At 55.2% G+C, this 115,343-nt stretch carries 101 protein-coding genes, 9 pseudogenes and 1 riboswitch (1 of these 111 running past the window's edge); of the genes and pseudogenes, 55 read left to right on the top strand and 55 right to left on the bottom strand.

Going from position 1 to position 115,343, the window contains the following annotated elements; genetic code table 11:
• Window positions 1-1,084: the 3' portion of an oxygen-independent coproporphyrinogen III oxidase gene (gene hemN / locus HA48_RS03855; protein WP_128599862.1), read on the top strand. 290 nt of this gene lie to the left of the window's left edge; 1,084 of the gene's 1,374 nt are visible here — the last part of the coding sequence; the start codon falls outside the window, past its left edge; its stop codon occupies window positions 1,082-1,084.
• 45 nt (window positions 1,085-1,129) lie between these two features.
• Here hemN and glnG read toward each other — a convergent pair whose 3' ends face one another.
• The 3 genes from glnG to glnA all read right to left on the bottom strand — a co-directional run bounded on the left by glnG (window position 1,130) and on the right by glnA (window position 5,188).
• On the bottom strand, window positions 1,130-2,539 hold the full coding sequence (glnG, locus tag HA48_RS03850; protein ID WP_128599861.1) for a nitrogen regulation protein NR(I): 1,410 nt from the start codon (window positions 2,537-2,539) through the stop codon (window positions 1,130-1,132).
• A 7-nt stretch (window positions 2,540-2,546) separates the two neighbouring features.
• Window positions 2,547-3,596, bottom strand: a complete 1,050-nt coding sequence (glnL, locus tag HA48_RS03845) for a nitrogen regulation protein NR(II) (RefSeq protein ID WP_128599860.1) — start codon at window positions 3,594-3,596, stop codon at window positions 2,547-2,549.
• 182 nt (window positions 3,597-3,778) lie between these two features.
• Window positions 3,779-5,188 carry a glutamate--ammonia ligase gene (gene glnA, locus HA48_RS03840; RefSeq protein ID WP_128599859.1) on the bottom strand — a complete coding sequence of 470 codons (1,410 nt, stop codon included), beginning with the start codon at window positions 5,186-5,188 and terminating at the stop codon, window positions 3,779-3,781.
• Between the two features lie 427 nt (window positions 5,189-5,615).
• Here glnA and typA point away from each other — a divergent pair.
• From typA to fabY, 5 genes and pseudogenes are all read left to right on the top strand, one after another.
• Window positions 5,616-7,435: pseudogene (typA, locus tag HA48_RS03835) on the top strand (ribosome-dependent GTPase TypA).
• Between the two features lie 183 nt (window positions 7,436-7,618).
• Window positions 7,619-8,215 (top strand): glucose-1-phosphatase, encoded by a 597-nt coding sequence (gene yihX / locus HA48_RS03830; protein WP_128599858.1) that lies wholly within the window; start codon window positions 7,619-7,621, stop codon window positions 8,213-8,215.
• A gap of 6 nt (window positions 8,216-8,221) precedes the next feature.
• A complete protein-coding gene (locus tag HA48_RS03825) occupies window positions 8,222-9,088 on the top strand; it encodes a virulence factor BrkB family protein (RefSeq protein WP_425270655.1) in 867 nt (288 codons plus the stop codon).
• Complete coding sequence (gene dtd, locus HA48_RS03820) at window positions 9,085-9,522, top strand: D-aminoacyl-tRNA deacylase (RefSeq protein ID WP_128599856.1); 438 nt, start codon at window positions 9,085-9,087, stop codon at window positions 9,520-9,522. Before HA48_RS03825 ends, dtd begins: the two co-directional genes overlap by 4 nt.
• A 59-nt stretch (window positions 9,523-9,581) precedes the next feature.
• Window positions 9,582-10,529, top strand: a complete 948-nt coding sequence (gene fabY, locus HA48_RS03815) for a fatty acid biosynthesis protein FabY (RefSeq protein WP_128599855.1) — start codon at window positions 9,582-9,584, stop codon at window positions 10,527-10,529.
• 39 nt (window positions 10,530-10,568) lie between these two features.
• Here fabY and HA48_RS03810 read toward each other — a convergent pair whose 3' ends face one another.
• The 3 genes from HA48_RS03810 to HA48_RS03800 form a co-directional block, all read right to left on the bottom strand.
• Window positions 10,569-12,248, bottom strand: a complete 1,680-nt coding sequence (locus HA48_RS03810) for an AsmA family protein (RefSeq protein WP_128599854.1) — start codon at window positions 12,246-12,248, stop codon at window positions 10,569-10,571.
• Between the two features lie 123 nt (window positions 12,249-12,371).
• Entirely contained in the window at window positions 12,372-13,760 is a 1,389-nt protein-coding gene (locus tag HA48_RS03805; RefSeq protein ID WP_128599853.1) for a nucleobase:cation symporter-2 family protein, read from the bottom strand.
• A gap of 90 nt (window positions 13,761-13,850) precedes the next feature.
• Window positions 13,851-14,786 (bottom strand): quinone oxidoreductase family protein, encoded by a 936-nt coding sequence (locus tag HA48_RS03800; RefSeq protein WP_128599852.1) that lies wholly within the window; start codon window positions 14,784-14,786, stop codon window positions 13,851-13,853.
• 70 nt (window positions 14,787-14,856) lie between these two features.
• Here HA48_RS03800 and HA48_RS03795 point away from each other — a divergent pair, with 70 nt between their 5' ends.
• Window positions 14,857-15,342 (top strand): MarR family winged helix-turn-helix transcriptional regulator, encoded by a 486-nt coding sequence (locus tag HA48_RS03795; RefSeq protein ID WP_128599851.1) that lies wholly within the window; start codon window positions 14,857-14,859, stop codon window positions 15,340-15,342.
• On the opposite strand, the gene recG is transcribed toward HA48_RS03795, so the two are convergent.
• The 5 genes and pseudogenes from recG to gmk all read right to left on the bottom strand — a co-directional run bounded on the left by recG (window position 15,339) and on the right by gmk (window position 21,200).
• Entirely contained in the window at window positions 15,339-17,417 is a 2,079-nt protein-coding gene (recG, locus tag HA48_RS03790; protein ID WP_128599850.1) for an ATP-dependent DNA helicase RecG, read from the bottom strand. The genes HA48_RS03795 and recG overlap by 4 nt on opposite strands.
• Complete coding sequence (trmH, locus tag HA48_RS03785) at window positions 17,414-18,109, bottom strand: tRNA (guanosine(18)-2'-O)-methyltransferase TrmH (RefSeq protein WP_128599849.1); 696 nt, start codon at window positions 18,107-18,109, stop codon at window positions 17,414-17,416. The genes recG and trmH overlap by 4 nt, the downstream gene beginning before the upstream one ends.
• Window positions 18,110-18,112: 3 nt before the next feature.
• Window positions 18,113-20,223, bottom strand: a pseudogene (spoT, locus tag HA48_RS03780) (bifunctional GTP diphosphokinase/guanosine-3',5'-bis pyrophosphate 3'-pyrophosphohydrolase).
• A gap of 20 nt (window positions 20,224-20,243) precedes the next feature.
• Entirely contained in the window at window positions 20,244-20,519 is a 276-nt protein-coding gene (rpoZ, locus tag HA48_RS03775; RefSeq protein WP_013511051.1) for a DNA-directed RNA polymerase subunit omega, read from the bottom strand.
• A gap of 57 nt (window positions 20,520-20,576) precedes the next feature.
• Window positions 20,577-21,200, bottom strand: coding sequence for a guanylate kinase (gene gmk, locus HA48_RS03770; RefSeq protein WP_128599848.1), 624 nt, complete (start codon window positions 21,198-21,200; stop codon window positions 20,577-20,579).
• A 239-nt stretch (window positions 21,201-21,439) separates the two neighbouring features.
• Here gmk and ligB point away from each other — a divergent pair.
• A pseudogene (gene ligB, locus HA48_RS22025) lies at window positions 21,440-23,181 on the top strand (NAD-dependent DNA ligase LigB); the annotation flags it as partial.
• On the opposite strand, the gene HA48_RS22380 reads toward ligB, so the two are convergent.
• On the bottom strand, window positions 23,122-23,739 hold the full coding sequence (locus HA48_RS22380) for a trimeric intracellular cation channel family protein (RefSeq protein WP_031279636.1): 618 nt from the start codon (window positions 23,737-23,739) through the stop codon (window positions 23,122-23,124). The pseudogene ligB and the gene HA48_RS22380 overlap by 60 nt on opposite strands.
• Before the next feature lie 402 nt (window positions 23,740-24,141).
• Between HA48_RS22380 and HA48_RS03760 the strand changes: the two genes are divergently transcribed.
• Window positions 24,142-24,834: a response regulator transcription factor gene (locus HA48_RS03760; RefSeq protein ID WP_128599847.1), complete on the top strand. Its 693-nt coding sequence runs from the start codon at window positions 24,142-24,144 to the stop codon at window positions 24,832-24,834.
• A gap of 79 nt (window positions 24,835-24,913) precedes the next feature.
• Here HA48_RS03760 and HA48_RS03755 read toward each other — a convergent pair whose 3' ends face one another.
• From HA48_RS03755 to HA48_RS03730, 6 genes are all read right to left on the bottom strand, one after another.
• Window positions 24,914-25,558, bottom strand: a complete 645-nt coding sequence (locus tag HA48_RS03755) for an oligosaccharide flippase family protein (protein WP_128599846.1) — start codon at window positions 25,556-25,558, stop codon at window positions 24,914-24,916.
• A gap of 73 nt (window positions 25,559-25,631) precedes the next feature.
• Window positions 25,632-25,898: a hypothetical protein gene (locus HA48_RS03750; RefSeq protein WP_128599845.1), complete on the bottom strand. Its 267-nt coding sequence runs from the start codon at window positions 25,896-25,898 to the stop codon at window positions 25,632-25,634.
• Window positions 25,899-26,335: 437 nt separating this feature from the next.
• Window positions 26,336-26,731: a polyketide cyclase gene (locus HA48_RS03745; protein ID WP_128599844.1), complete on the bottom strand. Its 396-nt coding sequence runs from the start codon at window positions 26,729-26,731 to the stop codon at window positions 26,336-26,338.
• A gap of 134 nt (window positions 26,732-26,865) precedes the next feature.
• A complete protein-coding gene (locus HA48_RS03740) occupies window positions 26,866-28,008 on the bottom strand; it encodes an alanine racemase (protein WP_425270654.1) in 1,143 nt (380 codons plus the stop codon).
• A gap of 53 nt (window positions 28,009-28,061) precedes the next feature.
• A complete protein-coding gene (lpxP, locus tag HA48_RS03735; protein WP_128599842.1) occupies window positions 28,062-28,985 on the bottom strand; it encodes a kdo(2)-lipid IV(A) palmitoleoyltransferase in 924 nt (307 codons plus the stop codon).
• Between the two features lie 679 nt (window positions 28,986-29,664).
• Window positions 29,665-30,147, bottom strand: coding sequence for an Hcp family type VI secretion system effector (locus HA48_RS03730; RefSeq protein ID WP_128599841.1), 483 nt, complete (start codon window positions 30,145-30,147; stop codon window positions 29,665-29,667).
• A 76-nt stretch (window positions 30,148-30,223) separates the two neighbouring features.
• On the opposite strand from HA48_RS03730, the gene HA48_RS03725 reads away from it, so the two are divergent.
• On the top strand, window positions 30,224-31,033 hold the full coding sequence (locus tag HA48_RS03725) for a DUF4225 domain-containing protein (RefSeq protein ID WP_128599840.1): 810 nt from the start codon (window positions 30,224-30,226) through the stop codon (window positions 31,031-31,033).
• On the opposite strand, the gene HA48_RS03720 is transcribed toward HA48_RS03725, so the two are convergent.
• On the bottom strand, window positions 31,030-31,356 hold the full coding sequence (locus tag HA48_RS03720; protein ID WP_128599839.1) for a hypothetical protein: 327 nt from the start codon (window positions 31,354-31,356) through the stop codon (window positions 31,030-31,032). The two genes, HA48_RS03725 and HA48_RS03720, sit on opposite strands and share 4 nt — an antisense overlap.
• 174 nt (window positions 31,357-31,530) lie before the next feature.
• Here HA48_RS03720 and HA48_RS03715 point away from each other — a divergent pair.
• Window positions 31,531-32,650, top strand: a pseudogene (locus tag HA48_RS03715) (IS3 family transposase).
• A gap of 236 nt (window positions 32,651-32,886) precedes the next feature.
• Here the strand turns inward: HA48_RS03715 and HA48_RS03710 are convergent.
• Entirely contained in the window at window positions 32,887-33,750 is an 864-nt protein-coding gene (locus HA48_RS03710; protein ID WP_128599837.1) for a YicC/YloC family endoribonuclease, read from the bottom strand.
• 818 nt (window positions 33,751-34,568) lie between these two features.
• Between HA48_RS03710 and HA48_RS03705 the strand changes: the two genes are divergently transcribed.
• The 5 genes from HA48_RS03705 (at window position 34,569) to pyrE (ending at window position 38,059) form a co-directional block, all read left to right on the top strand.
• A complete protein-coding gene (locus HA48_RS03705; RefSeq protein WP_128599836.1) occupies window positions 34,569-35,444 on the top strand; it encodes a winged helix-turn-helix domain-containing protein in 876 nt (291 codons plus the stop codon).
• Window positions 35,411-35,917 (top strand): hypothetical protein, encoded by a 507-nt coding sequence (locus HA48_RS03700; RefSeq protein ID WP_128599835.1) that lies wholly within the window; start codon window positions 35,411-35,413, stop codon window positions 35,915-35,917. The genes HA48_RS03705 and HA48_RS03700 overlap by 34 nt, the downstream gene beginning before the upstream one ends.
• 198 nt (window positions 35,918-36,115) lie before the next feature.
• Complete coding sequence (locus HA48_RS03695; RefSeq protein WP_341864963.1) at window positions 36,116-36,559, top strand: DUF3574 domain-containing protein; 444 nt, start codon at window positions 36,116-36,118, stop codon at window positions 36,557-36,559.
• Window positions 36,560-36,650: 91 nt separating this feature from the next.
• On the top strand, window positions 36,651-37,367 hold the full coding sequence (gene rph, locus HA48_RS03690) for a ribonuclease PH (protein ID WP_128599834.1): 717 nt from the start codon (window positions 36,651-36,653) through the stop codon (window positions 37,365-37,367).
• 50 nt (window positions 37,368-37,417) lie between these two features.
• A complete protein-coding gene (gene pyrE, locus HA48_RS03685; protein WP_128599833.1) occupies window positions 37,418-38,059 on the top strand; it encodes an orotate phosphoribosyltransferase in 642 nt (213 codons plus the stop codon).
• 50 nt (window positions 38,060-38,109) lie between these two features.
• Here pyrE and slmA read toward each other — a convergent pair whose 3' ends face one another.
• From slmA to coaBC, 3 genes are all read right to left on the bottom strand, one after another.
• Window positions 38,110-38,706, bottom strand: coding sequence for a nucleoid occlusion factor SlmA (gene slmA / locus HA48_RS03680; protein WP_128599832.1), 597 nt, complete (start codon window positions 38,704-38,706; stop codon window positions 38,110-38,112).
• 115 nt (window positions 38,707-38,821) lie between these two features.
• Complete coding sequence (gene dut, locus HA48_RS03675; protein WP_128599831.1) at window positions 38,822-39,280, bottom strand: dUTP diphosphatase; 459 nt, start codon at window positions 39,278-39,280, stop codon at window positions 38,822-38,824.
• On the bottom strand, window positions 39,258-40,478 hold the full coding sequence (gene coaBC, locus HA48_RS03670; RefSeq protein ID WP_128599830.1) for a bifunctional phosphopantothenoylcysteine decarboxylase/phosphopantothenate--cysteine ligase CoaBC: 1,221 nt from the start codon (window positions 40,476-40,478) through the stop codon (window positions 39,258-39,260). The genes dut and coaBC overlap by 23 nt, the downstream gene beginning before the upstream one ends.
• Window positions 40,479-40,667: 189 nt before the next feature.
• Between coaBC and radC the strand changes: the two genes are divergently transcribed.
• The 4 genes from radC (at window position 40,668) to mutM (ending at window position 42,863) form a co-directional block, all read left to right on the top strand.
• The gene (gene radC / locus HA48_RS03665; RefSeq protein ID WP_128599829.1) at window positions 40,668-41,324 is read left to right on the top strand and encodes a RadC family protein; all 657 of its coding nucleotides are present in this window, start codon (window positions 40,668-40,670) and stop codon (window positions 41,322-41,324) included.
• A 243-nt stretch (window positions 41,325-41,567) separates the two neighbouring features.
• On the top strand, window positions 41,568-41,804 hold the full coding sequence (rpmB, locus tag HA48_RS03660; RefSeq protein WP_010616494.1) for a 50S ribosomal protein L28: 237 nt from the start codon (window positions 41,568-41,570) through the stop codon (window positions 41,802-41,804).
• A gap of 11 nt (window positions 41,805-41,815) precedes the next feature.
• Entirely contained in the window at window positions 41,816-41,983 is a 168-nt protein-coding gene (rpmG, locus tag HA48_RS03655) for a 50S ribosomal protein L33 (RefSeq protein ID WP_001051798.1), read from the top strand.
• 70 nt (window positions 41,984-42,053) lie between these two features.
• Window positions 42,054-42,863, top strand: a complete 810-nt coding sequence (gene mutM / locus HA48_RS03650; protein WP_128599828.1) for a bifunctional DNA-formamidopyrimidine glycosylase/DNA-(apurinic or apyrimidinic site) lyase — start codon at window positions 42,054-42,056, stop codon at window positions 42,861-42,863.
• Here mutM and coaD read toward each other — a convergent pair whose 3' ends face one another.
• The 6 genes from coaD to HA48_RS03620 form a co-directional block, all read right to left on the bottom strand.
• The gene (gene coaD / locus HA48_RS03645) at window positions 42,864-43,349 is read right to left on the bottom strand and encodes a pantetheine-phosphate adenylyltransferase (RefSeq protein WP_128599827.1); all 486 of its coding nucleotides are present in this window, start codon (window positions 43,347-43,349) and stop codon (window positions 42,864-42,866) included.
• Complete coding sequence (locus HA48_RS03640) at window positions 43,346-44,122, bottom strand: glycosyltransferase family 2 protein (protein ID WP_128599826.1); 777 nt, start codon at window positions 44,120-44,122, stop codon at window positions 43,346-43,348. Before HA48_RS03640 ends, coaD begins: the two co-directional genes overlap by 4 nt.
• Window positions 44,123-44,125: 3 nt before the next feature.
• Window positions 44,126-45,400, bottom strand: a complete 1,275-nt coding sequence (gene waaA / locus HA48_RS03635) for a lipid IV(A) 3-deoxy-D-manno-octulosonic acid transferase (RefSeq protein ID WP_128599825.1) — start codon at window positions 45,398-45,400, stop codon at window positions 44,126-44,128.
• Between the two features lie 85 nt (window positions 45,401-45,485).
• Window positions 45,486-46,619: a glycosyltransferase family 4 protein gene (locus HA48_RS03630; RefSeq protein WP_128599824.1), complete on the bottom strand. Its 1,134-nt coding sequence runs from the start codon at window positions 46,617-46,619 to the stop codon at window positions 45,486-45,488.
• Window positions 46,612-47,688 (bottom strand): putative lipopolysaccharide heptosyltransferase III, encoded by a 1,077-nt coding sequence (rfaQ, locus tag HA48_RS03625; RefSeq protein ID WP_128599823.1) that lies wholly within the window; start codon window positions 47,686-47,688, stop codon window positions 46,612-46,614. The genes HA48_RS03630 and rfaQ overlap by 8 nt, the downstream gene beginning before the upstream one ends.
• Before the next feature lie 73 nt (window positions 47,689-47,761).
• The gene (locus HA48_RS03620; RefSeq protein ID WP_128599822.1) at window positions 47,762-48,751 is read right to left on the bottom strand and encodes a glycosyltransferase; all 990 of its coding nucleotides are present in this window, start codon (window positions 48,749-48,751) and stop codon (window positions 47,762-47,764) included.
• Between the two features lie 173 nt (window positions 48,752-48,924).
• Between HA48_RS03620 and HA48_RS03615 the strand changes: the two are divergent.
• Window positions 48,925-49,955, top strand: a pseudogene (locus tag HA48_RS03615) (glycosyltransferase family 9 protein).
• Here HA48_RS03615 and HA48_RS03610 read toward each other — a convergent pair.
• Window positions 49,930-50,901, bottom strand: coding sequence for a polysaccharide deacetylase family protein (locus HA48_RS03610; protein ID WP_128599821.1), 972 nt, complete (start codon window positions 50,899-50,901; stop codon window positions 49,930-49,932). The pseudogene HA48_RS03615 and the gene HA48_RS03610 sit on opposite strands and share 26 nt — an antisense overlap.
• Before the next feature lie 156 nt (window positions 50,902-51,057).
• On the opposite strand from HA48_RS03610, the gene HA48_RS03605 reads away from it, so the two are divergent.
• Window positions 51,058-52,167 (top strand): glycosyltransferase, encoded by a 1,110-nt coding sequence (locus tag HA48_RS03605; protein WP_244182793.1) that lies wholly within the window; start codon window positions 51,058-51,060, stop codon window positions 52,165-52,167.
• Window positions 52,168-52,228: 61 nt separating this feature from the next.
• Here the strand turns inward: HA48_RS03605 and tdh are convergent, their stop codons facing one another.
• Window positions 52,229-53,257 carry an L-threonine 3-dehydrogenase gene (tdh, locus tag HA48_RS03600; RefSeq protein WP_128599820.1) on the bottom strand — a complete coding sequence of 343 codons (1,029 nt, stop codon included), beginning with the start codon at window positions 53,255-53,257 and terminating at the stop codon, window positions 52,229-52,231.
• Window positions 53,254-54,465 carry a glycine C-acetyltransferase gene (locus HA48_RS03595; RefSeq protein ID WP_128599819.1) on the bottom strand — a complete coding sequence of 404 codons (1,212 nt, stop codon included), beginning with the start codon at window positions 54,463-54,465 and terminating at the stop codon, window positions 53,254-53,256. The genes tdh and HA48_RS03595 overlap by 4 nt, the downstream gene beginning before the upstream one ends.
• Window positions 54,466-54,697: 232 nt before the next feature.
• On the opposite strand from HA48_RS03595, the gene rfaD reads away from it, so the two are divergent.
• The 5 genes from rfaD to HA48_RS03570 are packed head-to-tail and all read left to right on the top strand — an operon-like array spanning window position 54,698 to window position 59,700.
• Window positions 54,698-55,630: an ADP-glyceromanno-heptose 6-epimerase gene (gene rfaD / locus HA48_RS03590; RefSeq protein ID WP_128599818.1), complete on the top strand. Its 933-nt coding sequence runs from the start codon at window positions 54,698-54,700 to the stop codon at window positions 55,628-55,630.
• Between the two features lie 17 nt (window positions 55,631-55,647).
• Complete coding sequence (rfaF, locus tag HA48_RS03585; protein ID WP_128599817.1) at window positions 55,648-56,691, top strand: ADP-heptose--LPS heptosyltransferase RfaF; 1,044 nt, start codon at window positions 55,648-55,650, stop codon at window positions 56,689-56,691.
• Window positions 56,692-56,693: 2 nt separating this feature from the next.
• Complete coding sequence (gene rfaC, locus HA48_RS03580) at window positions 56,694-57,656, top strand: lipopolysaccharide heptosyltransferase RfaC (protein WP_128599816.1); 963 nt, start codon at window positions 56,694-56,696, stop codon at window positions 57,654-57,656.
• Window positions 57,657-58,565: a sugar glycosyltransferase gene (locus HA48_RS03575; protein ID WP_128599815.1), complete on the top strand. Its 909-nt coding sequence runs from the start codon at window positions 57,657-57,659 to the stop codon at window positions 58,563-58,565.
• Window positions 58,543-59,700 carry an O-antigen ligase family protein gene (locus HA48_RS03570; RefSeq protein ID WP_128599814.1) on the top strand — a complete coding sequence of 386 codons (1,158 nt, stop codon included), beginning with the start codon at window positions 58,543-58,545 and terminating at the stop codon, window positions 59,698-59,700. The genes HA48_RS03575 and HA48_RS03570 overlap by 23 nt, the downstream gene beginning before the upstream one ends.
• Before the next feature lie 45 nt (window positions 59,701-59,745).
• Here HA48_RS03570 and HA48_RS03565 read toward each other — a convergent pair whose 3' ends face one another.
• From HA48_RS03565 to envC, 3 genes are all read right to left on the bottom strand, one after another.
• Window positions 59,746-60,822, bottom strand: a complete 1,077-nt coding sequence (locus HA48_RS03565) for a glycosyltransferase family 9 protein (RefSeq protein ID WP_128599813.1) — start codon at window positions 60,820-60,822, stop codon at window positions 59,746-59,748.
• 121 nt (window positions 60,823-60,943) lie between these two features.
• The gene (locus HA48_RS03560; protein WP_128599812.1) at window positions 60,944-61,840 is read right to left on the bottom strand and encodes a divergent polysaccharide deacetylase family protein; all 897 of its coding nucleotides are present in this window, start codon (window positions 61,838-61,840) and stop codon (window positions 60,944-60,946) included.
• Between the two features lie 3 nt (window positions 61,841-61,843).
• Entirely contained in the window at window positions 61,844-63,145 is a 1,302-nt protein-coding gene (envC, locus tag HA48_RS03555) for a murein hydrolase activator EnvC (protein ID WP_128599811.1), read from the bottom strand.
• 250 nt (window positions 63,146-63,395) lie between these two features.
• Here envC and HA48_RS03550 point away from each other — a divergent pair, with 250 nt between their 5' ends.
• The 5 genes from HA48_RS03550 (at window position 63,396) to cysE (ending at window position 66,507) form a co-directional block, all read left to right on the top strand.
• Window positions 63,396-63,827, top strand: a complete 432-nt coding sequence (locus HA48_RS03550) for a rhodanese-like domain-containing protein (RefSeq protein ID WP_128599810.1) — start codon at window positions 63,396-63,398, stop codon at window positions 63,825-63,827.
• A 17-nt stretch (window positions 63,828-63,844) separates the two neighbouring features.
• The gene (gene grxC, locus HA48_RS03545; RefSeq protein ID WP_128599809.1) at window positions 63,845-64,099 is read left to right on the top strand and encodes a glutaredoxin 3; all 255 of its coding nucleotides are present in this window, start codon (window positions 63,845-63,847) and stop codon (window positions 64,097-64,099) included.
• A 41-nt stretch (window positions 64,100-64,140) separates the two neighbouring features.
• On the top strand, window positions 64,141-64,605 hold the full coding sequence (gene secB, locus HA48_RS03540) for a protein-export chaperone SecB (RefSeq protein WP_128599808.1): 465 nt from the start codon (window positions 64,141-64,143) through the stop codon (window positions 64,603-64,605).
• Window positions 64,605-65,624, top strand: coding sequence for an NAD(P)H-dependent glycerol-3-phosphate dehydrogenase (gene gpsA, locus HA48_RS03535; protein WP_128599807.1), 1,020 nt, complete (start codon window positions 64,605-64,607; stop codon window positions 65,622-65,624). Before secB ends, gpsA begins: the two co-directional genes overlap by 1 nt.
• Before the next feature lie 67 nt (window positions 65,625-65,691).
• On the top strand, window positions 65,692-66,507 hold the full coding sequence (gene cysE / locus HA48_RS03530; protein ID WP_128599806.1) for a serine O-acetyltransferase: 816 nt from the start codon (window positions 65,692-65,694) through the stop codon (window positions 66,505-66,507).
• Here the strand turns inward: cysE and trmL are convergent.
• From trmL to cpxR, 3 genes and pseudogenes are all read right to left on the bottom strand, one after another.
• A complete protein-coding gene (trmL, locus tag HA48_RS03525) occupies window positions 66,504-66,977 on the bottom strand; it encodes a tRNA (uridine(34)/cytosine(34)/5-carboxymethylaminomethyluridine(34)-2'-O)-methyltransferase TrmL (protein ID WP_128599805.1) in 474 nt (157 codons plus the stop codon). The genes cysE and trmL overlap by 4 nt on opposite strands.
• Before the next feature lie 35 nt (window positions 66,978-67,012).
• Window positions 67,013-68,388: pseudogene (gene cpxA, locus HA48_RS03520) on the bottom strand (envelope stress sensor histidine kinase CpxA).
• Entirely contained in the window at window positions 68,385-69,083 is a 699-nt protein-coding gene (cpxR, locus tag HA48_RS03515; RefSeq protein WP_007885339.1) for an envelope stress response regulator transcription factor CpxR, read from the bottom strand. The pseudogene cpxA and the gene cpxR overlap by 4 nt, the downstream one beginning before the upstream one ends.
• A gap of 150 nt (window positions 69,084-69,233) precedes the next feature.
• Here cpxR and cpxP point away from each other — a divergent pair, with 150 nt between their 5' ends.
• The 5 genes from cpxP to HA48_RS03490 all read left to right on the top strand — a co-directional run bounded on the left by cpxP (window position 69,234) and on the right by HA48_RS03490 (window position 74,042).
• Complete coding sequence (gene cpxP, locus HA48_RS03510; RefSeq protein ID WP_128599804.1) at window positions 69,234-69,746, top strand: cell-envelope stress modulator CpxP; 513 nt, start codon at window positions 69,234-69,236, stop codon at window positions 69,744-69,746.
• Between the two features lie 201 nt (window positions 69,747-69,947).
• Window positions 69,948-70,850, top strand: coding sequence for a CDF family cation-efflux transporter FieF (gene fieF, locus HA48_RS03505; protein ID WP_128599803.1), 903 nt, complete (start codon window positions 69,948-69,950; stop codon window positions 70,848-70,850).
• 207 nt (window positions 70,851-71,057) lie between these two features.
• Window positions 71,058-72,020, top strand: coding sequence for a 6-phosphofructokinase (gene pfkA / locus HA48_RS03500; RefSeq protein WP_128599802.1), 963 nt, complete (start codon window positions 71,058-71,060; stop codon window positions 72,018-72,020).
• Between the two features lie 143 nt (window positions 72,021-72,163).
• The gene (locus tag HA48_RS03495) at window positions 72,164-73,153 is read left to right on the top strand and encodes a sulfate ABC transporter substrate-binding protein (protein ID WP_128599801.1); all 990 of its coding nucleotides are present in this window, start codon (window positions 72,164-72,166) and stop codon (window positions 73,151-73,153) included.
• A gap of 130 nt (window positions 73,154-73,283) precedes the next feature.
• Entirely contained in the window at window positions 73,284-74,042 is a 759-nt protein-coding gene (locus HA48_RS03490; RefSeq protein ID WP_128599800.1) for a CDP-diacylglycerol diphosphatase, read from the top strand.
• Between the two features lie 84 nt (window positions 74,043-74,126).
• On the opposite strand, the gene tpiA is transcribed toward HA48_RS03490, so the two are convergent.
• From tpiA to fpr, 3 genes are all read right to left on the bottom strand, one after another.
• Window positions 74,127-74,894, bottom strand: a complete 768-nt coding sequence (tpiA, locus tag HA48_RS03485; protein WP_128599799.1) for a triose-phosphate isomerase — start codon at window positions 74,892-74,894, stop codon at window positions 74,127-74,129.
• Window positions 74,895-75,014: 120 nt separating this feature from the next.
• Complete coding sequence (locus HA48_RS03480) at window positions 75,015-75,605, bottom strand: YiiQ family protein (protein ID WP_128599798.1); 591 nt, start codon at window positions 75,603-75,605, stop codon at window positions 75,015-75,017.
• A 105-nt stretch (window positions 75,606-75,710) separates the two neighbouring features.
• A complete protein-coding gene (gene fpr, locus HA48_RS03475; RefSeq protein WP_128599797.1) occupies window positions 75,711-76,457 on the bottom strand; it encodes a ferredoxin--NADP(+) reductase in 747 nt (248 codons plus the stop codon).
• A 291-nt stretch (window positions 76,458-76,748) separates the two neighbouring features.
• Here fpr and emrD point away from each other — a divergent pair, with 291 nt between their 5' ends.
• Complete coding sequence (gene emrD / locus HA48_RS03470; protein ID WP_128599796.1) at window positions 76,749-77,945, top strand: multidrug efflux MFS transporter EmrD; 1,197 nt, start codon at window positions 76,749-76,751, stop codon at window positions 77,943-77,945.
• On the opposite strand, the gene glpX is transcribed toward emrD, so the two are convergent.
• The 3 genes and pseudogenes from glpX to HA48_RS03455 form a co-directional block, all read right to left on the bottom strand.
• Window positions 77,935-78,945 (bottom strand): class II fructose-bisphosphatase, encoded by a 1,011-nt coding sequence (gene glpX / locus HA48_RS03465; RefSeq protein ID WP_128599795.1) that lies wholly within the window; start codon window positions 78,943-78,945, stop codon window positions 77,935-77,937. The two genes, emrD and glpX, sit on opposite strands and share 11 nt — an antisense overlap.
• 92 nt (window positions 78,946-79,037) lie before the next feature.
• The gene (gene glpK / locus HA48_RS03460) at window positions 79,038-80,549 is read right to left on the bottom strand and encodes a glycerol kinase GlpK (RefSeq protein ID WP_128599794.1); all 1,512 of its coding nucleotides are present in this window, start codon (window positions 80,547-80,549) and stop codon (window positions 79,038-79,040) included.
• 29 nt (window positions 80,550-80,578) lie between these two features.
• Window positions 80,579-81,426: pseudogene (locus HA48_RS03455) on the bottom strand (MIP/aquaporin family protein).
• 419 nt (window positions 81,427-81,845) lie between these two features.
• Between HA48_RS03455 and zapB the strand changes: the two are divergent.
• Entirely contained in the window at window positions 81,846-82,085 is a 240-nt protein-coding gene (gene zapB, locus HA48_RS03450) for a cell division protein ZapB (RefSeq protein WP_128599793.1), read from the top strand.
• A 51-nt stretch (window positions 82,086-82,136) separates the two neighbouring features.
• Here zapB and rraA read toward each other — a convergent pair whose 3' ends face one another.
• The 6 genes from rraA to priA form a co-directional block, all read right to left on the bottom strand.
• On the bottom strand, window positions 82,137-82,622 hold the full coding sequence (gene rraA / locus HA48_RS03445; protein WP_128599792.1) for a ribonuclease E activity regulator RraA: 486 nt from the start codon (window positions 82,620-82,622) through the stop codon (window positions 82,137-82,139).
• 152 nt (window positions 82,623-82,774) lie between these two features.
• Window positions 82,775-84,109: an HslU--HslV peptidase ATPase subunit gene (gene hslU / locus HA48_RS03440; protein WP_128599791.1), complete on the bottom strand. Its 1,335-nt coding sequence runs from the start codon at window positions 84,107-84,109 to the stop codon at window positions 82,775-82,777.
• An 11-nt stretch (window positions 84,110-84,120) separates the two neighbouring features.
• Window positions 84,121-84,651, bottom strand: a complete 531-nt coding sequence (hslV, locus tag HA48_RS03435; protein WP_128599790.1) for an ATP-dependent protease subunit HslV — start codon at window positions 84,649-84,651, stop codon at window positions 84,121-84,123.
• 139 nt (window positions 84,652-84,790) lie between these two features.
• Window positions 84,791-85,681: a cell division protein FtsN gene (gene ftsN, locus HA48_RS03430; protein WP_128599789.1), complete on the bottom strand. Its 891-nt coding sequence runs from the start codon at window positions 85,679-85,681 to the stop codon at window positions 84,791-84,793.
• A gap of 152 nt (window positions 85,682-85,833) precedes the next feature.
• Window positions 85,834-86,871 (bottom strand): DNA-binding transcriptional regulator CytR, encoded by a 1,038-nt coding sequence (cytR, locus tag HA48_RS03425; RefSeq protein WP_128599788.1) that lies wholly within the window; start codon window positions 86,869-86,871, stop codon window positions 85,834-85,836.
• A gap of 167 nt (window positions 86,872-87,038) precedes the next feature.
• A complete protein-coding gene (priA, locus tag HA48_RS03420; RefSeq protein WP_128599787.1) occupies window positions 87,039-89,237 on the bottom strand; it encodes a primosomal protein N' in 2,199 nt (732 codons plus the stop codon).
• Window positions 89,238-89,502: 265 nt separating this feature from the next.
• Between priA and rpmE the strand changes: the two genes are divergently transcribed.
• Entirely contained in the window at window positions 89,503-89,718 is a 216-nt protein-coding gene (rpmE, locus tag HA48_RS03415; protein ID WP_021506837.1) for a 50S ribosomal protein L31, read from the top strand.
• Window positions 89,719-89,795: 77 nt separating this feature from the next.
• On the opposite strand, the gene metJ is transcribed toward rpmE, so the two are convergent.
• Entirely contained in the window at window positions 89,796-90,113 is a 318-nt protein-coding gene (metJ, locus tag HA48_RS03410) for a met regulon transcriptional regulator MetJ (RefSeq protein ID WP_034823729.1), read from the bottom strand.
• Window positions 90,114-90,392: 279 nt separating this feature from the next.
• Between metJ and metB the strand changes: the two genes are divergently transcribed.
• From metB to HA48_RS03385, 5 genes and pseudogenes are all read left to right on the top strand, one after another.
• Window positions 90,393-91,553, top strand: coding sequence for a cystathionine gamma-synthase (gene metB / locus HA48_RS03405; RefSeq protein WP_128599786.1), 1,161 nt, complete (start codon window positions 90,393-90,395; stop codon window positions 91,551-91,553).
• A gap of 2 nt (window positions 91,554-91,555) precedes the next feature.
• A pseudogene (locus HA48_RS03400) lies at window positions 91,556-93,987 on the top strand (bifunctional aspartate kinase/homoserine dehydrogenase II).
• Between the two features lie 212 nt (window positions 93,988-94,199).
• Window positions 94,200-95,096, top strand: a complete 897-nt coding sequence (gene metF / locus HA48_RS03395) for a methylenetetrahydrofolate reductase (RefSeq protein WP_128599785.1) — start codon at window positions 94,200-94,202, stop codon at window positions 95,094-95,096.
• A gap of 147 nt (window positions 95,097-95,243) precedes the next feature.
• The gene (locus tag HA48_RS03390; RefSeq protein WP_128599784.1) at window positions 95,244-96,518 is read left to right on the top strand and encodes an oligosaccharide flippase family protein; all 1,275 of its coding nucleotides are present in this window, start codon (window positions 95,244-95,246) and stop codon (window positions 96,516-96,518) included.
• Entirely contained in the window at window positions 96,515-97,396 is an 882-nt protein-coding gene (locus HA48_RS03385; protein WP_128599783.1) for an ATP-grasp fold amidoligase family protein, read from the top strand. The genes HA48_RS03390 and HA48_RS03385 overlap by 4 nt, the downstream gene beginning before the upstream one ends.
• Before the next feature lie 60 nt (window positions 97,397-97,456).
• Here the strand turns inward: HA48_RS03385 and ppc are convergent, their stop codons facing one another.
• Window positions 97,457-100,108, bottom strand: coding sequence for a phosphoenolpyruvate carboxylase (gene ppc / locus HA48_RS03380; RefSeq protein WP_128599782.1), 2,652 nt, complete (start codon window positions 100,106-100,108; stop codon window positions 97,457-97,459).
• Window positions 100,109-100,354: 246 nt separating this feature from the next.
• Entirely contained in the window at window positions 100,355-101,503 is a 1,149-nt protein-coding gene (argE, locus tag HA48_RS03375) for an acetylornithine deacetylase (protein ID WP_128599781.1), read from the bottom strand.
• A 167-nt stretch (window positions 101,504-101,670) separates the two neighbouring features.
• Here argE and argC point away from each other — a divergent pair, with 167 nt between their 5' ends.
• From argC to oxyR, 6 genes and pseudogenes are all read left to right on the top strand, one after another.
• Window positions 101,671-102,675: an N-acetyl-gamma-glutamyl-phosphate reductase gene (gene argC / locus HA48_RS03370; RefSeq protein ID WP_128599780.1), complete on the top strand. Its 1,005-nt coding sequence runs from the start codon at window positions 101,671-101,673 to the stop codon at window positions 102,673-102,675.
• 17 nt (window positions 102,676-102,692) lie between these two features.
• On the top strand, window positions 102,693-103,469 hold the full coding sequence (gene argB, locus HA48_RS03365) for an acetylglutamate kinase (RefSeq protein WP_128599779.1): 777 nt from the start codon (window positions 102,693-102,695) through the stop codon (window positions 103,467-103,469).
• A 14-nt stretch (window positions 103,470-103,483) separates the two neighbouring features.
• A pseudogene (locus tag HA48_RS03360) lies at window positions 103,484-104,700 on the top strand (argininosuccinate synthase).
• A 70-nt stretch (window positions 104,701-104,770) separates the two neighbouring features.
• Complete coding sequence (gene argH / locus HA48_RS03355) at window positions 104,771-106,144, top strand: argininosuccinate lyase (protein WP_128599778.1); 1,374 nt, start codon at window positions 104,771-104,773, stop codon at window positions 106,142-106,144.
• 116 nt (window positions 106,145-106,260) lie between these two features.
• Entirely contained in the window at window positions 106,261-107,133 is an 873-nt protein-coding gene (locus HA48_RS03350) for an Ig-like domain-containing protein (RefSeq protein ID WP_128599777.1), read from the top strand.
• A gap of 293 nt (window positions 107,134-107,426) precedes the next feature.
• Complete coding sequence (gene oxyR, locus HA48_RS03345; protein ID WP_128599776.1) at window positions 107,427-108,344, top strand: DNA-binding transcriptional regulator OxyR; 918 nt, start codon at window positions 107,427-107,429, stop codon at window positions 108,342-108,344.
• Here the strand turns inward: oxyR and sthA are convergent.
• Window positions 108,327-109,727, bottom strand: coding sequence for a Si-specific NAD(P)(+) transhydrogenase (gene sthA / locus HA48_RS03340; RefSeq protein WP_128599775.1), 1,401 nt, complete (start codon window positions 109,725-109,727; stop codon window positions 108,327-108,329). The two genes, oxyR and sthA, sit on opposite strands and share 18 nt — an antisense overlap.
• A 193-nt stretch (window positions 109,728-109,920) precedes the next feature.
• Here sthA and fabR point away from each other — a divergent pair, with 193 nt between their 5' ends.
• Window positions 109,921-110,565 (top strand): HTH-type transcriptional repressor FabR, encoded by a 645-nt coding sequence (gene fabR, locus HA48_RS03335; RefSeq protein WP_128599774.1) that lies wholly within the window; start codon window positions 109,921-109,923, stop codon window positions 110,563-110,565.
• An 18-nt stretch (window positions 110,566-110,583) separates the two neighbouring features.
• Window positions 110,584-110,940, top strand: coding sequence for a YijD family membrane protein (locus HA48_RS03330; RefSeq protein WP_128599773.1), 357 nt, complete (start codon window positions 110,584-110,586; stop codon window positions 110,938-110,940).
• A gap of 36 nt (window positions 110,941-110,976) precedes the next feature.
• On the opposite strand, the gene trmA is transcribed toward HA48_RS03330, so the two are convergent.
• Window positions 110,977-112,080: a tRNA (uridine(54)-C5)-methyltransferase TrmA gene (gene trmA, locus HA48_RS03325; protein ID WP_128599772.1), complete on the bottom strand. Its 1,104-nt coding sequence runs from the start codon at window positions 112,078-112,080 to the stop codon at window positions 110,977-110,979.
• Between the two features lie 111 nt (window positions 112,081-112,191).
• A riboswitch (cobalamin riboswitch) is annotated at window positions 112,192-112,372 on the top strand.
• 68 nt (window positions 112,373-112,440) lie between these two features.
• Between trmA and btuB the strand changes: the two genes are divergently transcribed.
• Both btuB and murI read left to right on the top strand, forming a co-directional pair.
• Complete coding sequence (gene btuB / locus HA48_RS03320; protein WP_128599771.1) at window positions 112,441-114,315, top strand: TonB-dependent vitamin B12 receptor BtuB; 1,875 nt, start codon at window positions 112,441-112,443, stop codon at window positions 114,313-114,315.
• Window positions 114,260-115,111 (top strand): glutamate racemase, encoded by an 852-nt coding sequence (murI, locus tag HA48_RS03315; RefSeq protein ID WP_128599770.1) that lies wholly within the window; start codon window positions 114,260-114,262, stop codon window positions 115,109-115,111. The genes btuB and murI overlap by 56 nt, the downstream gene beginning before the upstream one ends.
• The last annotated feature ends 232 nt before the right edge of the window (window positions 115,112-115,343 follow it).

Here is a 115,343-nt window from a genome sequence, read left to right as displayed (position 1 = left end):
GCCGCAGTTCGCTGGCCGCCGGGTAACGCAGCTGCACTGGGGCGGCGGCACGCCCACATTCCTGAACCCGCAGCAGGTCAGCCGACTGGTGGCCCTGCTGCGCCAGCATTTTGATCTTGCTGCCGATGTGGAGATGTCGATCGAAGTCGATCCGCGTGAAATTGCGCTGGAGATGATCGATCATCTGCGTGCTGAAGGGTTTAACCGTCTGAGTATGGGCGTGCAGGACTTCAACAAAGCGGTGCAGGCTCGCGTCAATCGCGTACAGGATGAAGCGACCATCTTTGCGCTGGTGGAGCGGGCACGGGCTCAGGGCTTCGGCTCGGTGAGTCTGGACCTGATTTACGGCCTGCCGCTGCAGACGCCGGAAAGCTTCGCTTTCACTCTCCAGCGTGTGATTGCTCTCAATCCCGATCGTCTCAGCGTCTTCAACTATGCCCACATGCCGACGCTGTTCGCAGCGCAGCGCAAAATCAAAGACGATGAGTTGCCTGGTGCCGCACAGAAGCTGGAGATCCTGCAGCAAACCATCGCCACGCTAACCGGCGCGGGCTATCAGTTTATTGGTATGGACCACTTCGCCAAGCCGGACGATGAGCTGGCCGTGGCGCAGCGCGCAGGCAAACTGCACCGTAATTTCCAGGGCTACACCACGCAGGGCGATACCGAACTGCTTGGGCTTGGCGTCTCTGCCATCAGCATGCTGGGCGACAGCTGTGCGCAGAATCAGAAAGTGTTAAACGATTATTACGCCAGCGTGGAACAGCAGGGCAACGCGCTGTGGCGCGGCTTAACCTTAAGTGAGGATGATTGCCTGCGCCGTGATGTGATTAAGGCGCTGATCTGCAACTTCACGCTGGATTTTGCTGCCATTGAAGCGCAGTGGCCGGTAACCTTTGAACGCTATTTTGCGGAAGATCTGGCGCTGCTCGCACCTCTGATCGCCGATGGATTGCTGGAACAGCGCGGACGCAGCCTGCACGTTACCGGCATTGGCCGCCTGCTGATTCGCAATATCTGCATGTGCTTCGATCGCTATCTGCGCCAGAAAGCGCGCATGCAGCAGTTTTCCCGCGTTATCTGATAAAAAAGGGAGCCGAGGCTCCCTTTCCGGTTAGCGTACGTCACGCTACTCCATTCCCAGCTCTTTCAGCTTACGCGTTAACGTATTGCGTCCCCATCCCAGCAAGCGTGCGGCTTCCTGTTTGTGGCCCTGAGTGTGACGCAGCGCGGTGGTGAGTAAGGTGCGCTCCATCTCCGGCTGTGCTTCAGAGAGCAGGTTTTGATGACCGGAACGCAGCGCGCGGTCCGCCCACTGTGCCAGCAGCGTAGCCCAGCTATCCGGCAGCGATTGCACCGGACTATCCGGCGTGCTGGATTCAAACAGCTCGGGCGGCAGATCCTGAATCAGCACCTCCTGACCAGCGGCCATTACCGTCAGCCAGCGGCAGGTGTTCTCCAGCTGGCGCACGTTACCGGACCAGTGCAGGCGCGTCAGTGCTGTTTCGGTCTCCGGATGCAGAATCTTGGCTTCAACACCCAGTTCGCGTGCGGCAACCTGCAGAAAATAGCGCGCCAGGCGCGGGATATCTTCACGGCGTTCGCGCAGCGGCGGCAAGTGCACACGAATCACGTTCAGGCGATGGAACAGATCCTCGCGGAACTTGCCCTCCTGCACGCGCAGTTCAAGGTTCTGGTGCGTGGCGGCAATGATACGCACGTCCACCTTCACCGGCGCATAGCCGCCAACGCGATAAAATTGCCCATCGGCCAGTACACGCAGCAGGCGCGTTTGCACATCCAGCGGCATATCACCAATCTCATCCAGGAACAGCGTGCCACCATCGGCCTGCTCAAAACGCCCCTGACGAATCTGATTGGCGCCGGTAAACGCGCCCTTTTCGTGGCCAAACAGCTCGGACTCGATTAAATCCTTCGGGATGGCCGCCATATTCAGCGCAATAAACGGCGATTTGGCACGCGGACTATGCCGATGCAGCGCATGCGCCACCAGCTCTTTACCGGTGCCGGATTCGCCGTTAATCAATACGCTAATGGATGAACGCGAGAGACGGCCGATGATGCGAAACACATCCTGCATCGCCGGCGCTTCGCCGATAATGTCAGTGGTCGGGCCGCTTACCGGCTGATTGCGCGGCTGCTGCTGCTCCTGATAGTGGCTGATCGCACGCTCTACCAGCGCCACCGCTTCATCAATATCAAACGGCTTTGGCAGGTAATCAAAAGCACCCTGTTGATAAGCGCTGACGGCGGCATCCAGATCCGAGTGCGCGGTCATGATGATCACCGGCAACATAGGATGGCGCTGTTTAATCTGTTTCAGTAGCGCCAGCCCATCCATACCCGGCATGCGGATATCGGACAATAGTACGTCTGGCGTCTTGGTCGCGAGGGCATCCAGCACCTCGTTGCCGCTGTCAAAGGTGGCGCAGCTCAAACCGGCTCCAGTGAGCGCGCGTTCAAGCACCCAGCGGATTGAGCTATCGTCATCGACGATCCAGACTATCCCTCGTTGCATAGAAACCTCACTGGCGAATAGGCAGGTAAACCGAAAATTCGGTGTGGCCTGGCCAACTGTTAAATTCAATTTTTCCTGAATGCTGATCGATCAGGCTGCGGGCGATGGAGAGACCTAAACCGGTACCGCCTTCGCGTCCGCTCACCATCGGATAGAACAGCGTGTCCTGCAGCTGTGCCGGAATACCGGGGCCGTCATCTTCAATATCAATACGCGCCACTAAGCGATAACGCGTACCGTGCAGCGTGAGCTGAAACGCCGTACGGGTACGAATCACAATCGTGCCGCCTTCGTCACCCAGCGCCTGCAGCGCGTTGCGCACGACGTTGAGCAGCACCTGCTCAATCTGGTCAGGGTCGTGCGGCAGCTCCGGCAGGCTTGGGTCGTAATCACGCACCAGCGAAACATTGTCCGGCAGCTCCATTGAGACCAGATTCACTACGCGCTCTGCTACCTGGTGAATACTTTGCGTAACGTGTAAGCCGGGCTGTTGCGGGCCAAGCAGGCGATCCACCAGATTACGCAGCCGGTCCGCCTGCTCGATAATCACTTTGGTGTATTCGTTCAGCGAGGGATCGGGCAGGGCGCGCGATAACAGCTGCGCCGCACCGCGTAATCCACCCAATGGATTTTTAATCTCGTGAGCCAGACCGCGTACTAAATCGCGTGCGGCGACCTGCTGAGCGTGCTGAATCTGCTCCTGGCTCAGGCGACGCTGATTATCCATCGGCGCCATTTCCAGCAGAATAAAACCATCGGGTAAACGCTGAGCGGTCAGCGCCATGATGTGCGCACGGCCATCCACCACTAATGTCACTTCGCTATCGGTAAAGCCCTGGCCAGCTTCAAGATTCTCGCTCATCACTTCAATATTCAGCGAAAAGTATCCGGTCAGCTCCGGTAATGGCGTGCCAAATAATTTACGTGAGCTCTGCGCCAGCAGTTGCTGAGCCGCCGGGTTGGCGTAATGGATAACCAGATCGTTATCGACCAGCAAAATACTGTTGATCAGGGAGTTGAGTATCTGCCCCGCGTCGGGCAGCGTGCCAGTTGCCATACAGCGTTCCTCTGCACCAAATCAGTGCATTATAGCTTTTTGGGACGGAAAACTATGCGTCGAACGATGATTTCGCGGTGAAAAAAGCCCATCCGGAGATGGGCTAAAGTTTCCACGGCAACAAAAAATCTTTGGCGTCCTGAAAGCCAGCAATATGCGGCCGCCAGGCGCCAGATTAAATCTTAAACGCTGTAGTACAGCTCAAACTCAACCGGGTGCGGCGTCATGCGTACGCGGTCAACGTCTGGTTTACGCAGTTCGATATAAGCATCGATCGCGTCGTCAGTGAATACGCCACCACGGGTCAGGAACTCGCGGTCTTCGTTCAGCGCGTTCAGTGCTTCTTCCAGAGAGCCTGCAACTTTTGGAATCTCTGCCTCTTCTTCCGGCGGCAGGTCATACAGGTTTTTGTCCATCGCATCGCCAGGGTGGATCTTGTTGATGATGCCATCAAGACCTGCCATCAGCAGCGCGGTGAACGCCAGGTATGGGTTCGCAGCCGGGTCCGGGAAGCGCGCTTCGATACGACGTGCTTTCGGGCTGGCAACAACCGGGATACGGATTGATGCAGAGCGGTTACGCGCAGAGTAAGCCAGCATAACCGGCGCTTCGTAGCCAGGGACCAGACGCTTGTAAGAGTTGGTGGTTGGGTTCGCCAGGGCGTTGATGGCTTTAGCGTGTTTGATCACACCGCCAATGTAGAACAGGGCTGTTTCAGACAGGCCGCCGTACTTATCGCCAGAGAACAGGTTCACGCCGCCTTTTGACAGAGACATGTGGCAGTGCATACCAGAGCCGTTATCGCCAAACATTGGCTTAGGCATGAAGGTTGCGGTTTTGCCATATGCGTGCGCAACGTTGTGCACCACATATTTGTAGATCTGAATTTCGTCCGCTTTTTTGGTCATGGTGTTGAAGCGGGTTGCCACTTCGTTCTGACCCGCTGTTGCCACTTCGTGGTGATGCGCTTCAACCACCAGGCCCATCTGCTCCATGGTCAGACACATGGCAGAACGGATATCCTGAGCGGAATCGACCGGTGGAACCGGGAAGTAGCCGCCTTTCAGGCCAGGACGGTGACCTTTGTTGCCGCCTTCGTACTCTTTACCGGTGTTCCAGCACGCTTCGATATCGTCGATAGCCACGTGTGAGCCGGAAGTAGAAGAGCCGAAACGGATGTCGTCGAACAGGAAGAACTCTGGCTCAGGTCCGAACAGCACGGTATCCGCGATGCCGGAAGAGCGCAGGAACTCTTCTGCACGCTTAGCAATAGAGCGCGGGTCGCGGTCGTAGCCCTGCAGTGTGCCTGGCTCCAGGATGTCACAACGGATGATCAGCGTAGGATCTTCGAAGAACGGATCCATAACCGCAGTGGTCGCGTCTGGCATCAGCACCATGTCTGATTCGTTAATGCCTTTCCAGCCACCGATGGAGGAGCCATCGAACATTTTGCCTTCTTCGAAGAAGTCAGCGTTAACCTGGTGAGCAGGGATAGTAACGTGCTGTTCTTTACCTTTGGTATCGGTAAAACGCAGGTCAACAAACTTAACTTCATGCTCGTTCATCATCGAGAGAACGTGTTCAGCGGACATACTCAACTCTCCTGGAAATGGTCATTGTCGTCGTGGTGAGAGAACTTCGTTGCCTGAAGTGTTATTCCACTTCGGTGCGAGATCCCGGCAAGCTCTTCAACCGTTGTGCAACTGTCGTTTTCGCTTGAAAGATATAAAGCGAATTCTGTGCCAACTTTATTACAATGGTGAAAATGGCGCTGTGATGCGCCCTTTCGTGAGACGGTGACTGCACCAGGATAGATGCACTGCACCAAAATAGTGCTTTATGGCTTCGCTCTGGCACTGAAATGGTGCAAAACCTCATCACTGTGCAGGTAAATGCACCGTTAGTGGTGCTAAAAATAAGCACCACGAGAATCTTGCAGCGAAAACTGTGATCATGTTCAGTCTTTCGCTTAATCCGTGTACAATACCGCGTTATTTCTATAATGCCTGAGGCAAAGCTGTGATCGAAAATTTGCGTAACATCGCCATCATCGCGCACGTTGACCATGGAAAAACCACCCTGGTTGATAAACTGCTGCAACAGTCCGGTACTTTTGATGCCCGTACCGAAGCGACTGAGCGCGTGATGGACTCCAACGATTTGGAGAAAGAGCGTGGGATTACCATCCTCGCGAAAAACACCGCCATCAAATGGAATGACTACCGTATCAACATCGTTGATACCCCAGGACACGCCGACTTCGGTGGTGAAGTTGAGCGCGTCATGTCCATGGTGGATTCGGTGCTGCTGGTTGTAGACGCGATGGATGGCCCTATGCCGCAAACCCGCTTCGTAACCAAGAAAGCCTTTGCTCATGGTTTGAAGCCGATTGTAGTTATCAATAAAATTGACCGCCCGGGCGCGCGTCCTGACTGGGTTGTGGATCAGGTCTTTGACCTGTTCGTTAACCTCGACGCCACCGACGAGCAGCTGGACTTCCCTATCATTTATGCGTCAGCGCTGAATGGTATTGCTGGCCTGGATCACGCTGACATGGCAGACGACATGACCCCGCTGTATCAGGCGATTGTTGACCACGTTTCCCCACCACAGGTAGAAGTTGAAGCGCCACTGCAGATGCAGATCTCGCAGCTGGACTACAACAACTATCTGGGCGTTATCGGCATTGGCCGCATCAAGCGCGGTAAAATCAAGCCGAACCAGCAGGTCACTATCATTGATAGCGAAGGTAAAACCCGCAACGCTAAAGTCGGTAAAGTGCTGACTCACCTGGGGCTGGAGCGTATCGACAGCGACCTGGCAGAAGCTGGCGATATCATCGCAGTCACTGGCCTGGGCGAGCTGAACATCTCTGACACCATCTGCGACACGCAGAAGGTTGAAGCTCTGCCAGCCCTGAGCGTCGATGAACCAACCGTCACCATGTTCTTCAACGTCAACACCTCACCTTTCTGCGGTAAAGAAGGTAAGTTCGTGACGTCGCGCCAGATCCTGGAGCGTCTGAATAAAGAGCTGGTGCACAACGTGGCACTGCGCGTTGAAGAAACCGAAGATTCAGATGCATTCCGTGTGTCTGGTCGTGGTGAGCTGCACTTGTCTGTTCTGATCGAGAACATGCGTCGTGAAGGTTTCGAACTGGCGGTATCCCGTCCGAAAGTAATCTTCCGCGAGTTCGAAGGCCGTAAACAAGAGCCATTCGAAAACGTGACCCTCGACATCGAAGAGACCCACCAGGGTTCTGTGATGCAGGCGATGGGTGAGCGTAAAGGCGACCTGAAAAACATGGATCCGGATGGCAAAGGCCGCGTACGTCTCGACTACGTGATTCCAAGCCGTGGCCTGATTGGCTTCCGTAACGAATTCATGACCATGACCTCCGGTACCGGTCTGCTGTACTCCACCTTCAGCCACTACGACGACGTTCGTCCGGGCGAAGTGGGCCAGCGCCAGAACGGCGTGCTGATCTCTAACGGCCAGGGTAAAGCGGTTGCGTTTGCCCTGTTCGGTCTGCAGGATCGCGGCAAGCTGTTCCTGGGCCACGGTGCGGAAGTCTATGAGGCCAGATCATCGGTATTCACAGCCGCTCTAACGACCTGACCGTTAACTGCCTGACCGGTAAGAAACTGACTAACATGCGTGCGTCAGGAACTGACGAAGCGACCACTCTGGTTCCACCACAGAAGATGACGCTGGAGCAGGCTATCGAGTTCATCGATGACGACGAACTGGTAGAAGTTACCCCGCAGTCAGTACGTATTCGTAAACGTCACCTGACCGAGAACGACCGTAAGCGCGCGTCTCGCGGCAGCAAAGAGTAAGCGAAGCAGTCTGATAATGAAGCCCCGCACCGCGGGGCTTTTTTTTGCCTGCACGCCGCTGCAACACGGCATCAGCGAAATCAGGCGCCGCTTCCGGAATGCTGATTTCCCCGCTCCCTCCCTGTTCAGGTTTCGCTTTTGCCGCTAGAGTGAATGATCCAGGGAACGTAGAGGAGAGGTGTCATGCTGTACATCTTTGATTTAGGCAACGTGATTGTTGATATCGATTTTAATCGGGTACTCGGCGTCTGGAGCGATCTGGGTCGGGTGCCGTTGGCGACGCTGCAAAGTCGTTTTCAGATGGATGATGCGTTTGAAAAGCACGAGCGGGGCGAAATCAGTGACCCGGAATTTGCCGCGCGTATCTGTGACCAGCTGGATATCGCGCTGAGTTACCCGCAGTTTACCGCGGGCTGGCAGGCGGTGTTCGTGGGTGTGCGTCCGGAAACGCTGGCAATCATGAATCAGCTGCGTGCCAGCGGCGAGCGCGTGGTCATCCTGTCCAATACCAACCAGCTGCATTTTGAGTTCTGGCCAACCCAGTACCCGGAGGTGCAGCAGGCCGCCGATCACGTCTACATGTCGCAGGATATCGGCATGCGCAAGCCGGAAGCACGCATTTGGCAGTACGTGCTGGAGCATGAGGGGTTCACGGCTGACCAGGCAGTGTTCTTTGATGACAATCAGGCCAATGTTGATGCCGCGCGTGCGCTGGGCATCGAAAGCGTGCTGGTGGTGGATAACAAAACCGTACCAGACTGGTTTGCGAGCCGTCGCTAAGTGGCGCTGCGTAACTCTCTGCGCCACTCGGCGCACGCGTTTTTCCTGTGGATCAAGCTGCTGTGGCGCCGCATAGATGAAGACAACATGACGACGCAGGCCGGTAATCTGGCCTACGTCTCATTGCTGGCGCTGGTGCCGCTGGTGGCGGTGGTTTTTGCGCTGTTCGCGGCATTCCCGGTGTTTTCCGACATCAGCGTGCAGCTGAAAAACTTCATCTTTACCAATTTTATGCCCGCCACGGGTGATGTGATTCAGCGTTACCTCGATCAGTTCGTCGCTAACGTCAATAAAATGACGGCTGTCGGCGCGGTTGGCCTGATTGTCACCGCGCTGCTGCTGATGCACTCGGTGGACAGCGCGCTTAACACCATCTGGCGTAGCAATACGTCGCGGCCGATGGTCTACTCCTTCGCCGTCTACTGGATGATCCTGACGCTTGGCCCGCTGCTGGCCGGCGCCAGCCTGGCTATCAGCTCATATATGCTGTCGCTGCGCTGGGTGAACGTTACCGGCGTCACCAGCCTGATCGATCACCTGCTGCGCATCTTCCCGCTGCTCCTCTCTGTGCTGGCTTTTTGGCTGCTGTACAGCATTGTCCCGACGCGACGGGTGCCGGGGCGCGATGCGCTGACGGGTGCCGTGGTCGCCGGGTTGCTGTTCGAGCTGGGTAAAAAAGGCTTTGCGCTCTATGTTACGATGTTCCCTTCGTATCAGTTAATTTACGGCGTACTGGCGGTAATCCCGATTCTCTTCCTCTGGGTTTACTGGACCTGGTGTATTGTGTTGTTAGGTGCGGAGATCACCGTCACGCTCAACGACTATCGCCAGTTAAAACAGCAGGAACGCGAAACAGAACGAGAGGAAACATGATTGCTTTGATTCAGCGCGTCAGTCGCGCCAGCGTCAGCGTGGATAACGTTACGGTGGGCGAAATTGATGCCGGTTTGCTGGTGTTACTGGGCGTGGAAAAGGGCGATGACGAGCAGAAAGCCCAGCGGTTATGCGACAAAGTGCTGGGTTATCGCATCTTCGCTGATGAAAATGACAAAATGAACCTTAATGTGCAGCAGGCTGGCGGCAGTGTGCTGGTGGTGTCGCAGTTCACTCTGGCGGCCGATACGCAAAAAGGGATGCGCCCCTCCTTCTCCGGTGGTGCAGAGCCGGCAGAAGCCGAACGTCTTTATACGTACTTTAGCGAGCGCTGCCGCGCGCAGGGTATCCCGACAGCAAATGGTCGCTTCGCCGCGAATATGCAGGTTTCGCTGGTTAACGATGGTCCGGTGACCTTCTGGTTGCAGGTGTGAGATTTTCAGCCGAGCGGCAAGGGATCAGCCACGCAAGCTCCGAACGAGAGAATCACTTTATGTATCATCTTCGCGTGCCGCAAACGGCGGAAGAGCTGGATATGTACTACCAGTTCCGCTGGGAAATGTTACGAAAGCCACTGCGTCAGCCGCAGGGTTCTGAGCGTGATGCCTGGGATGCGCTGGCGCATCATCAGATGGTCGTGGATGAGCACGGCAAAGCGGTGGCGGTGGGCCGTCTGTACATCAATGCAGAAAACGAAGCCGCAATCCGTTTCCTCGCGGTGCACCCTTCGGTGCAGGGCAAAGGGTTGGGCACGCTGGTAGCGATGACGCTGGAGTCCGTGGCCCGCCAGGAGGGCGCAAAGCGCGTCACCTGTAGCGCCCGTGAGGATGCGGTCGAGTTCTTTGCCAAACTCGGTTTCGTTAACCAGGGCGAGATCACCGCGCCGCAAAGCACGCCGGTGCGCCACTTTTTGATGATTAAACCGGTCGTGACGCTCGACGATATTCTGCATCGTGCCGACTGGTGCGGGCAGCTGCAACAGGCCTGGTATGCGCACATCCCGCTGAGCGAAAAGATGGGCGTGCGTATTCTGCAATATACCGGGCAGAAGTTTGTCACGACCATGCCGGAGACGGGCAACCAGAATCCGCACCACACGCTGTTTGCCGGCAGCCTGTTCTCGCTCGCCACGCTGACCGGCTGGGGGCTGATCTGGTTACTGCTGCGCGAACGCCATCTTGGCGGCACCATTATTCTCGCCGATGCACACATCCGTTACAGCAAGCCCATCACCGGCCGCCCGGGCGCCATCGCCGATCTCGGCTCGCTAAGCGGTGACCTCGATCGCCTGGCGCGCGGCCGTAAAGCACGCGTGCAGCTGGAGGTAGAGCTATTCGGTAATGATGAACTGGGCGCGGTGTTTGAAGGGGTCTATATCGTGTTGCCCGCCGATCCGGATGGTGCGCTGGAGGAGGGCGGTTCAGGCGCACACATTAACTGATCGTTATGCTGCGCCGTGGCGCCGTTGATGGCGCTCCGTTTACTGCACCTGACCGCCGCGCATCGTCTGTTGGACGGATTGCGTATCCGTGGTCACTGATAAACTCCCTTCCGCGCCTGAGCGCAGCGGTGCAGCGGCACTGAGCGACCCCTTCAGCTGCAACTGCATATTGCTGTTACCACTGAGCGGCAGCGCTGGCCAGCCCCAGTTTTCCAGAACGTTGGCCGGCACTGCCTGGCCTTTCAGGTTGAGTGTCAGCGGGCGCTGCGCATCCTGACCAACCGTAGCCGTACCTTCCAGCAAGCCGTTACCATTAAAGGCGCTCATCTCGCTGACCTGAATCTGCTGATCGCTGGCACTCAGCGCAATAGAGGGGTGGCGCAAATCGGTACGGTTAAAAGTGGCTTCCGCCGCGTTAAAGCTGGCCTTACCGGACCAAATGCCCCACTGATGCTGACGTGCCAGCAGCAGGTTATCTGCACTGCCATCCAGCGCCGTCATCTGGAACGGGAAAGCAGGATTGATATCGATAATCAGATTGCGGTTGGCCGTGGCGCGTTTTACCAGCACGCTATCCAGCCAGTCGGGCAACGCTGCCTGCCAGCGATCGCGCCAATTCTGCGGCAGCGTATACTCCAGGCCGGCAACCGCCACATCATCCAGCGTCAGACGCTTATCGCTACGCGTCCAGCTGCCGCTGGCGCGAATCACACCGTTAACCCAGCGCGAGCTAAACTGCGTCAGCTGAACGCCCTGGGCGGAGAATTCGGCGTTCACAATGGGGTCGTTGAGTTCGAAGCTGCCGTTAATGAAGTTACCGGCGTTCATCGCCAGTGAGCCATCCTCGCTCTGCCAGTCATCGCCGCGCAGCGTGATGTTTTTCAGCGTTAAATCGAGATCGGTCACTGCCCAATCCGGGCCCTGCAGACGCGCATCGGTCATATCCAGCCGGTTAATACTCACCGAAGGCACCTCACGCAGCGGACGGAGGAATTCACTCAGCGTTTGCCGGGTTTGCAGGCGGATGTCATTAAGGCGCAGCTGATTAATCTTCCAGTTACCCTGCGCATCACGCCCGGCACTGCCGGTCATTGAGCCGCGAGCGAGATCGGCGCCGATATTGTTCAGCATCAGCTGGCGTTTCACCACGCTGCCCTGCAACAGTACATTGGTGGCCGGCACGCCATTCAGCGTCAGGCTACCCGCACTCATCTGGAACTGCGCATCGCTGCCGGGCATATTGTCAGGCGTGGGTTTCCACGGCACAATGCCGCCGTTTACGCGCTGCGCGGAGAGCGGCAGCGCGCTGTGCGGGCTTTCAATGTGCACGTTATTCAGCTGCAGACGGTTCGCCTGCATGGGCAGCGTGGTATCCGGCGTTTGATTCGCGAGGTTGATCTCACCATCACGCACTTCAATGCTGCTGAAATGCAGCGGATCGCTGAACTGTACCAGCGCCAGGCCGAGATCAACGCGCTTCGCCACCAGCACCGCAGGCTGCCCATCGTGACCAAAGCTGAAATCATCAAGAATGATGTGCGAGGGGGAGGAGAAGTTATGCTCAATCTTACTGAGCGAGAGATGCCAGGCGGTTTTATCGCTTACCCAACGGCTAAACCAGCCTGCGCCCCACTGTGTTTGCAGCAACACATAGAGAACCACCAGCGCCAGTAAAACCAGCAGTAACAAGGTAAGGAAAAACTTGCCTAAAAATTTCATTGCATCCATCCATCCCGATAGTGATCCGGTGAGTGGTTGTTATGCCTGAATTACCGTTACAGCTCAACAGCCTGGATGTAAAAGCGGATAAATAGCAGGCAGGCCGGAGCCTGCCCGGTGGAATTACTTCTCCTGCGGGAACACAAGGTTAAGCACGATGGCGGTAATGCCGCCGGCAGCGATACCGGAAGAGAGCAGTGTTTTCAGCCAGTCCGGCGCGAACTGCAGGATCAGCGGCTGCTGCGACACGCCCAGGCCAACGGCCAGAGACAGCGCAATGATCATGATGGCGCGACGGTTCAGCGGCTCACGTGAAACGATGCGCACGCCAGAGGCGGCAATGGTACCGAACATCACAATGGTCGCACCGCCCAGCACCGGCTCCGGAATGTGCTGCACAAAGCCGCTCACCGCCGGGAACAGGCCCAGCACAATCAGCATCAGCGCAACCACAAACCCGACATAGCGGCTGGCGACGCCCGTTAGCTGAATCACACCATTATTCTGACCAAAGCAGGAGTTCGGGAAGGTGTTGAACAGGGCCGACACAAAGGAGTTGAGACCGTTCGCCAGCACGCCACCTTTCAGGCGCTTCATATACAGCGGGCCGCTGACGGGCTGCTCAGAAACATCAGAGGTTGCAGTGATATCGCCTATGGTTTCCAGTGAAGTGACCATAAACACCAGCATTAGCGGAATTAACAGATTCCAGTCAAAGCCCAGACCGTAATAGAGCGGCGACGGCACGGCCACCAGCGGCTGGCTGGTGGGTGCGGATGTCGCCGGCAGCATATCCAGCGCCCAGGCCAGGCCATAACCCACGGCCATCGCAATCACCAGTGAAGCCACACGCAGATAGGGATTACGCTGGCGATTCAGCAGGATAATCACCAGCAGCACCGCACCGGCCAGCAGCAGATTTTTGGGTGCGCCAAAGGTGTGATCGCTCATGGCAGCAAAACCACCGCCAATTGACGTCAGCCCTACCTGAATCAGCGACAGACCGATAATCATCACCACAATGCCGGATACCAGCGGAGTGATAATGCGGCGTGCCAGATGCAGCACGCGCGACAGGACCATTTCAGTGCAGGAAGCCACCATCAGCGTGCCAAACAGCGCCGCCATCATGGTTGGCACATCTGCGCCGCCGTTTTTCAGCGCCATGCCGCCCATGATCAGCGGCGTCACAAAGTTAAAGCTGGTGCCCTGAATCGACAGCAGGCCGGAACCCACCGGTCCCCAGGTTTTGATTTGCAGAATCGAGGCCACGCCGGAGGCGAACAGCGACATGCTGATGATGTGCTGCGTATCCTGCGCCGGTAAGCCAAGCGCCTGACAGATCAGCAGTGCTGGCGTAATCACCGCCACAAACATTGCCAGCAGATGCTGGCAGGCGGCAAACAGCGTCTGCGGCAGCGGCGGACGATCTTCAAGGCGGTAAATCAGTTCACTTGTTGCCTGGCCTGCAACGCTGGCAGGCTGGCGGGATTCAGCGGTGTTGACGGACATGGTGGGCTCTCAATAACAGCAAAGGGGCGATTTTAAACGGTTGCGTTGTGAAAGCAATCGTTTGCAATGCCCCTTTTTGCTTGCCTTGATTTAAAGCGTAAACACGGTGCGGCTGCGGCTATCCTCATCCTGCCAGGCTTGCGTAACTTCACTTAACGGACGCATCTGGAAGGCGATAGAAAAATCGCTTTCGGCGGCGGCGGTGAGCATTTCACGGATACAGGCGATGAGCTCAGTATCGGAGACACTGCCTAAACCGCTGCCCATAAGTGTCAAACCCGATGAGCGTAGCAGCTTGCTGTGCAGCGCGATCTCCTGTCCGCTGAGGGAACCGATTTGTACAAAGCGCACCACTTTTTCACCACCCGCCACAGCGGCCTGCATAATATCCAGCGCACTTAGCCCCCAAAGATAATCCAGTACCACATCAACGCCCTCTTTCATCAGCGCAGGGAGGGCGCGTGGCAGCTCATCCAGCGTCAGGGCGATATCCGCACCTTGTGCCCGCAGTTGATCCAGCACTGCGCGGTTACGTCCGGTGGCGATAATTTTACCGGCGCCGAGATGCCGGGCAATGCGCACCGCCAATCCTCCTGAGGTCCCCGTTGCGCCATTAATCAGCACGGTTTCCCCCTGCTGTAACCGGGCGCGACGCGTCAGCGCTGCCCAGGAGGACATCCCGGGATTGGCAATCGCCGCCGCGAGCACCGGATCGAGTGTGGCGGGCAACGGCACCAGCGCGGCAGCAGGCACTAAGGTTCTTTCGGCCATGCTACCCCAGGGGGCATTGAGCGTGAGGAAGTAAACCGGATCGCCGTTCTCTAACGTGCCTGTTCCATCAATGCCGGCGATAAACGGATAGCGCGAGCCGGCGCTGTAATGCGTGCCGGCGGCGCGCGCCTTTGCCAACTGGCTAATGGCTGCGGCTTTTACCGATACCACAACCTGTTCCTCCCCGGCCTGAGGCTCAGGAAAATCACCATAAACGGGCAGTTCGCCTGCCGCAGAAACAATAGCTGCTTTCATGCTTGCACCTTCAGTTGATCGGATAATATGTGTAATATGCACACATTAAGACTGCCCCGGGATAACGTCAATGAAAAGCGTGCAAAATACACATAATAATGCTGACTTCGATGATTTGCACAATGCGCTGCTGATGATCGTCGCCACCTTTAACCGACCACAACGTGATGAATTGTTGATTAAAGCGTCCAGCATCCAGCTTGATCGTGCCCTGTTTCCGCTACTGATACAGATTGGTCGATTTGGTCCTATCGGCGTAGTGGAGCTGGCGGAGCGTGTCGGACGTGATTACACCACGGTGAGTCGTCAGGTGGCGAAGCTGGAGGAGCTGGCCCTGGCGCAGCGGCAGAAAAATGTCAAAGATAAGCGGATAAATGAGGCGGTCATTACCGCAGCAGGTAAGGCAATGACCGATAAAATTGATGCCGCGCGCGCGCAGATCTATCAAACTGTATTTGCGCACTGGCAGAGTGAAGAACGCGCCGAACTGGCGCGTCTGTTGCCGAAGTTTGTCGGGGACTTTACGGCGATTGATCGCGGTACGACTGCGGATTAAGCGTGGCTGTAGCGCTCGGTTTCCGGTAGCCAGCGCTCAATCAGCGCCTGTGCCTGCTCAGGATAGTGCTCGTGGATATGACGCGCCACGCGCTGCACTTCGGGAATCATGCTCTGATCGCGCAGCAGGTCAGCCACTTTGAATTCGGCGTTGCCGGTCTGGCGGGTACCAAGCATCTCGCCCGGTCCGCGGATCTCCAGATCGTGCTGGGCAATGACGAAGCCATCGTTGCTGTCGCGCAGTACCTGTAAACGCTTCTGCGCAGTTTTACTCAGCGGCGCTTTGTAAAGCAGAACGCAGTGGGATGCAACCGCGCCGCGCCCCACGCGCCCGCGCAGCTGGTGCAGCTGTGCCAGCCCGAGACGCTCCGGATTTTCGATAATCATCAGGCTGGCGTTAGGCACATCCACGCCGACTTCGATCACCGTGGTCGCAACCAGCAGCTGGATTTCATTGGCCTTGAACGCTGCCATCACCGCCTGCTTCTCTGCCGGCTTCATGCGGCCATGCACCAGGCCAATCTGCAGGTCGGGCAGCGCCTCTTTCAGCTCCTGCCAGGTCACTTCTGCCGCCTGCGCTTCCAGCACTTCGGATTCATCAATCAGCGTACAGACCCAATACGCCTGGCGGCCTTCGTGACAGGCACTCTGCACGCGTGCAATGATCTCGCTGCGGCGGCTATCGGGAATGGCGACGGTGGTCACCGGCGTACGGCCCGGCGGCAGTTCATCAATGGTTGAGGTATCAAGATCGGCGTAGGCGGTCATCGCCAGGGTACGCGGAATGGGCGTCGCCGTCATGATCAGCTGATGCGGGTGGAAGCCCTGCTCTTCGCCTTTCTCCCACAGCGCCAGCCGCTGATGGACACCGAAGCGGTGCTGTTCGTCAATGATCACCAGCGCCATGCCGTTAAACTTAACCTGCTCCTGGAACAGCGCATGCGTGCCCACCACCATGGATACCTGACCGCTGGCAATCGCTTCCTGCTGTGCTTCACGCGCTTTACCCTTTTGCTTACCTGCCAGCCAGCCCACCTCAATACCGAGCGGCGCAAACCACTGGCGGAAATTATTGGCGTGCTGTTCAGCCAGCAGCTCGGTCGGCGCCATCAGCGCCACCTGCTTGCCATGAGCGATCACATTCAGCGCCGCCAGTGCGGCAACCAGCGTTTTACCGGAACCCACATCGCCCTGCACCAGGCGCATCATCGGGAAATCGTTCGCCAGGTCGCGCTCAATTTCCGCCACCACGCGCTGCTGCGCGCCCGTGGGTGAGAAGGGCAGCGCGGCCAGCAGTTTATCCACCAGCGTATGACACGCCGGCAGCGGCAAGGCATGGTGACGCTGCGCGCCGGCACGGACCGCCAGCATACTGAGATTGTGCGCCAGCAGCTCTTCCAGAATCAGGCGCTTTTGCGCCGGATGGCGGCCGGTCTCCAGCTCGCTCAGGCGCAGATCGGGTGGCGGGCGGTGCAGCGTGCGCAGCGCCTCCGGCAGGCTGATCATGCCGCCGCTCAGCTCGGGCGGCAGCAGTTCAGCGATCGGGCAGCTCTCCAGCAGCGTCAACGCCTGGTCGGTGAGATTACGCAGCGTGGCCTGGCGAATACCTTCGGTGGTGGGATAAACCGGCGTCAGCGTCTCCTGCAGCTCAACACCGCCGAGTTCGCCCTGTACGCGGTACTCCGGATGAATAATCTCTGCTCCGCGCTGGCCGCGTTTAATCTCACCATAGGCGGTGACGCGACGGCCTGGCGCGAGGCTGTTTTTCATTCCGGCATTGAAGTTGAAGAAGCGCATAGTCAGCATGCCGCTGCCATCGCTGATCTGGCACACCAGCATGCGGCGGCGACCAAAGGTGATTTCGCTGTGCAGGACTTCGCCCTCTACCGTGGCCCAGATGCCCGGCAGCAGGTCATTGATTTGATAGAGCTGCGTGCGGTCTTCGTAGCGCAGCGGCAGATGCAGCAGCAGATCCTGAATGGTAAACAGGTTAAGTTTTGCCAGCCTGGCCGCCTGGCTGGCACCGACGCCGGTCAGGGTACTGAGCGGAATGGCATCCAGCAGGCGGCCTTTCATTTTTTACCTGTCGCCTGCATGGTGGACCACCATTCGGCGTCGGCTTCCACCTCGCCCTGCGCATTGATATGCGGATAAGGCAGACCTTTCTGCTTCGCGACGCGCGCCAGCACCGGATAACCGCCCTCAAACAGCAGGCGCTGCTGTTCATCTGCATCCAGCAGGCTGTGCTGACGTTTATACATACCGGCGTTTTGTCGCTGACGCTGCGCTTCATACAGAATCAGCGCTGAAGCCACGGAGACGTTCAGCGACTGCACCATGCCCACCATTGGAACGATGATGTCGCGATCGGCCAGCGCCAGCGCTTCAGGCGTGATGCCGGTTTTTTCCTGACCCATCAAAATGCAGGTCGGCAGGGTGTAATCGATCTCGCGGAAATCCACGGCTTCAGGCGACAGATTGGTGGCCAGCACCTGCATACCCTGATCTTTCAGGTGGCGCACGGCTTCAGCGATATGGCGATGGGTTTTCACCTTCACCCAGCTGTTGCTGCCCGCAGATGCAGACACCATGGTGCGCATGCGAACACTGGGCCAGACGGCGTGCACTTCATGAATGCCGACAGCATCGGCGGTGCGGATGACCGCAGAAACATTGTGCGGCTTATGCACCTGTTCCATACAGACGGTGAGATCGTGCTGGCGCATGGCCAGCATCTCCTGGATTCGGGCAAAGCGTTGAGCGTTCATGCACTAATTACGGTTACGGTGAACTTTAATCACGTCCGGCATCACGCGAATCTTACGCATGATATTAGCCAGATGGACGCGATCGTTCGCGGTGAGGCGGATAAAGGCGCTGTACACACGGCCATCACGCTCTTCAGTGTTCAGGCTTTGGATGTTAGAGCCCGCAGTATTAATGGCCGCCGTCAGGTTTGCCAGCGCGCCCTGGTGGTTAAACATATCCACCTTAATCTCGGCGACAAACTCCTGATCGGTCACTTTATCCCATTCAACCGGCATGAATTTTTCCGGCTCTTTCTGGTAACCGCGAATGTTACGGCAGGATTCGTGATGCACAACTAACCCTTTGCCGGGACTGACGTGCGCCACAATCGGGTCGCCAGGAATGGGGCGACAGCACTTCGCAAAGGTGATCAGCACGCCATCAGCGCCCTTAATCGGCAGCTTCTTACTGCGCTTACTGCTGCCGGAGCCGCCTTCACTGCCGGATTGCAGCAGGTTCTTCGCCACGACCACGCTCATCGCATTACCGAGCCGATCTCCGCCAGCAGATCATCAATGCTGGTGAGCTTCATGCGCTCCAGCTCTTGCTGAATATTCTCTACCGGGATTTCGGCCAGCTTCTTGCTGCCGCCGAGCGCATGGCTCAGCAGGCGACGGCCAAGGTTGACGGAATCCTCACGTTTGAGGTTTTTCAGCAGCTGACGAATTTTGGCACGCGCTTTCGAACTGACGACAAAGTTCAGCCACGCGGCGTTAGGGCGCGCGCCGGGGGCGGTAATAATCTCAATAGTCTGGCCGCTGGTCAGCGCCTGTGACAGCGGATAGGGCTGGCGATCGACGCGTGCACCGACGCAGGCGTGGCCGATATCAGTATGTACCGCATAGGCGAAGTCTACCGGCGTTGCGCCCGCAGGCAGTTCCACAATGCGGCCTTCCGGCGTGAACACGTAGATCTCATCCGGGAACAGATCTGATTTGACGCTTTCAATAAATTCGAACGAGCTGCCGGCACTCTGCTGCAGCTCCAGCAAGCTTTGCAGCCAGCGCTGGGCGCGAATCTGTGCCGTGGTGCCGCTCTCACCGGCCTCTTTATAAGCCCAGTGTGCCGCAACCCCCATCTCCGCCATCTGATCCATATCTTCGGTACGGATCTGCACCTCGACCGGCACGCCGTGCGGGCCAATCATGGAGGTGTGCAGTGACTGATAGCCGTTGGCCTTGGGGATAGCGATGTAATCTTTCACGCGTCCGGGACGCGGTTTGTACAGGCTGTGCATCTGGCCGAGCACGCGATAACAGGTATCCAGGTCTTTCACGATGACGCGAAAAGCGTAAATATCCATGATCGAGTGAAATCGCTGCTCTTTCAGGTGCATTTTGCGGTAGATCGAATAGAGATGTTTTTCGCGTCCGCTTACGCGGCAGGGGATGCCTGCTTCCTGTAAGCGACCGTCGATTTCAGCCAGTATCTTCTGAATCATCTCTTTACGGTTACCGCGCGCCGCTTTCACCACCTCTTTGATCACGCGGAAACGGTTCGGGTAGAGCGCTTCGAAGCCGAGCTCTTCCAGTTCCGTTTTCAGGTGATGAATACCGAGGCGGTGCGCCAGAGGACTGTAAATCTCCAGCGTTTCCAGCGCGATGCGGCGTTTTTTATCCGGTCGCAGCGCGCCGAGCGTACGCATGTTGTGCGTGCGGTCAGCCAGTTTGATCAGGATGACGCGAATGTCCTGCACCATCGCCATGATCATTTTGCGGAAGTTTTCAGCCTGTGCTTCTTTCTTATCGCGGAACTTCAGCTTATCAAGCTTGGAGACACCCTCCACCAGTTCGGCCACGCTTTTGCCAAATAGCTGTTCCATGTCCTGATAGGTGGCGGGCGTATCTTCAATCACATCATGCAGCAGGGCCGCCATGAGCGTCTCGTGGTCGAGTTTCATCTCGGCCAGAATGCAGGCAACCGCAACAGGATGGGTGATGTAGGGCTCACCGCTGGAGCGTGTCTGACCCTCGTGGGCATCACGCGCGACAAGATAGGCTTGCTTGAGGCGCTTGATTTGCTCCTCAGGCAAGTATTTTTCAATCAGTTGATTGAGGCTTTCAAACAGATACAAGGTTGACCTGCGAAGTGCTGTTAACGACGACCTTCAGCGATAGCGGTAACGGCTTGTAACTCAGCGGCTTCCTGCTCTTGCTGTTCCTGACGATCACGAACATCCAGAATCTGGTTGGTGATCAGGCCTTCTTCGATTTCGCGCAGCGCGATAACGGTGGCTTTATCGTTCTCTTCCGGAACCAGCGGGTCTTTGCCGCCTACCTGCATCTGACGTGCACGACGTGCAGCGACCAACACCAGGTCAAAACGGTTACCAATTTTCTCTACTGCGTCCTGAACGGTTACGCGTGCCATAGGTGTGCTACTCCACAGATGATGAAGAAATGACTGGGCATAATACTGAAAGTGAATTCAGACTGCCAATAGTTTGCTGATTAAAGCATCATGTCGCGCTTTTTGGCGACCCATACGCAGACGTTCTGCGCGAATAATGGTTTTCAGATCGGACAGTGCCAGGTCGAAATCATCATTCACAATCAGATAGTCGTATTCGGCATAGTGGCTCATTTCAGCCACGGCCTGCGCCATACGGCGGGCGATCACCTCTTCGCTGTCCTGACCGCGGCCACGCAGGCGACGATCCAGCTCCTCGGTTGACGGCGGCAGAACAAAGATGCTGCGCGCGGCGGGCATTCTCTGACGAATCTGCTGCGCGCCTTGCCAGTCGATATCCAGAAACACATCAACGCCGGTCGCCAGCACCTGCTCAATGGCCGCGCGCGACGTACCGTAATAGTTGCCAAACACTTCCGCATGTTCCAGGAAGGCGTCTTCGGCAATCATGGTCTCGAATTCGGACTTAGAGACAAAAAAGTAGTGCTCACCATGCGCTTCACCGGGACGCACACCTCGTGTGGTATGCGAAACAGACACCTGCGTATCGTACAGCGGTTGTGTCTTCAACAGCGCCTGAATCAGACTGGATTTACCCGCGCCGCTGGGGGCGGAAACAATATAAAGCGTGCCTTGAGCCATGGTTATCTTGAATTGAGTAAAGAGCGGAGTTGATTTCCTGCACAGTATACACGGCTTGGGTGCGCCACGCAGCGTTTGCCGCCTGGCCCGGGCAATTCTTTTTCCGTGAGGCCGCTCCAGCATGGATGTAATGGCGTGCAACAGGCGTAAAAAATCACCCATCCATCACGAAAAGGGGCTTTTTGCCGCTGGCACGCCCTGCGCCCTTGCCCTCCAATACAGCAAAAAGGAGGGCGGTGATGAGAGGATTAGCGTGTGTGTTGTTGTGGATGCTGAGTGTCAGTTGCCAGGCGGAGGCGCTCTGCCCGAACTGGTCACCGGTGCGGGCAGAGCATGAGATTGCACAACTGCAAAACCAGCTGCGTCACTGGATGATGCCTACTATCGTCAGGGCAGTACGCTGGTGAGTGACGCCGATTACGACAGCCTGCAGCAGCGATTGCAGCAGTGGCAGCGCTGTTTCGTCCCGGCACAGCCCGGCTATGCGGCCCAACTCACCACGGATGGCGACGTGCGTCATCCGGTGGCGCACACCGGCGTACGCAAGCTACGTGACAAGCTGGCAGTGGCGTACTGGATGCAGGATAAAAAGGGGCTATGGGTGCAGCCCAAGGTGGACGGCGTGGCGGTAACGCTGGTCTATCGCGCCGGGCAGCTGGTTTCGCTGATCAGCCGTGGCGATGGCCTGCGCGGCGAGCAGTGGCGGGAAAAAGCCCCGGCAATACCGGCCATTCCACTGCAGATCAGCACCGATCGGGCGGAAGTGGTGCTACAGGGTGAACTGTTCCTGACGATGACCGATCACCAGCAGGCGCGTGATGGCGGGCAAAATGCGCGAGCCCGGGTTGCCGGCATGATGATGCGGCGCGAACGCACTCCAGCGCTCTCTCAACTGGGTATTTTTATCTGGGCATGGCCGGATGGGCCGGATGCCATGCGCGAGCGGCTGGCGCAGCTGGCGAACTGGGGTTTTGGCCTGGCACAGCAGTGGAGTCGCCAGGTCAGTAATGAAGAGGAGGTGGCTATCTGGCGCGACCGCTGGTTCCGTGAGCCGCTGCCGTTTGTCACTGATGGCGTGGTAATTCATCAATCACCGGTACGTAATGGACGGGACTGGCAGCCCGGGCAGGGCAGCTGGTCGGCTGCCTGGAAATATCAGCCGGCTGAAGTCAGTAGCGAAGTGCGTTCAGTGGATTTCAACATCGGACGTACCGGAAAAATTGCGGTGGTACTCAATCTGCAGCCGGTGCAGCTGGAGGATAAAACTGTGCGGCGGGTCAATATCGGCTCGCTCAATCGCTGGAAAGCGCTGGATGTCATCGCGGGCGATCAGGTTACGCTGACGCTGGCCGGTTTAGGTATTCCAAAGCTGGAGCGGGTCATCTGGCGGGTTACCGAGCGCGACTATCCGACCGCGCCGGATCGTGCAGAGTTTCACGGGCTGAGCTGTCTGCAGGCCAGTGCACCCTGTCGCGCGCAGTTTCTGTCGCGGCTGAGCGGCTTAAGTGAAAAAGCGGTGCTGGATATTGTCGGAATGCAACGCAGCAACTGGCAGCGCCTGCTGGATAGCGGTGCCCTGAGCCACCTCTTCTCCTGGCTCACGCTCACGCCGGAACAGATCGCCGCTGCTGACGGCATCTCGCCGCAGCGCGCGCAGCAAATCTGGCACCGTTTTGCTCTGACGCGGCAGCAGCCGTTGCGTCGCTGGATCAGTGCGATTGGTTTGCCGCTGCCGCGCAGTGCGTTACAGGCATTACCGGACACGCAGTGGTCACAGCTGCTGGCACGCTCAGCAGAGAGCTGGCAGCAGCTGCCTGGCATCGGCAAACTGCTGGCGCAACGTATTGTGACGATGCTGCATGATGCAAAGCTGCTGCAGCTGATTCACTTCTTACAGCTGCAGGGCATCCCTGCCGATCCGTCAGTGTTCGGGATGGGGATAGTTGAAAATGGGCAAGCCGAGCCGGAAGCGCAGCGCCAGAAGGCGGGCGAAGAAGCCGAACAGCAGGGTGATGATCACCACCACTTCATGGGCCAGCGGCGTTTTCAACAGCAGGATATACATCCAGCCGGAAGCAAAAGCGATGCCGGCGTAGAGCTCTTTCTGGAAGACCAGCGGGATACGGTTGCAGAACATATCACGCAGCACACCGCCAAATACGCCGGTAATCACTGCCGCAATCGCCGCGATGATGGCGGCGTGGCCGGAGTCGAGCGCGACCTGAGCACCGATAATCGAGAACACCACCAGGCCAAGCGCATCCAGCACCAGAAACACTTTACGCAAATGATTCATCAGCGGCGCGACAAAGGTGGTCACGACTGCCGCAGCCGCGACGATCATGATGTACTCCGGATGCTTAACCCAGCCGAGCGGATAGTGGCCTAACAGGATATCGCGCACCGAGCCGCCGCCAATCGCGGTGACGGAGGCAATAATGATGACGCCGAACAGATCCATCTTACGTCGACCTGCCGCCAGTGCACCGGTCATGGCTTCCGCGGTAATACCAATGATGTAGAGAACGGTTAATAACATAAAGGACTCCAGCAAACTGGCGGCAAGGCTAAAGATTTCTGTAAGAGCAGGCTACTGAAATTTTCTAAATCAGGTGCCATCGGATTAGCCATATTGATGACAGGCATGCTAACAGGCTTACTGAGTGCGATATATCTGGATTGACTGCACGTTTCGCATAAGGATAAGTGATGCGTGTATCTGGTACAGGCCGCCTGGCATGACAATGCTCATCCCGCTGAAGTGGCCGTCCCGCCAGGCGGTCGGGGTTGAGTGCCGTACCCTCATCTGACAGCTCTGGCGGGACACCGCGACAACGGCCTCATTCTGACTTAAGTTTAGCCTTAACTGTGTCGTACCTGATTAATGCCTGCTCAACAGGCGCACTATCCCGGGCCCGCAGCGCAGCAACTTTGGACAGGCATGAAAAACCATCACGACGACATTCTCTATTTCTCTTCCGACAAACTGGCGGCACTGGGGCTGGAGAGCCTGCTCGGCAGCTTACCGTTTAACAGCCATGTGCATGAACTCTGGTCACTCAGCACGGTAATTTCACAGTGCGAAAAGCTAAAACCGCGCCTGTTGATCTTTATCTTTCATGAAAATATGCCGCTGGCCGGCACGTTTAAAGTGCTCTACGCCTTGCAGCAACAATTTCCGGCGATGCCGGTTCTGGTCCTGACCCGAAGACTATTGCCAGTGATGTATGCGTTAAGCCGCTACCTGCCAACGCTCAGCGTGCTTGATTTGAAATCACCGCGCACTGTATTAATTAATTATCTGATCGATTGCTTCAGCGGCGTGACGCCTCTGCCATTACCGGATGGCGCTGATATCCTGCTGCCGGATCGGCAACTGCGCGTACTCTTAATGATGGCATGGGGTTACAGCGCCGAGCATATTGGCGGGCGACTGGGCATCAGTCATAAAACGGTGAACGCTCATAAGCTCAATGCGCTGACACGTCTGCAGGTCAAAAGTAAAAATGACATGGCGGATTTGTTCATGGTGATCGATGAATTACGTATGCTGGTCAGCTGGTTACGGCTGCATCGCAACGGTAAATTGAGTGAGATGGCGTTGCACTCGCTGGAAGAGTTACTGGAAGCGTAAAAAGAAAAAAGCGTGCCGGGCGACCAGCACGCGAACGCATCCTGAGATGCACAGAGCCCACCATACAGACTTGTAGTTATTATCCGTTTCTTGCTCGCACTGCGGCGAAAGCTTTCAGGCTAAAACGGTATTCCGGCTGAAACCATGAACGACCGTAGTAGCAGTAGACCAGCATTCTGATGGATACCATCGCGAGGTAGCCCCAGATAGCGCACAAAACTGACGGCGTTAACCACACGGTAAACAGCGTGACAGCCAGCCCGGCCAGCACGGAAGAGATCTCCGTGAAAGCAATGCGCGTAAATTGTTTTTCCCGCTGCAGAATAGCGCGATAGTGCTGTCCCTGCGGAATAATAATAAATATCACTGAGATCATTTCCAGCATAATGGCTAATTCAGGCTGAGCCATCAGGCGGCTATACATATCGCTGCCCACAAAAAGCACCGCGAAAATAAATAATCCCGCTAAAACATTTCCCCAGTAAAGCACGGAGAGCTCGCTATTACTGAGGCTTTGATGACGGATAAGGCTATTACCAAATCCGCGATCGGCCAGCGTATCAATAACTAATAGTGTTACGATTGCAATCGCAAGCAAATTTAGTTCGTTGGCCTGTAATATTTGTGCCAGAAGTGACAGTTGTAAAACACCAATACCGACGATCTTTATCGATGATAAAAGCGACCATTTTGCGTTCGTCAGGTTTCTCTCACGTATCGCCATACTCTGCTCATTATGGTACATGTACCAGTGCAATTGAGGGTTCACCGGGCGTCAGCGCGGCGGACAGATCACATTAATGAAGTGCTTCCTGGCGCAATCCCGAGATACCTTTCAGCGATTGCCACATATAAATGCACTCAATTAAGGGATGTTCTGAATATAAAGCGATGCCCCTGGCGCTAAACTCTTCTGCCGTCTGCACGGTATCTCCTCCGGTAAGGAGGAAATCCGCGAGATCGTTATAAAATCCCTTTGCATTATTATATTCCCCGGCCAGCATCCTTCTGGCAATCTCAACAAATTCTTTTTCAGATAACAAAGGATATGTCGAGCGATCCATGTTATTTCCCTGCTGTTGTTATTATTAGGTGTTGCTGTGTGTGAAAGAGTTATACCGTGTTTTATTTAAATTAACACCATAAGAAAAGTCCTATAAATCAACTTCAGGAATAAATGGTTTCAGAATATGGATGAGAATATATAAGCGGTTACGCTTTCGATTTATTAGTCGCTCTTCGCATATTATCCGCGATGAAAAAGGCGGCCTGACCCGAATGCTAAAAAACCGTGTTAAATCATAAGCAACCAATGATTGTACTAAAGCCGTCACCAGGAATTTTCCCAATGACGACGCTTTAGCCAGACTGGTGATTAACGCAGTAATCCGATATGAAGTCTACAAAACAGTTAAACACTGTTGCGTAAAAAAAATGTCCCTGCTGGCGTATTGCTTCCAGTGGAGGCTAAAGTTTTTGCGCTTTATATAATCTATTGATTTTAATGTGTTAACAGATGCAGTAACTGATTAAGATCGCGTTTTACCCAGGCAACGTCCTGTGCAAACTTCTCATCTGACATCAGCGGCTGGCGATAAACCACCATCACAATTTCGGCACCCTGGCCGTTTGCAATCACGCGCATCGGCATATAGATCTCTTTACCGGTGCCGGTATCAATCCAGTGATCCATCACACCAAACGGATTATGCGGGGTAAAACGGATTTTTACTGAACCGGACGGCCCTTTGGCTCTCCAGGCGTTGCCCTCCTGTGTGAGCGTACTGCTGCTCAGGCCGCTGGCCCATTTGGCAAAGCATTCAGGTTTCCAGATGGTTTCGTATAGATCTAACCAGTTGCGGGGAATGGTCACGGTGACAGTTTGCGATGGCAGCATGGGATCTCCAGTTAGCAGGTAAACGGCAAATTGAACCTGATAAAGCACGTTTAACTTAACTGAAGGAAACCGGGCTGCAAACGGCCCGGTGACAGAAGTGTGGCGTAACAACGGTTTCCGCCAGAATAACTGGATCAGATAAACTTACCGCGCCCCTGAATCTCCAGCTCCTGTGCCGAGCCGTCCGGCTGACGCAGCACAAAGCGATCGGACTGTGCCACCACAGCACAGCTGTGGTTCGGGAAGATGCGCAGGAGTGCGCCGACCGGCGGCGCACGATCGTCATAACGCAGGAAGCCGTGCTCCTCTGAAAGTTTGAGTACTTCATATTGGTTGCCGTCTTCGTCCACGGCGATACCAAAACCGCTGGCATTGGTGCCATGCGGGCCTTTGTCAGAGCTCAGCATCTTAGAGCCGGCATCAACGATTGCGAAATGCGGATTCACCGCCACGACGCGTGTCACCACCGTAAGCGCCAGTGCGTCTGGCGTACACAATCCCAGGCGCCACGCGGTGAGGTCTAATAACGCGTAATTACCGGGACGGATTTCGTCACTGCCGGTAGCCACGGGCGCCGCAAGGGCTGTTGGCGTAGCGCCAACAGAGATGGGACAGGGTGCAAAGCCCGCTTCGCTGAGGCGCTGCTGTAAGCCAAGCATTAGCGCGATCTCCTGCTGCGCGACAGCGGCGATAGCCGATGGATTGCCGGCACCGTACGCGTGTCCTGCATGCGATACCAGCCCGGCAAACGGTAAGCCGCTTGCGCTGATCTGCTGCGCCAGCAGTAGCGGCGCATCGCTGTGCGGATCAACGCCTATGCGGTGCAGGCCCACATCCACTTTGATGGCAATCGCCAGCGGACACTCTGGCTGACGCGCATGCGCAGCAGCAATCGCGTCAACGCCAGCGGCACAATCAGCAATACAGGTGACGCGCGCCTGATGTTGCACCGCTGCGCTTAGCAGGGCGATTAACGAATCAGCATGCACGATGGGATAAGCCAGCAGCAGATCGCGTTCACCGCTTTCAATAAAAGCGATGCCTTCGCTGGGTTTGGAGACGGTAATGCCGCGAGCACCAAGCCGGCGTTGCTGCTCAGCGATCCAGACGCTTTTATGGGTTTTGATATGGGGTCGCAGCGTCACGCCAGCGCTATCGGCTTTATGCTGCATCTGTTGCAGGTTGCGCTGCAGGCGCGCTGCATCAATTTCAAGGAAAGGGGTAAGGCGGTCAGCCTGAAGCGGTCGCAGCCAGCCGGCCGTATGGTTCTGATCCATCATGATAGTCCGCAAGTGATTCCACAGTGCGGACTATCATTGACCAGTCGCGATTAGACGTAAAGAGAAGCTTCACCCGGTGGACGGGTTTTGAAACGGCGATGCAGCCACAGATACTGTTCCGGCGCGCGCAGAATCTCTTTCTCAATCACTTTATTCATGAAGGCAGCGGCAGCAGCTTCATCCTCATAGGGATAGCCTTCAAGTTCCGGCTGAATAATCAGCTGGTAGCCATCCTTACGGGCATTGCGGATCAGCACGATAGTGAGCATCGCGGGTTTGGCCAGACGCGAAAGCACAAAGGTACCGTTAGTCGTTGCCGCTTTCTCCACGGCAAACAGTGGCGCAAATACGCTGCCTTTCGGGCCGTAATCCTGATCGGGTGCGAACCATACCGCTTCGCCCTGCTTCAGGGCCTGCACCATGCCACGCAGATCGCGACGATCGATCATCGCCTTATTGGATCGCATGCGCCCTTTGGTTTGCGCCCACTCCATGGCCTGATTGTTATGCGGACGATACATCGCCATCATTGGCTGGCACAGCCCGGTGATGCGACCGCCCAGCTCCAGTGACATAAAGTGCACGCCAATAACCATTACGCCGCGCTGCTGGCTTTGCGCATGCTGCAGGTTCGCGATGCCACTAACCTGAAACAGGCGTCGTACACGGGCATCAGACCAGAACCACGCAATGCCGGTTTCTGCCAGCGCCATGCCAAGTGATTCAAAGTTGCCGGCGATCATCACCTCTTTGTCTGCTTCATTTATGTTGGGGAAGCAGAGTTCAATGTTGCGTCGGGTGATACGTTCGCGACGTTTGAGGAAGTGCCGTGACAGCCTGCCCGCATTCGCGCCAAGCCGGATCAAAAGAGGATAAGGAAGCTGCACCAGCAGCCAGAGTACGGCCAGCCCGAACCAGGTGAACCAGTAGCGGGGATGCAACAGTTTGGAACAGAACTTTCCAGTTTTCTTCATAGCGCCTTCATGTTTGGGGTAACTGTAACGCGCAAAGAAGACAGTCCATGGGTTCCTGGTGCGGTACAACTGTATTAACTTCGACCAGCACTTTAACAAATAGTGCCGTGTAAAATACGTAAACTCTGCAATCTTCAGGATTCAGAGGATTGATTGATGATGAAAGGTTCCGGGGCTAATGTGAATCGGATTGGGTTTAAAACACTTATAAAACAGACGGGTGGGAATGTTTTTGTCGATTTAAAAGCGCCAGCGTTACGTCATTTTAGGTCAGTTTCAGACACAGCTATTCATCAATGAGATGATAATCCTTACATTGAGAAATTGAAATATTGGTCTACCGCTCTGATTGCGAACGTCTGTACACCTGAGTTGGCACATAGCCGTATGGTTCCTGGTACAATAATCAAAAAAGTTCGAAACCTCAGATAGAGCTCTCTGCGGCAGTAGCTATAGCAAAGTCTGGACGATTTATCGCGTAGTCAGAACCTGCCTGTACCTCATAGACGGCGTGCGCTTTTTACCCAGCCAGATATTTTTTCCATTATGACACCGATTATCTCAGCATGTACGCCAATCTCTTGCCGTTTAAGCTGGCGTGAAACGTATCTGCCCAGCAGGATATGATGCTTACTTAAAAGCACTCCTGAGAGTGCCTGAAGAAATATAAATGTGAAAATCAGCTCTCTTTGTTCTCTTTTATATTCCAGCCTGATTGAGATTCAGCCCCTTTACCACCAGTTGAAGATTGCTCCCAATATTGTGTTTTGACTTTGGATGCCTGGAACTGGTAAGTCATGCCAATTGCCTCTCTTTGCGAGGAGCCATTGAAAATTGCATTAGTAATGATCACATCTTCCAGGGTGATACGACAGTATTCAACCTGACTACCTCCCGCTTTGCAGATTGATAGTTCGACTTTAGCAATATGCTTTCCGTTAGAAACATACCTCATTACAGCCGGGGTAGCCTTATCGATCGGCGCTTGTGCGCTAAGGTCAAGGTATCTTACTTTACCCGCTCCGCCACCACCGCCTACAGATATATTTCCAGGCTGACTCGCGCCCCACGTAAACGAATCAATATTGATCCAGCCAGTATGATTACTGTCCTTTGCCTCACCCGTGATGCCGTCAATTTTCAAGTAAATATCCGTGTTCATTAGAGCCTCCCCTTTTCGTTTTCGACTTGATCTGGTTAAATGTATTACTGGATCTATAATCGCACAGGGTTATGACATGGACAACTATCTTGACAACAGCAGATTCCTTAATTATTTCTTAGTTATGGCAAATGTTGAAGCTAATCAGCTAACTAGCCAAGCTAATTTTATCTCGGCTATTCACCTCAAGGATGGTTTTGCACGAGTACAGTTTCAAAATCAGATCCAACAATTTATTGATAATCAGCTTCATACTATTCGTAACTCTAAATCAGAAATAGAGTGCCAGGAATGTCTACAAAACCTGAAGATTGAACAAGACTATTTGTCAATTCAGGATCGTATGCTTAGAAGCGGTGAAGCTGTAGTCCATGCTTCAGTCGAACTGGTCAAGGGTTATCAGAACGAACTGGGATACATTATCAACGGCATAGGTGTAGTAACCGGAGCTTTTCAGGTTGTAACGGGAGTTGGACTCTTTGTAGCTTCTTTCGTAACAGGTAATGTTGTGGGGGCGGGTGCAGGGCTGTTCCTGGTTATGCACGGAGTTAACTCTGTTGAAGAGAGTGTTTATTCGCTGCTCGGAGAGCAGGAACATACCGGAATGGTTAAAGAGGGTTATATTGCCTCAGCTGAATTTCTTGGCTTTGATGCAACGATAGGGCGTGAAGCTTACACGGCAATGGATGTGGGACTTTCAGCATATGGCCTACTAAAGTTTACTGTTAAGCCTGATGCCTGGAGATTATTCAGAAATATACCCACTGACTACGCCCGTCACTTTAACAATATAAGCAAAGCCTCTCTGGCTTTAAAAATTGTTAGTAATGGGCCGAAATTGAAACTGATGTATGATCTTCATACTGGGGGAAATGAAAACAATTAAAAAGACTTTTTCCGCGATCTCATAAATTTCATTGCTTTATAGCCAAACCGCATTGGAATTAAAAATATTACTGATGCATATAAAAATATTGAAGCAATAGCAATGCCTGTAAAATGACCCTTTTCGTAGTTAATACCTGATATGATTAACACGACAGTCATCAAGGAAAATAAAAAGATTCCGGCATAAAATCTTTTTTTTAACTCTTCAAGAAGGGATGTAAAAGATTTATTATCTTTTTCAGCAAGTTTTTGAAGAATACTTACCTGGGATTCAGTAAATCCATGGGCTTTCAGATCTTCTTTAGTAATTAAATCTTTCATGATTTTAGCTCCTTCATCAATTTTTTAAATTATAACTCATCATAATCTACGAAGGAATTCATCTTTTTTAAATTTTATTAACATTTGTACTATGAAGCTATGATGTCCTGCTCCCTGTTGATTAATACACCGCGATGTTAGTAATGTATTCATAAGTCACATGAGGACATCCCCATGAAGAAGCGATTTCCGACGAACAGATCATCAGTATTCTCCGTGAGGCCGAAGCAGGAGTTTCAACCCGGGAACTCTGCCGCAAGCATGCTATTTCAGACGCTACCTTCTACACCTGGCGCAAGAAGTTTGGCGGCATGGAAGTCCCCGAAGTGAAGCGGCTCAAGTCACTTGAAGAAGAGAACGCCCGCCTCAGGATGCTGCCACCTGAAGCCATGCCGGATAAGGAGGCGCTTCAGGTGGCTCTGGGCCGAAAGTTCTGACGACAGACCAGAAGCGGGAGGCCGTAGAAGTCATGTGTGAGACAACTGGTCTGTCGCAACGCCGTGCCTGCAGGCTGGCTGGTCTGTCCCTTTCAACCTGCCGTTATTCGGCTCAGCGTCCGGCTGCTGACGCGCAACTGTCTCTGCGCATCACAGAGCTGGCACCTGAACGTCGCCGCTTTGGTTACCGGCGCATCTGGCAGTTATTGCGTCGTGAGGGCATTCACGTCAACCACAAGCGGGTTTACCGCATCTGTCACCTTAACGGTCTGGGTGTAAAACGCAGGCGACGCCGTAAGGGTCTGGCGACTGAGCGGCTTCCGCTTCTCCGCCCGGATGCGCCTAACCTGACATGGTCGATGGATTTTGTCATGGATGCACTTGCCAGCGGCCGCCGGATTAAGTGCCTGACCTGCGTGGATGATTTCATGAAGGAGCGTCTGACGATCTCCGCCGCTTTCGGTATTTCAGGCGTTCAGGTCGCGCGTATTCTGGAAAGCATCGCGCTGTTTCGTGGCTATCCGGCAACGATAAGAACCGATCAGGGCCCGGAATTTACCTGCCGTGCGCTCGATCAGTGGGCTTTTGAGCATGGCGTAGAACTGCGACTTATCCAGCCGGGTAAGCCAACACAGAACGGATTTATTGAGAGTTTTAACGGACGCTTTCGGGATGAATGCCTGAATGAGCGCTGGTTCAGCGATATTCTTCATACCCGGAAAATCATTAATGACTGGCGGCAGGACTATAACGAGTTCAGGCCTCATTCATCGCTGAATTACCAGACGCCGCTCGAATTTGCAGCATGCTGGCGAAACAGAAAACATGAAGAAAAACCAACCGACATTACTAACTGAGGTTGTATCTAATACTGGGGGCAGGTCACCCTTTGTGTGTAAAGAGTTACCATTTGTGGTGAGGAGTGGTTACGTATAACTCATGCATTTTGACTATTAAACGGAAACTACTTACCAATCCACTCTCCAAAAAATTGTGGATTTTGGTGGATAGATATGTTCGTTATTGGAAAATCAATTGCACAAAAAAGCCCATTTAACATGGGCTTATGGATTTTAGCGGATAGCGGTGGAAATTACTCAATGTTCTGAATCTGCTCACGCATCTGCTCAATCAGCACCTTCAGCTCAATGGCTGAAGCGGTAATCTCTGCATTGATCGATTTTGATCCCAGCGTGTTCGACTCGCGGTTGAACTCCTGCATCATAAAGTCGAGGCGGCGGCCAACGGCCTCTTTCTTCTTCAGGATGTTGTAGGTCTCTTTAACGTGCGCATCAAGACGATCCAGCTCTTCCGCCACATCAATACGCTGCGCCATCATCACCAGCTCCTGCTCAAGGCGATTATTCTCCAGCTGCACTTCGGCGTCTTCCAGCTTGCTCACCAGACGCTCACGTTGCCACTTCATCACTTCCGGCATCTGCGCGCGTACCTTACTCACTTCCTGCGTGACGCCCGCCAGACGCTGCTCAATCAGCGCCTTCAGGGCGTTGCCTTCCGTCTCACGCGCAATAATAAAGTCATCCAGTGCGCCATCCAGTGCGCTAAGCAGCTCCGCGTTGATGGCATCCAGATCCTGCTCCTGCGCGGTCATCACGCCCGGCCAGCGTAAAATATCCAGTGGATTGATGGCACCTTCATCGCTCTGCATCTTCACCCAGTTCGCCGCCTGCACCAGCTGCTTCGCCAGCGATTCATTAAGCTGAAGTTCGCCCTGGGCGCTGGGGTCAGCGTCAAAACGCAGGTTGCACTCAATCTTGCCGCGCGTCAGGCGATGACGAATACGCTCACGAATCACGGGTTCCAGGCTACGAAACTGCTCCGGCAGGCGGATATAGGTCTCCAGATAGCGCTGGTTAACCGAACGAAGCTCCCAGGCGGCGCTGCCCCAGCTGCCTTTGGCTTCGCGGCGGGCGTAGGCTGTCATACTGCGGATCATAATTTTGTACTCATCTCGTGAATGTTAATCCGATTATAGCGGTGCTCAGCCAGCCATGATAGGCATAACGTTTAGCCTTTATTTATGCTGCCTTTGTCATAACCTTGCTCTTTCCCCCGTTAATCCATTTATGTGAGTGGAATAATCAGTCTCCTGCATCGAATGTCAGTCACTGGAGGGGGCGTTGATAGCAGTGGGAGGGGAAAAGCTCTTTCCAGAAAATAATATGCGTTGAATTTATTTATAAAAAAATGAAAACATATTGTTGATTGTTTAATTTTATATTTTTAAATCTAATTCAGGAGCTTATCCAGGCCACTTTGTGGATGTTTTCTAATTATGCATGACAAGATGCTGTTTCTTTCGAAAGCCGATCTTTATCTTTTACACCCTTTAAAACGTAGTAGCGGAGTTATTTTTCCGAACCTTTGTCAGGATGAATTTTTAAAAGCGTCATCGTAATACACCCAATCAATTCTATTTGCAGGGTGCCGATGTCTTGCAGATAACGTTATCGCAATCGGGATCTGTCAAATGAAAAGAGATCATCTGATTATTGCACCAGGTTGGGTATCTCTTTGCGCGCAGAGTGAGTGCCGGCTGCAGGATAGGATAACGGTACGGTGGCCTTTAAAGGTGCAATCGTTGACGCCCCTTGCTCAATCAATCAGGTGCAGTTGAGCCATTCGTTTAACCGGGCAAAGAAATGTTGGTAGACGGTAACACCCCCGTTCTTGCACCGCTTCTCCTGTTCGCTTAAGGCGCGTCGGCAGTGTGTCGTTTTGCCTCTGTGGATCTGACGACAGACGGCGTTCAGCGTGGTGACGCCGCAGCGCATCGATCGTCGCAACATTTTATCTGACGTATCCCTGAGGTTGATGATGTGGAGGATTAATCAGCAGCTGATTTTTGATCCCAACGCGCGAGTACTAAAAAACGGCGACAACGTGCTGACGCTCAACGCCAGCGCCTCGCGCTGTCTGGCGCTTTTTTTACAGCATCCTGGTCAAATCATCACCCATGATGCACTGCTGGAAGAGAGCTGGCGCAGCCTGGGAGTGCACCTCACCGATAACTCGCTGCGTCAGATGCTCTCAATGCTGCGTAAACAGTTTTTGCAGCTCAGGGTAGAGGGGGAAATCTTTGTTACGGTGCATCGCCGGGGCTATCGCCTGCACGAAAACGTCGCGGTTGAGGTATGGCAGCATCCGTCGGCAGTTGAGCAAAGCGCGCCAGAGACACAGTATGCGACAGTGCCTGGCGTTAATACACCATCGGCGCAAACCGAAGCAGACAGCCCAAGGGTACCGCCACGCCGCCTTAGCCGCCTGACCATCATGCTCATGGGCATGCTGGCCGGAGCATTACTGGTATTCGTTCTGGCGCTGCTTGGTATGAAAGTAGTAGCGCTGCGCGATGTGGTGGCGGTCTCTTACAAACTGCACAGCCAGGAGGGCGATCTTAGCTGGTATGTGCAGCGGGAAGATAACCCGGACGATCAGAAAGCGGTGGAGCATAACATCCAACTGTTAACACGTCAGCTGGCCGCTATTGCCCAGCCGGATCCGGATGAACGCCATGTTTACATCAACCATACGCAGCTGACCGGCCGCTTTAGCTGGTTTATCTGTCATAACCTTATTGAACAGAGAGACGCATCATGCCGCTCGGTCACCATGCTCATCGCCGATTAACCCTGCTGTGGCAGGGCGGACTGGTAGCGCTGATGCTGATCCTGGCCGTAGAGCTGTACGCCCAGCTGGCGCGGCATCTGCCGCACTGCAGTGCGGATACTCTACTGATCACCTCAGAAGCCAATCGTATGGTGGTGGCCCGGGGTCACTGGAAAGTGCAGAACCGCATTCTGCACGCCACCGGCAACTACAGCGGCGTGATCAGTTATTACACGCCTGACCAGACGTTGCAGCGTCGTGAACCGGTGGATGTGTCATTTGAACTGAGTCATAGCTTATCTGGCGCGGCGTTACGCACGGAAACCACCGCAATCGCCTATAACATCGGTAATCGCGCAGATCCTGTGAGCATTGAGCGCTATATCTCTGCCGGCTTAGGACGCGGGCATGTGAATTATGGCTGGATATACCGCTTGCAGGATAAACGCTATGTAATCGGGAATAATGTTAATCCGTCGATTATATGTAGATGAATAATAAGTAACGATCGCGCTTTTCACTCTGGTATGTCTCTTCATCGTAGCCATATTCATGGTTAAGCCCGTTTGTACCGGACAGGGTAAATCCTGATGCCTTACAAAGCGTCCATTATTCGGATAATGAACAACTGAAGCAGCTTAAGGCAAAAATGATGTCAGAATGGCCCGTTGGCTTCTATGATGACAGGAGTGATGAAGACAACTTTTGAGGCGATGATGTTGATAAAGCTGGCGTTGCCGTTAGGCATCGCCCTGATACTGGCCGGCTGTCAGGCGCCTGCCGACTCCTCCTTTTCACACATTCCCCCCCATACGGCACCGGTTGCGGTATGCGGTTCCGGTGAGGTCATGATGCAAACCACGCTGTGGTTTGGTCTGAAACGTGCCAGCGGCGCGCCTGTCAGCCTGAATGAGTGGCAGCAGTTTGTGGCCGATGAAGTGACCCCGCGTTTTAACAATGACTACGTGATATACGACGGCAAAGCGCAGGGGGAGAACCGCAAAGCGCTGGTGATCGTTCATCAGCCGGATGTGCCCGGTTCTGAAACCATCAATGCACTACGTGAACGCTATAAAGCGCGGTTTGACCAGCAATCCGTTATGCGCGTAGATGGGCTGGTGTGCGTGGCGGTTTGATACACGGCGATACGGCACGCACGCGGGCAGGACAGCCGGGCGTGAAGTCCGTATAATGCGCAGCCAAACCTATGCAAGCCGGAGAGAAATCATGCGTCCAGCAGGCCGTAGCACTTCTGAAGTGCGTCCCGTTACCCTTACCCGTCACTTCACAAAACACGCGGAAGGCTCTGTCCTCGTTGAGTTCGGCGAAACCAAAGTGCTGTGCACCGCAACCGTAGAAGAGGGCGTACCGCGTTTTCTGAAAGGCAAGGGCCAGGGCTGGGTAACCGCAGAGTATGGCATGCTGCCGCGCTCAACCCACAGCCGTATGGCGCGTGAAGCAGCCAAAGGCAAGCAGGGCGGACGCACGCTGGAGATTCAGCGCCTGATTGCCCGTTCACTGCGTGCCGCGGTGGATCTGGAGGCGCTGGGTGAGTTCACCATCACACTGGATTGCGACGTGATTCAGGCCGATGGCGGCACCCGTACCGCATCCATCACCGGTGCCTGTGTGGCGCTGGCGGATGCGCTGAATGCGCTGGTTGCCGCAGGCAAACTGAAAGCGAACCCGATGAAGGGCATGGTCGCGGCGATCTCCGTGGGAATTGTCGCCGGTGAAGCGCTGTGCGATCTGGAGTATGTAGAGGACTCTGCGGCAGAAACCGACATGAACGTGGTGATGACGGAAGATGGCCGCATGATTGAGGTGCAGGGCACGGCGGAAGGCGAGCCGTTCAGCCATGATGAGCTCCTGCAGCTGCTGGCGCTGGCGCGAGGCGGCATTGAGCAGTTGATTCAGGCCCAGAAGGCAGCGTTAGCAAATTGATGTAACAAGGCGACCAGAGAGTCGCCTTTTCTTTATTTGAGGAGTGAGAGATGAAAGCCTGGCAGCGTCAGTTTATTGAATTCGCCCTGAACAAAGGGGTGCTGAAGTTTGGTGAGTTTACCCTGAAGTCCGGTCGTAAAAGCCCCTATTTTTTCAATGCGGGCCTGTTTAATAGCGGGCGCGATTTAGCGCTGCTGGGCCGCTTCTATGCGCAGGCGCTGGTTGATGGCGGCGTTGATTTTGACCTGCTGTTTGGCCCGGCCTACAAAGGCATCCCGATCGCCACCACGACCGCAGTAGCGTTGGCCGATCACCATGACCGCGATGTGCCGTACTGCTTCAACCGCAAAGAGGCGAAAGATCACGGAGAGGGCGGATTGCTGGTGGGCAGCCCGCTGCAGGGCAAAGTGATGCTGGTGGATGACGTGATCACCGCCGGCACGGCCATCCGGGAGTCGATGGATATTATCAGCGCCCACAACGCGACGCTGGCCGGCGTGCTGATCTCGCTGGACCGTCAGGAGCGCGGTCGTGGCGATATCTCCGCGATTCAGGAAGTGGAACGCGATTATCACTGCAAAGTGACAGCGATCATTACGCTGACGGACCTGATTGCGTATCTGGAAGAGAAACCGGAGATGGCCGATCATCTGGCGAAGGTACGCGCCTATCGCAAAGAGTACGGTATTTAAGTCTTCGCAGCGGTCGCCATGAATGGCGACCCTGGAGGCACGGCAAACCGTCAGACCAGCTGCGCGGCAATCAACGGCCAGCGGCTGTCAAAATCCGTGGTGGGACGATAGCGGAACTCCGAACGCACATAACGTGACAGCAAACCTTCACAGAAGGCCAGCAGCTGACTCGCCAGCAGCGTTTCGTCGCCCTGAAACCCTTCGCCGTCGCGCATCTTCTTCTCACGCATCACCTGACGCAGCTGCACCTCAATGCGTTCAAACAGCTGATTGATGCGGCCCTGCAGGCGATCCTGCTCAAACATCAGCGCATGGCCGGTCAAAATGCGCGTCAGTCCCGGATTACGCTCACCAAATCCCAGAATCAGCTGCACAATCAGGCGCAGGCGCGTCAGCGTCTCTTTTTCATCTTTAAGGATGAGATTGATGCGGGTAATCAGACTGTCTTCAATAAATTCGATCAGGCTGTCAAACATGCGCGTCTTGCTGGGAAAATGGCGGTATAACGCCGCTTCCGATACGCCGACGCTGGCTGCCAGCTTGGCGGTGGTAATACGCTGACTGCCATCACCCGACTCCAGCATCTGCGCCAGCGCCTGCAAAATCTCTTCGCGACGGTTCCGTTTCGCGGCTTTTTTTTCTGCCATGACCTTCAAGACCCCTGAAATTTACCAAAAACAGGCAATACTGCCTCATCTGCCACAGACAAAGCGGCCTGTGGCGACAAGAAATAAAAAGATGGCTAAGCGAAAAGTGGGCGTATTACTGACGGCCAGAGTGACCGAATCCGCCCGCACCGCGATCGCTGGTGTCGAAATCGTCCACCAGGTTAAATTCGGCCTGAACAACCGGCACAAATACCAGCTGTGCCAGGCGATCGCCCGGTTGCAGAGTAAAGCTGTCCTGACCACGGTTCCAGACAGAAACCATTAACTGGCCCTGATAATCGGAGTCGATCAGGCCAACCAGGTTGCCAAGCACAATACCGTGCTTATGGCCCAAACCAGAGCGCGGCAGAATCACCGCGGCCAGGCTCGGGTCAGCAATATGAATAGCCAGGCCGGTGGGCACCAGCGTGGTCATACCCGGCGCGATCTCCAGCGCGCCATCCAGGCAGGCGCGCAAATCAAGACCGGCGGAACCAGAGGTAGCGTACGTTGGTAAAGGGAACTCTTTGCCTACGCGCGCATCCAGAATTTTAACGTCGATTTTTTTCATCATAACGGCTGACAATCTCGTCTATTAATTGTTGGCCAAGGAGAGCCTTATCACTGAGCGGTAAGACTTTTTCTCCCTCCTGCCAAAAAAGGTGAAGAGCATTGGTGTCGCTATTGAAGCCCTGCCCGGCCTGCGCCACGTCGTTGGCACAAATCAGGTCCAGATTTTTCCGCACCCGTTTTTGCCGCGCGTATTCTTCCACATTCTGGGTTTCGGCGGCAAATCCCACGACATAAGGGCGTTTTTCGGGCAGTGCGGCAACGCCGGCGACAATATCCGGGTTCTTCACCAGCTGCAGCGTAACGTTATCGTCGTCACCCTGCTTTTTGATTTTTTCAGCGGCGATGTTTGCCGCCCGGTAGTCTGCCACGGCTGCGCTGGCAATGAAAATATGTTGTTGGCGGATTTGCGCCATCACCGCGGCTTCCATCTCCAGCGCGCTGTTAACGTCTACGCGCGTGACGCCGGCTGGCGTTGGCAGCATGACCGGGCCGGAAACCAGCGTAACAGTGGCGCCCCGTTTGGCCGCGGCTGCGGCAATCGCGTAACCCATTTTGCCGGAGCTGTGATTACTGATGTAGCGCACCGGGTCGAGCGCTTCACGGGTTGGACCGGCGGTGATCATAATGTTGAGATGTTGCAGATCGTTGACGGGGGCGGCCCACTCCAGCGCATGCGCCACAATCGCCAGCGGATCGAGCATGCGTCCCGGCCCGACATCGCCGCAGGCCTGGCTGCCGCTGTCTGGCCCCCAAATCAGTACGCCGCGCTGAGCCAGACGTTGCAGGTTCTCCTGCGTGATGGTCGCGCGGTACATCTGCTGGTTCATGGCGGGCACAATGGCTAACGGCGCATCGCTGGCGAGGCAGGCGGTGGTCACCAGGTCGTTCGCCATACCGGCAGTCACGCGCGCAATCAGGTCCGCGCTGGCAGGCGCAAGTACAATCAAATCGGCCCATTTCGCCAGCTCGATATGGCCCATAGCCGCTTCGGCTGCCGGGTCGAGCAGGTTATCAAACACCGGATAGCCGGAAACCGCCTGCAGGCTCAGTGGCGTAATAAACGCTTTTGCCGCTTCCGTCATCATGACCCGTACCTCGGCGCCGCGATCGCGCAGGCGGCGCACCAGCTCTGGCGCTTTATAGGCAGCGATACCGCCGCTCACGCCCAGCAGAATTTTTTTTCCGGCTAATCCCATCATGTTGTTCGCCTCAACTGAAAGCAGAGTGCCGCCTCAGACGCGGCAGAGGTGGCAACTTTACCATAAAATCACTACCCCGCCTTTTCACTGCCTGCGCCCTTTGCGAGGCGGCTCTGAAATTCATCATACGTCGCTGGTGCAGCGGAAACGCCAGGCGCACAATCGCCGCACCACAGGGAGGAAACCATCATGACGGAACTGGCACCACGGGAAAAACTGATGCTGATGGGGGCTGAGACATTAAGCGATGCGGAGCTGCTGGCGATCTTTCTGCGCACCGGTGTGTGCGGCACCAGCGTCATGATGCTGGCGCGACAGATGCTGAATGAGTTCGGTTCGCTGTACCGCATCATGACTGCCAGCAAAGAGGAGCTGGCGCAGATTAAAGGTGTCGGCAGCGCCAAAATGACCCAGCTCTATGCCATTGCTGAACTGGGGCGACGCTTCTTTGCCAGCCAGCTGGCGCGGGAAAATGTGATGGAGAATCCGCAGGTGACGCGCCATTACCTGCAAAGCGTGCTGGCCCATCAGGAGCGCGAAATTTTTATGGCGCTGTTTCTGGATAACCAGCACCGGGTGTTACAGGCGCAGAAGATGTTCTCCGGGTCGATTGCCAGCGTGGAGGTGCACCCGCGTGAGATCGTGCGCGAAGCCCTGAAACTCAACGCCGCCGCGGTGATTCTGGCGCACAATCACCCTTCGGGGCTGGCGGAGCCGAGCCGCGCTGACCGCGAAATTACCGTCAGGGTAGCGCAGGCCTGCGCCCTGCTGAATATCCGTTTATTAGATCATCTGGTGATTGGCCACGGCGAGTTTACCTCTTTTGCCGAGCGCGGCTGGCTGTAATTTACGGCACCAGACGGGCACAAATGCGGCGTTTTTACGCGATCCGGAGGGATCTTTATTTGTTCGGGACTTGAGCACTCGGGCTGAGCGGCGTATACTACGCCACCTTTGAGAATCTCGGGTTTGGCGTTTGGGCCAGCTTAGCGGGTTCACATGGAACTCGCCTGGGCGGGCTAAGGCCTGACGAGGCGGCCAAAACCTAGTTTTTAAAGCTCGAGCTGATTTGATTTTTGGAGAATAGAAATGTCACGAGTCTGCCAGGTAACTGGAAAGCGTCCGGTGACCGGTAACAACCGTTCCCACGCAATGAACGCGACGAAACGCCGTTTCCTGCCGAACCTGCACTCTCACCGTTTCTGGGTTGAGAGCGAAAAGCGCTTCGTTACTCTGCGTGTATCTGCTAAAGGTATGCGTGTTATTGATAAAAAGGGCATCGATACGGTTCTGGCCGAAATCCGCGCCCGTGGTGAGAAGTACTAAGGAACTGAATCATGGCTAAAGGTATTCGTGAGAAGATCAAGCTGGTTTCCTCTGCTGGTACAGGTCACTTCTATACCACCACGAAGAACAAACGTACTAAACCTGAGAAACTGGAACTGAAAAAGTTCGATCCGGTTGTACGTCAGCACGTGATCTACAAAGAAGCTAAAATTAAGTAATTTTAGTATTCTTGCGAAAAACCCGGCTCCGGCCGGGTTTTTTGTTTCCGCGCGACGTTGAGGAGATGAGATGCCTGAATTACCTGAGGTAGAGACCAGCCGACGCGGTATTGAACCTCACCTGGTGGGTGAAACCATCCTGCACGCCATTGTGCGCAATCCGCGTCTGCGCTGGCCGGTTTCCCATGAAATCCACACGCTAAGCGATCAGCCTGTTATCAGCGTTCAGCGTCGTGCCAAATATCTGCTGCTGGAGTTGCCGCACGGCTGGATTATCATCCACCTGGGTATGTCCGGCAGCCTGCGCGTCTTGCCGGGCGAACAGCCTGCAGCAAAACACGACCACGTCGATTTGGTAATGAGTAACGGCAAAGTGCTGCGCTACACCGATCCGCGTCGCTTTGGCGCCTGGCTGTGGGCGCCTGACCTGGCGGGCAGCAGCGTGCTGGCGCATCTGGGGCCCGAGCCGCTCAGCGAAGCGTTTAACGGCGCTATGCTGTTTGAGAAGTCGCGTGGCAAACGCACAGTAATTAAACAGTGGCTGATGGATAACAAAGTGGTGGTGGGGGTTGGCAACATTTACGCCAGCGAGTCGCTGTTTACCGCCGGGATCTTGCCCGATCGTCCGGCGCAGAGCCTGAGCGAAGAGGAAGCGGAGCTGCTCGCGAACACCATCAAAGCGGTATTGTTGCGCTCAATTGAGCAGGGCGGTACCACGCTACGCGATTTTATGCAGACTGATGGTAAGCCGGGCTACTTCGCGCAGGAGCTGCAGGTTTACGGCCGGGCGGGTGAAGCCTGTCGCGCCTGCGGGACGCCGATTGTCAGCGGTAAGCATGGCCAGCGCAGTACATTCTGGTGTCCGCGCTGCCAGCACTGATTACGGCTGGGCCAGTTTTACCAGCAGCGCCTGATGTACGACGGCAGGCAGAAATGCCTGCACATCGCCCTGATGGCGCGCCACCTCTTTTACCAGCGATGAAGAGACGAACGAGAAACCTTCGGACGGCATCAGAAATACGCTTTCCAGCGTCGGCAGCAGATGACGGTTCATATGCGCCAGCTGCAGCTCATACTCAAAATCCGATACTGCGCGCAGACCGCGTACCAGCACATTGGCACCCTGCGCCTGCGCAAAGTTTGCCATCAGATCGCTAAAACCCACCACCTCAACATTCGGCAGATGCGCCGTTACCTGACGCGCCAGATCCACACGCTCATCCAGACTGAACAGCGGCTTTTTACTCGGGCTGGCGGCAATCGCCAGTACCATGCGGTCAAACATCTTCGCCGCACGCGTAACGATATCCAGATGTCCCAGCGTGATGGGATCAAACGTGCCAGGGTAAATCGCTTTTGTGCTCATACGCGGCCTTGAGTTGAGGTGTGATGCAGCGCCCAGAGCGCCGAATATTTATTGAACGTGTACTGCGCGTTAACCACCGCCAGAATCCAGCCCTGCTTACCATCAAGAAAGCCGGCGCGCAGCAGCAGCGTTTTCAGAAATGCCCCGATCGTATGGCTAAAAATCGAGAGAAGCCCGCAGCGTTTACCGCGCTGAAACCGCTCCTGCGCCCAGGCTTCGGCGTAATTCATCTGTTTACGCTGAAAGGCGATCAGGTCACGGCAGGTAAGGTGCTGTAGATCCCCCGGCAGCGCCACCACCGGCGCACCCTGAGTGTCCAGTGACTCATGCACCAGGTTGTCGTTGTAGCGGAGATGACGCGGATAGAGGCGCATTACGCGGTCCGGATACCAGCCGCTGTGGCGCATAAAGCGGCCCAGGAACAGGTTGCTGCGGCCAAGGCTGTAGACGGTATCGGAAGGCGGCTGCGCCAGCACCTGTTCAATGGCGCGGCGCAGTTCGGGCGTTACGCGCTCGTCGGCGTCAATCATTAAGATCATGTCGCCCGTGGCAAACGCCTGTGCACGCTGGCGCTGTATGCCAAAGCCGGCCCAGGCGTCTGCCTGATAGACCTGTGCACCCCGGGTGCGCGCCACCTCGGATGTTGCATCCTGGCTGCCGGCGTCCAGCAGCACAATTTCATCGGCCCAGCTTACGGAAGCCAGCGCCTCCGGAAGCAGTTCCGCTTCGTTTTTGGCGATCATCACCACGGAGAGGCGTTGGCGTTGTGACATACGTTAGTGAGCTCGTGGCGGTAAATGCGGTTCGAGTAACTGAAGCAGACGCTGAAGCGCGCCCTGATTCTGGTGCAGCACTTCTACAGCATGACGGCCGTAGTAGCGGCGATAGTCGTCATCCTGCAGCAGGTTGGCGACCTCTTTCTCCAGTGAAGCTTCATCTGTTACGGTGATCAGGCCTTCTGCCTGCTGTAATTTGGCGCAGATATCTTTGAAGTTCCAGATATGCGGGCCCATCAGCACCGGGATGGCATGCGCCGCCGGCTCCAGCGGATTGTGACCGCCGCGTTCAACCAGGCTGCCGCCAACAAAGGCGATATCGGCAATTCCGTACAGCAGCATCAGCTCACCCATGGTATCGCCAATAACGACCTGCGTAGCGCTGGACGGAATCTCACCGCTGCTGCGTAGCGTAAAGCTGAACCCGCGTTTTTGCGTCAGATCGCAGGCATCTTTGAAACGTTCAGGATGGCGTGGCACCAGAATCAGCAGCAGATCGGGAAATTGCTGTAGCAGGCGGCGATGCGCATCCAGCACAATCGCCTCTTCGCCCTCATGGGTACTGGTGGCGATCCACACCTGACGACGTGAAGCCCACTGACGACGCAGCGTCACGGCGCGGGCTGCCAGCTCTGGCGTAACCGAAATATCGAATTTGAGGCTACCGGTGACGGCCAGATGCGAGCGCTTCAGGCCGAGGCTGAGGAAACGGTCGCCATCTTCGGCATTCTGCGCGGCAATCAGCGTGATGCGTTGCAGCAGATCGCGCATAAAGCCGCCAAGCTTGCTGTACCCCTTCGCGGAGCGTTCGGAAAGACGCGCGTTCGCGATAACCAGGGGAATCTGTCGCTGGTGCAGAATACGGATGATATTCGGCCACAGCTCGGTCTCCATGATGATCACCAGACGTGGGTTGACGGTATCAAGGAAACGGTTAATTGAGCCGGGCAAATCATAGGGCAGATAGACGTGATGCACGTCTTTACCAAACGCGGACTGTGCGCGTTCAGAGCCGGTCGGCGTCATGGTTGTGACGGTGATCGGCAGCATTGGATAGCGATGGCGCAGCGCGCGCACCAGTGGCACAGCAGCCAGGGTTTCGCCGACGGAAACCGAGTGCAGCACAATGCCGTGCGGCTCCACTTTACCGGTGCAATAACCGTAGCGTTCCGCCCAGCGTTTACGGTAGGCCGGTGCTTTTCGACCGCGCAGCCACAGGCGCAGCCAGATCAGTGGCTGAATCAGATAGAGCAGGGCGGTGTATAGAGTCGTCATAGTTACCGTTACGACACAATCGCGTCAAAAAACACATGAAAGGCGGCATATTAGCAGAAATCCCCCCTCTGCTCATACCACTTCGTCAGCCGGTTTTCAGCACCTGCTGGTAAAGCGAGGTCAGCGCCTGCGCCAGACGTTGCGGGCTGTAAGGCTCAACTCTGCGCCGCGCCGCTTCGCCCATCGCGGCGTGCTGTGAAAGCGCCGGTGTGGCACTGACGGCTTCGTTTAACGCATTGATATCCAGTGCATCGCAGACAAATCCCTCCTGACCCTGCCGGATAAACTCCGCGCCCCCACAGCCCGTGCTGGTGATGACGGCCAGGCCACAGGCCATCGCTTCCAGCACCACATTGGGAAACGGATCGTACAGCGTCGGCAGCAGCAGCGCATCGGCGGCGTGATAGAACGGCTGCACATCCTGCTGCACGCCCACAAAGCGCAAACGGTCAAGGCAGTTGAGCTGGTTCGCCAATTGCTGATAGCGAGATAGCTGCTTATCCTGGCCGACCACTATCAGGTAGCGATCGCTCTTTGCTACCGCTTCAATCGCCGCTTTCAGGCCCTTACGCTCAAAGCCGGAACCGACATAGATCATCACGGTAGCCGTCTGCGGCAGCGTTAGCTGCTGGCGTGCTGCATGGCGCAGCGCTTCGGTTGCAGGCTGAAAACGCTGGCTATCAATCGCGTTGTGAATGACATGGATCTTGCTGGCTTCAAGCGTGAAGTTGCGCAGAATGTCCTGCTTCACCATTTCAGAGTTACAGATCACGGCTTTTAGCGAGGGCGCATTAAACATCTCCGCTTCAGCCTGCAGAACATAGCGGTGATACGGGCTGAGACGGGCGCTCAACCGCTGCCACGGCGAAACAATGCGCGCGCGCTGCTCCAGCCACACGCGATGCACGCCATCGCCGGCACGGAAAATATCGCAGCCGGCGATGCGCTCATGGCTCTGTACGATATCGAACTGCTCGCGCTCCCAGCAGGCACGCGCTGCGCGGGCAAAACCACGCTCGCGCGAGATGCGCCCCAGCTTAGCCGGATTGCAGATGTGCAGATGCCAGGCCGGGTTTGGCGTGCCCTGCCAGCTGCGGGTAATGATGTTGAGATCGAGCTGCTCGCTGTCCAGTGCTTCCAGCGCCCGTGAAATAAAGCGTTCAGCACCGCCGTCCGGGCGATACTTCTGCCGGACAATCGCCAGGCGTAACTTAGTCATGCAAAAGGCTCCTTGCGGCGGCAAGCACATCCTCAACCGGAATGGCGGACAGATAGCGCCGATCGGTTTTGGTATCAATCGAGTCCGGTGCGGGCAGCGGGGCGTAGTCGCCCGCCCAAATCACGCGGTTATTGTCGCCCCAGGGACGCCAGTGCTGCAGCTTGGTCGGGCCGAACAGCGCAAGGCATGGCGTATCCAGCGCGGCTGCCATGTGCATCGGCGCCGAGTCTACCCCGATAAACAGCTGTGCAGCATCAATCAATGCCGCCAGCTGCGGCAGAGAGAGCTGGCCCGCCAGCGAGATCACATTCGGGCTGCGGCACAGCGATTGAATATGGCGGATCATCGCCATCTCATGCGGGTCGGGCGCGGCGGTCAGAACGAGCGTGTGCCCGCCGGCAGCCAGCGCATCGATCAGCTGCGCCATCTTCTCATCTTCCCAGCATTTGAATACCCAGCGTGATGTTGGCTGCAACACCACAAAGGGGCCGTTGATGTGGGCTTCAGACAGCAGCTGCTGAACTTTTTGCCGGTCGGGTTCGCTGAAGTGCATCGACGCTTTGGCTCCGTCGGCAGAGATGCCAAGCGGCAACAGCGCGCTCATGTTCTGTTCAACGGTATGAAGCGAGTGATGATCGGTAGTGGGCACCTGCTGGTTGTGACACCAGCGCCAGAACGCGTTATCACGTTTCGCAAAGGCGAAGCCGATACGCACCGGGGCGCCCGACAGGCCAGTGATAATGGCACTGCGCCACTGGTCGGCAAGATTAATGACCACGTCATAGCGGCAGGCGCGAACGGCGCTAATCAGCGCCATTTCATGGCGGAACTTCTGCCAGCCGCCCTCTTTTTTCCAGTTACGGTCAATGATATGCAACTGACGAATCGCCGGATGCGCTTCCAGCATCGGGCGCGTCTCTTTATATAGCAGCACATCAATATTGGCCTGCGGATAGCGCTGGCGCAGGGCATTGATGACCGGCGTGGTCAGCAGCATATCGCCATGGTGGCGCAGCTTTATCAGCAGAATATTTTGCGGTACGAATTGGGCTGGAATCGGGCTTGCCATACTCAAATGATCTCAAAATTCAGTGAGCTGATTGTAGGGCAAACCCCTGAGGGGTGAAAGCCGGGCCTGGCGCTTATTTGTTGCGCCAGCGATACAGGCGGCTCAGCCATAGCAGCAGTTGATACCACTGACGGATGCCCCGGGCGTTGCGCAGCATGCGCTTATGAGTTTGTGTGGCGAAGAGTTCAGCGATCATTGCCCGGCGTGCGTCGGCGTCCGGCTCACGGCGGATCGAATGGCAGACGCTCAGCGCTTCCCGCGTCACCTGATAGTGAAAGGAGGGATAGATTTTCACGACATGGCGGTAGCGCGTGTTGATCTCCTCCAGCATCTGCGCAATTTTCAGGTAGTGACGCTGATACTCCACATTACGCTGGCCGGTGCGTTTGCGATTGCTGATTGAAGCATCATGCAGGTAATAGCGATACAGCATGCGGTCGGTATAGCGCACTCTTTGTGCGTTGAGCATCAGTTCGGTGGTCCACGGGATGTCCTGATGATGCAGGCCCGGCTCAAAACGCAGGTTAATCCTATCTATCAGCGCCCGGCGATAAATCCCCAGCCAGACAACATGCATGTATCGATGCGTTTGCAGCGCCTGATTGAGCCAGTCCGGGCCACTAAGCACGCCTGTGCTGGTCAGGCGCTCAAGCGGAATGAGCGGTTTGGTGCTCTGGCTGGCCTGAAAAAACCACTCAGCGTTGCACTGGGCAACATCAAGATTATCGCGCTCTGCCATTTCGGTCAGCGTCTGATACATCTCCGCATCCAGCGTATCGTCAGCATCCGGAAACGTGACGTATTTGCCCCGGGCCGCCGCCAGCCCGGCGTTGCGCGCGCGTGAGACGCCACCGTTAGCCTGATGGATAACCTGAATGTGCGGATAGCGCTGCGCATACTCATCGGCACGCGCACCGGAGCCATCGGTAGAGCCATCATCGACGATGATGATCTCAAGCGACGTCAGGGTTTGCGCCAGCAGCGACTGCATAAATGTCTCAAACATTGCACCGGCATTAAACATCGGCGTGATGATCGAGAGCAGGGGAACATTAGATGACATAGCTCAGCAGGATTAATCATTTTTTAATAAATTTCTGGCTGAATTATTGCCAGCTGATTCAGAACTTTTTGCACATTAATGGTCAAAAGTCGGTAGCACACTCGCTTTTTTGTAACTTTCAGGCTTTGTCTGAAACGTTTCAGGCAACCCGGGTCACTTTCGCGGAACATAACATGAAAAATATCCTCGTCATCAGACGCGACAATATTGGTGACATGGTGTGTACCACACCATTACTGGAAGGTTTGAAACGCACCTTTCCTGATGCGAAGCTCACTCTGCTGGTAAATAAAATTGCAGAAGATGTGGTGCAGCACAATCCGCATGTGGATCGGCTATTTGTTTACAAGAAAGCGAAGCACCGGGCGACACATGAAACGGCCTTAGGCGTTTACTGGCAGCGCCTGAAAATCATGCTGGCGCTGCGGCAAACCCATTTTGATGCCACCATTCTGGCGAACCCTGTTCCCTGCAAATATAGCCTGCGGCTGGCAAAACTGGCCGGTGCACGCAACATTATCGGTTCTGCCCTGCCCGATGCGCAGCTTGAACGTCCCTTCCGGAAAAGCGATTTTCGCGGTAACCATCAGGTTGAACACACGTACTCTTATCTCTCGGCACTTACCGATGATGTTCCCGATGTACCGCCCCTCCGGCTCTACTTGTCTGATGCCGAATGTGCGGCGGCAAAGCAGCGCGTTGCCAGCGCGTTTCCCACGCCGGGCTGCGTTTATGGCGTGCACATCAGTAGCCGCAGCCCAAAGCGCCGCTGGCCGCTGGCCTATTATGCGGCGTTTATTACCCGGCTGCTGGAGGATGAACAGGCGCGCGTACTGGTGTTCTGGTCGCCGCAGGGCACGCTTGATCCACATGACAAAGGCGATGGTACGCGTGCCGATGAGCTGATGCAGTTGGTGAACTCACCGCGCGTGGCACGCTACCCGACAGCTCGGTACGTGAAGTTATGGCGGGATTTTACTGCTGCGAGCAGATTCTGTGCAGCGATGGTGGCCAGATGCACCTCGCCGCCGGATTGCATAAAAAGCAGGTAGTATTTTTCGGTGATACCAATGCCAGCCTGTGGCATCCGTGGTCGGGGGATTATCAAATCATGCAGACCGCTTCCGGCGAATGTTGTGATATTCCACCGGAGACGGTCTGGCAGGCATGGCAGCGGCTCAGCGCAGCGAGCAGCGCTGCCTGAAGCTGTCGTGATATTCAGCCAGCGTCTGGCCGACAAAGCGTGGCGCTAGCCAGGCAAAGAGCGCCTCGAGGTCCTCATAAAGCTGCTCAATATCACGCGCGTTTTTAAACGTTGGGCTGCCGTCCGGCATAAACTCAGAGCTGTGCAGCATAAATTCGGTGTAATCCTGCCCTTCCGCCAGCGACATCTCAACGACGCGCTGCATATCCGCCAGATTTCCGCCAGACGGACGCAGCCAGTGCACCGCAGGGCTTTTCTGCTTGCCGCGCAGGCGATAAAGGCCCTGTTTCACCGTGTTCATGAACGGCGAATATTTGTACTGGATGCTCATGGGGATCTCCAGCAGTGATGATGTACCGCTGCGAGAGATATCCTGTGGGTCAATAAAATAGGGTTTATGGGGGAAGTGCGTGTAATCCGTGCCGCCCTTGCCCTCGGGGGCGCCACGGGTGAAAGACCAGTTTACGCGCGGCGTGACCGAGCAATCTACCTGATAACCCAGCTCAGTCAGGATCGCTGCATAGCGCTCATCAAATGCCCAGCGCCCGGCGCGATGGCTGAGCATCTTTGTCTGGAACTTATCTTCCAGCAGATCGGTCATGTAGCGCACTTTGTCGCGCAGTACCGTATCCGGGTACTCAATGAGAAAGGGCTGCCAGCGCCAGTCATCATCGGTAAGCGGGGCTTCCGGCGGGCTGTTCCAGGCGTGCAGATGCATGCCAATTTCCCCCTGCTTACGGGCGATCACATCGTTACCGAACTCGACGAATGCCGGATCGCTGGCCATTTCATAGTTGGTCAGCCAGGTCGGTTTAAAACCATAGCGCTCACACAGCGCCTGAAAACGCGGCAGAAAATGGGTGTTTTCAGTGGTAATAGTGCGATGATTGCGCCAGAGGTTGTCACCTTCGGTATCTATGGTAATAAGGAATGCATGCCGGGTCATGATTGCCGCCTGAAGCCAGAAAAACGCAATGTTACGCTCTGCCCCTCAGTGACGCAATTGCTGTCGGCGGGCGAAAATCACCTCCTCAGGCGTCGGTTTTCGTGCCCGACTACGTTAAGATTCACGACGTTGAATAGACCTTTTCAGTGAGACAGGATGGACAAGTTGTCAAAACGCATACTGATGGTGATTGATGGACTGCCGGGCGGTGGCGCAGAGAAAGTGGTGCTGACCTTAGTCGCCGGTATGCTGGCGCTGGGGCATCGGGTTTCGTTGTTTTCGTTGCGAAATGTTTGTGAGTACCCGCTGCCGGCGGGCGTCGATTACCAGGTCATTGCTGATACTAACCGCAAGCCGTGGCGCAAGCTCACGGAGCTCAGTCGTCGTGCCGGATTACTGGCGCGGGCCGTACGTCAGGCGGAGGCGGCGGCAGGTGCGTTTGATTTAGTGGTTTCACATCTGCACAAAACGGACCGTATCGTACGGCGTTGCCGCGCGCTGCCTGCGCGTAAAACCTGGTTTTGCCTGCATGGCGTGTTTTCGCCCTCTTATCTGGGGCATCGAACCGGCCTTTCGCGCTGGCTGAAGGCGCGCAAAATTCATCAGGTATATCAGGGGCGGAATGTGATTGGCGTCTCGCCTGCGGTGCTGGATGATTTGAAACGTGCCTTTACTGTCACGCTGGCGCGTGAGGCAGTGATTGGTAATCCGTTTGACGTAGCGCAGATCCGGCAGCTGGCGGCAGAACCCGCTGATGTACCGCCGTCTGGCTTTCTGGTGCACGTCGGGCGTTTTCATGAGACCAAGCGACACGATCGTCTGCTGAAAGCCTATGCGCTGAGCAATCTTCCCGAACCGCTGGTGCTACTGGGCCAGGGCTCGGTAGCGCGCAAAGCAGCGCTTGAGGCGCTGGCGCAGGAGCTTGGCATTGCCGAACGGGTCATTTTTCAGGGATTCACGCAAAACCCGTATGCGTGGATTAGTCGGGCAAAAATGCTGGTGGTGAGCTCGGACAGTGAAGGTTTCGGTAATGTGCTGATTGAGGCCATGCTGTGCGGTACGCCGGTAGTGAGTACACGCTGCCCGGGCGGCCCACAGTGGTTGCTGCAGGGAGATCTGGCGCGCGGACTGGCGGATCTGAACCCGCAATCGCTGGCGGAGACGATGCAAGAGATTTATCGGCACCCGCCGCAGTTTAGTGCTGCGGATTTTGCCGCTTTTGATACCCGGGAAATTTGCCAGAAGTATCTGGCGTTAGTGGAGTAGCGTCTGGCGGAACATTACGATAGAGAAGGCCGCAGACTCGCTGCGACCTTATCGTCCGGTCTTAATCCCAGCTCAGCACCACTTTCCCGGAGCGACCGGAACGCATCTCATCGAAGCCCTGCTGGAAGTCATCAATGTGATAACGGTGGGTAATGATTGGCGTCAGATCGAGCCCGGACTGAATCAAGGCCGCCATCTTGTACCAGGTTTCAAACATCTCGCGGCCATAGATCCCCTTGATAAACAGCCCCTTGAAAATCACCTGATTCCAGTCGATTGACATCTCGCCTGGCGGAATGCCCAGTAGAGCGATGCGTCCGCCGTGATTCATCGTCTCCAGCATGGTGTGGAATGCCGGTGGCGCGCCGGACATCTCCAGCCCGACATCAAAACCTTCGGTCATCCCCAGTTCTGCCATTACCTCACGCAGGTTCTCATGGGCAACGTTAACCGCACGCGTAACGCCCATGTCACGCGCCAGGCCGAGACGGTACTCATTGATATCGGTAATGACTACATGCCGTGCGCCGACGTGCTTACATACCGCCGCCGCCATGATACCGATCGGGCCCGCGCCGGAGATCAGCACATCTTCGCCTACCAGATCAAACGACAGTGCCGTGTGCACGGCATTACCGAAGGGATCGAAAATCGCGGCCAGTTCATCCGGGATATTGTCCGGGATTTTGAAGGCATTGAAGGCCGGAATGACAAGATACTCTGCAAAACAGCCCTGACGGTTGACGCCAACGCCGACGGTATTACGGCACAGATGGGTACGCCCGGCGCGGCAGTTGCGGCAGTGGCCGCAGGTGATATGCCCTTCACCCGATACGCGATCGCCAATGGCAAAGCCTTTAACCTCCTGACCGATACCGACCACTTCGCCCACGTATTCATGGCCGGTAATCATCGGTACCGGAATGGTTTTACGTGACCAGTCGTCCCAGTTATAGATATGCACATCGGTGCCGCAGATCGCGGTTTTACGGATTTTGATCAGCAGATCGTTGTGGCCAGGCTCCGGGATCGGCGCATCGTGCACCATCCAGATTCCCTCTTCCGCTTTTAATTTCGCCAGTGCTTTCATTTTGCGGCTCCTGTGCCAATCACGTCCAACTGCTGACCAATGCGGATAAAGGCTGCCACCGCCTGCTCCAGCTGCGCCTGCGTGTGCGCGGCGGAGATCTGCGTGCGAATGCGCGCCTGGCCCTGCGGCACCACCGGATAGAAGAAGCCGGTAACATAGATGCCCTCCTGCTGCAGCAGGCTGGCAAATTGCTGCGCAACGCTGGCTTCACCCAGCATCACCGGAATAATGGCGTGGTCGGCACCGGCCAGGGTAAAGCCGGCAGCGGTCATTTTTTCGCGGAAGAAGCGGGCGTTTTCCCACAGGCGCTGACGCAGACCATCGCCTTCGCTTAACAGATCCAGCACCCGCAGCGAAGCCGCCACAATGGCCGGCGCCAGCGAGTTAGAGAACAGGTAAGGTCGCGAGCGCTGACGCAGCCACTCAACGACCTCTTTTTTCGCCGCGACATAACCGCCAGAGGCGCCGCCCAGCGCTTTACCCAGAGTGCCAGTGAGGATATCGACCCGATCCATCACGTCACAATATTCATGGGTGCCACGGCCTGTTGCCCCGACAAAACCGACTGCGTGCGAATCATCCACCATGACCAGCGCATCGAATTCATCCGCCAGGTCACAAATCCCCTGCAGATTAGCGATCACGCCATCCATCGAGAACACGCCATCGGTCGCAATCAGGATATGACGCGCGCCTTTATCGCGGGCTTCCTGCAGCCGCGCGCGCAGCTCCTGCATATCATTGTTGGCATAGCGGTAGCGCTGCGCTTTGCACAGGCGGATACCGTCGATGATCGAGGCGTGGTTGAGTGCATCAGAGATAATAGCGTCTTCGGCACCCAGCAGGGTTTCAAACAGACCGCCGTTGGCATCAAAGCAGGAGGAGAACAGGATGCTGTCTTCCATACCCAGGAAAGCCGCCAGCTTGCGCTCCAGCTGCTGGTGCGTGTCCTGGGTACCGCAGATAAAGCGGACAGAAGCCATGCCAAAGCCGTGCGAATCCATGCCGTCTTTAGCGGCCTGAATCAGGGCCGGATGGTTTGCCAGACCGAGATAGTTATTGGCGCAAAAATTGATGACCGGCGGACTGTTGGCAACGTTGATCTCTGCCTGTTGTGCCGAGGTAATGGTGCGTTCCTGTTTGAACAATCCATCCTGACGCGTTGTCTCAAGCTGTTGACGGATTTGCGAATAAAACTGATCAGACATGATTCTGCTCCTCTGATAGCAAAATTTTGGCACATATTACTGATTAAAAAGCGGATTAACGATATTTCCGCCAGACAAATCTCCGTTTTGCAGCATAGTTCACGTAGCGAACAGGATTTGTGCAGCGCTATCGGCGTCATCTGGCTGTCTGCATCTGGCTGAAATGTTATGATGACAGGCATTCGTGCGTGGAACGGCCTGTTTCACCTCTCACTGTTTAAAGGCTAAGCATATGATTATCGTAACCGGTGGCGCTGGCATGATCGGCAGCAACATTGTTAAAGCGCTGAACGATCGCGGTCACACTGACATTCTGGTCGTGGATAATCTGAAAGATGGCACCAAATTCGTGAACCTGGCGGATCTGGACATCGCGGATTACATGGATAAAGAGGAGTTCCTCACCTACATCATGTCGGGTGAAGATCTGGGGCCAATTGAGGCGGTATTCCACGAAGGTGCCTGCTCAGCGACCACCGAGTGGGACGGCAAGTACATGATGGATAACAACTATCAGTACTCCAAAGATCTGCTGCACTTCTGCCTTGATCGCAGCATTCCTTTCCTTTACGCCTCGTCAGCGGCCACCTACGGCGGGCGCAATGAGAACTTTATCGAAGAGCGCCAGTACGAGCAGCCGCTCAACGTATACGGCTACTCAAAAATGCTGTTTGACCACTATGTGCGTCAGATCCTGCCGGAAGCTGATTCGCCGGTGTGTGGTTTCCGCTACTTTAATGTCTATGGTCCGCGTGAAGGACATAAAGGCAGCATGGCCAGCGTGGCATTCCACCTCAACACGCAGATCGGTAACGATGAAAATCCCAAGCTGTTCGAAGGCAGTGACAGCTTCCGTCGTGACTTCATCCACGTGGACGATGTGGTGGCGGTGAACCTGTGGTGCTGGGAAAACGGGGTATCCGGCATTTATAACTGCGGTACCGGCCGTGCCGAATCCTTCCAGGAAGTGGCCGATGCGGTGCTGAAGTTCCACCAGAAAGGGCAGATCGAGTACATCCCGTTCCCGGAGAAGCTAAAAGGCCGCTATCAGGCATTCACCCAGGCCGATCTGACCAAACTGCGTGCCGCGGGTTATGACAAGCCGTTCAAAACCGTGGCGCAGGGTGTAGGTGAATACATGGCCTGGCTGAACCGTAACGCATAAGGAAACCCGCACCAGCGATGAAAATTCTGGTTATTGGCCCATCCTGGGTCGGCGATATGATGATGTCGCAAAGTCTCTATCGCACACTCAAGGCTGAGCATCCTGAGGCAGTCATTGATGTGATGGCACCGGCGTGGTGCCGTCCTTTGCTGTCCCGCATGCCGGAAGTTAATCAGGCGCTGGCGATGCCGCTTGGTCATGGCGCACTGGCGCTTGGCGAGCGGCGTCGGCTGGGGAAAACGCTCAGGGCCAGCGGTTACGATCGCGCTTACGTACTGCCTAACTCGTTTAAATCTGCGCTGGTGCCGTTTTTTGCCGGCATTAAACGCCGTACGGGCTGGCGCGGTGAGATGCGTTATGGCGTGCTGAATGATGTGCGCGTGCTGGATAAAGCGGCGTTTCCACTTATGGTGGAGCGTTATGTGGCGCTGGGTTACGACCGACCAGTAGCTTCTGCACAGCAGCTGCCGCAGCCGCTGTTGTGGCCGCAACTGCGGGTGGAAGAGGACGAGAAGCGCATGACCGCCGCGCAGTTTGCGCTCTCTGCCGATCGTCCGGTCATCGGTTTTTGTCCGGGAGCGGAGTTTGGCCCGGCTAAGCGCTGGCCTCACTATCACTACGCGGCACTCGCGGAACAGCTGATTGGTGAAGGCTATCAGGTGGTGTTATTCGGTTCCGCGAAAGATCGTGAAACCGGTGAAACCATCGCCCATACCCTGTCCGATGCGGCGCGTGCGCACTGTAAAAACCTGGCGGGCGAAACCCAACTGGAGCAGGCGGTCATACTGATTGCTCACTGCGCTGCGGTCGTCAGCAATGACTCCGGCCTGATGCACATCGCCGCCGCGCTTAACCGCCCGCTGGTGGCACTGTATGGACCAAGTAGCCCGGACTTTACCCCGCCATTATCTCATCAGGCGCGTATCATTCGCCTGATTACCGGATATCACAAGGTGCGCAAAGGGGATGCCGACGAGGGCTACCATCAGAGCCTGATTGATATTCAACCCGCGCAAGTGCATCAGGAATTGAGCGCGCTGCTGCATCCGGTGCAGGAATAAATATGCACGTGTTAATTGTAAAAACCTCGTCGATGGGTGATGTGTTGCATACCCTGCCTGCTCTGACAGATGCGATGCGCGCGATTCCTGGCATCCGCTTTGACTGGGTTGTGGAAGAGAATTTCGCACAAATCCCAGGCTGGCATCCGGCAGTGGATAAGGTACTGCCGGTTGCGATTCGCCGCTGGCGTAAACACTGGTTTGGTAGCCAGCAGCGTGAAGAGCGGGTGCAATTTAAGCGTGATCTGCAGTCACGTCAGTACGATGTAGTGATCGACGCGCAGGGGTTAATCAAGAGTGCTGCACTGGTGACACGTCTGGCGAAAGGCATTAAGCATGGACAGGATAGCCGCAGTGCACGCGAACCGTTTGCCAGCTGGTGGTATGACAAACGTCATGAGATTGGTAAGCAGCAGCACGCGGTTGAGCGCACGCGCGAGCTCTTTGCCAAAAGCCTGGGCTATGATAAGCCAGCCACACAGGGTGATTACGCTATTGCCGGACATTTCCTTGCCACGCTGCCAGCCGATGCGCAGAACTACCTGGTGTTTCTGCATGCCACCACGCGCGATAATAAACACTGGCCGGAAGATCACTGGCGCGAACTGCTTAGCCTTGTCCAGCCTGGCGGATTACGCGTCAAGCTGCCCTGGGGTACCGAACATGAACACCAGCGTGCTCAACGGCTGGCCGACGGTTTCGATTTTGTCGAGGTATTGCCGAAGCTTACGCTGGAGCAAGTGGCACAGCAGTTGGCTGGCGCGCGCGCAGTAGTTTCTGTCGATACCGGCTTAAGCCACCTGACCGCCGCACTGGATCGCCCTAATATCACGCTATTCGGCCCGACAGATCCGGGGCTGATTGGGGGGTATGGGCAGAATCAGCATGAGTTAAAGGCGAGCGATGGCACCATGAAATCGATAGCGGCGATGACGGTAATGGAAAAACTGCAGGAGTTGCTCTGAATGAACTCTCTTTTTAAGCAGATCTATCGCTATACGCATGCCCGACCATTGCGGCATAACGAGAATTTCTGGCCGTACCTGAAGATCAGGCGTAGCAAAGCAGGCCATATTACACACTTAACTTATCGTAACGAAGAGATTCAGCTTGAAGACCTGGAGAGCCTGCGTTCAAAAGCAATGGGTGATTTTACAATTTTAGCGACAGGCCCATCCATAAATAATCTGGAGCTTAATAAAATTTCTGAAACTCGTATTCTGGGAGTAAATGGATCCTATCATTTACGTAATAAAGTTAAATTTTCTTATTATATTATTGTTGATCGGGGTTTTATAGAGCAGCGATTTGATATGGTTTTACAAGTTATCAATGATCCTGATTTGATTTTTTTTACAACATTACATTGTTTGAATGATATTCTAAAGCGTACTAAAATAACAATGATAAAATGTCGCCTGGCGATAATTGAAGACCTTAGTTATAAAGTTTTTTGCGCTATGGTTCCGCCAAGTGATTACGCTAAAGTGTATCAGAAAAACGAGGGACTAAGATTATTTGATATTGAACCTGCATCAGGATTTTCATGGGATATAAGGTTAGGTTTTTTTGATGCTGGCACGGTTGCATATTGGGCTTTACAATTAGCTGTATGGCTAGGAGCTGATAGATTATTATTGGCAGGCGTTGATATGAATAATTTTGAGAAGCCAAGGTTTTACGAAAACGATGAAAATAAATTACCTAGTTTGCTTGCCACAAATTTTAATAATATAATTCGCCCTGCTTTTTTAAATGCAAGTCGGGAATTAGAATTGGCAGGCATTAAAACTTACAACCTTTCCTTAGATAGTGGATTAGGAAATGAAATTTTTGAGAAGGCAACGCTAGATGTTATTTTTAAAAAAGCTTGAAAAATTAGAGGTCACATCTGCCGTTTCTTTTATGGCCTTTTTGCTTTTATTACCTGTTTTTACTGGCGTTGGTAAAGTAAATAACATTTTTCATTTATCTATTGCCTCAATGTTAATTTACATGATTGCGTTAAGGAAGAATCCATTTGCGTTAGACTACAATTATAAAAAAGGGTTGGCTGTGGTTTTTTCCTTTTTAATATATTATAGTTTAACTAATCTTTGGAGTGATAATCCTGCCAATATTGAATCAACGTTAAAGCATTCATTGTACTTTATGTTTTTTATTTTAATGTTCAACCATTGCATAAAGCGTTATGGCATATTGAAAGTTCACCTTCTGATATTCTTGGGGTGTTTTTCCCTGCTATGTCTAACAATTCTATTTGTTGATAAAAGCACGATATTAATTAATAGATTGAATCATGGTTTTTTATATGCTCCATCAAATGTAATTGATTTGGGCGGTTACTTTGCAATCGGGATTATAAGTGGGCTAATTGTTGCCAGAGAGTCTGGTAGACATTGGATTTACTTACCAGCAGCTTTGCTTTTTATCGGTTTGCTACTGACGCAAAGTCGGGGGCCTTTGTTGGCGCTGTTAGTCTCTCTAATAGTGCTGTTTGCCAAGTATAAAAATGTACACATACGGCATGTGGTTTATATATGCCTTTCAATTAGTATAATTGCTTTATTTTTTTATTTTACTGATTATGGAAATGAGTTCTACGCTCGTATAATATTATCATACAAGCAAAGTTTTATACGTTTCGGTATTTGGGACTTTTCATTTCGAGAGGGTCTTGCTCATCCCATTTTAGGATGGGGATTTGATAAAGAAATTAATTTTATTAATAGCATTGGTCAACATGTAACAACTACGCATAGTGTTTATTTCTCAGCCTTTCTTAAAGGTGGCATTATAGGCGTCATTTTTCTTTCTGCTGTTATAATAGTAAGTCTTATGCAAGCCTATAAAAAATACCACCAGGGTTTAGGTCTTGAAGCCTCAGCTTACCTATTTTCGATAATATTCTTTATTACTCAAGGTATGTTTGTTATTGGTGGTCCCGGTGAAGCATGGATGCTTTTTTGGCTTCCACTAGCTATGGTAATGTCAACGCAAAGAAAGTAACACTTACTTTTATCCCGGTCCTTTCTAAGGGTCGGGATAGTAAATTCATTTCAACATCATATTTAAAGCGTTATAAATTTTTTCAACATTTATTTTTCTTAATGGATAAGTAGGATCGTCTCCACTCTCAGGCTCAATACGAATAGTCTGATGCATATGCAGATCCTGATAGGGACCGGTATGACGCGGATTGGCACTGACGTATAGACTTACGGTCGGGGTTTTTGCTGTAATGGCTATATGTAATGGGCCAGTGTCTCCTGTAACCAAAACATCAATCGAATTAATTAAACGTATTAATTCCGGAAGCCGTGTTTTACCGATATAAGAGGTTACGCGGGTATGATAACTCTTGGGTAAAGCAGCAAAAAAAGCTGCTTCGATAGGCTTATCCTGAGCAGCTCCGGTTAAAACCAGCTGTGTTTGCTCGTCTGCGATAAATAGTTTTTCAGCCAGACTGGCAAAATGCTCTACTGGCCAGCAGCGGTTTTTTCCAGAAGCACCCATCTGGAAGCCAATAGTATTAAATTCTTTATTGCGATTTTTGTTTTCAATTGCAATCGGGAATTGCATGCTAATGTCTGTAATGTCACATCCTAAAAATTCAATTAAATCCAGCTTGCGTTGAATAATATGTCCATCGCGAGGTTTAGAAATAGCATCAAGCCAATGATTAAATCCAGGGTTATCATAGCGGAAGTTATCGCGCATCAAATATTTTGCGCCACCCAAACGTGCGCATAAAATATCATAACCGAGGCTGGAATGGAGTAATAGAGCCAGATCTGGTTTGAAAAGGCGTATTTTTCTGATCAGGTTAGGTGCCCGGACAATTTTGTTATCCCAGATTACGACCTGATCGAACCACGCGCTGCCCTGAACTAAATCAAGGTTCTTTTCGCTTGAAATCAACATGATTTTTGCAAGAGGATAGCGCTGTTTAATCGCTCTTATTGCAGGAGTATTAAAAAGCAGATCGCCCAGAGCGGTAGTTGAAAAAATAACAATGCGCTCAAATTCCAAATCAGCGCTTAGCGGCTGCTTATTTTTATCTATTTTGCTAAACCTGGCGTGCATATTCAGCACGTTGTTAATGAGGTTTATTTTCCAAACTTTCTTCATCGTTACCGCTTACCCTTAGAGCCTGACACTATGACAGTATGAGCAGAAAATGATTTCGTTATCATAACGAAAAAACGTCATTCCCAGTAGAGAATGACGTGAATATTTTTTTCGCGATGACTCAAAACAGCTGTTGTAGTTGCTTAACCAGCGGGCTGTCCGCAATGCTTTCACCGATAACATTCAGTACGCGCTCTTGCGGCACAGGTGGTAACGGCTTGTTGACCTTACATTCGCCTGGCGCGCGGAAAGCGGGCTTTTGTGGCTTAGCCGGCAAAGGTGCCGAACCGTGACGCAGTGGCTCATTCAGCAGCTGGCTGGGGCGTACCAGCGTAATATCGGCCGGAAGCGATGGCAGCATCTGCTGCAAGACGCGTACCGTGGTCGGATGTGGATGACCAATAGCGATGGCATAGCCGTCGCGCTGGGCCAGTTTCACCGCGCGGCTGAACTGCTGGCGAATGGCGGCTTCGTTCTGACTATCGTCTAAAAACACCCGACGTTTGATCACTTTGACTTGCGTGCCTTGTGCCGCCGGAACGGACTGACTGTTACCAATCGTCATGCTGTCGAGAAAGTAATAGTTGTAATGATTCAGAACCTGCATCACTTTCTGCATGCCGGGCAGGCTGGAGGTCATTTTACTGCCCATATGATTGTTGAGCCCGACAGCATAGGGAACTTTACCGCTCGCTTCCCGCACAATGCGCGCGATCTCCTCGCTGCTCATCTCTGGCGTGAGGGTGTCTTTTTCCAGCGGTTGCTTGCTAAGCGGTGCCATCGGCAGATGGATGAGAACCTCATGACCGGCCTGATGCGCCCGGGTTGCCATGTCGCGCGCATGTGGCGCATTTGGCAACACGGCAACGGAAATCGCCGCCGGCATCTGCAGGACTTTACTCTCTTCGACCGGACGATAACCAAAGTCGTCGATCACAATCGCAAGTTTGCCAGCCTGCGCGGAGAGCGTGAAAAACAGTCCGCACAGCGCGGCAGTAAGCATTCGGGGTTGAAACAAAACTTATTTTCCTAACCACGGTAGTGGATTGACGGCCTTTCCCTGACGTCGGATTTCAAAGTAGAGCGAAGGCGTGCCGCGGCCGCCACTGGTGCCAACCAGGGCGATAGGCTGTCCTGCCTTCACCTGGGCACCGACGCTCACCAGCGCACTTTGGTTATAGCCATAAAGGCTCATATCGCCTTTACCGTGCTCCAGCACGACAACCAGACCGTATCCCTGCAGCCAGTCGGCCATCAGTACGCGACCATCGGCGATAGCTTTCACTTCAGTGCCTTCCGGTGCATCAATCACCAGACCCTTCCAGCGTAGTTCACCTTGCATCGACTCACCGAAGCGATGTTCGATACGACCGCTAACCGGCCAGACGGCTTGTCCGCCCGGACGCCCGAGGCCACCGGTACGCGCCATCAGCTCGCGTTCGCTTTGCGTTGGCGCATAGCTGGAGCCTTTGGCTTTAGCCTGTGCCTGGCGCTGGCGCACTTTCTCCGCTTCACGCGCTTCGCGTTCGGCACGTTCGCGCGCTTCACGTTCGGCTTTAGCTATTTTGTCCTGCAGACGGCTTTCGTTCTGACGCATCTCGACCAGATCGGCCTGATCTTTTTCCAGGGCGCTTTCCAGTACCGACAGCGTTTTTTTGCGGGCGGCGCTGGCTGTTTCAAGTTTAGTTTGCTGCGTCTGCTGCTGAGCGAGCAGGCTTTTCTGCTGCTCCTGCTTGCCCTGCAGCGTCTGGCGCTGTTCTGCCAGCTGCTGCTGCGTTTGCTTGAGATCGTCGATATTTTTCTGGCGTGCCGCGTTGAGATAACCGAAGTAGGCCAGAATACGCTCACTGCGCTGGGCTTCTTCACCACCGAGCAGCAGCTGTAATCCGTTGTGCTGGCCCTGGCGGAATGCAGCATCAAGCTGCTGCGCCAGCAGTTTTTCCTGCTGCGCCTGCTGCTTTTCCAGACGAGAGATAGAGGCCGTAAGTTGCGCAATTTCACCGTTCAGTGCACTCAGGCTGTTGCGCGTTTCCCGAAGCTGACGGCTGGCCTGCGCAATCACTTTTTCCTGACTTTGCAGTTGATCCAGCAGCTTGCTGCGCTGCAGCTTCTGCGCTTTCACGCTCTTCTCCTTTTCGGCGATGTCCTGCTGAATGGATTTCAGTTGGGTTTTGCTGTCGTCAGCGCTTTGGGCGGTAACAGGCAATAACAGTACGCCCGCGCAAAGCAGGCTAAGGGAGATTTCGGACCAGCGAAATGACAACGGGTATGCCGGGCCGCTGTGACGGGTCCTTGTGTGTGTAACGGTCGCTTTTCCCTTCATAGTCGATAATTATTCCACGATGAACAGCCGCTTACCAGTTATCCCGGCCGGGTTTTATTTTTCGAAAGATGTCTGCTGAAAGCATAGCGGGATAAACATTGTCTTAATTTTGCGATTAGAACACTTTTTTTGGAAAATGACGCACAAATCGTTACTCTGCCCGCTTCGTGACTGTACATGCAAAGTGGCGCAGGTATACTCAGAACCCTTGTTTTAGCTTATTTAGCCCGGTCTGGAGTCGTTATCCCTCATGCAAGAAATTATGCAGTTTGCAAGCAATCACCCCGTCCTGAGTCTGGCATGGGTCGTTTTACTCATTCTGGTGATTGTAACCACCGTTAAAGGAATGTTCTCTAAGGTAAAAACCATCAGTCGTGGTGAAGCCACCCACCTGATTAATAAAGAGGACGCGGTGGTAGTAGACGTGCGCTCGCGCGACGATTATCGCAAGGGGCACATTTCAGGGGCGATGAACATTGCAGCGGCTGATATCAAAAAAGGCAGCTTTGCCGAGCTGGAAAAGCACAAGGCGCAACCCATAATTGTGGTATGCGCTACCGGTCAGAGCGCCGGTGAATCCGCAGCCAAACTCAGCGCCGCGGGTTTTGAAAAGGTTTCCGTATTAAAAGATGGCGTAAGCGGCTGGAGTGGCGAAAATCTGCCGCTGGTACGCGGTAAATAACTTTCCGAGGTAACCGCATGGCTAATGTAGAGATTTACACCAAAGTAACCTGTCCTTATTGCCACCGGGCTAAGGCGTTATTAGATCAGAAAGGCGTATCGTTCCAGGAGATCCCCATTGATGGGGACGCAGCGAAACGTGAAGAGATGATTAAACGCAGTGGCCGTACTACGGTGCCGCAAATCTTCATTGATGCGCAGCACATTGGCGGCTGCGACGATCTCTTTGCGCTGGATGGACGTCAGGGTCTTGATCCCTTACTCCAGGCTTAACTTTTTCGAACAGACCATTTTCACTCAAAGGATTCAGTAACATGTCAGAACATAGCACTAACGAAATGCAGTTCCAGATTCAGCGCGTTTACACCAAAGACGTCTCTTTTGAAGCGCCAAACGCACCACAGGTTTTCCAGAAAGAGTGGGAACCGGAAGTGAAACTGGATCTGGACACCGCTTCTTCACAGCTGGCTGATGAAGTGTACGAAGTAGTGCTGCGCGTTACTGTAACCGCCACCGTGGGTGAAGAGACCGCATTCCTGTGTGAAGTACAGCAGGCCGGTATTTTCACCATCAGCGGTATCGAAGGCACGCAGATGGCGCATTGCCTGGGCGCATACTGCCCGAATATCCTGTTCCCGTATGCGCGTGAGTGCATCACCAGCCTGGTATCTCGCGGCACCTTCCCACAACTTAACCTGGCGCCAGTTAACTTTGATGCCCTGTTCATGAACTATCTGCAACAGCAGGGTGAAGACGAAGCGCCACGTCAGGATGCCTGATGACTACACTCAACGCTTCGATTAGCGTCATCGGTGCCGGCTCGTACGGCACCGCACTGGCCATCACGCTGGCCCGTAACGGCCATCCGGTGCTACTGTGGGGCCACAACCCGCACAGTGTGGCGCAGCTGCAAGCTGACCGGTGCAATACTGCTTTCCTGCCTGATGTCTCCTTCCCTGATAATCTCGTTCCCGAAGCCGATTTAGCCCGGGTGGTCAGCGCCAGTCGCGATCTGCTGATCGTGGTACCGAGCCATGTATTTGGTGATGTGCTGATGCAGATTAAGCCGCATCTGCGGGCGGATTCGCGCATCGTCTGGGCCACTAAAGGGCTGGAAAAAGAGACCGGGCGATTACTGCAGGATGTGGCACGGGAAATCCTGGGGGAGACCATTCCGCTGGCGGTCATCTCCGGCCCTACTTTCGCTAAAGAGCTGGCAGCCGGTTTACCCACGGCTATTGCGCTCGCTTCCACGGACGCGCAGTTTGCTGACGATCTTCAGCAGAAACTGCACTGTGGCAAAAGTTTCCGCGTATACAACAATCCGGATTTCATCGGCGTACAGCTGGGTGGCGCGGTTAAAAACGTTATCGCGATTGGTGCCGGCATTTCGGACGGAATCGGCTTTGGCGCCAACGCCCGTACCGCACTGATTACCCGTGGTCTCGCCGAAATGAGCCGTCTGGGCGCTGCGCTGGGTGCCGATCCTACCACCTTTATGGGGATGGCAGGGCTGGGCGATCTGGTGCTGACCTGTACCGATAATCAGTCGCGCAACCGCCGTTTTGGCATGATGCTGGGACAAGGCGAGAGCGTAGACGAAGCGCAACGCATTATCGGACAAGTTGTAGAAGGCTACCGAAACACTAAAGAAGTCAAAGCTCTGGCGGAGCGGGTTGGTGTTGAAATGCCCATTACCGAGCAGATTTATCAGGTACTGTATTGCGAAAAATCGGCGCGAGAGGCAGCATTGAGTTTACTTGGCCGTACAAGGAAGGATGAAAACAGCCAAAGCTGAAGCAGGATGCGCAGCGAAACCACCTGTAGCGCCTTTCAGGCGCTTTTTTTATCGGGAGCAAACAGCAATGTCGTCTGAAGAGTTAGAACTGGTCTGGAACCATATCAAAGCCGAAGCCAGAGCGCTGGCCGATTGTGAACCTATGCTGGCCAGTTTTTACCACGCGACATTGCTTAAACATGAGAATCTCGGTAGCGCGCTGAGCTACATGCTGGCGAACAAACTTGCCAATCCGATCATGCCCGCTATCGCCGTGCGTGAAATCGTTGAAGAGGCTTATCGCGAAGATCCTGAGATGATTGTTTCCGCTGCGTACGATATTCAGGCCGTGCGCCAGCGCGATCCGGCCGTGGATAAATACTCTACGCCGCTGCTCTACCTCAAAGGCTTTCATGCGCTGCAGGCTTACCGTATCGGCCACTGGTTGTGGAAAGAGGGGCGTCGCGCACTGGCGGTTTACCTGCAAAATGAAATCTCCGTCTCGTTCGCGGTTGATATCCATCCGGCGGCGCGCATTGGCCGCGGTATCATGCTCGACCATGCCACCGGCATCGTGATCGGTGAGACCGCCGTGGTTGAGAACGATGTCTCGATTTTGCAATCGGTCACGCTGGGCGGTACCGGTAAAACCAGTGGCGATCGTCATCCGAAGATTCGCGAAGGCGTAATGATTGGAGCGGGTGCCAAAATTCTGGGCAATATCGAAGTGGGGCGCGGCGCTAAAATTGGTGCGGGCTCAGTTGTGCTGCAACCCGTACCGCCGCACACCACGGCCGCTGGCGTCCCGGCACGTATTGTGGGCAAGCCCACCAGCGACAAACCCTCTATGGATATGGATCAGCACTTCACCGGTGCAGGTTTCGAATATGGCGACGGCATTTAATCTTTGATCAGCGCGCCAGCGTAACCGAGCTGGCGCCACGCTTCATACACCACCACTGAAACCGCATTCGACAGATTCATACTGCGACTTTCCGCCCTCATCGGGATGCGGATTTTCTGCTCCGCAGGTAGCGCGTTCAGGATCTCGGCGGGCAATCCACGACTCTCCGGACCAAACAGCAAATAATCGCCTTGCTGATAGCTGACCGCGCTGTGGGCCGGCGTGCCTTTGGTGGTCAGCGCGAACAGGCGCTGTGGCGCTTCTGATGCCAGAAATGCCGCGTAGCTGGCGTGCTTCTTCAGTGAGGTGTATTCGTGATAATCCAGCCCGGCACGGCGCAGGCGTTTATCATCCCAGGCAAAACCCAGCGGTTCAATCAGGTGCAGTTGAAAGCCGGTATTGGCGCACAGGCGGATGATATTGCCGGTATTAGGTGGGATTTCAGGTTCAAATAAAACGATGTTCAGCATAAGGCCCCCGGAAACGAGGGCCGAAGCATAGCAAATTATTGACGGGCGGAGTACAACGGTAGCCACAGCGTCAGGCGCAGGCCGCCTAATGGGCTATCATCCGCTTTTACCCAACCACGGTGCTGCTGGACTGCGGTTTCGACAATCGCCAGGCCTAAACCGGTGCCGCCGGACTCGCGATCCCGCGCTTCATCTGTACGGTAGAAGGGGCGGAAAATCTGTTCACGATCTTCCTGCTTACGCCCGGGCCATCGTCGTCAACGTGCACGGTAATACCCTGGATATCTACTGAGAAGCTCACGCTGATGTGGGTATGAGAATAGCGCAGCGCATTGCGTACAATGTTCTCCAGGGCGCTTTCCAGCGCGTGTGGGTTGCCGTACAGCGGCCACGGACCCGGCGGATAAGGCACGTCCATGGTTTTACCCATCTGTTCAGCTTCGAATTTGGCATCTTCCAGTACGCCGCTCCACAGCTGATTGGCCTTCATCGCTTCACTTACCAGCGCGTTTTTATGCTGGGTGCGTGAAAGCACCAGCAGATCGTTAATCATGCCATCAAGGCGCTGGGCTTCAGTTTCAATACGCTCCAGCTCTTTGCCCTCACCGTGACGGCGACGCAGCAGGGCGGTCGCCAGCTGGAGGCGCGTAAGCGGGGTCCGCAGTTCGTGACTGATATCAGAGAGCAGGCGCTGCTGCGCCGTCATCATACGTTCGAGCGCGCTCACCATCTGGTTGAAACTTGAACCCGCCGCAAGGAACTCCTGCGGACCCGATTCCAGTTCCGGATGCTGACGTAAATTACCGCTCGCCACTTCATCAGCCGCGTGTTTAAGTTTACGGGCCGGTCGCGCCAGGCTCCACGCCAGCCAAAGCAGCAGCGGAGAGCTGATCAGCATGGTGACGATCAGTAAGAGCAGCGGGCGGTCAAACAGCAGGTTAACGAAATCGAGCTGTGAGCTGGTTGCAGGACGAATCATGTACAGTTGATAGTTGTCTTCGCCATCGCGCACGGCGAAGGGCCCAACCATTTCAACGCGGCCATACTTTTTCTTCTGCGGATGATCGGCGTTATCAGACTGGCCGATAAAGTTACGAATCACCTGCATTTCATTATGCTGCGCACCAATGACCCGGCCTTCACTGGTGACTAACACCAGACGCTGGCCAGGCGGCGCCCATTTGTCGATGGCGCGGAATAACCGGCGCCACCACATTAAATCGTTCGGCGGATCTTGTGAGAGCTCAACCTCAACATGCTGTTCGATCATGGTGCCCTGACGCTGCTCACTCTCCAGTAACGACGTCATCTGGCGAGAATCCAGCTTGGGCACCATTAAAACCAGCATCAACACCAGCGCCAGCGTTAGCCAAAAGATGGCGAAGATGCGGGTTGTCAGACTTCCTATCATGATGCCGAAACCATCAGATAGCCGCGTCCGCGCAGGGTTTTAAACCACGGGTGGCCATCACGACGTTCCGGCAGCTTACGGCGCAGGTTAGAGATGTGCATATCAATCGCGCGATCAAAGGGCGTCAGGCGTTTGCCCAGCACCTCCTGACTCAGATGCTCACGCGAAACCACCTGGCCCAGATGCTGTGCCAGCAAGTAGAGCAGAGTGAATTCGGTGCCGGTGAGATCCAGCGTTTCGCTGTCGAAGCTGGCCTCCTGGCGGCCCGGATTCAGGCGCAGGCAGTCCACCTCCAGCGTCGGTGAGCTGTTGTCATGCTGCTGTTGCTGTTCGCTCCAGTTAGAGCGACGCAAGATGGCACGGATACGCGCCACCAGTTCCCGGTCATTAAACGGTTTAGGCAGATAGTCATCGGCGCCCAGTTCAAGGCCGAGGACGCGATCCAGTTCGCTGCCGCGTGCGGTCAGCATAATAACCGGCGTCTGATGTTGCTGGCGCAGCTCTTTTAAGGTGTCGATACCGTTCTTCTTCGGCATCATCACATCGAGCAATAATAAGTCTACGGTGTTGTCCAGCAGGTTGAGCGCCTGCTCGCCATCACTGGCGACAATCACCTCAAAACCTTCCATCTCAAGCAGTTCTTTAAGCAGCGAAGTTAATTCGCGGTCATCATCAACCAACAGGATTTTATTCATTTTTTATTGCCCTCCGCAGGCAAAATACCGTGTTCCTTGACTTGCAATCCAACGCTTTACGTAGTTTTACACCCCCTGACGGATGTTTGCAGCTATCGCCGTACACTGGCTCTCGTTGAATCGCAAAACGGAACGAACCGGGAGTAAACGATGCGCTACTTAACCGCCGTCGTCATTGCCTCAGCGATGGTTCTCAGTCAAGCCAGCGCAGAAGCAGCAGACACGACGACGATTGACGAGATGCATCCGAATGGCGGATTGACGACAGGCAGTATGACGCAAAATCCGCAAAGCCACATGTTTGATGGCATAGAGCTGACGGAGCAGCAGCGGCAGCAGATGCGAGACCTGATGCAGCAAGCGCGCCACGAACGCCCGGTCCTGAGCGTTCAGGACATAGAAACTATGCATGACCTTGTGATTGCAGACAAATTTAACGAATCGGCTATCCGGCAGCAGGCAGAAAAACAGGCCCGCGCGCAGGTTGAACTGCAGGTTGAGATGGCCAGGGTTCGTAACCAGATGTACCACCTGCTAACGCCTGCACAACAGGCAACGTTGCAGAAGAACCATGAGCGGCGGGTAAATAATCTCCGTCGGCTCTCAGGATTGCAGCCATCATCACCGCTGCATGCAGTGAGTAGTACCAGCAGTAACCAGTAACATAGTATCCCTGTTTTCCTTGCCATAGACACCATCCCTGTCTTCCCCGCCATGATGGCGGGGTTTTTTTTGCCCCAATTTCCTCCGTAAAACAGTCGCTTAAAAATCGATCCGTCCGGCATCTGGCTCCAAGTGATAAACTTGTGCGATTCTGCAACGCATAGGCGCACCACAATAACCTGAAGCCTGGAGAGGCAAGGCATGGAACCTTCCTACGCAAAACTGGTAAATCGCGCGGCACTGGCCGCCACGACGCTGGCAACGCTGCTGCTGATTGTGAAAATTTTTGCCTGGTGGCACACCGGTTCGGTTAGCGTGCTGGCGGCGCTGGTGGATTCACTGGTGGATATCGCCGCGTCTCTCACCAATTTGCTGGTTGTGCGTTATTCATTGCAGCCGGCGGATGATGATCATACTTTTGGTCATGGCAAAGCTGAATCGCTGGCGGCACTGGCACAGAGTATGTTCATCTCCGGGTCTGCGCTGTTTCTGTTTCTTACAGGTATTCAGCATCTTGCCGCGCCGGAAACACTGCATGCGCCGCTGGTTGGCGTGGTCGTGACCCTTGTAGCGCTGTTCTCAACCCTGGTGCTGGTGGCATTTCAGCGCTGGGTGGTACGGCGTACGCGCAGCCAGGCGATTCGTGCCGACATGCTACATTACCAGTCCGATGTCGTGATGAACGGAGCGATTCTGGTGGCGCTTGGCCTAAGCAGCTATGGTTTTGTCAGAGCAGATGCGCTATTTGCGCTTGGCATCGGGGTTTATATTCTCTACAACGCGTTGCGTATGGGGTATGAAGCGGTGCAGTCGCTGCTGGACCGCGCGCTGCCAGACGATGAAAAGCAGGCAATCATTACGCTGGTGAGCCACTGGCCCGGCGTGCGCGGGGCCCATGCGTTACGTACCCGGCAATCCGGCCCGACCCGCTTTATTCAGCTGCATCTGGAGATGGATGATGAGCTGCCGCTGGTACAGGCACATCAGGTTGCCGATCGCATTGAGCAGGCGCTGCGCAAAAAATTCCCTGGCTCAGATGTGATCATCCATCAGGACCCGCGTTCTGCCGTACCAGAAAAACAGCAGGGCTTTTTCCAGTTTTAGCGTTTTAAAATCATCGGGTTGCGTGTTAAAAATGACGAAACGCTAACAACTTTGTAAAAAATTAGCGAAAACTTGTCTGACCTGAATCAATTCAGCATCAAGCCTTTGATATACTATCTGCAACTATTAAGCCGTCCGATCGCCAGCTGGTCCATACCGGTCGACAGGCAGGAATAATCCTTAGTTTTGAACAATCCAGAGGTTGTCATGATCAAAAAAATCGGAGTACTGACCAGCGGCGGCGACGCCCCCGGCATGAACGCAGCCATTCGCGGAGTTGTCCGTTCCGCCCTGAGCGAAGGCCTTGAAGTTTTTGGTATTTATGACGGCTATCTGGGTTTGTATGAAGATCGTATGATCAATCTTGACCGCTACAGCGTGTCAGACATGATTAACCGTGGCGGTACCTTCCTCGGCTCTGCGCGTTTCCCGGAGTTCCGCAATGAAGAAGTGCGCCAGGTTGCCATCGAAAACATGAAAAAGCGCGGCATCGATGCGCTGGTGGTCATCGGCGGCGATGGTTCTTACATGGGGGCGAAGCGCCTGACAGAGATGGGCTTCCCGTGCATTGGCTTACCTGGCACTATCGATAATGACGTGGCGGGCACCGATTACACCATTGGTTACTTCACCGCGCTGGAAACGGTGGTCGAAGCGATTGACCGTCTGCGCGATACCTCCTCTTCACACCAGCGTATCTCAATTGTTGAGGTGATGGGCCGTTATTGCGGCGATCTGACCTTAGCCGCGGCTATTGCAGGCGGCTGTGAGTTCATCGTACTGCCTGAAATCCCGTATACGCGTGAAGAGCTGGTATCTGAAATCAAAGCGGGCATTGCCAAAGGCAAGAAACACGCCATTGTGGCGATCACTGAGCACATCTGCGATATCGACGATCTGGCGCACTTTATCGAAGCAGAAACCAAACGTGAAACCCGCGCGACGGTTCTGGGCCACATCCAGCGTGGCGGCGCGCCGTGCGCATATGACCGCATCCTGGCCTCACGCATGGGCGCTTACTCTATTGAACTGCTGCTGCAGGGATACGGTGGTCGTTGCGTAGGTATTCAGAATGAGAAGATGGTACACCACGACATAATTGATGCCATTGAGAACATGAAGCGTCCATTTAAACGCGACTGGCTGGATACCGCGAAAAAATTATACTGATTGCTAACGCAGGCGCGATCGTTATCGCGCCTTTTTCCTGCCTGCATATATATCCTCCAGTTATAACAGCTTATTTTTAATTCTTTAATCTGTGGAATGCTTTGTGTCAGTCTTGTTCTATAACGACCTCGGGAGAGCAAGCAATGAACAAGTGGAGTATTGGCGTTACCCTATTACTGGCGTCGACCAGCATTCTGGCAAAGGATATTCAGCTATTAAACGTCTCCTACGATCCCACCCGTGAGCTGTACGAGCAGTACAACAAAGCCTTTAGCGCGCACTATAAGCAGGAAACAGGTGATAACGTGGTGATCCGCCAGTCGCACGGTGGTTCCGGTAAGCAGGCGACCTCTGTCATCAATGGTATTCGTGCTGATGTCGTGACGCTGGCGCTGCAATCCGATGTGGACGCTATTGCTGACCGTGGTCGTATCGATAAAAACTGGATTAAACGTCTGCCGGATAACTCGGCGCCTTATACCTCCACTATTGTATTCCTGGTGCGTAAGGGCAATCCAAAAGGTATCCACGACTGGCCGGATCTGATTAAGCCGGGCGTGGCGGTGATTACGCCGAACCCAAAAACCTCAGGCGGTGCACGCTGGAACTATCTGGCAGCATGGGGATGGGCGCTGGATCAGAACCATGGCGATCAGGCCAAAGCGCTGGCCTATGTGAAAGCGCTGTTTAAAAATGTCGAAGTGCAGGATTCAGGCGCACGTGGCGCGACGAACACGTTCGTAGAGCGCGGTATTGGTGATGTCCTGATTGCATGGGAGAACGAAGCGTATCTGGCTGTGGATAAGCTGGGTAAGGATAAGTTTGAGATCGTTACGCCGTCTGAATCTATCCTTGCCGAACCCACGGTTTCCGTTGTCGATAAAGTGGTAGACGAGCAGGGCACGCGTAAGGTTGCTGATGAATACCTTAAGTATCTCTATTCGCCAGAAGGCCAGACGATTGCAGCGCAAAACTTCTATCGTCCACGTGATGCTGAGGTAGCGAAAAAGTTCGCCAGCAGCTTTGCACCGGTAAAACTGTTTACCATTGACGATAAGTTTGGTGGCTGGGCCAACGCGCAAAAAGCCCACTTCGCAGATGGCGGGAGCTACGATCAGGTCATGAGACCGTAACCGCAGTTTCATCATCATGAAACGGTCAGCCCTAGGCTGACCGTTTTGCTTTCCGCGCCATGAAAAGCGCGTGACTTTACGCAGAGGGCGGGCGAGGATGCTGGCAGGTGATAACCAGAGGAACCTGGTCATGCAGGGACGTCGTCTTACCCTCAAACTGCTTATCGTATTGCTGGTACTGCTGATTGGCGGCCTGATCGCGGCGGCAGGACATCTTCATAAGAATGCCGATGCTCTGTGGCAGATCATCAGTGAAAAATGTGTGCCTGGCATGGCGCAATCCGGCAATCCGGCACCGTGCCAGCAGGTGAATACTGCGCAGGGCTACGTGACGCTGAAAGACATTAACGGTCCCTTACAGTATCTGCTGATGCCGATCGCGAAGATCACCGGCATGGAGAGCCCGATCCTGCTGCAGCCCGCCACGCCAAATCTGTTTGCTGCCGCCTGGCAGCAGCGGAGTTTACTGGCGCAGAAGCGTGGTGCGCCCATTGACGATAGGGTGTTGTCACTGGCGATTAACGCACAGTACGGCCGCACGCAGAATCAGCTGCATATTCATATCTCTTGTCTGCGCCCGGATGTCCGTCAGCAGATGGATGTGCTGGCTCCTGAGTTAAACGAGCAGTGGCAGCCCGTAACGCTGCTGAAACATCAATATCTGATTCGCACGCTTTCACCTTCACAGCTGATGCAGCAGAGCGTGTTTATCCGCCTGGCAACCGAAGTACCGAATGCGCGCAGTGAGATGGGTAAATACGGTATGGCGCTGGCGCAGCTGCCGGATGGCCGTCTGGCACTGCTGGCGCTGGAGCGTAACTGGCTGAAGATGAACAGGGGATCTGCCGAGGAGTTGCAGGATCATCAGTGTGCGCTGCTGCATCAATGATCGCCTGCTGCGCGTGGGTGCGCGCCCCGGAAAAGCGGGCAAAGAAAAAGGCGGCTGATAAGCCGCCTTTTTTACATCCGAAACTTACGCGTTTTTCGCGGCAGCTGCGGCTTTAACGATCACTGCAAAAGCATCTGCTTTCAGCGATGCACCGCCTACCAGCGCACCATCAATGTCTGGCTGGGTGAACAGCTCAGCAGCGTTTTTATCATTCACCGAACCGCCGTACTGGATAATCACCTGCTCAGCGATAGCGGCATCTTTCTTCGCAATGTGATCGCGAATGAACTTATGCACGGCCTGCGCCTGCGCAGGGGTAGCGGATTTGCCGGTGCCGATAGCCCAGACTGGCTCATAGGCGATAACCGCGCCTTCGAACGCCGCTGCGCCCTGGGTTTCCAGCACTGCGTCGATCTGACGCGCGCACACTTCTTCCGTTTTGCCCGCTTCGTTTTCCGCTTCGGTCTCACCGATGCACAGCACCGGCACCAGACCTGCGGCTTTCAGCACGGCGTATTTCTTCGCGATGAACTCGTCGCTCTCTTTGTGGTAAGTGCGGCGCTCGGAGTGGCCGATAATAATGTACTTCGCGCCCACATCCTTCAGCATCTCTGCAGAGGTTTCACCGGTGAATGCGCCGGAGAGGTTCACGTCCACGTTCTGCGCACCCAGAGCGATATGGCTACCGGAAATAGCGTGTTTAGCCTGATCCAGATAGATTGCCGGTGGCGCGATAGCGACACCACAACCTTCCACACCTGACAGCTCTTTGCGCAGACCTTCAATCAGCTCGCCCGTCATGTGCTTGCTGCCGTTCAGTTTCCAGTTACCCATAACCAGTGGATGTCGCATTCTTTCCTCCGCATAACGCGATTCATGAAATAGCGCTGCCAGCGGGCAGCGATGTCTGCCAGACAGTATAGAGATCAAAAGGGGCGCTGGCTTTGCTTTTCGTCATTTTTGGCGGCGGGATCAGGGGTTAGCGAGCGCCAGTTTGATCGGCTCAACGGCGAAGGTCAGACCCTTGTCGCCGTTGTCCGCTACTACAAAGCGCAACGCGCCTTCGGTACGGGAAAAATAGCGCGCGCCTTTCCCGGCGCTGAGCAGCGAATCCAGCTTTTTACGTCCCTCTTCCGCGGAGAGTCCGGGAATGAAAAAGCGCAGCAGTGCGCTCATGTAATCCATGGCGCGCGTCTGCGCAGCTTTCATATCCGGCCCGGGAACCGGCAGCCAGGTAATTTGCAGCGTTTTGATTTTGCCGGTGCCTTGCTCCAGCGCCGTGGAGGCATACAGCGTTTCGCTGATTTTGCTGGCAGCGCGCGTGAGATGACTTTTGTCATCGCGGTTATCAATGGCGCGATACTCCAGTAACGGCAGGTCCGGATTGGCAGCATTGTACTTCTCGCGAAACTGCGCGATGGTCATGTCAAACGTGGGCGCACCCGCCAGCAGATAGGGCGCGGCGGGCAGGTGATCGTTGCGATCCAGCCCGGTTGCGTCCTCCGCCCAGGCGGGAATTGTCAGCGCGAAGCTAAGCAGCAGCGCGACTGGCAGGTTCTTCATTGCTTCGGCCCTAAAACATTCACTTAGCCCACGATTAGAACGGTTTTTACCGCTGAAAGTCAAAACCCGCGCAGGGAAAAGCCTGACATTTTTACGCCGCGTGGCTTACCAGTAGTGTTCACTGGTCATATGGCCCGGTTTGCGTTTGAAATGCTTACGCATTTCACGCGTATCTTTCAGCAGCTGCTGGGTATCGCGTACCATTTGCGGGTTACCGCACAGCATCACATGGCTGGTTTCCGCCGTCATCGGCAGGCCCACCGCACGCTCCAGTTCACCGCTCTCGATCAACTGCGGCACACGCCCATGCAGCGATCCGGCAATCTGCTCACGGCTCACCACCGTCTGGATGTGCAATTTACCGGCATAGCGCTGCTGCAATGCCTGCATCAGCGGCAGGTAACTCAGGTCGCTGGCGTAGCGCGCCGCATGCACCAGCACGATGTTGTCAAAGCGATCCAGATCCTCGCCCTGCTGCAGAATCGACAGATAGGGCCCGATGGCGGTGCCGGTCGCCAGCATCCACAGCGTGCTGCAGTCCGGGATCTCATCCAGCACAAAAAAACCGGCAGCCTCTTTGGTCACCATCACCTGATCGCCGGGCTGAAGCGCCTGCAGGCGCGGGCTGAGTTTGCCCTCCGGTACGGTTACCAGATAGAACTCCAGCAGCGCATCCTGCGGCGCGTTTACGTAAGAGTAGGCGCGCTGCACGCGTTCACCTTCGATCTCCAGTGCCAGCTTAGCGAATTGCCCTGCGGTAAAGGGATCGATGGGCGCCGTTACGCGCAGGCTGAACAGTGCATCGGTCCAGTTTTTTACCTCTTTTACTTCCGCATTGACCCACTCTGCCATGTTCGCTCCTGATTATTGATTATTCGGGCATATCACTATCATCGTCAGCCGCCAAACGGATTTCCAGCCCCGGGTTAGCGAAAGGGCTCTCTGCGTCAAATCGGGCGCACAGAACTACAACTGTAGCGGCCGGTTTACAGGCTGGTGCAGAAGCTTGACGCCCGGCTGCGACAGCGCGTTGCGGCAGCCACTCGCTTTGTCATCAAATCCTGATATTTTTGCCGCCATAAATCCGGGACAGCCTGCTTAACTGCTGTCTTATCTTTGTTTCTCAGGCAGACATTTTGTTCCATGTTGATACGTAAAACACAAAACCGCTTCCTGCTATTCATGCTGATTGTACTGGTTGCCGTGGGTCAGATGGCACAGACCATCTATGTGCCGGCCATGGCGAACATGGCAGAGGCGCTTAACGTGCGCAGTGGCGCCATGCAGCAGGTGATGGCAGCCTATCTGATGACTTATGGCGGATCGCAGCTGATCTATGGACCGCTCTCTGACAGCATTGGCCGCCGTCCGGTGATCCTGGCCGGTATGACGATCTTCGCCGTTGGCGCGCTGATCGCCATGTTCGCGCCCTCACTGCAGATTCTGGTGCTTGGCAGTGCGGTACAGGGATTGGGCACGGGCGTGGCGGGCGTGATGGCGCGCACCATGCCGCGCGATCTCTACTCCGGTATTGCCCTGCGTCAGGCGAATAGCCTGTTAAATATGGGCATTCTGGTCAGCCCGTTGCTGGCCCCGGTGATTGGGGCATTGCTGACGCACCTGATTGGCTGGCACGCCTGCTTCGCCTTCCTGCTGCTGCTATGCCTTGGCGTGACGCTCTCCATGGCGCGCTGGCTGCCGGAAACGCGACCAGCGGATGCACCTGCCACGCCATTCCTGCGCCGCTATGCCACATTGCTGAGTGACGGCAACTTTGTGCGTTACCTGCTGTTGCTGGTGGGCGCGCTGGCGGGCATTGCCGTGTTTGAAGCCAGCTGTGGCGTCCTGATGGGCGGCGTGCTGGGCCTGGATGGCATCACCGTCAGCATTCTGTTTATCCTGCCAATTCCGGCGGCATTTTTTGGCGCCTGGTTCGCCGGCCGTGAGCAGAGATCCTGGCATACGCTGATGTGGTATGGCGTCAATAGCTGCCTGCTGGCGGGTCTGCTGATGTGGATTCCATCGTGGTTTGGCATGATGAACATCTGGACGCTGCTGGTGCCCGCTGCGCTGTTCTTCTTTGGCGCGGGCATGCTGTTTCCGCTGGCCACCTCAGGCGCTATGGAGCCGTACGCCTGGCTGGCGGGCAGCGCGGGTGCGCTGATTGGCGGTCTGCAGAACCTCGGTTCCGGCGTAGTGGCATGGCTCTCCGCGCTGTTACCGCAGCACGATCAATCCAGTCTCGGTATGCTGATGTTTGTGACCTCGCTGGTGATGCTGCTGTGCTGGTGGCCGCTCTCCCGTCATCCGGAGAGCGGCAAGCAGACCGTTACAGGATAAACGGGTGCAGCGCCGCGTCTTTGCGGTCCAGATAGTGAATTGACTGGATGCGGCGAATGGTGCGTGATTTGCCGCGCACCAGCAGCGTCTCGCTGGTGGCGATGTTGCCCTGACGCGTAATGCCCTTCAGCAGATCGCCGGTGGTGATGCCGGTGGCAGCGAAGATGACATTATCGTTACGCGCCATCTGCTCCAGCGGCAGAATGGCGCCCGCGGTGATGCCCATCTCTGCACAGCGCTGCAGCTCCTGCTCGCCAAGGCGGCGATTCTCTTCGCTCTCTCCTTTGACCTGATGGCGTGCCAGCAGGCGCGCCTGCATGTCGCCGTCCATCGCGCGAATCACCGCGGCCGAGACTACGCCTTCTGGCGCGCCACCGATGCCGTAGAGGACATCCACTTCGCTGTCTGGCATACAGGTGAGAATAGAGGCGGCAACGTCGCCATCCGGGAAGGCAAACACACGCACGCCAAGCTGCTGCAGCTGGGCAATCACCGCATCGTGGCGCGGTTTCGCCAGAATTGAGACCGTTAACTGGCTGAGCGGCTTATCCAACGCCATGGCGATGTTTTTCAGGTTGGCCTCAAGAGGCAGGCTGAGGTCAATGGCACCGCGCGCGCCGGGCCCGACAATCAGCTTCTCCATATACATATCAGGTGCGTGCAGGAAGCTGCCTTTGTCACCCACTGCCAGCACCGCCAGCGCGTTGGCCTGGCCCATTGCCGTCATGCGCGTGCCTTCGATCGGGTCAACAGCGATATCCACCGCATCGCCGCGTCCGCTCCCGACCTTTTCACCGATGTACAGCATCGGCGCTTCGTCAATTTCGCCTTCACCGATCACAATCTGGCCGTCGATATCGATGGTATTAAGCATAATGCGCATGGCGTTCACGGCGGCGCCATCAGCCGCATTCTTGTCGCCGCGTCCTAACCAGTGATAGCCCGCCAATGCGGCGGCTTCGGTCACACGGGAAAATTCAATCGCGAGTTCTCGTTTCATGGTTGCACCTGACAAAAAACAGGCAGGCAGTGTAGCACAGCGGGGATCGGGACGGGAAAACCCGCGGCAGGGCGCCGCGGGCGGACAGATTGTTACTCTTCGTCTTCCCATGCCTGGGCGCGCTTAACGGCTTTCTTCCAGCCGGCATAACGGACGTTACGTTCGGTGGTTTCAATACTTGGACGGAACTCACGCTCCACCACAGCTTTGGCGCGAACTTCTTCCAGATCGTTCCAGAAACCGACCGCCAGACCGGCAAGGTAAGCAGCACCCAGCGCGGTAACTTCACGTACTTCCGGACGCTCAACGCGCGTACCGAGAATATCGGACTGGAACTGCATCAGGAAGTTGTTGGCTACCGCACCGCCATCCACGCGCAGTGATTGCAGACGGGTGCCCGCATCGTTCTGCATCGCTTCCAGCACGTCACGCGTTTGGTAAGCAATGGATTCCAGCGTGGCGCGAATGATGTGGTTAGCGTTGGCGCCGCGCGTCAGGCCGAAGATGGCACCGCGTGCATACGGATCCCAGTACGGTGCGCCGAGGCCGGTAAAGGCTGGCACCATATAGACGCCGTTGGTGTCTTTCACCTTCATGGCGAAGTATTCAGAGTCAGTAGAGTCACTGATCAGCTTCATCTCATCACGCAGCCACTGAATAGAGGCGCCACCGATAAATACCGCTCCTTCCAGCGCATAGTTCACTTCACCGCGCGGGCCGCAGGCGATAGTGGTCAGCAGGCCGTGGGTTGAGGTCACGGCTTCGGTGCCGGTGTTCATCAGCATGAAGCAGCCAGTACCGTAGGTGTTTTTCGCCATACCCGGCTGTACACACAGCTGGCCATACAGCGCAGCCTGCTGGTCGCCAGCGATACCGGCGATAGGGATACGCGTACCGCCTTTACCCCCAATGTTGGTCTGGCCATACACTTCTGAAGAGCCTTTCACTTCCGGCAGCATTTCACGCGGAATATCCAGGATCTCGAGCATGCGCTCATCCCACTCCAGCTTGTGAATGTTGTACATCATGGTACGTGAGGCGTTGGTATGGTCGGTAACGTGTACGCGCCCTTGCGTCATTTTCCAGATCAGCCAGGTATCCACCGTACCGAACAGCAGCTCGCCGCGTTTAGCCCGCTCACGCGCGCCTTCAACGTGGTCGAGAATCCACTTCACTTTGGTACCGGAGAAGTACGGGTTAATCACCAGACCGGTGGTGTGCTGGATATACTCTTCCAGACCCTCTTTCTTAAGCTTGTTACAGTAATCGGCTGTGCGCGGATCCTGCCAGACAATAGCGTTATAAATTGGCTTACCAGACTCTTTGTCCCAGACGATGGCAGTTTCACGCTGGTTGGTGATACCAATCGCTGCGATCTGATCGGAGCTGATGTCGGCGTGTGCCAGCACTTCAACCAGCGTGGAGCTCTGTGAAGCCCAGATATCCATCGGGTCATGCTCAACCCAGCCCGCTTTCGGGTAGATCTGGGTGAATTCGCGCTGTGAGACGGCGACGATGTTGGCGTCATGATCAAGCACCACCGCACGTGAGCTGGTTGTGCCCTGATCGAGCGCGACAATGTATTTTTTATCTGTCGTAGTCATTATGGTTTCCTGATGATTAATAATGAAACTTACGCTTTACGCTGCTCAGCGCGTGCGACCGGTTTTTCTGTTTTTGTCACTTCCGCCAGGTTGACGGGCAGGTGACGGCCAATCAGCGCACGGTAACCGAAGGCACCGAGGCAGGCACCGACCAGTGGGCCAAAGATCGGCACCAGGAAGTAAGGGATATCTTTCCCACCGGTAAAGGCGACATCACCCCAGCCTGCAAAGAAGGCGAACAGTTTTGGACCGAAGTCACGCGCCGGGTTCAGGGCGAAGCCAGTGAGCGGGCCCATCGAACCACCGATAACCGCAACCAGCAGACCAATCAGCAGCGGGGCCAGCGGACCGCGCGGTACGCCGTTGCCGTCGTCCGTCAGCGCCATGATAACGGCCATCAGTACGGCAGTAATCACCATCTCAACCAGGAATGCCTGCCCGACAGTAATGTGCGGGTTCGGATAGGTTGAGAAGATGCCGGCCAGGTCGAGGCTCTGCACGCTGCCGCGCACCATCTGGTGGCCCGCTTCATAATCAAAGAACAAATTGTAGTAGAGGCCGTAGACCAGCGCGGCGGCACAGAATGCACCGGCGACTTGTGCCAGGATGTACGGAATGACTTTGCGGCCTCGAAGTTAGCAAACAGGCATAATGCGACGGTCACCGCCGGATTAAGATGCGCACCCGATACGCCAGCGCTCAGATAGACCGCCATGGAGACAGCAAGACCCCAGATAATACAAATTTCCCACTGACCGAATGCGGCACCGGCCAGTTTCAGTGCAGCCACACAGCCCGCACCAAAAAAGATGATCAAACCGGTACCGAGAAATTCGGCGATGCACTGACCTTTTAGTGTGTTCGTTGTCTGACTCATAATAGAATTCCTGAAGCGAGGTTAAATTTTATCAGTTTTTGTTCTCAATCCTTGAGTCGCCCAGCTCTAATGTAGGGTTGATGTGAATTTATCGTTAACGAGCATAAACGAGAAATAGCGAACTTAAAATCTGTGTACTGTGTCATAAAAATGCGCGTTTTCGCGTCTTTTACCGTTCTTTAAGGCCCGGGAACCCGCCTGCATCGCTGACTGGCGCTGTAGCTGCGCGTAAAATGCGCGAACACGAGCGTTTTTTTAAGCATTAACTGAAAAGTGTTACAGACTCCCCGCCCAGGCCTTGTGCCGCTGGACTTGCCGGGTTTCGCTACATACAATCGGGACATCGTGGCTGAACGCAGCATTTTAAACGCAGCGCCAGCGCTATCAACGCCTTGCAAGATTTAGGAGAGGTCAGAAAGATGTCATTTGAAGTATTCGAGAAACTGGAAGCGAAGGTACAGCAGGCGATTGATACTATCACCCTGCTGCAGATGGAAATTGAAGAGCTGAAAGAGCAGAACAACACGCTGAAGAACGAAGTCAGCCAGGCTTCCGGCAACCAGGATGCGCTGGTGCGTGAAAACCAGCATCTGAAAGAGGAGCAGCACGTATGGCAGGAACGTCTGCGTGCACTCCTGGGAAAAATGGAAGAGGTTTAAGTTCCCAGGCTTGAACCGACGGGTGCTGCGGCACCCGTTTTTGTTTGCCGCTTACTCGATATCGAGAGCGTCTTCAGACAGGATAATGCCAGTGTTGTCGGCATAGAGATGGTCGCCAGAGAAGAAAGTGACGCCGCCAAAGTTGACGCGAACATCGCTCTCACCGATGCCTTCACCCGCAGCACCAACCGGAATCGCTGCAATGGCCTGAATGCCGATCTCCAGCTCCTCCAGTTCGTCAACCTGACGCACAGAGCCGTAGACCACGATACCTTCCCACTCATTTTGCGCTGCCAGACGAGCCAGCTGTGCATCCACCAGCGCGCGACGCACCGAGCCACCGCCGTCGACCAGCAGCACGCGACCGCGACCGTTCTCTTCAAGCAGGTCGTAAAGCAGGCCGTTATCTTCGAAACATTTCACTGTGGTAATTTGACCACCGAATGAGGTGCGCCCACCAAAGTTCGAAAAAAGCGGTTCAACAACATTCACTTCTTCATGGTAGATGTCACAGAGTTCAGATGTATCGTATTTCATAGGGTTTTCGTCTGTTTGCCACAGGAGCGGTAAGTATATCGCTATCTGGCGATTGTTGGCAAAATCATCAGCGGCTAAAAAAAGCGCTGCATCAATATCCTGCGTAAAAAAAGCCCGGCACAGAGGCCGGGCGGTGCATAATGGCAAAATCCTTACAGGATGAAGCGGCTGAGATCTTCGTCGGCCACCAGTACATCCAGATGCTTACCGACGTACTCGGCATCGATGGTGATGGACTCGCCGTGACGATCGCTGGCGTCATAGGAGATATCCTCCATCAGACGCTCCAGCACCGTATGCAGACGACGCGCACCGATGTTTTCGGTGGTTTCATTCACCTGCCATGCCGCTTCCGCGATACGACGAATGCCCTCTTCGGTAAACTCTACGTTCACGCCTTCAGTGCCCATCAGCGCTTTGTACTGTACGGTGACAGACGCATTTGGTTCGGTCAGGATGCGCTCGAAGTCATTTACCGTCAGCGCCTGCAGTTCAACGCGAATCGGCAGACGACCCTGCAGCTCCGGAATCAAATCCGATGGGCTGGCAACCTGGAAGGCGCCGGACGCAATAAACAGAATGTGGTCCGTTTTCACCATGCCGTGTTTCGTCGATACGGTGCAACCCTCTACCAGCGGCAGCAGATCGCGCTGTACGCCTTCGCGTGAAACATCAGGACCAGATGACTGGCCGCCACGCTTACAGATTTTGTCGATTTCGTCGATAAACACGATACCGTGCTGCTCAACCGCATCGATAGCATCCTGTTTCAGCTCTTCCGGGTTAACCAGCTTGGCCGCTTCTTCTTCAATCAAGAGCTTCATCGCGTCTTTGATCTTCAGCTTGCGCGGTTTCTGTTTCTGACCGCCCAGGTTCTGAAACATCGACTGCAGCTGGCTGGTCATCTCTTCCATGCCCGGCGGCGCCATGATCTCTACGCCCGCAGATGAGGCCGCGAGGTCAATCTCAATCTCTTTATCATCCAGCTGGCCTTCACGCAGTTTTTTGCGGAAAGACTGACGCGCCGCTGAAGGTTCAGCCGCCTGCTCTGGCTGGCCCCAGTTGTTCTTCGCGGGCGGAATCAGCACATCAAGAATGCGCTCTTCAGCCATCTCTTCAGCGCGATACTTGTTCTTCTCAATCGCCTGACTACGCACCATTTTGATCGCAGAGTCTGTCAGGTCACGGATAATCGAATCGACCTCTTTGCCGACATAACCCACTTCGGTGAACTTGGTGGCTTCCACTTTGATAAAAGGCGCGTTCGCCAGTTTGGCCAGGCGGCGGGCGATCTCGGTTTTACCGACGCCCGTCGGACCAATCATCAGGATATTTTTCGGGGTCACTTCGTGACGCAGCTCTTCGTCGAGCTGCATGCGACGCCAGCGGTTACGCAGGGCAATCGCGACAGCTTTTTTGGCGCCGTCCTGGCCGATGATAAAGCGGTTAAGCTCGCTGACAATCTCGCGTGGAGTCATCTCAGACATGGTTTTGATCCTTACGCCTTGGACGGTAATTCTTCGAAGTTAATATTGTGGTTGGTGTAAATGCAGATATCTCCGGCAATATTCAGTGCCTTTTCAACGATATCGTGAGCACCAATCTCGGTGTTCTCCAGCAGCGCGCGCGCGGCTGCCTGGGCGTAAGGCCCACCGGAACCGATAGCAATCAGGTCATTCTCAGGCTGGATGACGTCGCCGTTACCGCTAATGATCAGCGAGGAGTTCTCATCGGCTACCGCCAGCAGCGCTTCCAGACGGCGCAGCATGCGATCGGTACGCCAGTCTTTCGCCAGTTCGACCGCCGCTTTCACCAGATGGCCCTGGTGCATCTCCAGCTTACGCTCAAACAGTTCAAACAGGGTGAAGGCATCTGCGGTGCCGCCAGCGAAACCAGCGATCACTTTGTCGTTGTAAAGACGACGCACCTTTTTAACGTTGCCTTTCATCACGGTATTGCCGAGCGTTGCCTGGCCATCACCGCCAATCACGACCCGGCCGTTGCGTCGTACACTTACTATTGTTGTCACGGGCAGACCCCTTGTTGCAGTAGAAAAGGAACGCCACGCACTGTGCGCGGCGTGTCATGCAACCAGATATGGGGCAATCCAGGAGGGTTTCAACCCCCGGCAATTTCTGATGCTGCAAATTGCCGGGGTGAGGGCGCGATTACAGCGCGAGAGGAATACAGCTGCCGTGGCCGGCGCTGTGCAGGCGCTTAACGGTGCTATCCGCGCTGCTACGATCTTTAAACGGCCCAATCACCACACGATTCCAGCCGCCACCGGTGGTAATCCGGCTCTCAAAGCCCTCAAAGGCCAGACCGGCCCGGACGGACTCCGCCTGATCGGTGCCTTTGAATGAACCACACTGCACCATCCAGCGTTGGGAAGAGGCTTTCGTTTCCGGTTTGGCTTTCGCGGTTTCCTGCGGCTTCGGCTGCTGCACAGGCTCACGGCTTACCGGTGCGGCTTGCTGCTGCTGTCGTGCGGCCTGCTGTTGCTGTTGCTGTTGCTGTTGCTGGCGCTGCTGCTGCTGTAAGAGTTGCTGCTGACGTTGTAGCTGCTGTTGCTGCTGTTGAGCCTGCTGCTGACGCTGCAACGTCTGCTGGCGCTGTGCCGGCGTCTGCTCATTCCACGGCACCTCATTCAGCTGCGTCGGCTGCTGGCGCATATCGGCCTGCATCTGCTCCAGCAACTGGCGCTGCTCATCCGTCAGCTGAGTTTGTGACTTGATCTCTCCGCCGGCAGAGGGCTCGGTAGGCGAGGGCACCGTGACCTGCCGGTTCTCCAGCTCTTTGATATATTTCCAGCGCTCTTCTGGCTTAGGCGGCAGACCGTTGCCGTTGGCTTTATGATTCGGAATAACCGATGTCTCTTCTTTCTTATGATGCGAGATGAACCATAAACCACCGGCAAAGGTGACCAGTACGGCCGCAGCCAGTACGATCATCAGCTTGGACGTGCCGGAGCCGCCTTTACTTTTTTTGCTGCGGCCTGCGGGTTTTTTGCCACGCGTCCCTGTTGAACGCCCGCGGCCTACGTAATCTCTCTGTGCCACTTTCGTTCTGATACCCTTCAAAAAATGCCAGCGGGCGTGTAAATGTGGTGTTAATTTTGCCCGGCAAGGAATGCGCCATGTTACTCAAGGGCTGGAACTTTGACCAGCAGAGTCTGCCTTCAGAATCTGCTGAAAATGCGCGGCTTCACTGCTTATTTTTCGCGTTTTGTCGCTGGCGCGGTACTGCCGCGTACGCGCAACTCCGCATCCAGCAGGCGTGAACCGCTGCTGACGCGCTTGCCCTGCAACTCATCGAGCAGGAGCAACATCGCTTCGCGGCCAATCTCAAAACGCGGCTGGGCCACCGTGGTTAATGGCGGATCGTAATATTGCGCCAGCTCGATATCATCAAACCCCACCACCGACAGATCCTGCGGAATACGCATGCCCAGCTTACGCGCCTGATTGATGGCTCCCAGCGCCATCAGGTCGCTATGGCAGAAGATCGCTTTGGGCGGCTGCGGCAGGCTCATTAACTGCTTCAGCGCACTGGCACCCGCTTCAAAGGTAAAATCACCGCGCACGATAAAATTTGCGTCAATCGCGATATTGCTGCGGCGTAGCGCCTGAATATAGCCCTGCAGCCGATACTGGCTGAGCGGCACATGTTCCGGCCCGGTGATGCAGGCGATCTGGCGATGGCCGAGCTGCAGCAGATGGTTGACCGCTTCAAACGCCGCCGTCAGGTTATCAATGTGGACGGTAGGCAGCGCCATCTCCGGCGCAAATTCATTGCCCATCACCATGGGCGGCAGATTGCGCTGATCCTCAAGGCCCGCGTCGAACGGCAGTTGTGAACCGAGCAGCACCATGCCATCGATCTGACGCGTCAGCATCAGGTTCAGGAAGGTTTTTTCCTGCTGATCCTGATGGGCGCAGTCACCAATCAGCACCAGATAGCCCTCCTGCGCCGCCGTCACTTCGACGCCGCGAATAATTTCACTGAAGAAGGGATCGCAGATGTCCGGCACAATCACCAGAATGGTTTGCGTGTCGCCGCGTTTGGCATTGCGCGCCAGGCCGTGCGGAGCATAACCCACTGCAATCACGGCCTGTTCCACTTTCTGCCGGGTGGCGGCAGAGACCTTTTCCGGGTTCATCAACGCACGAGAAACCGTGGCGGTTGATACGCCGGCTTGCTCGGCCACATCTTTCATGGTGGCTGTAGATGAGGGTTGCTTCTGGTCCAACGTATAACTCCTGACGCGGTACAGCGCATTGATTTCCTGACATTGCCGGGCTTCAGCCGGGCCGGGCACTATTGTTAACCCAACGCCGGGTGAGGTTGTTACTTAATTTGCATAAAAATTGTGACTTGTGCGACTTTTTTCGATCTGGCTCGCAGATGTGGCGGGGCTTAACTCTCGGTCGGGTCAATATCCAGCGTCCATTTCACCTTGCGCGCGGCGGGCAGGGTGGCGATCAGCGGCAGAGATCCCGTCAGCAGCTGCTGCAGGCGTTTGCGTGAAGGGTGCTGCAACAGCAACTGCCAGCGCCAGCGGCCGCTGCGCTTGGGCGCCAGTGCCGGCACCGGCCCCATCAGCCACATCGCGTCATCTTTTAACGGGCTGGCTTCCAGCAGATTGCGCAGCTGCATCAGAAATTCTGCTGCCTGTGCGTTATCGAGATCTTCCGCGCGGAACAGGGCGTGGCTGGTCCACGGCGGCAGCTGTACCGCCTGACGCTCCAGCAGAGTCTGATCGGCAAAGGCAAAGTAGCCGCGATGCAGCAGCGTTTGCAGCAGCGGATGTTCCGGATGATGCGTCTGCAATAGCACTTCGCCCTGCTTACCAGCGCGGCCCGCACGGCCGGCAACCTGCGTATAGAGCTGAGCGAAGCGTTCGGCAGCGCGAAAATCAGCGGAGAAGAGTGCGCCATCTACGTCCAGCAGTGACACCAGCGTGACATCCGGAAAATGGTGGCCTTTCGCCAGCATCTGGGTGCCCACCAGGATGCGTGCGCCGCCGCGATGCACGTCGGCCAGATGCTGCTCCAGGGCGCCTTTGCGGCTGGTGGTGTCGCGATCGATGCGCGATACCGGCACGTCGGGGAACAGCGTGCTGAGCTGCTGCTCCAGCTGTTCTGTTCCGACGCCAACCGGCATCAGATGCGTAGAACCGCAGCCCGGGCACTGGTGCGGCAGCGGGCGCTGGCTGTCGCAATGGTGGCAGCGCAGCTGGCGATAGTGCTGATGCAGCGTGTAATAACTGTCGCAGCGCTGGCACTCGGCCAGCCAGCCGCAGTCGTGGCACATCAGCGCAGGCGAGAAGCCGCGGCGGTTCAGGAACAGCAGCACCTGATTATCCGCCTGTAAATGCTGGCGCATTTTGCCGAGCAGCGCCGGCGCCAGCCCACCTTTTAGCTGCTGGCCTTTTAAATCGATCAGCTGTTGCAGGGCCGGTTTAGCATTACCGGCACGTTTGGTGAGATTGAGCTGGCGATACTTGCCAACGCGCACGTTGTGCAGCGTCTCCAGCGCGGGCGTCGCGGAGCCCATCACAATCGGGATATTCTCTTCGTGCGCGCGGAAGACGGCCAGATCGCGTGCCTGATAGCGCCAGCCCTCCTGCTGCTTGTAGGAGCTGTCGTGCTCTTCATCAATAATAATCACGCCCGGGCGCGCCAGCGGGGTGAATAGCGCCGAACGCGTACCGATAACAATGGCCGTTTCACCGCTGCGCGCACGCAGCCATACCGCCAGGCGCTCGCTGTCATTCAGCGCCGAGTGCAGTACATCGACGGGCGCATCGAAGCGCTCACGGAAGCGGGCGATGGTTTGCGGCGTCAGACCAATCTCCGGCACCAGGACCAGCGCCTGTTTGCCGCGCGCCAGCACGTTTTCCAGCACGCTAAGATAGACCTCGGTTTTACCTGAACCGGTGATGCCTGCCAGCAGCCAGGCCGCGTAGCGGTCATCTTCGCTGCGCATTGCGCCTACCGCCATTGCCTGATCGGTGTTCAGACGCAGGCGTTCACCTTTAACGGCAAACGTGTCGCGCCAGTCAACATGCTGTGGCGCATGCTCGCGCAGGTCGCACAGGCCTTTGGCGCGCAGCGCCTGTAGAGCAGCATCCGTCAGATCGTGTTCGCTGACCTGATGGCGATAGAGCGGTTGCTGACGCAGGGCGGCCAGCGCCTGCTGCTGCTTTGGCGCACGTTTCAGGCTCTCCAGCGCCGTTTCGCGGCCGGCCTCGCTGACCACCCACTGCCACAGCGGTGTGTCCTGCGCCGGTTTGCCCTGGCGCAGGAGAACAGGCAGCGCATGGCTGAGCACTTCACCCAGCGGCGAGTGGTAGTAGCCGGCGGCCCAGTTAAGAATGCGCCACAGCGCCGGTGCGAACAGGCTGTCACTGTCGAGCAGCGCATCAATCTGTTTGAGCTGTGCAAGCGGCAGGTCGCTGGTTTCCCGCACGCCGACCACAATGCCAATCATTTTACGATTACCGAACGGCACGCTCACGCGCGCGCCAGCCACCGGCTGTGGCGCATCGGCGGGCAGCAGGTAGTCAAACAGGCGGGGCAGTGGCACGGGCAGGGCAACCTGAACAACGGGCATGACGATCTCTATCCGGTTCTGTCATAAGGAGAAGTAGTGTACACGCTGACGCAATCCCCGTCATAGTGCGAAACGCCGGGGCGCTGACCGCGCCTCTTCAGTCGGGGCCAGCGCACAGAGATTTGCCAGAAGCGCTCAATTTCTGTATACTATGCCGCCTTTGATGAGATTACTCGTCAGAGCATACACATTTTATTAACCGCGTGTGGTGCTGTGCAGGTTCGCCTGGCACGGAGAGCGACACGGCCTTTTATGAGGTTCTCCCATGAAACAAGGTATTCACCCGAAATACGAAGCTGTGACCATTACCTGCTCTTGCGGTAACGTGATCAACACCCGCTCTACCATGACCGGTACGCTGAACCTGGACGTGTGCGGCAAATGCCACCCGTTCTACACCGGTAAGCAGCGTGTTGTTGACTCTGGTGGTCGCGTTGATCGCTTCAACAAGCGTTTCAGCATCCCAGGCAGCAAAAAATAAGATTATTTGCCATCGAGTCTTTACGATTCGGAAGCAAGAAAAAACCCAGCCTCGGCTGGGTTTTTTTATTTCTGGCTTCAGTACTCCCAGGTATCGGGATCGATGCCCATCTCTCGCATTATCTGCTTCGCTTCTTCCGGAATCTCATCGCTGCGCTCTTTGCGTAAATCAACATCGTTCGGCAGCGGCTGGCCGGTAAACGCATGTAGAAAGGCTTCACACAGCAGTTCACTGTTGGTGGCGTGACGCAGGTTATTGACCTGACGGCGGGTACGCTCATCCGTTAAAATTTTCAGCACTTTCAGCGGGATAGAAACCGTAATCTTCTTAACCTGCTCGCTCTTCTTACCGTGTTCAGCGTAAGGGCTGATATATTCGCCGTTCCATTCAGCCATGGGGTACCTTAATCAATAAAAAGTTGAATATGGGGAAATCCGTTGATTATGCCCGATTTTTCGATGCCTGACCGCTTAAACTGCCGGTTTTATGCTTAACCATCACTTTTCACAGGAAAGCGCGCTGAACACCAGGCGATGACGCGTAATTTTAGCGGGTATTGGGGCTTTGCTCAATCTATACGCTAAGACATTTAGATGTCCAGATGTATTGACGTCCAGTTGCGGAATGTTATCCTGTGGCCACTTCTTTATTACACTTCAGGAACAGTAAGCACCATGACGCGTAAACAGGCAACCATCGCAGTACGCAGCGGTTTGAATGATGACGAGCAATATGGCTGCGTTGTCCCGCCGATTCACCTCTCCAGCACCTATAACTTCCTTGATTTCAATGAACCTCGTGCGCATGACTACTCGCGTCGCGGTAATCCGACGCGCGATGTGGTACAACGCGCGCTGGCGGAGCTGGAGGGTGGTGCGGGTGCCGTACTGACGAATACGGGCATGTCGGCGATTCATCTGGTGACGACGGTGTTCCTGAAGCCGGGCGATCTGCTGGTCGCGCCACATGACTGCTACGGCGGCAGCTATCGCCTGTTTGATAGTCTGAGCAAGCGCGGTGCTTATCGCGTGAAGTTTGTCGATCAGGGCGATCAGGCGGCGCTGGCTGCCGCGCTGGCTGAAAAACCCAAGCTGGTGCTGGTGGAGAGCCCAAGCAATCCGCTGCTGCGCGTAGTGGATATCGCCGCTATCTGTCAGGCTGCACGCGAAGCCGGCGCCATCAGCGTGGTGGATAACACCTTCCTGAGTCCGGCCTTGCAGAACCCGCTGGCGCTGGGCGCCGACCTGGTGGTGCACTCCTGCACCAAGTACCTGAACGGCCACTCAGATGTGGTGGCGGGCGCGGTGATTGCGAAAGATCCGGCCGTTGCGACAGACCTTGCCTGGTGGGCGAATAATATTGGTGTAACCGGCGCCGCGTTTGATAGCTATCTGCTGCTGCGCGGTCTGCGTACGCTGGCACCACGAATTGCGGCAGCCCAGCGTAATGCGCTGGCAATTGTGGAGTATCTCCGGCAGCAACCGCTGGTGAAAAAATTGTATCATCCGTCACTGCCTGAGAATGCGGGGCATGAGTTCGCGGTGCGCCAGCAGCGTGGGTTTGGCGCCATGCTCAGTTTTGAGATTGATGCCGATGAAGCACGCCTGCGCCGTTTCCTGAAAGCGCTGCAGCTGTTTACGCTGGCCGAATCACTTGGCGGTGTTGAGAGCCTGATTTCACACACGGCCACCATGACGCACGCCGGCATGTCGGCAGAAGCGCGTGCCGCAGCAGGCATTTCAGAAACGCTACTGCGTATTTCTGTCGGAATTGAAGATCACGAAGATTTAATCGCCGACCTGGATAATGCATTCAGGATCGCAGCCGAGGGGTAAGCATGACGATTTCAGCAGGCGCGGGAACGCCAACCAGACAGTTGCATAAATTCGGGGGCAGTAGCCTGGCAGACGCCCGGTGCTATCAGCGCGTGGCCAGCATCATGGCGGACTACAGCCAGCCAGGCGACTTAATGGTGGTCTCTGCCGCGGGCAGTACCACCAACCAGCTGATTAGCTGGCTCAAACTGAGCCAGAGCGATCGCTTATCTGCTCATCAGGTGCAACAGGCGTTACGGCGCTATCACAGCGAACTCATTGCTGCGCTACTGCCTGCTGAATTTGCCGAAACCCTGACCGCTGCGTTTATCCGCGATCTGGAGCGGCTTGCCGCGCTGCTCGACGGCGCGATCACCGATGCCGTGTATGCTGAAGTGGTCGGTCACGGTGAGATCTGGTCTGCGCGGCTCATGGCCGCCGTGCTCAATCAGCACGATATTGAAGCCGCCTGGCTGGACGCGCGTGATTTTCTGCGCGCCGAACGCGCTGCGCAGCCGCAGGTGGATGAGGGGAAATCCTGGCCGCTGTTGCAGGGGCTGCTGGCCCAGCACCCGCATAAGCGTCTGGTGGTAACCGGCTTTATCAGCCGCAGCGAAGCGGGAGAAACCGTGCTGCTGGGGCGTAACGGTTCTGACTATTCGGCCACGCAGATTGGCGCGCTGGCCGGCGCTGGCCGCGTAACCATCTGGAGCGATGTGGCGGGCGTTTACAGTGCCGATCCGCGTAAAGTCTCCGATGCCTGCCTGCTGCCACTGTTGCGTCTGGATGAAGCCAGTGAGCTGGCGCGTCTGGCCGCACCGGTGCTGCACACCCGTACGCTGCAGCCGGTTTCAAACAGCGATATCGATTTACAGCTGCGCTGCAGCTATCAGCCGAACAGGGCTCTACACGTATTGAGCGCGTGCTGGCATCCGGTACCGGCGCGCGGATTGTCACCAGCCACGACGATGTGTGCCTGGTGGAGATCCTGATTCCGGATAATCATGATTTTGCCATGCAGCAGAAAGAGATCGACTTGCTGCTGAAGCGCGCGCAGCTGCGCCCGCTGGCCATCGGCGTGCATCCGGATCGTCGTCTGCTGCAGCTGTGTTACACCTCCGAAGTGGTCAACAGCGCCTTTAACCTGCTGCAGGATGCGGCACTGCCCGGACATCTGCAGCTGCGCGACGGCCTGGCGCTGGTGGCGCTGGTTGGTGCAGGCGTAACGCGTAATCCGCTGCACAGCCATCGTTTCTGGCAGCAGATTAAAGATCAGCCCGTGGAGTTTGTCTGGCAGTCGGAAGATCACATCAGCGTGGTCGCGGTACTGCGCGTCGGGCCGACGCAGCACCTGATTCAGGGATTGCACCAATCGCTGTTCCGCGCCGAAAAGCGTATTGGCCTGATGCTGTTTGGTAAGGGCAATATCGGTTCACGCTGGCTGGAGCTGTTCGCCCGCGAGCAGGAGACCCTTTCGGCGCGCACTGGCTTTGAGTATGTGCTGGCGGGCGTAGCAGACAGCCGTCGCAGCCTGCTGAGCTATGAGGGGCTGGATGCCAGCCGGGCGCTGGCGTTCTTTGATGATGAAGCAGAAGAGCGCGACGAAGAGTCGCTGTTCCTGTGGATGCGTGCGCACCCGTTTGATGATTTAGTGGTGCTGGATGTGACCGCCAGCGCGCCGCTGGCGCAGCAGTATCACGATTTCGCCAGCCACGGTTTTCATGTCATCAGCGCGAATAAAGTGGCCGGCGCGGCAAGCAGCCAGAGCTGGCGCCAGGTGCGCGACGCGTTCGCCAAAACCGGGCGTCACTGGCTGTATAACGCCACCGTGGGCGCCGGCCTGCCGGTTAACCATACCGTGCGCGACTTACGTGAAAGCGGTGACAGCATTCTCGCCATTAGCGGCATTTTCTCCGGCACGCTGTCATGGCTGTTCCTGCAATTTGATGGCACCGTGCCGTTTAGCGAGCTGGTCGATCAGGCGTGGCAGCAGGGCTTAACGGAACCCGATCCGCGCGTGGATCTCTCCGGTCAGGATGTAATGCGCAAGCTGGTGATTCTGGCGCGTGAAGCGGGCTACGATATCGAGCCGGATCAGGTGCGCGTGGAGTCGCTGGTGCCGCCCTCCTGCGAAGATGAGTCTATCGATCACTTCTTCGAAAACGCAGAGGAGCTGAATGACCAGATGCTGCAGCGCTTCGAAGCGGCACAGGAGATGGGGCTGGTGCTGCGTTATGTCGCGCGTTTCGATGCCAATGGTAAAGCGCGCGTTGGTGTTGAAGCGGTGCGCCCGGAGCATCCGCTGGCCTCGCTGCTGCCGTGCGATAACGTGTTCGCTATTGAGAGCCGCTGGTATCGCGACAATCCGCTGGTGATTCGCGGGCCGGGCGCGGGCCGCGACGTGACCGCCGGCGCGCTGCAATCAGATATCAATCGCCTCGCGCAACTGCTGTAACTCTCTTCTGTTCGCAGACGGCACTCGCCGTCTGCGTTTTCCCGTCATTGTTGAGTAAATGAAGCGCATTCACCACGCGTGAGTATTTGTCACGCCCGTTGAGTAATTTTCTGTTGACGCCATCATGAGAATCGTTCATTTTGTGCATCTGGACGTCTAAACGTATGGATGTTTACGGGCGGCAAATTAATCGATTGTGAAGAGGTAACAGAATGAGTTTCTTTCACGCCAATCAGCGCGAAGCGCTGAATCAGAGCCTGGCTGAGCTGAACGGGCAAATTAATGTCTCTTTTGAGTTTTTCCCGCCACGTACCAGCGAAATGGAAGATACCCTCTGGAGCTCTATCGATCGGCTTAGCATCCTGAAGCCGAAATTTGTGTCGGTGACCTATGGCGCGAACTCCGGTGAACGTGACCGCACGCACAGCATTATCAAAGGCATTAAAGATCGTACCGGTCTGGAAGCGGCTCCCCATCTGACCTGCATCGACGCCACACGCGAAGAGCTGCGCGGCATCGCGCGCGATTACTGGGAGAGCGGGATTCGTCATATCGTAGCGCTGCGCGGTGATTTGCCGCCGGGCAGCGGCAAACCTGAGATGTACGGTGCCGATCTGGTGGCACTGCTAAAAGAGGTGGGCGAGTTTGATATCTCCGTTGCGGCCTATCCGGAAGTGCATCCGGAGGCGAAAAGCGCACAGGCTGACCTGATCAACCTGAAGCGTAAAATTGATGCCGGTGCCAGCCGCGCGATTACACAGTTTTTCTTCGATGTGGAGAGTTACCTGCGCTTCCGCGACCGCTGTGTCGCCACCGGCATCGACGTTGAAATCGTGCCGGGCATTCTGCCGGTCTCCAACTTCAAACAGCTGCAGCGCTTTGCCGCCATGACCAACGTACGCGTGCCGGGCTGGATGAGTGCGATGTTTGCCGGACTGGATGATGATCCGGAGACGCGCAAAATGGTTGGCGCCAATGTGGCGATGGATATGGTGAAGATTCTGTCGCGTGAAGGCGTTAAAGACTTCCACTTTTATACCCTGAACCGCGCTGAGATGAGCTATGCCATTTGCCATACGCTGGGCGTGCGCCCGCCGGCCGCTGCCTGAAAATCGCAGCAAAAAATAGACGGGAACGCCGGTTCCCGTCCCGGCTTTCTCCGCTTGCCGCTCAGACGTGATTTTCAGACCCGTCTTGTGTGTGATGTAAACATTCCTGCTTAGTATCTTCGCCACTCATTTGGGCGGGATGCTATCTTGAACCTCAGCACGTTATTTCGTAGCAAGAAGCTGCGCAATGCTTTATGGATGATCTCAGAGAAGTTAATTTCGCTGTTCGGTCTGATATTCATCACCTCTTTTGTCGCTAAATATATTGGCGTGGCGCTTTTTGGTCAGCTGGCGCTGGCGATTGCACTGTTTCAGATTATTCAGGTCGCCGCGCAGATGGGCAGCGATAACGTTATATTTAAGCGCATTACCCGTAATCCCCGCTCCGGCATGAAACTTATCCACGCGACATTGCTGCAGCGCATGATTATTTATCTCGTGCTGTCACTGCCGCTGCTGCTATGGCAATATTTCCATGTTGATCGGCAGTCGCTCTTTTTCTTTATTGCGGTCTTTGTTGCCACGCTGTTCAGCACCCTTGATATTTACGTAATCTATTACAACGCGCGGCTGCAATCTAAATATAATGCAATCGTTAACAGCATGGGATTATTACTGGGGTTTGCCCTGCGCTCTGGTGTGGTATGGCTGCATCTGACGCCGGAGTGGCTCGGCCTGCCTGTTATCGCGACCACGCTGCTGCCTCTGCTGGTGCGCTACTGCGCCAGCCGCAAGCTGTTTACGTTTCGCCTTTCGCTGCGCGCCATGCAGCGTTATCGCCGCTATCTGCTGCACGCAGGGATTTCGCTGGTGATCGCCTCTGTTTCGGTCGCGGTATACAGCCGAATTTCGCAGCTGGTGCTGGCATGGCTGGCGGGCAGTAAAGCCGTCGGGCTCTACTCTGTTGCCAGCTCGCTGGCCACCAGCTGGACCTTTGTCACCGGCGCGTTAATTACGTCAGCGTTTACCGCTATCTTCCAGTGCAAAAATGAGCAGGAAGCGGCTCGCCAGGCTGCACGTCTGCATCGTGTTATTCTGCCCGTGGCACTTTTTTTTGCACTGACATTCGCATTGAGCGCATACCCGCTGCTGAGTTTTCTGTACGGCGAGCAATATCTGGACGCCTGGCCAGTGCTGATTTTATTATCCGTGGCCTCTGTTTTTTCGGCATTAGGGCCGATTGCCTATCGCTATATTATTCGCCTGTCAGGTTACCGCTATCTCACAATTAAATCACTCCTGCTCATGGCGCTGAGTCTGCCGTTAACCGCACTGCTGAGCTGGCAGTGGGGATTTTATGGCGCGGCTGTCAGCACAATTATTGCCGAGGTGCTGGGTCTGACGCTGTTTAATTATCTCTTCGCACAGGGCGCAATCCGGAAGATTCACTACTCTGCTTTAACTCTAAGGAAAGGAAAATGAAAAGCTGGCTTAAAAAAGGATTTAAACTCTTACCGTGGCACGTGCGTGACGTTATTTTTTATAGCAGAACCTTTCGCCGATTGCCCAATCTGCGCAATCCTAAAACGTTTAATGAAAAAACGTTATGCCGGAAACACTATGACTGCTATAGCAATGCCCGGTTTCCGCTGCTGGCCGATAAATATCAGGTGCGTGAATACGTCAGCGCGAAGATTGGTCAGCAATATTTGATCCCGCTGGTTTGCGTGCTGGATAAGGTTGAGGAGCTGGCGGCTTTGCAATCTCACCTGAAAGATACGGTGGTAAAATCGACTCACGGCGCCGGCATGGTGCACTTCTTCGATGAGGTGCCGGATGATGAAGGGCTGAAGCAGGCACAACAGCTTTTCCAGCGCTGGCTGGAGACTGATTACACTGCGCACGCGGGCGAACATCATTACAGCATGATCCCGCGCCGTCTGGTGGTTGAGCAGCGCATAGTGGGCGAGCAGACGCATCTGACCGACTATAAATTTCACCTGTTTCGCCAGCCGGATAACACTTATTGGTATGTACTGCAGATGATTGACTGCCGTTTTGACGGCAACATGCAGCATCGGTTTTACGTTAATGCCCTAACCAGCAAAGAACTCAATCTTCTGCGGCCTGCGCTGCAGCAGGCGCTGGCGTTAAGCGTGCCGTTGATGGGTGAGCTGGAGTATGCGCGCATTGACTGGTATATCGCGCAGGGGCAGCCATGGTTTGGTGAAATTACCCTGACGCCGGCCGCCGGCTTTTCCTGCGCAATCGGTGATGAACTCGATCAACTCATGGGCCAGCACTGGCACTACCAGAAGCCCGTCAAAGGGATGCAGCCGGCCCGTCTGCGCCAGGCATAATGTAAAAAAAGCCAGCCCCTGTGCGGGCTGGCCTGATCACTGTTATCACGCTTGTCGCGGTTAACCGGTGTTACGCATGCCCGCGGCGACACCGGCGATAGTCACCATCAGCGCCTGCTCCACGCGCGGATCGGCATCATCGCCGCGCGCTTCCTGCGCACGCGCACGATGCAGCAGCTCCGCCTGTAATACGTTGAGGGGATCGGTATAGACGTTACGCAGTGCGATGGATTCAGCGATCCACGGCTGGTCCGCCATCAGATGCGCATCGTTAGCGATGGTCAGCACCGCTTTGATATCAGCATCCAGCTGGTCACGCAGCTGCCTGCCCAGCGGCCACAGCGATTTATCCACCAGGCGCTGATCGTAATATTCGGCCAGCCACAGGTCCGCTTTCGCAAACACCATCTCCAGCATGCCGAGGCGCGTGGCAAAGAACGGCCACTCGCTGCACATGGTTTCCAGCTGATCCTGATGGCCTTCATCCATCGCCTTCTGCAACGCGGCGCCAGCACCCAGCCACGCCGGCAGCATCAGACGGTTTTGCGTCCAGGCGAAGATCCATGGAATGGCGCGCAGCGACTCCACGCCGCCGGTTGGCCGGCGTTTGGCCGGGCGTGAGCCAAGCGGCAACTTGCCCAGCTCCTGCTCCGGTGTTGCCGAGCGGAAGTAGGGCACGAAGTCCGGATTTTCACGCACATAACCGCGGTACATCGCACAGGAGTGGGATGAGAGGTTATTCATGATCTCCTGCCACTCGCGCTTTGGCTCTGGCGGTGGCAGCAGGTTGGCTTCCAGAATCGCACCGGTATAGAGCGACAGGCTGGCGATAGTGACTTCCGGCAGGCCATATTTAAAGCGAATCATCTCGCCCTGTTCGGTGACGCGCAGGCCACCCTTCAGGCTGCCTGGCGGTTGTGACAGGAGTGCCGCGTGTGCCGGTGCGCCACCGCGACCAATTGAACCACCGCGTCCGTGGAACAGCGTCAGCGTGATGCCGGCTTTTTCACAGGTTTTGATTAACGCGTCCTGCGCCTGATACTGCGCCCAGCTGGCCGCCATCACACCGGCATCTTTCGCCGAGTCGGAATAGCCAATCATCACCATCTGCTTGCCGTTGATAAAGCCGCGATACCAGTCAATATTCAGCAGCTGGCTCATCACATCATTGGCGTTGTTCAGGTCGTCGAGAGTTTCGAACAGCGGCGCTACCGGCATCGCATAAGGAATGCCGGCCTCTTTCAGCAGCAGATGCACCGCCAGCACGTCGGAGGGTGTTTTCGCCATTGAGATTACGTAGGCCGCGATTGAACCCTGTGGGGCTTCTGCCGCCACTTTGCAGGTGTCCAGCACTTCACGCGTATTGTCGCTCGGCTCCCACTGGCGCGGCAGCAGCGGACGTTTGGAGTTCAGCTCACGGATCAGGAACGCCTGTTTGTCCGCTTCTGACCAACTCTCATAATCCCCCAGGCCGAGGTAGCGCGTCACTTCAGCAATCGCTTCGGTGTGGCGCGTGCTCTCCTGACGAATATCAATACGCACCAGCGGCACGCCAAAGCACTTCACGCGGCGCAGCGTATCCAGCAGCTGGCCATTGGCAATGATGCCCATGCCGCACTGCTGCAGCGACTGGTAGATGGCAAACAGCGGCTGCCAGAGCTGATCGTTAGAGACCAGCAGATCGGCCGGACGCGGCAGGCGCTCACCTTTCAGACGACGTTCAAGGTAGGTCTGGGTATTCGTCAGCTGGCTGCGCAGACGCTTCAGGATCACGCGATAAGGCTCAATCGCCTCTGGATCGCCACACAGTTCGCGGACTTCATCGCTGCACTCCGACATCGACAGCTCAGATACCAGCACGCCGATATCGCGCAGGAAGAGATCGGCGGCTTTCCAGCGGCTTAATTGCATCACGTGGCGGGTAATCGGCGCCGTCACATTCGGGTTGCCGTCGCGGTCGCCGCCCATCCACGACGTAAATTTGATCGGCACGAAATCCACCGGCAGCTGAATCCCAAAGGTCTCTTCCACCTGCTGATTTAATTCACGCAGGAATGCCGGTACGCCCTCCCACAGGCTGTTCTCCACCACCGCAAAGCCCCATTTGGCTTCATCTACCGGCGTTGGACGGTATTTACGGATCTCATCGGTGTGCCACGCCTGCGCCACCAGCTGGCGCAGACGGCGCATAACCTGATTGCGTTCGTAATCGGAGATGTCGCTGTGGTCGAGCTGCTTCAGGCAGCTGTTTACTTCACCCAGCTTGTGAATCAGCGTGCGACGGGTGATCTCGGTTGGATGCGCGGTCAGCACCAGCTCCAGCGACAGCTCCTCAATCGCCTTGCGAATCGCCGGTTCACTGAGGTCGCTCTGCTGCTGCAGGCGCTCAAAGGTCTTTTTCAGCAATTCCGGGTGGTTAGCGCCGTCGCCGCTGCGGGAGATGGTTTGATACTGTTCAGCCACGTTGGTCAGGTTAAGGAACTGGCTAAAGGCGCGCGCAACCGGTAGCAGCTCGTCATTCGAGAGGTTTTGCAGCGTGGAGAGCAGCTCCTTACGATGAGTGTCATTGCCTGCACGGGATGACTTAGAGAGTTTGCGGATGGTCTCCACCCGATCGAGGATGTTCTCTCCCAGTGCATCCTTTATCGTATCCCCGAGCAGTTTGCCGAGCATACTGACATTACTTCGCATTGCGGAATATTGTTCGTTCATGTGACCCTGACACCCTTATCGTCTTTTTAATCAACCTATACCCAACGGGCATAACATCGTCTTTTATCTAGCCACGGTTCTTCCGGTTCGTCAATTGACTTAAATTAGCGCTAATAGGTTGCTAACTGACGGAAATTCAAAGAATTTACTGAACGGGAAGCGGGATAAGTTATTCTTATTATCAAATCCCGGATAATGACGGGGCATTTTGCTGATTTAACAGTGAAATGCCCCATCTGTTATTTATCAGTGGCAGAAATGCTGCACAACCTGCGTGATAAGCGCATGGGTCGGCTTGATAAATGCAGTATCAATAAACTCATCAGGTTGGTGTGCCTGATTAATGGAACCTGGCCCTAATACCAGCGTCGGACACAACTGCTGGATAAAGGGCGCTTCGGTGCAGTAGTTCACTACCTCCGTCGGCACGCCCAGCAATTTCTCTACGACTTTCACCAGTTCGTGATCGGCCGGGCACTCGTAACCCGGAATCGGTGGATGCAGCTCGCCTACAGTTAATCGCCCCGGCCAGCGTGCGCTAACCGGTTCCAGCGCTTCGTTGAGTAAGCCGTCCAGATCGCTCAGGGTTAAACCTGGCAGCGGACGGATATCCATGTGCAGTTCGCAGCAGGCACAGATGCGGTTTGCAGCATCCCCGCCGTGAATATGGCCAAAGTTCATGGTCGGGTAAGGAATGGCGAAACCGTCGTGGTGGTAGCGCTCTTTCAGCGTGTTACGCAGCTGCATCAGATGGGTGATCGACTCATGCATCAGTTCAATCGCGTTCACGCCGCGTGCGGGATCGCTGGAGTGACCAGACTGGCCCTGTATACGAATCGCATGCGACAGGTGGCCTTTATGCGCGCGCACCGGCTTCAGCGAGGTCGGCTCACCGATAATGGCGCAGTCCGGGCGGAGTTGGGTCGATTCTGAAAAGTACTTCGCGCCCGCCATGGTGGTCTCTTCGTCCGCCGTGGCGAGAATGTACAGCGGTTTACTCAGCGTCTTCACGTCAACATCACGCATCGCATCCAGAATAAAAGCGAAGAAACCTTTCATATCGGCAGTGCCCAGGCCGTAGAGCTTGTTGTCGTGCTCGGTCAGGGTAAAAGGATCGCGCGTCCAGCGGCCATCATCATAGGGCACGGTATCGGTATGGCCAGCCAGCAGCAGGCCGCCGGCACCGTCGCCGCTGCGCGCCAGCATGTTGAATTTATGCCGGGTGCCCGGTACCGGCTGCACTTCTACGCTAAAGCCAAGATCGCGGAACCAGCCCGCCAGCAAATTGATTAAAGTTTCATTGCTCTGATCCAGCGCGCTGTCGGTAGCGCTGATTGACGGTGTGGCAATCAGCTGGCGGTAGAGTTCGATAAAAGGTGGAATTTTTGACTTCACTGTTGACGGTCCTTGGGTTAGGATGTATCAATATTCATGCATTAATAGTGAATAAAAATACATTAACGTCGTCTGCATGTGAACTGAAAAAGTGTGCAAACGGCATCGTGGGCAACGGGGCAAGGCCGCGACCCGATACGTGTGACTGTAATAAGGTATACAGCCTGATGTTGAATACGCTGATCGTTGGTGCCAGTGGTTATGCTGGCGTAGAGCTTGCCACTTACCTGAATCGCCATCCGCATATGAACATAACCGCTTTGGCGGTTTCAGCGCAAAGCCCGGATGCCGGAAAATTACTTTCTGATCTGCATCCACAGCTGAAAGGCATGGTTGATCTGCCGCTGCAGCCGCTGAGCGATGCGGCAGAGTGGGCAGATAAAGTCGATGTGGTCTTTCTCGCCACGGCACACGAAGTCAGCCACGATTTAGCGCCGCAATTCCTTGAAGCCGGATGTGTAGTGTTTGATCTCTCCGGCGCGTTCCGCGTGAACGATGACGGCTTCTACACTCACTATTACGGTTTCAGCCATCAGCATCAGGCGTGGCTGGATAAAGCCGTTTACGGTCTTGCCGAGTGGAACCACGATAAGATTAAAGAGGCGCAGCTGGTGGCGGTGCCGGGTTGCTATCCGACGGCCGCTCAGCTGGCGCTCAAGCCTTTGATTGAAGGCGATCTGCTTAACGATGCACAGTGGCCGGTGATTAACGCTACCAGCGGCGTAAGCGGCGCCGGACGTAAAGCCAGCGTTACCACCAGCTTCTGTGAAGTGAGCCTGCAGCCTTACGGCATCTTTAACCACCGTCACCATCCGGAGATCGTCGCTCACCTGGGAACGCCGGTGATTTTCACCCCGCACCTCGGTAATTTCCCGCGCGGTATTCTGGAAACTATCACCTGCCGCCTGAAAGCGGGCGTTACCCGGCAGGACGTTGCGGCCGCGTTCCATCGTGCTTATGACGACAAGCCGCTGGTGCGTCTGTATGACACAGGCGTACCTGCGCTGAAAGCGGTGGTCGGCCTGCCGTTCTGCGACATCGGTTTTGCCGTGCAGGACGAACATCTGATTGTGGTCGCTGCCGAAGATAACCTGCTGAAGGGCGCATCGTCGCAGGCGGTTCAGTGCCTGAATATTCGTTTCGGTTTCCCCGAAACGCTGTCTCTGATTTAACGGACGGATAAGTAACCATGAGCAATCCTTTGATCATTAAGCTGGGTGGCGTACTGCTGGACAGTGAAGAAGCGCTGGCCCGTCTGTTCGATGCCCTGCTGGCGTATCGCAATGCCCATCAGCGTCCGCTGATCATCGTGCACGGCGGTGGCTGCCTGGTGGATGAGCTAATGAAAAAGCTCGCGCTGCCGGTACAAAAGAAGAACGGCTTACGCGTGACGCCTGCCGATCAGATTGACATTATTACCGGTGCCTTAGCAGGAACCGCCAATAAAACGTTGCTGGCGTGGGCGAAAAAATATGGCATCGGCGCAGTGGGTTTATGCCTGGGTGATGCCGGCCTGGTGAATGTTGAGCAGTTCGATGCTGAACTGGGCCACGTGGGCAATGCCACGCCGGGCAATCCGCAGCTGCTGAATACGCTGCTGGACGCAGGCTATATGCCGGTGGTCAGCTCAATCGGTATCACCGACAGCGGTGAACTGATGAATGTGAATGCCGATCAGGCCGCTACCGCGCTGGCGGCAACCATCGGTGCCGATCTGGTGCTGCTGTCTGACGTGAGCGGCATTCTGGACGGTAAAGGCCAGCGCATCGCGGAGATGACGGCGGCGAAAGCGGAACAGCTCATCGCGCAGGGCATCATTACCGATGGCATGATTGTAAAAGTGAATGCGGCGCTTGATGCGGCGCGTACGCTGGGCCGCCCGGTCGATATCGCCAGCTGGCGTCATGCTGAACAACTGCCAACCCTTTTCAACGGCGTGTCGATTGGCACCCGGATTCTCGCATAATCAAGGATTACGACATGAGCACGCAAAACATCAAAAAAATCGTTCTGGCCTACTCCGGCGGTCTGGATACTTCGGCCATCATTCCATGGCTGAAAGAGAACTACGGCGGCTGTGAAGTGGTGGCGTTTGTCGCCAATATCGGTCAGGACCCGGCCGATCTGGAAGGCGTGGAGAAGAAAGCGCTGCAGTCCGGTGCGTCTGAATGTCACGTAGTGGATCTGCGCGAAGAGTTCATCAGCGAATATGTTTACCCGGTGCTGCAGACCGGCGCGCTGTACGAAGGCACCTATCTGCTGGGTACCTCAATGGCACGTCCTATCATCGCCAAAGCGCAGGTTGAGCTGGCGCTGAAAGTGGGTGCTGATGCGTTGTGTCACGGCGCGACCGGTAAAGGTAACGATCAGGTGCGTTTCGAAACCACCTATACCGCGCTGGCGCCACAGCTGAAAGTGGTCGCGCCATGGCGTGAATGGGATCTGCGTTCGCGTGAAGCGCTGCTGGACTACCTGAAAGCGCGCGACATCCCGACCACGGCATCGCTGGAAAAAATCTACAGCCGTGATGAGAACGCCTGGCACATCTCCACCGAGGTGGCGTGCTGGAGAGCCCATGGAATGCGCCAAACAAAGATTGCTGGGTGTGGACCGTTGATCCGCAGGAAGCGCCGGATCAGCCAGAGAATGTCACCGTGACCGTGGAAAAAGGCCGCGTCGTGGCGGTAAACGGCGAGCAGCTAAGCCCGTTCCAGTGTCTGGAAAAACTCAACGTGCTGGGTGCAAAGCATGGTGTTGGCCGTATCGATATCGTGGAAAACCGTCTGGTTGGCATCAAATCACGCGGCTGTTACGAGACCCCGGGCGGCACCATCATGGTGAACGCGCTGCGTGCGGTTGAGCAGCTGGTACTGGATCGCGATAGCTTCAAATGGCGCGAGCAGCTGGGCCAGGAGATGTCTTACGTGGTGTATGACGGCCGCTGGTTCGCGCCGCTGCGTCAATCCATCCAGGCGGCGGCAGCGTCACTGGCTGAGCTGGTGAACGGTGAAGTAGTGCTGCAGCTGTACAAAGGGCATGCCACGGCGATTCAGAAGAGATCGGCCAACAGCCTCTACTCTGAAGAGTTCGCGACCTTTGGCGAGGATGAAGTTTACGATCACCGTCACGCTGGCGGCTTTATCCGTCTCTTCTCGCTCTCTTCACGTATCCGTGCGCTGAACGAGCAGAAGAAATAATACCGCAGCACTACATTTTGCAAGGGCGGCTGCGGGCCGCCCTTTGTTTAACAGATTCAGGAGTAAGCAGATGGCACTTTGGGGCGGACGTTTTTCGCAGGCAGCAGACCAACGGTTCAAACAGTTCAACGATTCACTGCGTTTTGACTATCGCCTGGCGGAGCAGGACATCATTGGCTCTGTCGCCTGGTCAAAAGCGCTGGTCACGGTCAATGTCCTGAGCAGCGAAGAGCAGCAGCAGCTGGAAACGGCACTGAACGCGCTGCTGGCGGATGTACGTGCTAACCCACAGCAGATTCTGCAAAGCGATGCGGAAGATATTCACAGCTGGGTAGAGAGCAAATTGATCGAGAAAGTGGGCGCGCTGGGCAAGAAACTGCACACCGGCCGCAGCCGTAACGATCAGGTCGCGACTGACCTCAAACTGTGGTGCAAAGAGCAGGTTGCGCTGCTGCTGGAGGCAACGCGTGAACTGCAATCGGCGCTGGTGGCAACGGCCGAAGCAAATCAGGATGCCGTTATGCCGGGCTATACCCACCTGCAACGTGCGCAGCCGGTGACGTTTGCGCACTGGTGCCTGGCTTACGTGGAGATGCTGGCGCGTGATGAGAGCCGCCTGCAGGATACGCTGAAGCGCCTTGATGTCAGTCCGTTGGGCTGCGGCGCGCTGGCCGGCACGGCCTATGAAATTGATCGTCAGCAGCTGGCGGGCTGGTTAGGTTTTGCTTCGGCCACGCGTAATAGTCTGGATACCGTTTCCGATCGCGATCACGTGTTGGAGCTGCTGTCGGATGCCTCAATCGGCATGGTTCACCTGTCGCGCTTTGCGGAAGATATGATCTTCTTCAATACCGGTGAAGCGGGCTTTATTGAGCTCTCTGACAAAGTGACCTCGGGTTCCTCTCTGATGCCGCAAAAGAAAAATCCGGATGCGCTGGAGTTGATCCGTGGCAAATGCGGCCGCGTACAGGGCGCGCTGACCGGCATGATGATGACCCTGAAAGGGTTACCGCTGGCCTATAACAAAGATATGCAGGAAGACAAAGAGGGACTGTTCGACGCGCTGGATACCTGGCTCGACTGCCTGCACATGTCGGCACTGGTACTGGATGGCCTGCAGGTGAAGCGTCCGCGCTGCCAGGAGGCGGCAGAGCAGGGCTATGCCAACTCAACCGAGCTGGCCGATTATCTGGTCGCTAAAGGCGTACCGTTCCGCGAAGCGCACCATATTGTTGGTGAAGTGGTGGTGGAGGCTATCCGCCAGGGTAGCGCGCTGGAGGCGCTGAGTCTTACCCAGTTTAAGCAGTTCAGTTCGGTGATTGAAGAGGATGTTTATCCAATCCTGTCGCTGCAATCCTGCCTGGATAAACGTAATGCGCGTGGCGGAGTTGCACCACAGCAGGTGGCGCTGGCCATTGATGAAGCGAAGCAGCGTTTAAAGTGATGCGCCTGCCGGATAGAACAGCTGCCCGTTAACTATTCTGCTAAAACAGACATTTCTTGCTTAGCCTGACGTAAAGAGTTCTTACAGTGTGCTTCCATCGATAAATGGAGAACATCATGAACACTTCACGTCACGGCTATCCTTTCTTTCCGCTGGATCCCGCCGTTGAGAACCAGGTTCCGGTCATCTTTGACTCCGCCCTGGTAAAAGACAGTGGCTTTATTCTTGATAATGAGATCACCCGTGATAACCGGCCCACGTTAAATGGCTATGCGGGGCGCGGCGTAACGCTGGAGTTTTATCAGGATGGCGTTTTAGTTGGCACAGTAGAGACAGATAAACAAACCGGCTACTTTGAGTTCCCCGTGCCGGACGCGCTTTCCGGCGGGAAACATCAGTTCATTGCGCAGGTTGCCGGCGTCAATGTGCCGGGCGAGCCCTTTGATATGATTGTGCAGGACGCGGACTTTGTACCGGTTACGCTGACGGATATCCGCAGCGGCCGGGAGTTTATCTGGCCGGAAGAGGCGACAGAAGAGACTCGCCCGACGTTCACCGGCAAAGGTAAACCGGGCTCCATTGTTGAGATCTTCGATAATGGCGAGCGCATTGGCACCGCTGTGGTGGGCATCAATAAGAAGTGGAGTTTTACACCTGATAGCGATTTAGCACCGGGTGAGCACGATATTGTGGTGAAGTCCGGCGCAGGTAACGAAAGTTTCCCTACGCACCTGACCATTAGCGGAGAGACGTCCGACGATCACGCTGCTACGGATACGCTGATGAACCTGAACCTGCACGATCTACTCTCGAATATGCCGATGAACCTGTTCCAGGACGCGGAGATCAATCCGGTCACGCAGCAGTATGAGCTGGTGATCGGCAACGACGACCTGCAGCAGAGCCTGACGCAGTCTGGTATCGCCGACTACGCCCGGGTGCTCACTGAGCAGGACCTGCAGATGCTATTAAATGATGGTCACGTATAAAACCTAAAAAAAGCGGGCTATGTTTGCATAGCCCGCCAACCTCTGGCTTCAGAATTACATATTGTTATAGGCACATCATCAAAGGGCTGGCACTCCCGGCCAACACCCTGATTGGGTTGCAGGTGTCTTAACATCCTTCCTGTCTCAGCCGGCGCTCTGGTCGTGTGCGCATCTCTTATTCTGGCTGGACTTGATTTGCTGGAGCGTATTATTCCTGCTCGCCGCTTGATAGGGCTAATCGTTCATTGCTATTCTATCTATCGCCACGGGCTATCGTGGTTTGGAGGATTTCAATGAACATTCGTGATCTGGAGTATCTGGTTTCGCTTGCGGAACATCGCCACTTTCGTCGGGCCGCTGATGCCTGCCATGTTAGTCAGCCAACCTTAAGTGGACAGATTCGTAAGCTGGAAGATGAACTGGGTGTGATGCTGCTGGAGCGTACCAGCCGTAAAGTGTTGTTTACTCAGGCTGGACTGTTGCTGGTGGATCAGGCGCGAACCGTGCTGCGTGAAGTAAAAGTACTGAAGGAGATGGCGAGCCAGCAGGGCGAAGCGATGTCCGGACCGCTGCACATTGGTCTGATTCCGACCACCGGCCCGTACCTGTTGCCGCACATCATCCCGATGCTGCATCAGACGTTCCCTAAGCTTGAGATGTACCTGCACGAAGCGCAGACGCAGCAGCTACTGGCCCAGCTCGACAGCGGCAAGCTGGACTGCGCTATTCTGGCGCTGGTTAAAGAGAGTGAAGCTTTTATCGAAGTCCCGCTGTTTGACGAGCCGATGAAGCTGGCGATCTATCAGGATCACCCATGGCACGATCGCGATCGCGTACCGATGTCCGATCTGGCCGGCGAAAAGCTGCTTATGCTGGAAGATGGGCACTGCCTGCGCGATCAGGCAATGGGTTTCTGCTTTGAAGCGGGTGCGGATGAAGATACGCATTTCCGTGCGACCAGCCTGGAAACGCTGCGCAACATGGTGGCGGCGGGCAGCGGTATCACACTCCTGCCTTCACTGGCGGTGCCGAATGAGCGCGTGCGGGATGGCGTATGTTATCTGCCGTGCTATAAACCTGTGCCGCAACGCACCATCGCACTGGTTTATCGCCCGGGATCGCCTCTGCGCAGCCGCTATGAGCAGCTGGCAGAAGCAATTAAAACCCACATGCAGGCTTATCTGGACGCGTCGTTAAAACAGGCGGTTTAAGCCGTTTAACGCCGCAACGCGGTAAGCTTCCGCCATCGTAGGGTAGTTAAAGGTGGTATTCACGAAGTACTCAATCGTGTTGCCACCGTTCTTCTGCTCCATAATGGCCTGGCCGATATGGATAATCTCCGCCGCACGCTCGCCAAAGCAGTGAATGCCCAGAATCTCTTTGGTTTCGCGATGGAACAGAATCTTCAGGCTACCGACGTGCATACCGACAATCTGTGCACGCGCCAGGTGTTTAAACTGGGCACGGCCCACTTCATACGGCACTTTCATCGCTGTCAGCTGCTGCTCAGTCTTCCCTACCGAGCTGATCTCCGGAATGGTGTAAATTCCGGTCGGGATATCTTCAATCAGATGCGCCGTAGCTTCGCCTTTGATAATCGCCTGCGCAGCAATGCGCCCCTGATCGTAAGCCGCTGAAGCCAGGCTTGGGTAGCCAATCACGTCACCTACCGCATAGATGTGCGGCTGTGCGGTCTGGTACATGCTGTTTACTTTCAACAGGCCACGGCCATCGGCTTCCAGGCCAACGTTCTCCAGCGCCAGAGAATCTGTGTTACCGGTACGGCCGTTAGCGTACAGCAGGCAGTCCGCTTTCACTTTCTTGCCGGATTTCAGGTGCATAATCACGCCGTCATCCACGCCTTCAATCTTCTCAAACTCTTCGTTGTGACGAATCACCACGCCGCTGTTCCAGAAGTGGTAGGAGAGCGAATCGGACATCTCCTGATCAAGGAACGCCAGCAGACGATCGCGGGTGTTGATCAGGTCAACCTTGACGTTGAGACCACGGAAAATCGATGCATATTCACAGCCGATCACGCCGGCACCGTAAATAATGACGTGGCCCGGTTCGTGATGCAGATTGAGGATGGAGTCGGAGTCGTAAATGCGCGGATGCGTAAAGTCGACGTCTGCCGGGTGATAAGGGCGTGAACCACAGGCAATCACAAATTTTTCAGCGGTCAGGCGTTCGCGCGTACCGTCTGGCTGTTCCACTTCAATGGTGTTGGCATCAACAAAGTGGGCATCACCCTGATAAAGCTCACAGCGGTTACGCTCATAAAAGCCCTGCCGCATTGCGGTTTGCTGGCTGATGACGTTCTCGGTGTGATTCAGAATGTCGGCGAATGAGGAGCGCAGGAGTCGGGTGTGATCGCTATAAAGCGGGTTTTGGTTGAACTCGATGATACGGCTGACAGCGTGACGCAGGGCTTTGGAAGGGATGGTTCCCCAATGAGTACAACCGCCGCCGATGTTATGGTAGCGTTCGATCACTGCAATGCGCGCTCCCTGCTTTACCAGCCCCATCGCCGCACCTTCGCCGCCCGGACCGGAGCCAATCACAATGGCATCGTAATCGTAAGACTTTTGCATACCAGTACGTCCTATGTTTCTATACATTTTTACAACGAGATTCTAACATCTCGCCGCGCACATCTGAATTCTAACAGCGTAAATTGCTCAAGTTTGACAATCAGTGAGGTTAACAGGCGGTCACAAAGTTTGCCCCACTGTACGCTGAAAAGTTTGTTATAGTGCTTGCCTGATCACTCACAAGGCCGGGAAAATGGGCGTTCGAGCGCAACAAAAGGAACGTACAAGACGTTCGCTGATTGAAGCTGCCTTCAGTCAGTTAAGTGCAGAAAGGAGTTTTGCCAGCCTGAGTTTGCGTGAAGTGGCTCGTGAAGCCGGTATCGCGCCAACCTCGTTTTATCGTCACTTTCGCGATGTGGACGAGCTCGGTTTAACCATGGTCGATGAAAGCGGTCTGATGCTGCGTCAGCTGATGCGCCAGGCACGCCAGCGCATCGCCAAAGGCGGCAGCATTATTAAAACGTCTGTTGCCACGTTTATGGAGTTCATCGGGAACAATCCCAACGCTTTTCGTCTCTTACTGCGTGAGCGCTCCGGAACTTCTGCGGCGTTTCGCGCCGCCGTTGCGCGTGAAATCCAGCACTTTATTGCCGAACTGGCGGACTACCTTGAGCTGGAAAACCGCATGCCGCGCAGTTTTACTGAAGCGCAGGCGGAAGCCATGGTGACGATTGTGTTCAGCGCCGGTGCCGAAGCGCTGGATGTGGATAGTGAACAGCGGCGCAAACTGGAAGAGCGTCTGGTGCTGCAGCTGCGAATGATCGCCAAAGGCGCTTATTACTGGTATCGCCGGGAGCAAGAGCGACTGGCGGTCACCCTGGAAACCCCCGAAGAGTAATGTGATAAGGATAATGAAATGATTGAGCAAAACCCTCGCGATAAAGGAACGTTGTTGCTGGCTTTTATCACTGGTTTAGCGATCAACGGCTCCTTTTCGGTGCTGTTTAGCACGTTTGTTCCCTTTTCGATCTTCCCGCTGATTGCGCTCGGCCTTGCGGCCTGGTGTTTGCACCAGCGCTATCTCAACCGCAATATGCCTGAAGGCATGCCTTCGCTGGCGGCGGCGTTTTTCCTGCTGGGGATTCTGGTGTACAGCGCGCTGGTGCGTGCCGAGTATCCGGATATCGGTTCTAACTTCATCCCCACCATCCTGATGGTGGCGCTGGTGTTCTGGATCGCGACGCGCTTTCGTCGCGCGAAGCATAAAAACTGAATATAAAAACGGGAACCGAAGGGTTCCCGTTTTGCTTTAGGCTTTGCGCGTTAACAGCACGCCGCACTCCATATGATGGGTATACGGGAACTGATCAAATAGCGCCAGCCGCGCCACATCATGCGTTGCGCTTAGCGTGCTGAGATTATCGCACAGGGTTTGCGGATTGCAGGAGATATACAGGATGCGTGGATAGGCCTGCACCATCTTCACCGTCTCTTCATCCAGCCCGCTGCGTGGCGGATCGACAAAAATGGTTTCACACTGATAGCTCTTCAGATCGATACCTTCCAGGCGATTAAATGCGCGTACACCATTCATTGCCTGAGTGAACTCTTCTGCGGCCATACGGATAATCTGGACGTTATCGATCTGGTTGGCAGCAATGTTGTATTGCGCTGACGCAACGGACGGCTTCGCGATCTCGGTAGCCAGCACGCGGCGGAAGTTACGCGCCAGCGCCAGCGAAAAGTTGCCGTTGCCGCAGTAAAGTTCCAGCAGATCGCCACGTGAACCTTTTGTTACGTCCAGCGCCCACTCCAGCATCTGTATATTCATCGCCGCATTAGGCTGAGTAAAACTGTTCTCCACCTGGCGATAGATCATCTCTTTGCCCGCAACCGGCAGGCGCTCATCTACATAATCCCGATCGAGGCAGATTTTGGTTTTTGTGGCGCGGCCAATCAGCTGCACATCGAATCCTTCGGCGCGCAGCTCATCACGCAGAGCCTCTGCGGCGGCGGTCCACTCCTCTTCCAGCTTGCGGTGATAGAGCAGTGAAATGACGATCTGATTACTCATGGTTGAGAGGTAATCGATCTGAAACAGTTTGAAGCGCAGCGCGTGGTTGTCACGGATCGCGTTGATCAGCTTCGGCATCAGCGTGTTGATCAACTCACTGGCGGCCGGGAATTGATCAACGCGAATGCGCTGTTTAGTCTGCTGATCAAAGATGATGTGATAAAGATCGTCGCCGTCGTGCCAGATGCGGAACTCGGCGCGCATGCGATAGTGGCTGACTGGCGAGCGGAACACCTCCACGTCTGGCGCAGCGAAAGGCACCATCATCGCCTGTAAGCGGCTGACTTTTTCCGCCAGTTGCGCGTCGTACTGTTCAATCGGGAGCTGTTCGGGTGTCATCTTTAATCCTGATAATAAGCCTGCTTGCCGGCGATTGTAGGCATTCACCTGCTGATGTCCAGCCCCGTACATGACACGAAGGCTGGAAGTCTGGATTTCCGGCCTTCCTGGCCGTAGACTGCGGCAGCCGGCCTCCTTGAGTTAAAAGGGAATCCAGTGTGAATCTGGAGCTGACGCGCAGCGGTAAAGAATGTCGTGGTGAGCGCAATTGCAAACACTGTCCTGCGGGATGGGAAGTTTTCACCATTTATGATTCTCAGCCCGAAGACCTGCCGGTGTGACGTCGCAATCACTGAGATCATCGCGTGCTATCGATCCCAGGCCTGCGGCATCCTGCTTCGTCTTTTGGATGCTCTTACAATGAAAATAATAACTACTCCGCTGTTTGCCTTTAGCGCAACGGCGCTGTCGCTCTGGGCGTCATCTGGCTACGCTCAGCAAAGTGATGATACGCAAATCGTGACCGCTAATCGTTTCGCCCAGCCGGTCTCTTCGGTGCTGGCACCCACCACTGTGGTTACGCGTGATGAAATCGAACGCTGGCAGGCGAAAAGCCTGACAGATGTGATGCGTCGTCTGCCCGGTGTGGACATCGCGCAGAATGGGGGAATGGGCCAGGCGAGCTCCATGTTTATCCGTGGCACTAACTCCAGCCATGTACTGGTGCTGATTGATGGTATTCGCCTTAATCAGGCCGGTATTTCCGGTTCATCCGATTTGAGCCAGATTCCGCTCTCACTGGTTCAGCGTATCGAATATATCCGCGGTGCACGTTCTGCGGTGTATGGGTCGGATGCAATTGGCGGCGTGGTGAACATTATTACTGGTCGCAATAAGCCGGGTACTACCTTAACGGCGGGTATCGGTTCAAAAGGCTATCAGAGCTATGATGGCTCTACGCAACAAATGCTGGGTGATGCCACAACGCTGACGATGGCCGGTAATTATACCTATACCAAAGGCTATGATGTGGTGGCGAACTTGCCGGATGTATACGGCGATCCTGCCCAAAGAGACCGCGATGGCTTTATGAGTAAAACGCTGTATGGATCGCTGGAGCATCAGTTCAGTGATGACTTCAGCGGTTTTGTACGCGGTTATGGTTTTGATAACCGAACGGCGTACGATGGCTATCCTACTTATTCTGAGCCCAACACCTTTGTAGATACCCGTCAGCTATATAGCCAAACCTGGGATACCGGTCTGCGCTTTCAGCAGGGGATCTACTCTTCCCAGTTAATCGCCAGCTATAGCCATACAAAAGACTACAACTACAGTCCACGACTCGGTAAATACGATGCAACTGCCTCACTCAACGATGTGCAGCAATATAACCTACAGTGGGGCAATACCGTACAGGTAGGGCGCGGCGCAGTCAGTGGCGGCGTGGATTGGCAGAAGCAGACCTCTGAGCCCGGTACGAACTCCACGCTTGAAGGGCAGGAGCAACGGAATACCGGCATCTACGCGACCGCCCGGCAACAATTTGGCGATGTCACACTGGAAGGCGCTGTGCGTGGTGATGACAACAACGCCTTTGGCTGGCACAACACCTGGCAGAGCAGCGCCTCATGGGCGTTTATTGATGGTTACAGCGTGTTTGCCTCATACGGCACGGCATTTAAAGCCCCAAATCTGGGGCAGCTTTATAGCCAGACGTACGGCAATCCGGATTTGAAACCAGAAAAAAGTAAACAGTGGGAGAGTGGCTTCGAGGGGTTAACCGGTCCTGTTCAGTGGCGCATATCGGGATATCGCAATGATATCGACAATCTTGTCGATAGCGATCCCACCACCTACGTTTATTACAATATTAATAAAGCGCGTATTAAAGGTGCTGAAGCTACCGCTTCCTTTGATACCGGCCCGCTAAGTCACCAGCTCTCTTACGACTACGTAGATGCGCGCGATGGCACTACCCATCAGCCCCTGGCACGTCGTGCTAAACAGCAGGTTAAGTACCAGCTGGACTGGACGCTGTATAACGTCGACTGGTCGGTAACTTATCACTATCTGGGCGATCGTTATGATACGGATTACAACCACTCCTTTACTCCGCAGCGCGTGAAACTGGGCGGCGTGAGTTTATGGGATTTAGCAGTTTCGTATCCGGTCACATCACAACTTACCGTTCGTGGTAGAATTGCCAACCTGTTCGATAAAGACTACGAGACAGTGTATGGCTATCAAACTCCAGGAACGGAGTACTACCTCAGCGCCAGCTACAGCTTCTGATCTGCGTCCCACCGTGCTGGTGTTTGACTCTGGCGTCGGTGGACTCTCCGTCTATGATGAGATTCGGCAGTTACTGCCGGATCTTCACTATCTTTACGCCTTCGACAATGAAGGTTTCCCGTATGGCGAAAAAAGCGAAGCGTACATTGTCGAGCGCGTTGTCGCGATGGTGGCCGCCATCACGCAACGCTTGCCGCTTGCGTTAGTGGTGATTGCCTGTAACTCCGCCAGCACCGTTTCTTTACCTGCATTACGCGAGCGTTTTGAATTTCCCGTTGTGGGCGTGGTTCCGGCCATCAAGCCCGCCGCACGGTTAACGCGTAACGGCGTAGTAGGTCTGCTGGCGACGCGTGGCACGGTGAAGCGTCCTTATACGCATGAGCTGGTGGCGCAGTTCGCGCGGGAGTGCAAAATTGAGATGCTTGGTTCAGCTGAGTTGGTTGAACTGGCAGAAGCTAAGCTGCACGGTGCAGACGTTGAACTGGAAGATGTGCGCCGCGCAGTACAGCCATGGCTGCGTATGAAAGAGCCGCCCGATACCGTGGTACTGGGCTGTACACACTTCCCTTTATTGCGCGATGAGCTGCAGCAGGTGTTGCCGGAAGGCACCCGGCTGGTGGATTCGGGCGCGGCGATTGCACGTCGTACCGTCTGGCTATTAGAGCATGAAGCACCCCATGCCGTTTCTTCCGGGCAGAACGTAGCGTTCTGTACTGCAATGAATGAAGAAGCGGTGCAATTATCGCCGGTTCTGCAGCGCTATGGCTTCCCGTTGCTGGAAAAACTGGCAATTTAGGTGTGTTTCGACGAAAAATTCAGCACTCAGAATTTAATTTGCATTTAGCGCTTGTCAGCCCAAAAGAAATCCCTATACTGCGCCTCCACTGACACGGAACAACGGCTTACGAAGCGATGTGTTCAGGAGGTGGCCGATAAGGCAACCTTCAGAAAAGCAAAAATAAATGCTTGACTGAAAATGCGGAAAGCGTAATATACGCATCCCGCGCCGCTAGAGAAATCGCGGCACT

The organism is Pantoea wallisii, from assembly GCF_002095485.1.
GTDB lineage: Bacteria > Pseudomonadota > Gammaproteobacteria > Enterobacterales > Enterobacteriaceae > Pantoea > Pantoea wallisii.
This window is presented reverse-complemented; position numbering and strand designations above follow the sequence as displayed.

Excerpts from the sequence above, each read along its gene's own strand:
- glnG (WP_128599861.1), bottom strand. The coding sequence starts at position 2,539 with ATGCAACGAGGGATAGTCTGGATCGTCGATGACGATAGCTCAATCCGC.
- glnL (WP_128599860.1), bottom strand. The coding sequence starts at position 3,596 with ATGGCAACTGGCACGCTGCCCGACGCGGGGCAGATACTCAACTCCCTG.
- glnA (WP_128599859.1), bottom strand. The coding sequence starts at position 5,188 with ATGTCCGCTGAACACGTTCTCTCGATGATGAACGAGCATGAAGTTAAG.
- yihX (WP_128599858.1), top strand. The coding sequence starts at position 7,619 with ATGCTGTACATCTTTGATTTAGGCAACGTGATTGTTGATATCGATTTT.
- dtd (WP_128599856.1), top strand. The coding sequence starts at position 9,085 with ATGATTGCTTTGATTCAGCGCGTCAGTCGCGCCAGCGTCAGCGTGGAT.
- fabY (WP_128599855.1), top strand. The coding sequence starts at position 9,582 with ATGTATCATCTTCGCGTGCCGCAAACGGCGGAAGAGCTGGATATGTAC.
- HA48_RS03810 (WP_128599854.1), bottom strand. The coding sequence starts at position 12,248 with ATGAAATTTTTAGGCAAGTTTTTCCTTACCTTGTTACTGCTGGTTTTA.
- HA48_RS03805 (WP_128599853.1), bottom strand. The coding sequence starts at position 13,760 with ATGTCCGTCAACACCGCTGAATCCCGCCAGCCTGCCAGCGTTGCAGGC.
- HA48_RS03800 (WP_128599852.1), bottom strand. The coding sequence starts at position 14,786 with ATGAAAGCAGCTATTGTTTCTGCGGCAGGCGAACTGCCCGTTTATGGT.
- HA48_RS03795 (WP_128599851.1), top strand. The coding sequence starts at position 14,857 with ATGAAAAGCGTGCAAAATACACATAATAATGCTGACTTCGATGATTTG.
- recG (WP_128599850.1), bottom strand. The coding sequence starts at position 17,417 with ATGAAAGGCCGCCTGCTGGATGCCATTCCGCTCAGTACCCTGACCGGC.
- trmH (WP_128599849.1), bottom strand. The coding sequence starts at position 18,109 with ATGAACGCTCAACGCTTTGCCCGAATCCAGGAGATGCTGGCCATGCGC.
- rpoZ (WP_013511051.1), bottom strand. The coding sequence starts at position 20,519 with ATGGCACGCGTAACCGTTCAGGACGCAGTAGAGAAAATTGGTAACCGT.
- gmk (WP_128599848.1), bottom strand. The coding sequence starts at position 21,200 with ATGGCTCAAGGCACGCTTTATATTGTTTCCGCCCCCAGCGGCGCGGGT.
- HA48_RS22380 (WP_031279636.1), bottom strand. The coding sequence starts at position 23,739 with ATGTTATTAACCGTTCTCTACATCATTGGTATTACCGCGGAAGCCATG.
- HA48_RS03760 (WP_128599847.1), top strand. The coding sequence starts at position 24,142 with ATGAAAAACCATCACGACGACATTCTCTATTTCTCTTCCGACAAACTG.
- HA48_RS03755 (WP_128599846.1), bottom strand. The coding sequence starts at position 25,558 with ATGGCGATACGTGAGAGAAACCTGACGAACGCAAAATGGTCGCTTTTA.
- HA48_RS03750 (WP_128599845.1), bottom strand. The coding sequence starts at position 25,898 with ATGGATCGCTCGACATATCCTTTGTTATCTGAAAAAGAATTTGTTGAG.
- HA48_RS03745 (WP_128599844.1), bottom strand. The coding sequence starts at position 26,731 with ATGCTGCCATCGCAAACTGTCACCGTGACCATTCCCCGCAACTGGTTA.
- HA48_RS03740 (WP_425270654.1), bottom strand. The coding sequence starts at position 28,008 with ATGGATCAGAACCATACGGCCGGCTGGCTGCGACCGCTTCAGGCTGAC.
- lpxP (WP_128599842.1), bottom strand. The coding sequence starts at position 28,985 with ATGAAGAAAACTGGAAAGTTCTGTTCCAAACTGTTGCATCCCCGCTAC.
- HA48_RS03730 (WP_128599841.1), bottom strand. The coding sequence starts at position 30,147 with ATGAACACGGATATTTACTTGAAAATTGACGGCATCACGGGTGAGGCA.
- HA48_RS03725 (WP_128599840.1), top strand. The coding sequence starts at position 30,224 with ATGGACAACTATCTTGACAACAGCAGATTCCTTAATTATTTCTTAGTT.
- HA48_RS03720 (WP_128599839.1), bottom strand. The coding sequence starts at position 31,356 with ATGAAAGATTTAATTACTAAAGAAGATCTGAAAGCCCATGGATTTACT.
- HA48_RS03710 (WP_128599837.1), bottom strand. The coding sequence starts at position 33,750 with ATGATCCGCAGTATGACAGCCTACGCCCGCCGCGAAGCCAAAGGCAGC.
- HA48_RS03700 (WP_128599835.1), top strand. The coding sequence starts at position 35,411 with ATGCCGCTCGGTCACCATGCTCATCGCCGATTAACCCTGCTGTGGCAG.
- HA48_RS03695 (WP_341864963.1), top strand. The coding sequence starts at position 36,116 with ATGAAGACAACTTTTGAGGCGATGATGTTGATAAAGCTGGCGTTGCCG.
- rph (WP_128599834.1), top strand. The coding sequence starts at position 36,651 with ATGCGTCCAGCAGGCCGTAGCACTTCTGAAGTGCGTCCCGTTACCCTT.
- pyrE (WP_128599833.1), top strand. The coding sequence starts at position 37,418 with ATGAAAGCCTGGCAGCGTCAGTTTATTGAATTCGCCCTGAACAAAGGG.
- slmA (WP_128599832.1), bottom strand. The coding sequence starts at position 38,706 with ATGGCAGAAAAAAAAGCCGCGAAACGGAACCGTCGCGAAGAGATTTTG.
- dut (WP_128599831.1), bottom strand. The coding sequence starts at position 39,280 with ATGATGAAAAAAATCGACGTTAAAATTCTGGATGCGCGCGTAGGCAAA.
- coaBC (WP_128599830.1), bottom strand. The coding sequence starts at position 40,478 with ATGATGGGATTAGCCGGAAAAAAAATTCTGCTGGGCGTGAGCGGCGGT.
- radC (WP_128599829.1), top strand. The coding sequence starts at position 40,668 with ATGACGGAACTGGCACCACGGGAAAAACTGATGCTGATGGGGGCTGAG.
- rpmB (WP_010616494.1), top strand. The coding sequence starts at position 41,568 with ATGTCACGAGTCTGCCAGGTAACTGGAAAGCGTCCGGTGACCGGTAAC.
- rpmG (WP_001051798.1), top strand. The coding sequence starts at position 41,816 with ATGGCTAAAGGTATTCGTGAGAAGATCAAGCTGGTTTCCTCTGCTGGT.
- mutM (WP_128599828.1), top strand. The coding sequence starts at position 42,054 with ATGCCTGAATTACCTGAGGTAGAGACCAGCCGACGCGGTATTGAACCT.
- coaD (WP_128599827.1), bottom strand. The coding sequence starts at position 43,349 with ATGAGCACAAAAGCGATTTACCCTGGCACGTTTGATCCCATCACGCTG.
- HA48_RS03640 (WP_128599826.1), bottom strand. The coding sequence starts at position 44,122 with ATGTCACAACGCCAACGCCTCTCCGTGGTGATGATCGCCAAAAACGAA.
- waaA (WP_128599825.1), bottom strand. The coding sequence starts at position 45,400 with ATGACGACTCTATACACCGCCCTGCTCTATCTGATTCAGCCACTGATC.
- HA48_RS03630 (WP_128599824.1), bottom strand. The coding sequence starts at position 46,619 with ATGACTAAGTTACGCCTGGCGATTGTCCGGCAGAAGTATCGCCCGGAC.
- rfaQ (WP_128599823.1), bottom strand. The coding sequence starts at position 47,688 with ATGGCAAGCCCGATTCCAGCCCAATTCGTACCGCAAAATATTCTGCTG.
- HA48_RS03620 (WP_128599822.1), bottom strand. The coding sequence starts at position 48,751 with ATGTCATCTAATGTTCCCCTGCTCTCGATCATCACGCCGATGTTTAAT.
- HA48_RS03610 (WP_128599821.1), bottom strand. The coding sequence starts at position 50,901 with ATGACCCGGCATGCATTCCTTATTACCATAGATACCGAAGGTGACAAC.
- HA48_RS03605 (WP_244182793.1), top strand. The coding sequence starts at position 51,058 with ATGGACAAGTTGTCAAAACGCATACTGATGGTGATTGATGGACTGCCG.
- tdh (WP_128599820.1), bottom strand. The coding sequence starts at position 53,257 with ATGAAAGCACTGGCGAAATTAAAAGCGGAAGAGGGAATCTGGATGGTG.
- HA48_RS03595 (WP_128599819.1), bottom strand. The coding sequence starts at position 54,465 with ATGTCTGATCAGTTTTATTCGCAAATCCGTCAACAGCTTGAGACAACG.
- rfaD (WP_128599818.1), top strand. The coding sequence starts at position 54,698 with ATGATTATCGTAACCGGTGGCGCTGGCATGATCGGCAGCAACATTGTT.
- rfaF (WP_128599817.1), top strand. The coding sequence starts at position 55,648 with ATGAAAATTCTGGTTATTGGCCCATCCTGGGTCGGCGATATGATGATG.
- rfaC (WP_128599816.1), top strand. The coding sequence starts at position 56,694 with ATGCACGTGTTAATTGTAAAAACCTCGTCGATGGGTGATGTGTTGCAT.
- HA48_RS03575 (WP_128599815.1), top strand. The coding sequence starts at position 57,657 with ATGAACTCTCTTTTTAAGCAGATCTATCGCTATACGCATGCCCGACCA.
- HA48_RS03570 (WP_128599814.1), top strand. The coding sequence starts at position 58,543 with ATGTTATTTTTAAAAAAGCTTGAAAAATTAGAGGTCACATCTGCCGTT.
- HA48_RS03565 (WP_128599813.1), bottom strand. The coding sequence starts at position 60,822 with ATGAAGAAAGTTTGGAAAATAAACCTCATTAACAACGTGCTGAATATG.
- envC (WP_128599811.1), bottom strand. The coding sequence starts at position 63,145 with ATGAAGGGAAAAGCGACCGTTACACACACAAGGACCCGTCACAGCGGC.
- HA48_RS03550 (WP_128599810.1), top strand. The coding sequence starts at position 63,396 with ATGCAAGAAATTATGCAGTTTGCAAGCAATCACCCCGTCCTGAGTCTG.
- grxC (WP_128599809.1), top strand. The coding sequence starts at position 63,845 with ATGGCTAATGTAGAGATTTACACCAAAGTAACCTGTCCTTATTGCCAC.
- secB (WP_128599808.1), top strand. The coding sequence starts at position 64,141 with ATGTCAGAACATAGCACTAACGAAATGCAGTTCCAGATTCAGCGCGTT.
- gpsA (WP_128599807.1), top strand. The coding sequence starts at position 64,605 with ATGACTACACTCAACGCTTCGATTAGCGTCATCGGTGCCGGCTCGTAC.
- cysE (WP_128599806.1), top strand. The coding sequence starts at position 65,692 with ATGTCGTCTGAAGAGTTAGAACTGGTCTGGAACCATATCAAAGCCGAA.
- trmL (WP_128599805.1), bottom strand. The coding sequence starts at position 66,977 with ATGCTGAACATCGTTTTATTTGAACCTGAAATCCCACCTAATACCGGC.
- cpxR (WP_007885339.1), bottom strand. The coding sequence starts at position 69,083 with ATGAATAAAATCCTGTTGGTTGATGATGACCGCGAATTAACTTCGCTG.
- cpxP (WP_128599804.1), top strand. The coding sequence starts at position 69,234 with ATGCGCTACTTAACCGCCGTCGTCATTGCCTCAGCGATGGTTCTCAGT.
- fieF (WP_128599803.1), top strand. The coding sequence starts at position 69,948 with ATGGAACCTTCCTACGCAAAACTGGTAAATCGCGCGGCACTGGCCGCC.
- pfkA (WP_128599802.1), top strand. The coding sequence starts at position 71,058 with ATGATCAAAAAAATCGGAGTACTGACCAGCGGCGGCGACGCCCCCGGC.
- HA48_RS03495 (WP_128599801.1), top strand. The coding sequence starts at position 72,164 with ATGAACAAGTGGAGTATTGGCGTTACCCTATTACTGGCGTCGACCAGC.
- HA48_RS03490 (WP_128599800.1), top strand. The coding sequence starts at position 73,284 with ATGCAGGGACGTCGTCTTACCCTCAAACTGCTTATCGTATTGCTGGTA.
- tpiA (WP_128599799.1), bottom strand. The coding sequence starts at position 74,894 with ATGCGACATCCACTGGTTATGGGTAACTGGAAACTGAACGGCAGCAAG.
- HA48_RS03480 (WP_128599798.1), bottom strand. The coding sequence starts at position 75,605 with ATGAAGAACCTGCCAGTCGCGCTGCTGCTTAGCTTCGCGCTGACAATT.
- fpr (WP_128599797.1), bottom strand. The coding sequence starts at position 76,457 with ATGGCAGAGTGGGTCAATGCGGAAGTAAAAGAGGTAAAAAACTGGACC.
- emrD (WP_128599796.1), top strand. The coding sequence starts at position 76,749 with ATGTTGATACGTAAAACACAAAACCGCTTCCTGCTATTCATGCTGATT.
- glpX (WP_128599795.1), bottom strand. The coding sequence starts at position 78,945 with ATGAAACGAGAACTCGCGATTGAATTTTCCCGTGTGACCGAAGCCGCC.
- glpK (WP_128599794.1), bottom strand. The coding sequence starts at position 80,549 with ATGACTACGACAGATAAAAAATACATTGTCGCGCTCGATCAGGGCACA.
- zapB (WP_128599793.1), top strand. The coding sequence starts at position 81,846 with ATGTCATTTGAAGTATTCGAGAAACTGGAAGCGAAGGTACAGCAGGCG.
- rraA (WP_128599792.1), bottom strand. The coding sequence starts at position 82,622 with ATGAAATACGATACATCTGAACTCTGTGACATCTACCATGAAGAAGTG.
- hslU (WP_128599791.1), bottom strand. The coding sequence starts at position 84,109 with ATGTCTGAGATGACTCCACGCGAGATTGTCAGCGAGCTTAACCGCTTT.
- priA (WP_128599787.1), bottom strand. The coding sequence starts at position 89,237 with ATGCCCGTTGTTCAGGTTGCCCTGCCCGTGCCACTGCCCCGCCTGTTT.
- rpmE (WP_021506837.1), top strand. The coding sequence starts at position 89,503 with ATGAAACAAGGTATTCACCCGAAATACGAAGCTGTGACCATTACCTGC.
- metJ (WP_034823729.1), bottom strand. The coding sequence starts at position 90,113 with ATGGCTGAATGGAACGGCGAATATATCAGCCCTTACGCTGAACACGGT.
- metB (WP_128599786.1), top strand. The coding sequence starts at position 90,393 with ATGACGCGTAAACAGGCAACCATCGCAGTACGCAGCGGTTTGAATGAT.
- metF (WP_128599785.1), top strand. The coding sequence starts at position 94,200 with ATGAGTTTCTTTCACGCCAATCAGCGCGAAGCGCTGAATCAGAGCCTG.
- HA48_RS03385 (WP_128599783.1), top strand. The coding sequence starts at position 96,515 with ATGAAAAGCTGGCTTAAAAAAGGATTTAAACTCTTACCGTGGCACGTG.
- ppc (WP_128599782.1), bottom strand. The coding sequence starts at position 100,108 with ATGAACGAACAATATTCCGCAATGCGAAGTAATGTCAGTATGCTCGGC.
- argC (WP_128599780.1), top strand. The coding sequence starts at position 101,671 with ATGTTGAATACGCTGATCGTTGGTGCCAGTGGTTATGCTGGCGTAGAG.
- argB (WP_128599779.1), top strand. The coding sequence starts at position 102,693 with ATGAGCAATCCTTTGATCATTAAGCTGGGTGGCGTACTGCTGGACAGT.
- argH (WP_128599778.1), top strand. The coding sequence starts at position 104,771 with ATGGCACTTTGGGGCGGACGTTTTTCGCAGGCAGCAGACCAACGGTTC.
- HA48_RS03350 (WP_128599777.1), top strand. The coding sequence starts at position 106,261 with ATGAACACTTCACGTCACGGCTATCCTTTCTTTCCGCTGGATCCCGCC.
- oxyR (WP_128599776.1), top strand. The coding sequence starts at position 107,427 with ATGAACATTCGTGATCTGGAGTATCTGGTTTCGCTTGCGGAACATCGC.
- sthA (WP_128599775.1), bottom strand. The coding sequence starts at position 109,727 with ATGCAAAAGTCTTACGATTACGATGCCATTGTGATTGGCTCCGGTCCG.
- fabR (WP_128599774.1), top strand. The coding sequence starts at position 109,921 with ATGGGCGTTCGAGCGCAACAAAAGGAACGTACAAGACGTTCGCTGATT.
- HA48_RS03330 (WP_128599773.1), top strand. The coding sequence starts at position 110,584 with ATGATTGAGCAAAACCCTCGCGATAAAGGAACGTTGTTGCTGGCTTTT.
- trmA (WP_128599772.1), bottom strand. The coding sequence starts at position 112,080 with ATGACACCCGAACAGCTCCCGATTGAACAGTACGACGCGCAACTGGCG.
- btuB (WP_128599771.1), top strand. The coding sequence starts at position 112,441 with ATGAAAATAATAACTACTCCGCTGTTTGCCTTTAGCGCAACGGCGCTG.
- murI (WP_128599770.1), top strand. The coding sequence starts at position 114,260 with ATGGCTATCAAACTCCAGGAACGGAGTACTACCTCAGCGCCAGCTACA.